Here is a 111,319-nt window from a genome sequence, read left to right as displayed (position 1 = left end):
TAGCGCCCGCGCCAGAGGCACGCGTTGCAATACGGGAATGTTCTCTTCCTCGGCGATGCGCCGCACTTGCAGGGCTAGTGCCTCAGTGTGTTTCAAGGTGACGACCGGCAGCGGCGTCTCGCCCTTCACGTAACGAATACCAATTGCGATGTGGGTGGGGTTGGCGATAATCACCGAGGAGCGTTTGACGTCGGCGCGCAGGTTGCTCGACTGCAATTCCTGGTGAAACTGACGCCGTTTGCTTTTGATCTCCGGGCTGCCTTCCATCTCTTTGTACTCGCGTTTGATCTCGTCCTTGCTCATGCGCAATTGCTTGCTGTGCTGGTATCGCTCGAAGGCATAGTCGAGCGCCGAGATCAGCACGAACCCCACGCCGCACACCAGCAGTAACTGCTCAAGCAACAGGCCGATTACCGGCGCGATGCAGCCCATGCCGCAGCCGGGCAGCCTGATCAGGGAATCCAGGTTGCCGGTCAGGGTTGTCCACACCAGCAACGACAACAGGGCCACTTTAATGATCGACTTGAGGAAGTCCACCAGGCTGCGGATGGAGAAAATCTTCTTGGCGCCTTCCACCGGGTTGATCTTTTTCAGGTCGGGCTTGATCGACTCGCCGCTGAGCAGGAAACCGTACTGGGCCAGGTGCGCCACGATGACCACCAGTGCCGCGACGACCAACAGCGGCAGGCAGAGGTAGACCATCTCCTGGAACAGGTTTTCCACCATCAATTGCAAGGCCAGCCCGAAAGGCAGGTTCAGGTACGTCTCGGGCATCAGCATCAGTTGCCCCAGGTGTTCCATGTAGTAGTCGGAAAAACTCATGAGCGTGGCGATCAGCGACAGGATAAGCGCGGTGGACACCACTTCCTTGCTTTTGACCACCTGGCCCTTGGTGCGTGCATCGCGAAGTTTCTTTGGCGTGGGCTGTTCGGTTTTTTCGGCGCTCATGGCGTCTCCAGTACCGGGCGCAACTGACTCAGCGGGTCGAGTGCGAGCAGCAGGCTGTCATAGGCGTGTTCCATCAACACGTTCAGGTAAATCACCAACAGCAGGCTGGCGACGATGCTCTTGATCGGCATCGCGAGGATGAACACGTTCAGGGACGGGGCGAAGCGGCTGATCAGGGCCAGGCCGAATTCGGCCAGGAACATGGCGATCAACAGGGGCGCTGCCAGCAGCAGGCACAGGCGCAGCAGTTGCCCGAACTGACCGTAGAAAAAGTCCACCCACTGGCTGCCTATGTAGGGGAAGAAGGTTGCGACCGGCCAACTGACGTAGCTCTGGAACAACGCACCGATCAGCGTCAGAAACGCGCCCCCGGAGAAAAACAGGGTGATCAGGGTTTGCGTCAGCAACAGGCCGGTGGGGCTGGTCTGGCTGCCCAGTGTCGGGTTGAGCGTGGAGGCAATGGAGGCACCGCGTTGGTTGTCGATGATGAAACCGGTCGCCTCGATGGCCCAGAACGGAATCGTTGCGACAAACCCGATCAACAGGCCGAGCAACACCTCTTTGCCGATCAGCATGGCCAGGTCTATGCCGTCGAGCGTCATGGGCAGCGTACCGGCGACAGTCGGGTAGGCAAACAGCGCCAGCGAGCAGGCCACGCCGTTACGAATCAGGCCGCCACCGAGCATTTGTTTGCTCAGGATCGGCATGACCACAAAACAGCTGATGATTCTGGGCAGCAGCAGGGTGTACGCCAGCATGAGCTGTTGCAGGTCCTGAATGCTCATCGCACGAGGGGAATCTTGAGCAAGGTCAGTTCTGCAAAGGCATAGAGTTCGTTACCCATCCAGCCCGCCGTGGCGAACAGGGTGATGACCACGGCGATCAGCTTGGCGACGAAACCCAGGGTCTGTTCCTGGATCTGGGTCAGCGCCTGCACCAGCGACACCAGGGTGCCGACGGCGGCGGCCATGAGCACGGTGGGCATGGATAGGATCAGCACCAGCCACAGGCTCTGGCTGGTGAAGTGGAGGATCTCGGCGTTGTTCACCCTCAGCCTCCGTAACTGATGACAAGGCCGTGGGTCAGCCGCGCCCAGCCGTCGAGCAGGACAAACAGCAGCAGTTTGAACGGCAGGGAAATGGTCATCGGCGAGACCATCATCATCCCCATCGCCAGCAGGATATTCGAGATGATCAGGTCGATAGCGATGAAGGGCAGGTAGATCAGAAAGCCGATTTCGAAGGCGCGGGTCAGCTCACTGACCGTGAAGGCCGGCAGCAGGATCAGCAGGCTGTCGGGCTCGAGCCGGTCTGCGTACTCGCTCGGCCAGACCTGCCGGGTGCTGTCGACGAAGAACGCGTGTTCGCGGGCCTGGATCTGTTTCTTCAAAAAGGCCCGGTACGGCTCCATGCCCTCGTCGAGGAACTGCTCCACCGACTCGGTCTTGCTCAGGCTGACGTCATGGGTGCGCAGGTAGTCGCGGGTGGCGAAGCCGACGGGCGCCATCACGTACAGGCTCAAGATAATTGCCAGCCCGTACATCGCCATGTTCGGCGGAATTTGCTGCACGCCCAAGGCGTTGCGCAGCAGCGAAAACACCACGGTCATCTTGATGAATGAGGTGGCCATGACTGCAATGAATGGCAGCAACGCCAGCAGCGCCAGCCCGAAGATCAGGCTGAGTTCGTCAGGCAGTTGAATCATGCGGGCAGGTCCTGCAACAGGCGGGTGACGCGCACGCCGAGGCGGTCCTGAATACTCACCAGCTCACCCACGCCCAGGCAGCGCTGGTTGACCAGAATCCGCACCTCGCCTTCGAGCGGGGTGGCCAGGTCGATCAACGACCCCGGTTGCAGGGCGGCGAGGGTGTGCAGGTCGAGAGTCTGACGTCCCACTTCGAAGCTGACCTGGACCGGGAGCTGATCAAGACTGGCCAGATCGTGGGTGGTTTCGAGGGGGGCATCGTTGTGCATGGCGAGCAGTTCCAGTTGAGAGTCGTGGTGGCGAAATTGTGCCCAGGGGCGGTCTTCGACCACACCGAGCAAAGGGCTGGCGGCGTCGTGGCGTGCCGGCAGCAATAGAAGGTCACCCGTGGCCAGTGAGTGCAGCTGCGCGGGGAGCAGGCAGACCGGGCCCCATTGCAGCGAAAGTCGCAGCGCAACCGCCGTCAGTTCTGCCAAGGGGCGAGCAGGCGTGAAAGCGAGCAGCGCACTCGGGTCACCGTCGAGCCAGATAACCAGGCGTTGCGCGCCGCGTGACAGCGTCAACGCCAGTGTGGGCGTCCCCGCGCCAGGCTCGGGGCGGCACGGTTGAATGCTTTTCCAGATGAGCCCCGGCAACACGGCACTTTCCAGCTCCAGCAACGCCAGTTGCAGCGTCGCCGGCAGGCTGCTGAACGCCGCTTCTTGCAGGTGGGGCTCAAGCCATCCGGCCAGGGTTGCGCTGTGGCACCGCCAGCGCAGTGCCAGGCCTTGCCAGTGAACATTCAACAGCACGTCCAGCGCGTCGGGTTGCGGCAGGATCGTCAGCCGGGCTTCACCGTTCGCGAGCGGGTAGCGACTGCGGCAACGACTGATTTTTTGTTGCAGGGCCAGTTCCGACGCCTCGACGCGGGGCAGCATCAGGCTGCTCATGAGTCTTGTTCCCACTCGTCATACACGTGCCGCCGCTGCCGTGAACCCTGGTCGCCCCCGTGTTGTTGCTGGGTAAAGGTCAATTGGATCGGTTGCCCGGGGTTCAGCCGTTGCAGGCGTTCCATCAGGTCGCCGCGGGCGAGTTGCAGTTGCAGCAGGCTGCCGGGGCTGGCCTGAATTTCGACGTGCAAGTGGCCGTGTGAATGGGCGAGCTGGACATCGACCTGGCCCAATTGCGCCAGGTTCACCTGAAGCAGCGTGGTGCTGCCATCGCGGGAAACGCCGGCCTGGATGTGCAGTTGCAGCGTCTGCACCAGTTTGCCGAGGTCCTTGCTGAACGCCGGTTGCTCGGTGGTGTTCAACAGGCGTGCGAGCAGCTTGTCACCCGGGGTTTGGCCGGTGCTTGCCGACGGCTTCGGGTCTTCGACCAGTGAACCGAAGGGAGGCTGTTCGTCATGCTCGCCGGAGGAGTTGTGTTGGTCCGAGGGCGTTTCGGGGGCTAAACCGATGGCAGGCGCGCCCAGCATGATGGGCAGATGCTGTTCCGGGTTCTTCACGGTCGCCGCGCTGCTGTCGCGGTGGCTTGTTCCGGGTTTTGGACGGTCGTTTGACGGCAGTGGCACCACGACAATGCCTGTGGGAGGTTGGGGCGTGGATGGTTGTTCGGGTGCCGGGCGTGCAACGGGCTCATCGGGTTTGCCGGTCTCGGGCTGTTCGGCGGGCTCGTCGTTTGTGGCCTGTTCATCAGGCGTGGCGGTTTCTGGCGCGCTGCTGTCGCGGTGGCTTGTTCCGGGTTTTGGACGGTCGTTTGACGGCAGTGGCACCACGACAATGCCTGTGGGAGGTTGGGTTGTGGATAGTTGTTCGGGTGCCGGGCGTGCAACGGGCTCGTCGTTTGTGGCCTGCTCATCAGGCGTGGCGGTTTCTGGCGCGGTGCCAGGGAGGTGCGGCCTACGGATGGGTTCGCGGTCTGTGGCCGTGGAGGGTTCAGCCTGCTCGGCGTCATCGTCCAGTGGGCGCGAAGTGTCCCGAGGCGTTTTGCCCGGCTCACGGGTGTCGAGCTTGCGCCAAGCGTCGGTGCGGCGCTTCTCGCCCGCATCAGGTTTGCTGTTCAGCGCCCGTTCGAACTCAGCCTGGCTGGTTTTGTCGGCGGCCACGCGTGCCGGGGCCGGTGAACGTGCAAGGACATCTTGTGTGATGCCTGGTGGGGATATTCTGCTCATGAAACGGCCTCGACACGACGGAACTCTTCGAGCTCCTGTTCTTCTTTGAACTCAAGCAACATCCGCTCCTCGGCGAGGGCGTGACGGTTCAACTCGTTGAATTTTTCGACCTGCTGCTGAGCCTCCAGCAACTGACGCCGGTTCAGGCGAAGGCGTTCGCGCTCCTGGGTCAGGCTCTGGGCGTGTTCGGCAATGGTCTGTTCCAGCGCTGCTTCCTTTTCCCGCAGGCGGGCCACCTGTTGCTGCCATTGCTCAAGCTTTTTACGGTTCATGGGCTCAGCCTTGCAGAGGTCGAACAAACGGCTTTCTTCCGCCTGGCGCCACTGCCGGTACGCCTGGTGTTCAGCGCTCGCGGCTTCATGGGCACGGTGTGCCTCGGCGACCCGCAGCTCCTGGCGTTGCAGCGCCTGTTCGGCGCGCTCCACGCGCAGGCTCTTGATGCGCAGCAAGGTGGGCAGGGTCATCGGGTCAGGCTCGCGAGTTGTTCAAGGCAGCGCGGCAGATCGCTGGGCTCATGCGTGCCCTGGCGCAACCAGGCACGGATCGCGTCCATTTTTTCGATGGCGCGGTCGGCCACGGGGTCCTGGCCTTTCTGGTATTCGCCGATCTTGAGCAGCAACTCGACTTCTTCGTACCGGGCCAGCCACTCGCGTAACTGGCCGGCGGCGTTGCGGTGTTCGGGGGTCACAATCTGGTTCATCACCCGGCTGACCGAACGCAGCACGTCAATGGCCGGGTAATGGTTGGACGCGGCCAGCTTGCGCGACAGGATGATGTGCCCGTCCAGGATCGAGCGGGTTTCATCCGCCACCGGCTCGGTCATGTCGTCGCCTTCGACCAGCACTGTGTACAGCGCGGTGATGGAGCCTTTGTCCGATTGGCCGGCGCGCTCCATCAACCGGGGCAGGGCGGCGAATACGGAGGGCGGATAGCCGCGTCGGGTCGGCGGTTCGCCCGCAGCCAGGCCAATCTCGCGCTGGGCCCTGGCAAACCGCGTGACGGAGTCCATCAGTAGCAGGACGCGTTTGCCCTGGTCGCGGAAGTACTCGGCAATCGTGGTGGCGACAAACCCGGCCTTGGCGCGCTCCATGGCCGGGCGGTCCGAAGTGGCGACCACCAGCACCGAGCGTTTGAGGCCTTGTTCCCCGAGGTCGGACTCGATGAACTCGCGGACTTCACGCCCCCGCTCACCCACCAGCGCCAGCACGATGACGTCGACGTCCGCACTGCGCATCAGGGTCGCCAGCAACGTACTTTTACCGCCGCCGGCCGCCGCGAATATCCCCATGCGCTGGCCTTCACCGCAGGTCAGCAGACCGTCGATGGTGCGCACGCCGAGGGAAATTGGCCGCTCGATCAGGTTACGGCTCATGGGGTCGGGTGCATCGCGGTACACCGGATACCAGGCCGCGGGTTCACCCAGGCTGATGCCGTTGAGCGGCTGGCCGAGGCCGTCAAGCACCTGGCCCAGCAAGTGATCGCCCACGCCGACCTGATGCATGGTGCCGGTCGGGCTGACTTCGGTGTTCGAGGAAATGCCGAGCATTTCACCCAGCGGGGTCAAGAGTGCCTGGTGCTGCTGAAAGCCAATGACTTCGGCCATCAGCGACAGCGAATGATCCGGGTTGCGCAGTTGGCACAGTTCACCCACGCGCACACCCGGCACCACCGCTTTGAGCAGTGTGCCGGTGACCTGGGTGACCCGGCCGCGAATCTGGATCAGCCGACATTTATCGATGGCCTGCTGCATCTGGCCGGTGATGTGTTCGAGTGAGAGGTGCATGGTCGGCTTGGGTATGGGACTGGTGGCCACTATAGATAAAGGCCCGCTTGGGTAATTTCAGTCCCGGTCGCAAGTTTTTAGAAATTGGTTGGCGCAAGGCCTAAAAAAATGCGACCGATTTTGGCAGAGCCCCCGGCGGACGAATTTCTACAATGGCCCCCACACCACCGTTGCCTGCAAGTGAGTGCCCCTATGGCCAATATTCAGAGTGTCGTCCCTGCGGCGTCGTTGCCGGATCGACAGACCGAACCGACCATTGCGCGCGACAGCCGGTTGACCGGCAGTTTCCAGGGCGAACGTGTGCAGTACATTTCCACCAGCCAGTCCATGGCCGACTCCGCTGAGGAGCTGACCTTCGTGTTCTCCGAGCGGGTCGAGAAGTCGCTGGCCAAGCGCAGTGTCAGCGATGGCCAGGCGCGGCTGAGTGAAATCCTCGAGATGCTGGAGGAGTACCTCAAGAAAGTCCCGGACCTGGAGTCCCAGCAAAAACTCGAAGCCCTGGTCGCGCACCTCGGCAGTGGACAGCTGAACAACCTGGCGCAGCTCAAGGCGTACCTCAAAGGGTTCTCCCGCGAGATCAGCCACCAGTTTGTTGCCCTCTCGCATGCGCGCCAGGAACTGGCCGGCAAGACCGACGCCCGGGCGATGGTCGAGCTGATTGACCAGGCGCTGCTGGAAATGGCCCAGGAACATGGCCACGCCATTGAACTGGGCTTGCAGATCGGGCCGCTGGCCAAGGAAGCGGCAGAGCAGGGAGTCGGCGACATCCAGTCACTGCGTGACACCTACCGCGATGCCGTCATGGACTATCGCGGCCTGGCCGCTGCCTGGAACGACATTCATGCGCGCTTCGGCAGTTCGACGCTTGAAGGCGTGACGGGATTCCTGATGAAAGCCTTGAGCGCCGACCTGGACAGTCAGCAGACCCGGCTCGACCCGATCAAGCTCGAACGGGTCATGAGCGATATGCACAAGTTGCGGGTGCTGACGGGCATCTCGGACCAGGTCAATGCACTGTGGCAGGCGCTGGTAACGGGGGAACGAGGCCATGGCATACGGGCCTTCTGACCTGATGGGCGGGCTGATCGGCCTGATCGACAAACGCTGGGCGAATGTTCAGGACGTGCAGCGACTGATCGTGCCGCTGGCGATCAAGGACGCTGCGCGCCAGATCCATTTCTTTCGCGAGATCAAGCGTCTGATCCGGCTGATCCCCACGGAAATTTTCACCGATGAGGAGCAGCGTCAGAACCTGCTCAATGCCTGTCAGCTCGCGCTGGACCTGGCCATCGACCAGGAAGAAGACGAATGGCAAGCACAATGAGTAAACGACATGCACTGGATTGACCAAGCACTGGCTCAGTTTTGTCAGGACCTGGGGGTGGCCGTACCGGCTCCGGCCGGGGCGCTGATTCAGTTGGAGTTCGAGGAAACCGGCACGCTGCAACTCGAACAGCATGATCGCAAACTGACGCTTTGGCTGGCCGTGGACCTGGAATGGCACGAGATTCACCAAGGCGTGATTCGAGCCCTGGCGCTGACGTTCAGCCGCACCGGGCCGGAGTTGCCGTTGCGTTGCGGGTGGGCGGCCGACACGCGGCTGTTGCTGTTGATCACCCTGGATGAGCGGCGCGTTACCGCCCCGGTGTTGCACCAGGCGTTCCGTACCTTGAGCTCGGCGCGTCATGCGGTGCTTGAGCAGTGAGTCGGATCAGCGCCCCGCACATCGGCATCGAGCACCTGACCGAGGTCGGTGATCAGCATCAGGCATCGGGCTTGCCCGAGCGCTATGTGCTGCCGCCCGACGGCCACTCTATCGAGGCTCACCTCGACAATCTCTACCCGGCGGACCTCGCCGGGCGTCGGCTGCTGGCGTTTGCCTGTCCCCACGAGGGCTTTCACGAGTTGCTCCGGCCACAGGCATTTCGCCAGGCCCTGACAGACCTCAAGCAGCAGGTCTCTTCATCCGATGCGCCCGAGTTTCAGGCGGTATCGGCGCTGCTGCAAGCGCGCAGCGAAGATGAGTATCTGCTGCAGATGGCCCTCCATTTGCTGCACAAGGTATGACCCCCATGATGTTGAAACCGGTACAGCAAAGCCTGCTGCTACTGCTCGGCTGGCTACAGCTGCAGTGCGGCCAGCCAGGTCGTGCGCGGATATTCCTTGAAGCCCTGCTGGTCGTTGAACCGGCCCATCGCCAGGCGCGACGTGCGTTGGTGGTGGCGTTGTTGCAACTGGAAGAGGGCGAGCTGGCCGAGGGGCATTGCGACCGGTTGCTGGCTGAAGGCGAGGAAGACCTTGCGCTGTGGGGCTGTGTCAGCCGTGCGTGCCAGTTACAGGGGCGAATCGCTGATGCACGCGTTGCTTACGAACGATTTTTGAGCCAGCGGGAGTCCCATGAAGGAACTCTCTAATTTTCTGAGGCGGGTGGGCGAACGCCAGGACATCATGCTGGCAGTGATGCTGCTGGCCGTTGTGTTCATGATGATCCTGCCGCTGCCGCCGTTCCTGCTGGACATCCTGATTGCGATCAACATCACGGTGTCGGTGGTGTTGATGATGATGTCGGTCTACATCAGTTCGCCGTTGCAGTTCTCGGTGTTCCCGGCGGTGTTGTTGATTACCACGTTGTTCCGGCTGGCGTTGTCGGTCAGTACCACGCGGATGATTTTGCTGGAGGCCGACGCCGGCCAGATCGTCTACACGTTCGGCAATTTTGTCGTGGGCGGTAATCTGGTGGTGGGTTGCATCATCTTCCTGATCATCACCATCGTGCAGTTCCTGGTGATCACCAAAGGCGCCGAGCGCGTCGCCGAAGTGAGTGCGCGGTTTTCCCTGGACGCCATGCCCGGCAAGCAGATGAGTATCGACGGCGACATGCGGGCCGGCGTCATCGACGTCAACGAGGCGCGCGACCGGCGGGCGGTGATCGAGAAAGAGAGCCAGATGTTCGGCTCGATGGACGGCGCGATGAAGTTCGTCAAAGGCGATGCGATCGCGGGCCTGATCATCATCTTCATCAACATTCTGGCGGGTATCACCATCGGCGTGACCCAGAAGGGCCTGAGCGCCGGCGATGCCTTGCAGCTCTATTCGGTGCTGACCATCGGCGATGGTATGGTCAGCCAGGTGCCGGCCCTGTTGATCGCCATCACGGCCGGTATCATCGTGACCCGGGACTCCTCGGATGGCACCTCGGACCTGGGCAATGACATCGGCGACCAAGTGGTGGCGCAGCCCAAGGCGTTGCTGATCGGTGGCGTGCTGCTGGTGTTGTTCGGGCTGATTCCGGGGTTTCCGACCGTGACCTTCATGCTGCTGGCGGCGCTGGTGGGCGGGGGGGGTTACTTCATGCTGTTGCGCCAGCGCGGGCTGGCAGCCGAGGACAACCCCAGGGATTTGCCGACCTTGTTGGCGCAAGGCGCCGGTGCTGCTTCTTCGGCCAAGCCCAAAGCCAAGCCATCGGGCGGCAAGCCCAAGGGCACGCGGCTGGGGGACAAGGAAGAGTTCGCCATGACCGTGCCCCTGCTGATCGATGTGGACGCGAGCATGCAGCAGGAGCTGGAGGCGTTTGCCCTCAATGATGAGCTGGTGCGGGTGCGGCGTGCTCTTTACCTGGACTTTGGCGTGCCGTTTCCGGGTATTCACCTGCGCTTTAATGAAGGTTTGAAGGACGGCGAGTACCTGATTCAGTTGCAAGAGGTACCGGTGGCCCGTGGGCGCCTGCGCAGTGCGCGGTTGCTGGTGCAGGAGCGGGCCAGCCAGCTGGAACTGATTGGTGTGCCATTCGAAGAAGGCGAGCCGGTGCTGCCGGGCCAACCGACGTTGTGGGTCGGCGCCGAGCACGAAGGGCGGCTGGAGCGATCCGGTTGTGCGTTCCTGAGCATGGATCAGGTGCTGACCTGGCACCTGTCCCACGTTCTGCGCGAGTACGCCGAGGATTTCATCGGCATCCAGGAAACCCGTTACCTGCTGGAGCAGATGGAGCACAGCTACTCGGAACTGGTGAAAGAAGCCCAGCGCATCATTCCGTTGCAGCGCATGACCGAAATTCTCCAGCGCCTGGTGGGCGAGGATATCTCGATCCGCAACCTGCGGGCGATTCTGGAGGCCATGGTGGAGTGGGGTCAGAAAGAGAAGGACGTGGTGCAACTGACCGAGTACATCCGCAGCAGCCTCAAGCGCTACATCTGCTACAAATATTCGAGCGGCAACAACATCCTGCCGGCCTATCTGCTGGACCAACTGGTGGAAGAGCAGATCCGTGGCGGGATTCGCCAGACCAGTGCCGGCAGCTATCTGGCGCTGGACCCGGCCGTCACCCAATCCTTTCTTGAACAAGTCCGGCAGACCGTCGGCGACCTCTCGCAGATGCAGAGCAAGCCGGTGCTGATCGTCTCGATGGACATCCGCCGCTACGTGCGCAAGCTGATCGAAGGCGACTACTACGGCTTGCCGGTGCTCTCGTATCAGGAGCTGACCCAGCAGATCAACATTCAGCCGTTGGGCCGGGTTTCGTTATGACTCGCGACCCATTGACCGATTGGCTGCAAGCGCGGGGTTATGACATCCATCCGCATTTTCTGCGCCAGAGCGCGTTGCCGCTGGGCTGGAAGTTCGTGCATGCCGGCTGCGAGCTGGCCTGGCGCTGTGAAGGCGCGCGGGTCTGGATCGTCATGCTGCGCCGTGCCGACGGGCGTCTTGGCCTGGGCAACCCCTTTGCGGCGCTGTATGTGCTGGCCGAGGCGGTCCTCGCAGTGCTGGGGCCGCAGGCCTGTTTGTACGGCAAGGTGCAGGCGATGGCGGGGAGCCCGCTGGAGGGCGCCCGGATGGAGCGTTTCTATCGCCACTGGACCGGCGCCGCCGAACCGCAGTCCGGCTGGTTCGAGCTGGAGGCCGGGCGGGTGTGTTCGCTGCAATCAATGAGAAAACGACAAAAAATCGACCGTACCTGACAGGAAGCCAGGCGCCCTGTCCCTACTATAGGAGCCATGGACATGTACGACGAAACCTACGCCAAAACCCTCCAAGCTGCCGAGCAGGCCATTGAAGACAATGAGCATCGCGCGCGCTTGCTCACGGAAATGTGGGAGGGCCTGGGCTTGCCCGATGAGGTCTGTGACCAGGTCTTTCGGTCACGGGATCAGGCGCTGGTCCAGGTGGCGGAACAGGAACTGTTGCAGGAAGTGCAACGGATGCGGATCAACCGTCCACCGGTTGCCGATGAAGGAAAACGACTGCGTCGTCCGGCGTCAATGCGTGGACTTCTGGTGTAAGGAACCCTTATGGATATCAGGCTTTACCGGCAAGACTTGTCGGCTTTTCTGAACGAATTGCAGACGCTTCCCGAAGACCAGCTGCGCGGCAGCGGGACCCCTGCCCTGGCAGAACTTCAGGCGTTGATCAAAAAGCACAACATCACGTTTACCCATGGTACGCAGACCTTGTTGCCCGCCCAGGTCGAAAAGCTGCTGGCTTATTTTCTGCCGCCCACCCCGAACACCACGGGCGGGCTGTATGAGCTGCAGGTCAAGTCCGGGATCGAGTCAGCCAAACAACTGATCAGCCAGTACGCCGATGCGAAGCCGGGGCAGCCGTGGCCGTTGAAAGAGTTCCTGGCCAAGGCGCATTTCGGGCTGACCGGTGACCGGATCGACGATGACGTCCGGGGTATTTACGAAGAGGTCCTGTTGATCCAGGACGACAAGCGCACGGGGCTGCGCGACGACCTCAAGGCACTGACCGCCGAGCTCAACATCTACAGCAAGATCCAGTCGCAGATCAACGTGAAGCTGGCGGCTGAAAAAGAGATCGAGATCGAACCGGGGCTCAATCTGTTTGACCGCACCTTGTATGGCTACCCCGACGACAAGAGCTGGCAGGCCAGCTCGGAGTACAAGTTGTTGACCGGGCTCAACACCTACAGCGCGGGCAATCCGCTGAGCATCAAGGCGTTTTTGAAGGGGGCACCCAAAGAAAGCGGTGCGATGAAGGACAGCGACTTGCTCAACAAGTACGAGTTCAAGGACGAGAACAACCCCATCGCCAACTTCGCCACGACGGTGGGCGACCGCTCCCGTCCGATCAACGACAAAGTCAGTGAAAAAACCACGCTGTTGAACGATGTCAGCTCTCGCTACAACTCGGCCATCGAGGCCTTGAACCGCTTCGTTCAGAAGTACGACAGCATGATGCGCGACATTTTAAATGCCATATAGGAACGGTTGATGAGCCAGCAAGAACATGATGTGTCTGAGGAGTACGAGAAGGAACTGGAAGCGTTTTTGCGCGATGGCGGCACGCTGGCCATGCTCAAGAACATCTCCAGCGACAGCCTGGAGCAGCTCTATTCCCTGGCATTCAATCAATACCAGGCCGGCAAGTGGGATGACGCCCACAAGATTTTTCAATCGCTGTGCATGCTCGATCACTACGACGTTCGGTTCTTCCTGGGGTTGGGGGCGTGCCGGCAGTCCATGGGGCAGCTTGAGCAGGCATTGCAGAGCTTCAGTTATGGCGCGCTGATCGACATCAACGAGCCCAGGTTTCCGTTTCATGCTGGCGAGTGTCACCTGCAACTGGGTGATCTCGACGGGGCCGAGAGTGGCTTCTACTCGGCTCAGGCCTTGGCCGCAGCACAGCCGGCGCACTCGGTTTTGGCCGAACGTGCCGGCGCCATGTTGGAAGCCGTATTAGCAAGAAAGGATCAACACAATGAATCCGATAACGTTTGATCGCGTTGCGCTGACCACGGGGAACGTTTTTGCGAACGACCCGGTGGTCCGCCCACGCAATGACCGGGGGGACGCGCTCACGGTCACCCGGGTCGAGGCGGATGGCCGACCGGCCGCCCCGTCTCAGGGGGTGCAACTGACAGCGCCGCTGCCGGCCAGCCAGCAGCGTCTGGAGGCCAGCACTCGGGCAGACATCAACCGCCTGGTGCAGTCCGTGCGTCAGGACAGTGTGCTGGCCCAGCGTTTCATCGCCGAAACCACAAGGCTTGGGGTGGCGCGGCTCAGTTCGGTCGAGGATTTCGAGATCGAGTTGGCTAAGCTGACCGGCGAACTGGAGTCCACGCAGAAGAAGCTCAAGCTCGAAGAAATCACTCGGGCGCGTGAGCAAAACCTGCAAAAGATGGACGAAAACCAGAAGAAGATCAAAGAGTCGACCGAGGCTGCAAAAGAAGCCCAGAAGTCCGGTCTTGTGGGCAAGATTTTTGGCTGGGTCAGTGCCATTGCGTCGATCATCGTCGGCGCAATCATGGTTGCGACGGGCGTGGGTGCGGTCGCGGGTGCATTGATGATCGCCGGTGGTGTCATGGGTATCGTCTCCCAGTCGGTGCAACAAGCGGCGAAGGACGGATTGATCAGCAAAGAAGTCATGGAAAAGCTCGGACCGGCTCTGATGGGGATTGAAATCACCATCGCCGTGATCGCTGCGGTAGCCAGTTTTGGGGGGACTGCCGTAGGGGCGGTCGCCAAGTTGGGGGCGAAAATCGGTGGCAAGGCCGCCGAGCTCACCGCCAGTGTCGCCGCCAAGGTGACGGAGTTGGGCGCCAAGTTCGGTAGCGCAGCGAGCCAGTCGATCTCCCATGGCGTCAAGCTCGGGGTGCAGATTTCCGACGTGACTCTGGATGTCGCCAACGGTTTCGCCCAAACCGCGAACTCGGTGCTGCAAGCCAAGGCCGCGGACAAGCAGGCGGATGTCCTGGAGGCGCGTTCCGAGCTCACCCAGTTCCAGAATGTCCTGGACAAGCTCAAGGAAGAGCTCAGCCGCATGGTCGAGTCGTTTTTGCAGATCATGGAACTGATATTCCAGATGATCAATGCCAAGGGCGACAGCCTGCATAACCTATCCAGCCGTCCTGCGGCTATCTGAGGAGCACATCAATGATGATTGAAACAGGCTATGGCGCTCAGGGGCTGAGCCAGATCGGCAACACCCAGGCGCTGGAAAAAATCCAAACGACTGCGCGTACCGAAACGGTCCACAGCGCGGGTGCGGCGCCACTTGGTGAATCGAAAAAGAGCTCGGGTGTCGACCTGATTGAGCCAAGTCAGAGGTTCAAGCCGGAAGGCTTGAGCAAGGTCAGCAGTGAGCTCAATGGTAGCGTGGAGCTGATGGTGCTGCTGTTTCGCATCGCGCAGAAGGCTCGCGAGCTGGGCATCATGCAGCGTGACAGCGAGAACACTTCCGTCATCAGCGCGCAGAAATCCCAGGTGGACGAAATGCGCAGCGGCTCCAAGTTGATGATCGCCATGGCGGTGATTTCCGGGGCAATGGCCTTGGCTTCGGCCGTGACCGGTGCCATCGGCGCGATCAAGAACGGCAAGGCGGTCAAGCAGGAAAAACTGCTGGAAAACAACATCGCCGGGCGCAACGAACTGATCGACGCCAAGATGCAGTCGCTGGGCAAAACCTCCGGCGCGGACCGCACCGAAATCGGTAAGGTCTGGGCCTTGGATCAGTCTGCGGACAGCGGTGCGCTGAGCAAGATCGGGCGAGGGTTGGATAACCGTAATGCCAAGCTGCAAAGCATCAACGGTGTGAGTCAGGCACTTGGGCAAATGGCTAACACCTCGGTGCAAGTCAAGCAAACGGCGATCCAGGCCGATGCCAAGGAAGATGAAGTCAACGCGTCGGTTGCCCAGAGCGAAAAGCAAAAGGTTGAAGATCAGTTGAGCTACAACGCCAACTTCATGAAAGAGCTGTTGCAGTTGCTCCAGCAGTACACCCAGAACCACAACCAGGCGTGGCGTGCTGCCGCCGGCGTCGCCTGATGTGATTTTGTTGTAGGAAAAAAGCCGCAGCGATGTGGCTTTTTTCTTAAAAGAAAAGCCCGTCAGTGACAAAACCCCAGCATGGCCGGGTGCTAGCATTCGCCTAGCTCGAGGAGACATGCATGGATTTGAGTATCAGGGTCAATCGGCTGCTTGCCGAATTTGCCAATCGCAGTGGCCTTCCCGCTTTGTCGCTGGATGAAGAGGGGGTCGCAAGCCTGCTGTTTGATGATCAGTTGGGCGTGACGCTGGTATTGCTGGCCGGACGTGAGCGACTGGTCATGGAAGCGGATGTGGCGGGAATCGAAACCTTCGGTGACGGAATATTCCGGCAACTGGCGAGTTTTAATCGACGCTGGTATCGCTTCGACCTGCATTTTGGTTTTGACGAGGAATCGGGCCTGGTGCAGTTGTACGCGCAGATTCCAGCGGCCGAGTTGACCCTGGAAAGCTTCGAAACCACCTTGGCCAACTTGCTCGATCACGCCGAGTTCTGGCAGCAATTGCTGCCAGAACATGACAGTGCCGCCCAGGCGACATCCAGACCCGCCGGTATGAGGGTTTAAGCAGAGCCATGAAGATAGACAGCGCTGGCATTTCACCAGCAGCCACGATCGACCGTGAGCAAGTGCCTGGAAGCTTTGCCGGACGCTCGCTCAGTCAGGTGCCCAGTCGCCAGGAAGGGGTTGCCAGTGTCGCTGAGCTGGGTCGCTGGCTGGCGACGCAGGTCGGTGCGGATCAACAGAGTGAGCGACAGTTGCAGCGCTTGGTCGATGGCGACAGCGCGCCTCTTTATGAGCGTCAGGTTCGTCGACCATGATGAGAGCGCTGCTTTGCAGCGTTTTTTTGGCCGTGGTCGGCTGTGTCAGTGTGCCGCCAACGCCTGTAAACAAGATTGATGTCAGGGGGCTGGTGCGTACGCCATCGCCGGTCACGCGCCCTGCCTTTGTCAGTGTGCGGCTCTATGCCTTGACCGAGGGGCAGCCGCGGCTGGTTGCCCAGGCCCGCTATCGGGTGACGGCGTTGCCGTTGCACTTTGCTTTTCGTTTGACGCCAGTGCAGGTGGCTGGTGAGGGGCTGTTGCTGCGTAGCGAGTTGGCCTGGTCCGACAACGGTCCTGTCCAGGCTCGCAGTTGGCAACCTGCGGTACCCGGTAACGATATGAATGTGCGTCTGGGACAGTTGTCCTGTTATCCAAACTGCACTGTTTCGGCGACGTCGGAACACCTCTGAAATACTTTGTATCAATGTTGGGCTTACTGAATTCGGTGAGCGTTCCGATACTTGAACGGCTATATAAAAATATCGAGGGTTTCATTAAATAAGAGTAATTAACCTAATTTCGGGTCGATCATTCTCGTTCATGATAACTGTCATTGAATTAATCATCGTTCATAGCGTCACGTAGTAGTACGTAGAGGGTGCGTTTTCGTACGGTGCCTGCTTTGGCGGCGTACAAACGGTATGTGCAGGTTCGGGGTCACTATAATATGCAAGGTGCCAGCACACTTGGCCGGAAACAGATAAAGCTGTGCCGATGGTCTATCCCAACGTTTGAGTTTGTATCGAACTGCGAAGAAGGGATTTATATCCTTATCGAGGGACAGCTCACGGTTCAGGATTGTAATGCGACACTTTGTCTCATGCCGGGTGAACTAATGTTTGCTCGCAGAGGTAACTATGTCGTGAGTACGGGCGAACATGATTGTCGTTTGCTTTGGATCCCATTATCGGTTGGTTTTTTACAAAACTTCATTCAGCGTTTCGGTGCACTATTGAGCGAGGTGGAGCGTTGGGAGGAGCCTGGGGTCAGCCTCATCGCGTTCGCCAGTACGCCGTTGTTGGCCAGTTGCGTCAAGGGGCTCGAAGGGTTGCTGGTGCATGAGCACCCACCCATGCTGGCGTTGTTGCGGGTCGAAGAGTTGTTGATGTTGTTTGCCTTCAGCCCCCAGGGGCCGGCGCTGATGTCGGTGTTGCGCCAGCAGGGCAGCCGGCATGTCGAGCGATTGCAGGCGTTCATGGAGCAGCACTATCTCAAGGAATGGCGACTCAGCGAGTTTTCTCGAGAGTTCGGCATGGGATTGACGACGTTCAAAGAGTTGTTTGGCTCGGTCTACGGCGTTTCTCCCCGTGCGTGGATCAGCGAGCGGCGTATCCTGTATGCCCACCATTTACTGCTTAACAGTGAGATGAGCATCGTGGACATCGCGATGGAAAGCGGCTTTTCCAGTCAGTCCTACTTTACCCAGAGCTATCGTCGCCGTTTCGGGTGTACGCCCAGCCGTTCCAGACAAGGAAAAGAATAGCGTCGGACTAAAAAAAAATGACGTTTTTTGCAAGTTTGGTCCGTTGCCCCTCAGTAAGATTGGTCGCAGTGAAAGACGCTGACGGGTGTGCTACGAAACGAGATAGTCAAGGCAGAGAATGAGCCAGGAAGACCATAATCAAACCCCTCAAGCAGGCATTTTTGCTGGCCGTCGGGTGTCCGTAGTGGGTCAGGATGCCCGCTCTCGGGGCAGAGCCGCAGGGTGTATATCAGGCAGTTTGTATCGTGAATCGGGAATCATCAGCGCGCGACAGTTGACCTTGTTGCAGCGCCTGCTGCCGCGTGTGCAAGTGGAACAGCTGTTCCAGTCCAGCTGGCTGCAACAGCGCCTGGCTCGCGGAATGGCGCTTGAGCGCGGGGATCTTCAATTGGTGCTGCGCCAGGCCGCTGCCCAGGGCAACGACTGGTGCAACTGGCTGGGCGACCGAATCAACCTGGCCTCGCCCCAGGCCATGATCGACTGGGTCCTGCTGCCCGTTTACAGCTGGTGGGAAAGCCTGTTCGACGAAGCGATCCCCAACTGGCGTTCTGCGCTGATCGAGTACGAAACCCAGGCCCGCCAATTGCGGATCAAGGCTGAGTTCTGGCGCCAGGTGGGCGAAGCCGATTCGCAGCTGGTGCAGCAGGAGTTGGCCAACATCGCCAGCTGTCAGGCAAAGACTGAAGCGGACACCGCGCACATGGTCCGCAAACTGAGCGCCATCTCCGAGCAGGCCAGAGAAGCCTGGCCCAATTGGCATCAGGGCATGGCCGTGTTGCTGGCCGACGGCAAGCTCGACGGCTTTGCGCCTGTGCCGGTGGTGCTGGCCTCCCTATGGGAGCCGCTGGCCAAACTTGACGAGGACGCGCACGCCGCGGACGCCGTACAGCACTGGTTGCATGAACGCAGTCTGTGCCAGGCCCGCGACCACTTTTATTGGCAGAGTCCCTGACCGCCGGATACGCCGAGGAATCATGGAACATTTACTGACTGGATTGGCCGCACGAACGGGCCAAGGGCCTTTTGTGGCCGATCCAACAGGTCGCTATCACCTGCGGATCGACGGCCATAGCCTGTTTTTACAGCGCCAGGGTACTGACCTTGTGTTGTCCAGCCCGCTGAACTGGCAGGTTCAGGGCCAATCCCCGACGGATCGCGAAGTGTTGCTGAACCTGCTGGGCCAGGTCACCAGCTGGAGTCGGCGTCATCCCCAGGCGTTGGCGACGGATGAACAGTCAAACCTGGTACTTGAGGCGCGCCTGGAACTGGGCGCCCTTGAACTCGACGAACTTGAGCGGGCGCTGGCCGCTCAGGTCGGGATTCTGGAAACGATCAAGCCAGGGCTGCTGCGTGCAGGCCTGGAACCGCAGTGGAAACAAACTTTATGGCGTCCCTGAGTGTTTCGCGGTGCTTGAGCCTGGTCTTTGCGTTAGCGCTGACCGGGACCGCTCAAAGCCAGGATCTGGACTGGCCGACCATCCCCTACAACTACGTCGCCCAAGGCGAGAACCTGCGTGATGTGCTGGCCAATTTCGGTGCCAACTACGACGGCTCGGTGATTGTCAGTGACAAGGTCAATGACCAGGTCAGCGGGCGTTTCGACCTCAAGGACCCCCAGTCCTTTCTGCTACTGATGGCCTCGCTCTACAACCTCATCTGGTACTACGACGGTGCGGTTCTTTATGTGTTCAAGTCCACCGAAATGCAGTCGCGGCTGGTCAAGCTGGAGCAGGTCCGCGAAACCGAGTTGAGGCAGGCGCTGGAAGCGGCAGGTGTCTGGGAGCCGCGTTTTGGCTGGCGACCGGACATGAGCGGGCGGCTGGTGTATGTCTCCGGCCCTTCGCGCTACCTGGACCTGGTGGAGCAAACCGCCATGGCCCTTGAGCAGCAACACGCGCTGCGCAGTGAAAAGACCGGCGACCTGGCCGTGGAGATCTTTCCGCTCAAGTACGCGGTCGCCGAGGATCGGCGGATCAAGTACCGCGAAGACGACATCGACGCGCCGGGCGTGGCGACGATCCTGGCCCGGGTGCTGGGTGATGCCAATGTGGTGTCGGTCGATGGCGGGCAGGACAGTCCACGGCTACCGGCGCAGTCCGGGCGTGCGGTGGTCCAGGCAGAGCCCTCGCTCAATGCCATCATCGTGCGCGATACCAAGGACCGCATGCCGATGTACCGGCGCTTGATCACCGCGCTGGATCGTCCGTCGGCGCGGATCGAAGTCGGGTTGTCGATTGTGGACATCAACGCCGAAAACCTGGCCGAGCTGGGGGTGGATTGGCGCGTCGGCATCAGCGTCGGCCCGCGCCAGCTGATCGACATCCGCACCACCAGCCAGAACCTCGGTGGCCAGGGCAACTCCAGCCCCGGTACCACGCGAGAGGCCGGTGCCAGTCTGGTGGACAGTCGCGGCCTGGATTACCTGTTGGCCCGAATCACCTTGCTGCAGAGCCAGGGCCGCGCCCAGGTCGGCTCGCGGCCGACCGTGCTGACCCAGGAAAACACCCTCGCGGTGATCGACCACAGCGAAACCTATTACGTCAAAGTCGTCGGTGAGCGGGTGGCTGAACTCAAACCCATCACCTACGGCACCATGCTGAAACTGACGCCCCGTGTCATCCAGTTGGGCGACAAGCCGGAAATTAGCCTCAGCCTGCACATCGAGGACGGCAACCAGAAACCCAACAGCACCGGGGTGGACGGAATTCCCACCATCGCCCGCACCGTGGTCGATACCGTGGCGCGCGTGGGGCATGGCCAGAGCCTGTTGATCGGCGGTATCTACCGCGACGAACTCAACGAGTCCATGCGCAAGGTGCCGTTGCTCGGTGACATTCCGTACCTGGGCGCGCTGTTCCGGTTCAAGTCCAACTTCACCCGCCGCTCGGTGCGGCTGTTTCTGATCGAGCCGCGGCTGATCGACAACGGCGTCGGCCATTTCGTGGCGTTGGGCAGCAAGCGTGGCTACATGGATGGATTGCTCCAGGTGGATGAACTGTCGAACCAGAGCCTTTCGTTGCAGAAAATGCTCGGCACTTCACAGTGCCAGGTGCTGGGCCAGGCCCGCGAGCTCCAGCAAATACTGGCGCAAACCGGCAAGGACTCTTCGCTGACTGCCTGCAGCCTGGGCAATGACACTAACGGCTGGCGCATTTCCGAAGGTGCCTGCGTCGAAGGCGTTGACCAGTGCGTTCGCGCGCCGAAGAAGCCCTGACATGAGTTGGAAAGTCCGCTTTTACAGTGGCCTCAATCAAGGGGTCGAAGTGCCTCTGGCCGAAGGGCGAGTGGTCATCGGCTGCGACCCGTTGCAAGCTGATCTGGTGCTGGTCGATGAAGGTATTGCGCCGGTTCACCTGGTGCTGGATGTCGACCCGCAGGGCGTGCGCCTGCTGGAATGGGCCGAGGGTAATCAGCCGCTTCAGGAAGGCCAGCCGCTGGCCGGCGGCAGCACGTTGCAGGCGCTGGTCCGGCAGGCCTGCGGGCCGCTGCTGTGGGCCTATTGTGCTCAGGAGCGACAGTTTTCCGAACAATTGCCGCTGGCCGCCAGCCCTCAGGAGCGTCGCACGGCGGTGCCCCGGGTCCATTGGGGTGGTCGACTGATGCTCGGGGTCAGCGTGCTGTTGCTGGTCGGTGTCGTCGGTTTGCTCGGCGCCCCTTGGTCGGGCGGCAGTGGCGGCATGACCGGCGAAGACCCGGTCGTGGCCTTGCGCAGTTTTCTGCGTGATCGTCAGTTCCAGTATGTGCAGGTCGGTGAGCGTCAGGCCAACGGCAATGTTCCGCTCACCGGTTACCTGGAAGACAACCGCACGCGGCTGGCGTTGCAGCAGTACCTGGAGCGCAGCGGCCTGACGTATCGGCTCGACGTTCGCAGCATGGAAGAGATTCGTCAGGGGGTGGAATTCATCCTGCAGAAATTCGGTTATCGCCAGGTGCGCACCGCCACTGCGGACCAACCCGGCTGGATTCGTCTCACCGGCGAACTGGCGCTGGAGGATGAACACTGGTTACAGATCGAAAGCCTGCTCAAGGCCGATGTGCCGGGGTTGCTGGGCGTGGAAAACCGCGTTCGGCTGGCCGGCTCGCACCTCAAGCGGCTCGACCAGATGCTCACCGATTTCGGGCTTGAAGCCGTGCTGGCCTACCAGGACAAAGGCGAGCGCATCGAGTTGCGCGGGCAACTGGATGAGGCTCAGCTCAACGAGTTCTACAAGTTACAGCGCGAATTCCGACAGGAGTTCGGCACTCGCCCGGCGCTGGATCTGGTGAGCCGCAACAAGCGCGGCAGCACCGATGACCTGGAGTTCGTGGTGCGTTCGGTGTCTTTGGGCAAGGTGCCTTATGTGGTGCTGGGCGACGGCCAGAAGTACCCGGTCGACGCTTCGACCCCGCAAGGCGTGAGGGTGCTGGCAATCAATGCCGACGCCGTGATCGTCAGCCGCGGAAAACAACAATTCATCATCAATCTCAAGGGAGAGCCACTCAATGATGACGGCTTTGGAGGAGCGTCTGTACGCCGCTGACGTTGACTTTGAACGGCAGCTGCGTGCGCAACTGGAACAGGCCCAGGCCAGCGGCAAACGCCGCTTGATGGGCGGCGGTGATCCGCAACAGTACCGGCAATGGCAGATGGAAGCCCAGGCAGTCGAGGCCTCCATCAGCATTCTCAACACCCTTAAGGGAGCTTCGTGATGGCATCGATTTTTACCAATGACAGCAGCGTCAACACCCTCGACAAAGTCGCGGAAAACCTCAAGGACCAAGCCAACAACGCCAACAAGGAAGTCGGTGACGCCATTGCGGCCCTCAAGGACTCCGCAGACAACCCGGCGCTGTTGGCCGAACTGCAACACAAGCTCAACAAGTGGTCGGTGATCTACAACATCAACTCGACTGTCACCCGCTCGATGAGAGACCTGATGCAGGGCATCCTGCAGAAAATCTGATGATGGACAGTTCATTGAAAGGGCTGATGGCAGAACTAGCCCTGGCCGGTAGCGGCCATCACTGCCACGAAGAAGCCCAGCAGATTGCGAACTGGCTTGAACAGGTCGAGGGTCAGGAGGAAGCCGCGTGCCTGATCCGGCTTTCCAGCCTGATGAACCAGGGGCATTACCAACAGGCGTTGGTGTTGGGTGAAGGCAAACCGTGGCCGGCACTTGCACCCTGGCTGGCGTTATGTGAATGGCGGCTGGGGCTCGGTACGGCGCTGGATCGGCGCCTGGCCGAACTGGCCGCGAGCGAGGACCCTCGGCTGGTGCAGTTTGCCCACGGCATGCGTGACCCGGAGGGGCCATGAACCGGATCGACTCGTCGCCTTCGCAGCTGCCGCTCCATCATGGACGGGATGCACGGCCCATGGCGCCGGTCGAGCCCGGTCAGGCGCAAGCCTTCGACGCGGCGATGAAAAGCCCTCCGGTGTCGTCCAAGTCGGCACCGACCGACGCACCGTTGCAGCTCTGGTTGCAAGGTGCGGACCTGACAACGGCCCTGGCGGGCATGGACCCGCGCCAACAGCGTGAAAACGTCTGGAAGTGGTATCGCCAGGACTTGCCGGATTCGGCCGAAGGGCGTCGTGACGAGTTGCGCAACTGGCTGATGCAAGGCCTGTCGGACCGCTTGCTGGTGCGCTTCCCGGAGCAACAGCTGGGGCTTGAGCCGGATCGTCTGGCGCTTAAGGACTTGCTCAGGGAGCAGGCACCGTTTGGCAAGCAACAGGAAACCCTGTTGCTCAACGTGCTGGGCGAGATCAAAGGGGTTGAGGGCAGTGATTACCTGGCGAGCATCGTGCGCCGTGAGTTGCAGATCCTGATCCCCACGAACGCAATGATCGAAAACTTGATGCGCTTCACCCACTCACCCGATTTGGAGTCGTGATGGACGTTAGTCAGATAAGTCAGGCCGCTGTCACCAGTCTCGATGAGCTCAAGGCGCCCCAGGCCAGCGCCGGGCAAATCGCCGATTTCGAGCAGGCGATGGGCAAGGGTTCCGAGAGCCTTGGGGGCAACCTGCTCAATGAAATCGGACAGATCAAAGAACGTTTTTCCCAGGCCAAGCATGACCTTGAGGTCGAGCTTTCGACCCCCGGCGATGACCCCGGCAGCCTGATGCAGATGCAGTGGTCGTTGATGCGCATCAGCATGCAGGAGGAACTGATAGCCAAGACGGTCGGGCGCATGAGTCAGAACGTCGAAACGCTGATGAAAACCCAATAAGGTGCTGCGTGAAGAGACTCAATCGAATCCTGATGTTGTTGACCGTGTTGCTGCTCGCCGGTTGCAAGGTCGAACTCTATGCCGGCATCAGCCAGAAAGAAGGCAACGAAATGCTCGCGTTGCTGCGCACCGAAGGGATCTGGGCGGCCAAGCAGCCTGACAAGGACGGCAAGATCAAATTACTGGTCGAGGAATCTGATATCGCCGAGGCCATTGATGCGCTCAAGCGCAAAGGCTATCCGCGTGAAAGCTTTTCCACGCTCAAGGATGTGTTCCCCAAAGAAGGGTTGATCTCCTCGCCGGTGGAGGAGCGAGCCAGGCTCAATTACGCCAAGGCCCAGGAAATCTCCCGGACCCTGTCGGAAATCGACGGCGTGCTGGTGGCCCGCGTTCATGTGGTGTTGCCCGAAGACCGCGACGGTCTGGGCAAGAAATCTTCGCCGGCCTCGGCGTCGGTGTTTATCAAACACGCGGCGGATATCCAGCTCGACGCTTACATTCCACAAATCAAGCAACTGGTGAACAACGGCATCGAAGGCCTGAGTTACGACCGTATCAGCGTGGTGCTGGTGCCTTCGGCCGATGTCCGGCAGGTCCCGCTGGCCCCGCGTTATGACACGGTGTTCTCGATTCAGGTGACCGAAGAATCCCGTGGCCGGTTGCTGGGGTTGTTCGGGTTGCTGTTCGCGTTGCTGTTGGTCAGCAACCTCGGCCAGTACTTGTGGCAGCGCAGCAGGCTTTCGTGATGACGTTGTTGCTGACGCCGTACCAATTGAGGTTTTGCCCGGCCCGTTACATTCACCCTACGCACGTCCCGCTCTCGCTGGCGGGGCTGGCCGACACGCTGGGCCATTGGCGTCGGCACAGCGGGATCAATGCCTGGCTGTTGGGTGAGTGCAAGCTGGACATCGAGTATGAGCTGCCGCCGACACTCGGTGGCTTGGCGTTCTTTGAGCAGGCCGCGCTGGAGAAGACACTCGGTTACCTGGGCGCGTTGCTGCATGGCCATGCCATTCGCCAGGTGCTGGACGCGACAAACCTGCGACGGGTTCACGCCGCGATTGGCGAGGCCGGGCATCGTTACTGCCTGGAACAACTGGAGCTGATCATCGGCGCCTGGCCGGACGGCTGGCAGCAACCGTTACCTGAGGGTGAACTCGTTGATTGCTTGCGCCAACGTGCGCTGGCGTTCTGGCTGCTGGCCTGCGGTGACACGCCATCGGGATTTGCCCGCCGCCTCGCCTTGCGCCTGGCGCTTTGCGAACCCCGGCTATCCGAGCCCCCGGCGCAGTGGACGGTCAGTAGCAGTCAGCGTCCATTGGCCCAGGCGTTGTGCCTGAAAATCGCCCGACAAGTGAGCCCGCAATGCTTCCATTTATTGAAATAAAAGCCTCCGACGTCCGATTGGCGCCGGACCAGGTCCTACTGCGCAGTGCCGACTATCAGGACTATCTGACGGCGGGAGAACTGGTCGAAGTAGCCCGCAAGCGTGCCGAGGAAATCGAGCAAGCCGCCCACGATGTCTACGAGCAACAGAAGGCGTTGGGCTGGCAGGCTGGGATCGAGGAGGCGCGCAAGCGTCAGGCCACGTTGATTCAGGAAACGCTGTTGCAGTGTCATCAGTATTACCGCGACGTCGAGCAGCAGATGAGCGATGTGGTGCTGCAAGCAGTGCGCAAAATTCTCCAGCACTACGACAACATCGAGCTGACGTTACAAGTGACGCAGCAGGCGCTGTCACTGGTCAGCAACCAGAAACAGGTGATCCTGCACGTGCAGCCGGATCAGGTGCTTGAGGTGCGCGAGCAGATTTCCCTGGTCCTCAAGGACTATCCGGAAGTGGGCTATATCGAGGTCATCGCCGATGCGCGGCTCGACCAGGGCGGCTGCATCCTGGAAACCGAGATCGGCATCATCGACGCGAGTGTCGACGGCCAGTTGGGCGCCCTGGAAGAGGCCCTGAAGCAAACATGGATGCAGGGTAGGGATGAACGAATACGACCAACTTATGTGAACTTCTGATAAACGCCGTCATCATTTACAAGCCAAATGTACTGATAGGCTTGAACCAAAACGGTACGCGGTAAGGTATGGCCTCTGTGAGCTGGGCCATCGTGGACAAAACACCGTCGGCGAATAGGAAGGGTCCGACTCGTTCTGAAATTCATTCGGAACAGGCTAAGCCCGTAGTGCTGCCGGCAACGGCAGGCGGACTGTAAGGAACGCTGTTGGTGCTGCGGATATGGGCATCGAAGAGCATCTCGTGACCTTGGCTAGGGTACGCAACCAACCCGAATGCGCGACTGGCGCACAGCTTAATGTGGGAGACCTGGATGCGTCGAAACAGGCCTCCGATCAGCAGCCCTTCTTCGCTCCAGTCAAATTGAAAAGCTTCACCGAGCGCAAACGTCAGCGGTACAAAAGCGCGTAAAGACTTGCCTTGCTCACCTCGCCACGAGCGTACAAACGCCGTGAGCTGGCTATAGCCGCCGTCATAACCCTCAGCCTTGATCTGCTCGAAAAGTGCTTTGGCGCTTCTGCGGTTGTGCTTTGCCCGGAACGAATCGGCTTTCAGCGCCTGTTCCAGCGTGTCGTGGAATGGGCTGAGTTTGTTGAAGGTCGCGCACCGCTGGTACGCCGGCTGATTGGCTTCGGGGGCTCTGACCCATTTGCGGATGGTGTTTCTCGACAGCCCGGTACGCTTGGCTATCTGGTGCAGCGAGAGCTTGTCGCGGAAGTACATCCGCCGGATTTCCCCCAATATTTCCATGCTGATCACCCTGTGTTCTCCTGCTCAAAAAGTGAGCAGAAGCAGTTGAACACCTGGGTCAGTTTTCAGTCGGCAGAACAGCCTTTACTGGGTCAGTTTTCGGTCAGAGACAACAGATATCTACAAAATCAGGTGCGTTTACTAAAAGTCAGGGTTTGGAGGCGATGATACGATTAGTTCTCTCAAATACTGACAAGCGAACGGGGAAGTGTGTGGTCATGAGTACCAGTTACGTAGATGCCTTGCTCCAGGAGTTGGGTGCTGTATTGGGTATCGCTGGGCTTGAATTCAATGATGAACGTTTGTGCACGCTGGTGGTGAGTCATCGGCAGGTGTTGTCGTTACGACACGCGTGTGCGTTTAACCAATTGATACTGTTTGGACCGCTCGGCTATGAGCTACCCGACAATCCTTCCCGGAAAACATTGAATATGTTGATGTCGACAGCACTCAATCCGCTGATGGGATCGGCTCCAGGTGTCGGGTGGGACCCTGATTTGGGGCTTATCGGATTTCAGGCATTCAGTCTGGAAGGGCTCAATGTTCACGAGTTAGAAGCAAGCCTGGGTTCTTTTATCGAATGGGCTGACACTTTTTCGCAGCAGTTGGCGATGCCTGTTGATTCAGCATCCAGTTTTCAAGGGGTTAAGTATGATCACGTTTAACAATGTTGCCGCGTTGCAAAGAGCACCTGAATCCGTCAAAGACGCTATCCAGCAGCAAGGTGTGTTGAAAGTCGGTGGTCGTGAGTACCATATTCAAACCGATTTGCAGCAAGTTCTGCGTACTCAGCCTAAAGACAGCATAGTGGCTCGTTTTATTGAGGGCGTTAGCAAGCTGTTCACGACCGGTTCCAGCGCTTCCGTTGCCCAAGGGTTGACCCAGTCTTTGTTTACTTCACATGCTGGCGCGTTGCAGCAACGTCTGCAATCTATCTCATCGGTTGAGCATGCACGGATGCTGTTCAAAGATGCTGGCTTACAAAGCCCCGAGCAAGTACTGGATCGCCTGGGTCGAACAGATGACAAGTCGTTGAATGGAGTTTCCAGTGGCGAAGTCAAACAACTCTTTGAGCGCGCGCTGGCGGAAGCGCTGGTTAATACTGCATCTGGCCAAGCCTTGGAGGCGCTAGTGGGACCGTCGGTCACCCGAGCGCTGGTGAACAAGCAACTGCCATTTGCCAGTCTCGAAAGTTTGCGTACTTCAGGTTCGTCCGCCTCGGTGGTGGGCGGCCTGGAGCCGATACTCATGGTCGAGCTGAAGAACCTGGGCCTGGCACAACAACATCAGCAATCAGTGTTGCAGCAAGATCTTGGCAGTGCGCCGTACAACAGTGTCCTAAGTGAATCGTTCTATAACCCGAAAGGTTACACCGAAGATGTGGATCGCGCGGCTGCCTGGATCCTTAAAGCGTCGACCTCGGGTGGCAATGAATGGGAAAACTTTACGGCGTTGCTGCGTGAGTACAGATCCAATGGCAAGGACCTGACAGACGCGACTGTTCTTAAAGAACTACATCAACGGCTGGTACCTGATATCGACAGGTCCTATCGTGGCCCGGCTATCAGCGGTGGCCGTTTGCTCTCCAGTATTACGGGGGCAGCAATGTTGGATCAGCACCTCAAAACACTGGACAAGGATCATGAGCAAGTTGGCAAGCAGTTGTTCGCAGCTGTGGTGGGCTTCCATGGGTTTATCGATGGCAATGGTCGTATGGGGAGGTTGCTGTATGCCCTTACTGAGCTGCGTGCGCAACAATTTACACCGATGGCTGTTGAGACAGAGAACTTGCTTAGCGGTTTAAGCTGATTTAGACGTGCGTGAGCGTGGGGGGATCTTCGTCGTAGGTAACGAACAGCGTCAGATTGCGCATTCCACGCCATCCGGCCGGGCAGTCGGAGCGCAGCGACGCAGGTTTGCATTGTAAGTCTGGGGTTGTATGCCCAAACCCCAGATTTTTTTGTCGGATGCTGAAGAACGGAGCCCCCCGCTAATCGCTTGATTGGGGGGAAAGCCTCACCGCGTAACTTACAGGCTGTTTGAGGGTAGTTGAAGCACCGTCAGCAAAATCGCGCTCAATCTTCCTTGGGCTTCCTGTCTGGTTTGCGCAGATGATATTTCCGGATCTTCATCGACGTTTTTACTGAGCTGTGCGAAAGGGATGTCTGATCACGGCACAAACTCCACCTTCAACCCCCGGCTCGCACTACGCCCCTGATCATCACTGACCCGCAACCGGTATTCCCCCGACTTGCCCGGCCGCCAGTTCAGCGTGGTTTGCGGCGGGCCTTGGCCGATCAACGTTTGGTCGGCAAACCAATACAGCATCGTCGCATCGCTGGCCGCGTTGGCATTCAGCGGGATGCTTTCCTGCGGCTGGGACAGGCGCAACTGATAGCTCACTTGAGTCAGCGGCGAGCGAATCTGCGGCGCTTCGCTCTGATCGCTGATGCGGTTGGGTTGGCAGTTCTTCATCACATTGGGCGGCGTGCGCCGGGGCAGGCCTGCCGCTCGGTACAGGCGCTGTACGTCGCTGGGCCAGAATTCGAAGACTTCTTCGCGGGTGTATTGCGCATCGAAGGGCGGGCACGCGGCTTTGCCGGTGCGCGTGTCGATCAGCACTGGGCGGTGCAGGTTGGACACACGAATCGGCGAGACGCCCGGTACATACCAGGTTTTGCGGGTTTGCGGGCACCAGCGGTTGGGCAACTCACCGGAGGCGGCGCAGACGTCGATGCGCACCAGCCCGGCGGGTGGCTTGTCGGGTTTGATCACCACCGTGGGCAGTGCCAGGGGCAGGGCGTCGGCGATGCGGAAGAACAACGGCGCGGCGGTCTTGGCGCCAATAAACGCAGGGTTCGGTCGACCATCAAAGTTACCGACCCACACCACCAGCACGTAGGGGCCGACCAGGCCTGCGCTCCAGGCATCGTGAAAGCCCCAGGAGGTGCCGGTTTTCCACGCGGTGCGCCAATGGCGGCCCGGCAAACCATCCGGCCGTGGGTTGCGGCGCAGCATGTCGCGCACCATAAACGCGGCTTGCGGAGTGAGCAGTTGGGGGCCGGTAGATTGCGGCTGTTCCTGCAAATAGCGCAGTGGCCGCAAATGCCCATCGCCGGCCAGCATCACATACAGCTGCGCCAGCTCTTCCGGCGTCATCTCGCCGCCGCCCAGCGCCAAGGCCAGGCCGTAATGGCTCTCGCCGCGCAGGCCTTTGATGCCGGCGCGTTGCAACAAGCCATACAGCGAAGGCGACTTGACCTGGCTGGCGAGCCACACCGCCGGGATATTGCGACTACGGATCAAGGCGTCCCGCGCCGTCAGCGGCCCGATAAAACTGCCGTCGAAATTTTCCGGCTGGAAGTAGCCGAAGTTACTCGGCAAATCCTTGAGGATGCTCATGGGGTGAATCACGCCCTGATCCAGCGCCAGCCCATATAGAAACGGTTTTAGGGTCGACCCCGGCGAGCGCCGCGCCAAAACACCGTTGACCTGCCCGTGGATGCTTGTGGATAAGTAATCCGCCGAGCCCACCAGCGCCTTGACGCTCTGGTCGCGGCTGTCGATCAGGATCGCCGTGGCGTTTTCCACACCGGTGCTGCGCCGCTCGGCGATAAAGCCGGTAATCAAGCGCTCCAGCAATTGCTGAAGCGGCAGGTTGAGGGTGGTGTTGAGCTCGTTACCTGCCTGGGACGCGAGCAACTGTTCGCTCAGGTGCGGCGCCAGAAACGGGATCTGCTGACGGTTGCGCGCTTCCAGCGGCAAGTCGAGCAAACTGTCGTTGCGCGGGTCTTGTGGATAAGTTTCACGCCAGTCGGCCATCAAGCGCAGCCGCGCGTTTTGCAGCGACGGCCCAAAGCGCGCGCGTCGCCCCGGCTGCTGGGGAATCACCGCCAGCGCCAGCGCTTCAGACAACGACAACTGCGCCGCCGACTTGCCAAAGTAAATGCGGCTGGCCGCTTCGGCACCTTCGATGTTGCCGCCCATGGGCGCCAGGTTCAGGTAGGCCTCAAGGATGTCGTGCTTGCTGTAACGCGCCTCCAGCCACAGCGCCAAGGCCATCTGCTGCAACTTGCCCGGCACCTGGCGGGTGTTCAAGTCCCACAAGCGTCGCGCCAGTTGCATGCTCAAGGTTGAGCCGCCCTGGCGCTGGCCGCCGCTGTAGGTGGCCATGGCCGCCCGCAGTAACGCCGGGGGGTTGATCCCCGGATGCCAGTAGAAGTTGCGGTCTTCCTTGAGCAACAACGCTTCGACCAGTGAAGGCGACATGCGCGCAAGCGGCAGCCATAAACGGTATTGGCCGTCAGTTGCCAACGTCATGCGCAGCAGCGCGCCGTCGTCGGCCAGCACCACCCGCGACGAGGTCACGGCCTGTTCCAGCGGGGCATGTGGCCATAGCCGCAACCCCACCAGCACCGCCGCCGTTGCCAGCAGCGGCGTCAGGCGTTTAAGGCTTGGTAATTTCAAGCTGGCCTACTTTGCCGCGCCCTTGCAGGGTGGTTTCGTACATCCCTTCGGCGTAGGCCGGTGGCGTGTTGAAGGTGCCGGCGTTGGTGGCGCGCACGCGGTAGACGAAAGTACTTACATCGCGCAGCGCGGTGCCGTACAACACCACTCGATCATCCCGCACATCCACGTAGTCCGGCTGCCAGTTGCTCAGCTCGGTTTCGCCGATGGGCGCCTGCCAGGCGTCAGTTTCATCACCGTCGGCGGTTTCCACGTACTCCGAATCGTCGCCTTCACTTTCATCGGCGCTTGCGGCCTCTGGTTCCGGCGGCAAGTTATACACAGGCTCGACGCCGCCGGGCAGCAGGTCGACCACGGCCACTTGCTGCACTTGGTCGCGGTCGGTGGCGCGCAGACGCAGGCGCACCAGGAACTCATCGCCCACCGCCACTTTGCTCACCGGCTCGCCCTTGAGGTCGAGGTATTCGTGGATGATTTCCAGGCCATTGTTGATCGGCTTGAGCTTGGCGCCCTTGTCGAAACCGGCTTCGCTGAGCATGTAGAACGCGGCCGGGCCGTCGGTTTTTTCCATCACCAGCTTCTGCGTGGCACCCGGCACGGCGGCGCGCGGTGGCTGGCCGGCCATCTCCAGCAATTGCTGCTGCTTGTCGCCCAGCCAGGCGGTGGCCTTGAGGGTCATGTCGCTCTGCGCGCGCTGGCCATAGTTGTCCAGGGCACGCAGCAGCAAGGCGGCCGACAGCGAGTTGTAGCGTTGCTCGTTAAGGCGTTTGCCGAGTTTATCCAGCAGCGCTGTCGGTACATCGTCGAGCAACTCTGGGAAATGCCGCGCCAGCAGGTGCAAGTGTTCGGCGTCGTGCACCAGCGGGTCGTAATACAGGCCGTCGCTGACCCACTTATCCACAAGGGAGCGCCATGGGATTTTGCGGAACAGCGTATCGGCCTGGCGATCCTGCTTGAGCAGTTTGTAGCTGGCGGCCAGGTAAGCGGCGCCCAGGTCGTTCTGCCAGGTGTCTTTGAAGTAGCTCTCGTAGCGCTCGCGGATATCGCTCAAGGCGCCGCTCACGAGAATCCCCTGACGGCTCAGCAGGTAACTGGCGTAGGCACGGTTGCGCAATTCCGACAGCCCTTCGCTCGGGCCGTTGGCCAGGTCCGTCAGATACGCATTGGAGCGCACCAGCAAATCTTCCGGCACTGGCAGCCCGCGTTCCTTGGCTTCGATCAGGAAGTCGGTGGCGTACAGGCTGGCATACGGCGCCACATCCGGGTTGGCCGCCCACAAACCGAAGCCGCCGGCCTGGTTCTGGCGTTGACGCAACATGCGCACCGCGCTGCTGAACGCGTGCTCGGCTTCTGGCGCCGTGCCGCCCCAGATCAACGCCGGCATGGCCTTGGACACCAACTGCTCGGTGCAGGCGTAGCCATAGTCATCCAGGTAATGCTTGAGGCCGTTGGCCCACACCAGCGGCGAGGCGGCCACGCCTAGCTGCACATCACGCAGTTGGCTGAACAGTTCGCGCGTTGGCTTGAGCTCTTTGCTGGCGCTGTCGAAACGACCCAGGCTCAGGGCCACGCGGTGTTCGCTCAGCGGGCGGATCGAGGTGGTTTCCCCGACCTGGATGCGTTTGCCATCGGGCAGCACGGCGATAAAACGCAGGTCCGCCGAGCCGAGGGTTTCGCCGACCTTGATTTTGAACTCAGCGGTGCCTTCCTTGCGCGGTTGCAACGACAAGGTGCTGCCTTTGGTGCCTTGCACGTTGAGGCCGTCGCTGGTCTGCAGTTCAAACTTCACGTCCGCCGCTGCGTCGAGGTTGCTGAACACCCCGGCGCTCACATTGAACACATCCCCCGGCGCGACAAAGGCCGGCACGTTCGGCGTGATCACGATCGGCCCACGCACGTCGGTGCTGGCCTCGCTGACACCCATGCTGTCGGCATCCACTGCCACCGCAAACAGGTGCAGCTTGCCGTTGAAGCTGTCCGGCACTTGGTAATGCAGCACGGTTTCACCGGCCGGCAGGTCCACCAGCCCGGACCACCACGCCACCGGTGGCTGATGTTTACGCTTGAATGGGTTGAGGTGGTTGGCCAGGGCGCCTTCGGTATCGCCACCGGGCGCTGCCCCACTGAGCAGGCGGCTGAATTCCGGTAGGATCAGGTCAAGAATCTGACTGGTGCCGACTTCCAATGCGCGCTTCTGGAAGAAGAAGCCCAATGGGTCCGGCGTCTGGTAGCGCGCCACTTGCAAGATGCCTTCGTCAACCGCGTAAACCACCGCGCGGCCTGGGCGGTCGGCCGTGACCTTGATGTCCAGGGTTTGTCCTGGTTCGATCTTCGCCGGGCCTTCGACCTTCAGCGCCATGCGCCGCGCATCCAGGTTGATGCTGAACGGCACCACGCCGTAGGACAGCGGGCTCATGTAGACCTCGGACGAGCCGATGTCCCGCACAAACTGCACGTTGACGTAGGCATTGCCCTCAAGGCCTGCCGGCACGCGGATATGTTGCACGCTGTTGGTGCTGTCGGCCTTGAACCACTGCTGGGTGTAGACCTTATCGCGCTCGATGGTGATCAAGCCGGCGCCGGTGTAAGGCGCGCGAATGCTGATCGCAATTTCATCACCGGTGGCATAGCTGCGTTTATCCAGGCGCAGTTGCAACTCGGCGTTACGCTCCAGGGAGCGCGAAGTGTTGCCACGCCCGGCTACGCTGTAGTCGATCTGGTTGAGCAGGTTGCCGTTGGCATCCTTGAGTTGCAGGGTGAAGTCGCCCGGCGTGCCGGTGTTCAGGGTCTGCTTGGCGCCGTCCTTGGTCATCGTCAGCGGTGAGGCCGGCTGGCTGATGTTTTTGATGCGCGATTCGTACTTGTAGGTGCCGTTGGACTGTTTCACCAGCACCGACACATAACGGTGCTCGACCACTTCACTGGTCAGGCCATCCACTGCCACTGGCGTAAGGTCCGGCGCGACGGCCAGCCACTGCACCTGACGCGGGGCGTCCTTGGCCACGTATGAGAGCGAATCCTGACTTTTCACACCCACCAGATACGGCGCGGACGACACCAGCAGCGCACTTTGCGCCGCTACGTTACGGCCACCTTCGGCCTCGAATACCTGGGTCATGACCTGCAGGCGATAGGTGCTGTTGGCGAAGCGTTGCAGGTTGAGGTCAAGCACGGCCTGGCCGTTGTCATCGACGGTGGTTTCGGCGAGGTCTTCGGTGCTGGCGTCTTCCAATGAGTCGTTGAGGCGGAAGCGGTAATCGGGATAACGGTCGAAGGCCGCGAGCGTCGGGCTCAGGGACATCTTCGCCGTGACCCGGCGGCCGGCCGCCGGGGCGCCGAACAGGTGCATCGCGGTGACTTTAGCCACCACTTGGTCCGGTGGGATCCAGCCCGGCACCGGCGTTTCGTGCAGGCTCAGGCTGACCTTCATGCGGTCCGGCTCGAAATCTCGGACCTTGAAGCTGACACTGCCCAGGTCGGTGCGGGTGTTTTTCTCGCCAATCAATTGCAAGGTGGCGGTGTAATCGCCAGCCGGGGCGACTTCACTGCTGGGGAAATCAAAGGTTTCAAAACCGCTGGTGGACAACTTCAGTGGCTGGCGAATTACCTCCAGGCCGCGTGGGTCGGTGATTTGCAGCTCCACCGGCAGGCCTTGCAGGGCGCCTTTCCAGTTGCCACTGCGTACGATCATGCCCACGTGCGCCGTCTCGCCCGGGCGATACAGGCCACGGTCGGTAAACAGGTACGCGCTGAGGCGATCAATCGCACCGTCTTCTTCCAAACCGCCTACGTCGAAACGCGACAAATCCAGCTGCTGAGACTGACGGGCAATCGGCAGGAAGGACTGGTCATTGCCGCGAGTGACCACGTACATCAGCGGCGTTTTCTCACGGCGCAATTCATCCAGCTTGGCGAAATGCACATGGCCTTCGGTGTCGGTGCGGCCACTGCTGACCGCCAGACCGTTGCGGCCGATGATGTCGACTTGCGCATCCGCCACCGGCGAACCATTGCCGATCGACTGCACGTACACATCATGGCTGCCGTCGCTTGCGCGCTTGGCGATGATGCCGAGGTCGGTGACCACGATGAAACGCAGATCGCTGGTGCTGCTGCGGTCGTATTCAAACGTGCGCTCGGCCGGGTCGTCCTGAGGGCTCAGCTTGAGTACGAAAATGCCGCGACGCCCGCCGTTGGCGGTGAGGTAGTGGCTCAGATCGACGTTGTCATAAACGGTTTTCGCCGGGTCATTAGACGACAGCGGAATATCCAGCGACTGACGCTCGACCATCCGATCAAAGTATTCGTTGCCGAAGTTCGGCCGAGCGAAGCTGCCGCTGCTCTGGTCCACCAGGTGCTGCAACTGGTTGGGCAGCAGGCGAGCGATTTCGACGTGGGCGCCGGGCACGCCACGGGCCATGAAGCCCAGGCGTTTTTCGCCGTTGAGGCTGAGCAGTGCGCCGTCAGACAAGAACTGCAAGGTACGCGGATACGCGGGCATGCTGATCAAGGAGGCCGTAGGGTTTTTCGCCAGGTAGCCGCCAATGGCTTCCAGGTTCGCGGGCACGCGCACATACAGCGCGCGGCCAGCCGGGGCCTTGAACTTGAAGGCGTGCAGGGTGTTCAGCGGCTCGACGCTGGGCACGTGGGTCAAGTTGACCTTGGTGCTGCGGGCGAGCAGGGTGTCGTCGATGTCGTTGCTGGTGTAGGGGCGGGTGTCGTCCTGGGCTTTTTCCGGCAGCAGCCAAGCCTGCACCTTACCGGCGATGGTGTCATCGGCTACGGCGCTGGAACTGCTGAACATCAGCACCGGCTCCGGCTCGCCGCGTTCGTTGTCGACAAAACTGACGTCGGCGCCGGTAAAGGTCAGGCGATAGCGACCGGGCACAGTGACTTCCGCCACCAGCGGCGCGTTGTTGGCATTGCCGCCATCACGGGCCTTGATGCCTTCGTCGAGCTTGGCGCTGACCGGTGTGCTTTCCAGCGGCGTGGCCAGGGCGGCGGAGCGTACGTAGGCGTTGAGCTTGGTGTCGTCGAAGGTGATTTCGGGGCGGTTAGGCAGCTGCGCATCACGGTAAGCCAGGCCTTTGCCGAGGGTCACGGACACGCGCTTACGCAGGTTGTCTTCGTCCACCGGGTGGGAAAAGTGGAAGGTCGCCACCAGCTGTTTCAGCGTTGGGTTGGACGGGTCTTGGTACAGCTCGTTATGGGCCAGGGTGGCGCGGAACGGCTGGGTAGAAAACTGGCTGCTGTACTGGCTGAGCAGCACGCCGTCGGCCAGGAGATTTTTCTTGGTCAGGTCGAGGGTGTAATGGGTGTCGATGGGCCAATCTTTTTCCGGCACGAACAATAAGGTGCGGTCGTCGGACCAGCGCCAGGCGCCCTCCACAGTGGGCTTGAGCGTGATGCCTTCGGTAACCGGTTTACCAATCGCCGCCAACGGGGCCACGGATTCAGCGAAACGCACCTGCAAGTTATCCACAACCGGCGGCTGCTGGGTGTAATCCGTCAGGTTAGGTTTGTGCAGCGAATAACCCACGGTGTGCGGCTGCGGCAGGTTTGAATACCAATGCCAGCCATAGAAGCCGGCGGCGGCCAGCAACACCAGCCCCAACACCCCAGCGCCAGCCTGACGCGGGTAAGCGCGAGACTTGCGTCCCAGGTTCGCCAGGCCATGGCCGATGGCGCGCAGCCAGGATGGCGGTTGCCATTGGCCGAACAGGGCACTCACCACAGTGGTTAACAGGCTGAGAAAACGGCGGCTGATCGCTTTCAACGTATCGAACATGGTGAGCATCCCTGGCTAAGTGCGGCGTATCTTACAGCGTCTTTGATACAAAAGATGACGTGGATACACCGCAGGGCTCAGGCGTGCTGCACAAAAGTGAGACGCAGCGCAAAACCGATCAACAGACTGCCGAATAACCACTGCTGCATACGTTGTGCCGAGCGATTACGTGCCAGCCAGCGGCCGATGCGTGCGCCGGCCAGGGCGTAGCAACAATCGAAGACGAAACCGACACTCACCAGGATCACGCCCAGCAACGCAAATTGCGCCGCCACCGGGCCGCTTTGCGGGTTGATGAATTGCGGCAGCAGCACCGAGCAGAACAACAGGGCCTTGGGGTTGAGCAGATTGGTCAGCAGGCCGCGTTGAAAGGCCGCGCGCCAGGCATGGGCTGGCGGGGCGCCGTGAGAGGCTTCGAGCGCTGGCAGCATATTGGTGCGCAGGCATTGCACGCCCAGCCATAACAGATAGGCCGCGCCACCCAGGCGCACCACATCAAAGGTCCATGGCGCCACCTTGAACAAGGTCGCCAGCCCAATGCCTGCCAACGCCACGTGGCACGCCCGCGCTAGTCCCAAACCGATTGCCGTGGTCAGCGCCAATGCCTTGCCCTGGCGCGCGCCGGTTTGCAGCAACAAGATCATGTCCGGCCCCGGCAGCAGATACACCACCGACAGCGCCACCAAAAATAACCAGAGCTGCGCCATGTTTCACCCCCTTCAATTGTCGGCTAATTCTAGGGCGGGAGGGCGAGGCAGGTGCTTGCGTAGTCAGCTAGAAAAGCGTCTAGTCTTGGCACTATCTGCCACTTATAAAGCCAGCGACCATTCATTTATGCCAAATCTAAAACTCGATGCCTTTGACCGCAAGATTCTTGAAGCCCTGCAACGGGACGGGCGCCTGAGCAATGTGCAACTGGCTGATGAGATCGGCCTGTCTGCCTCACCTTGCTTGCGGCGCGTGCGGCTGTTGGAAGAGGCCGGGGTGATTCGCGGCTATCAGGCGACGCTGGATCGCGATGAAGTCGGCTTGGGCATGATGGTGTTTGTCGGCGTGAAGGTGGAACGGCATAACGACACCGAGGCGAATGCGTTTCGTGAGGCGGTGACGGCGTTGCCCGAAGTGATCTCGGCTTTTTTAGTGTCGGGCGAGTCGGATTTTCTATTGCAGGTGGTGGTGCCGGATTTGCGTGGGTATGAGCGGTTTGTTACTGGGAGCCTGCTGAAGCTGCCGGGCGTGAGGGATATCCGCAGCAACTTCGCGATCCAGACCGTGAAAACCCCAGGCGCCTTGCCCCTGGGGCATTTGCCAGGCTGAATACTTGGAAACACCGCAAAACAACCGTGGGAGCTGGCTTGCCTGCGATAGAGGTGTATCAGTCAACAGATGAGTTGCTGACCCACCGCCATCGCAGGCAAGCCAGCTCCCACAGTTGATCCGCTTTGGGCTTGAGGGTGTATTTCTCAGGTCCACCAGTACCGCACTAGGTGAAAGAAAATCGGCGCGGCAAAACACACCGAATCCAGCCGATCCAGCATGCCGCCGTGCCCTTCGATCATATGCCCCCAATCCTTCACGCCGCGGTCGCGCTTGATGGCTGACATCACAATGCCGCCGGCAAACCCGAGCAGGTTGATCAGCAGCGCGATCAAGAACGACTGCCACGGGTTAAACGGCGTGGTCCACCACAGCGCTGCGCCGATCAGGGAGGACAGCAGAATCCCGCCAACAAAGCCTTCGACGGTTTTGGACGGTGACAGGTTGGGCGCGATCTTGTGTTTGCCGAACAGCTTGCCGCACACGTACTGCAGCACGTCCGACAGTTGCACCACGATCACCAGGTAGGCGATCAGCAACAGGTTGCGGCCTTCGTAGCCAGGGATGTCGAGGGTCAGCAGGGCCGGTACGAACGACACGCAGAACACTGCAATCATCAGGCCCCATTGCACCTTCGATGCGCGTTCCAGGAAGTGTGTGCTGTCGCCGCCCAGCGAAGCGAGGATCGGCAGCAGCAGGAACAGGTACACCGGGATGAAGATCGAGAACAGCCCGTACCAGTCGGCATAGATCAGCAGGTATTGCAGCGGCAACGCCAGGTAGAACGCGGCCACCAGCGCCGGGTAGTCACTGCGGCGGGTTGGGGTGAGGGTGAGGAACTCGCGCAGGGCGTAGAACGACACCGCGTAGAACAGCAGGATCACCGCGCCGGTGCCGAGCCAGAAGGCGATGCCAATCACCACCACCATCACCCACCAGGCGTTGATGCGGGCGTTGAGGTTGTCGATTACCGCATTTGGCGTGCCACGGGTGCGCAGCTTGAGGATCAGGCCGATCAGCGAGGCGAGCACCAGGATGGCGCCGATTCCGCCGAACAACATCAGGGTTTGGCTATCCATGTCAGACATGCTCCGGGGCAAGGGCGAGCAGGGCGTCGCGGGTGCGGGCGAGGAAGGCGGCTTTGTCTTCGTCGTCTTCCAATTGCAGCGGCGCGCCGAAGCTCGTGGTGCACAACAAAGGCAGCGGCAAGACCCGGCCCTTGGGCATGACCCGGTTGAGGTTGGCGATCCACACTGGAATCAGTTCGGCCTGTGGGTAACTTTTTGCCAGGTGATACAAGCCGCTCTTGAAGGGCAGCAAGCCGTCTTCGAGATTGCGCGTGCCCTCGGGGAAGATGATCAACGAGTCACCGCCTTCCAGCGCGGCGAGCATGGGCTGCAAAGGGTTATCCACAGGGTCTTTGCGTTCGCGATCGATCAGCACGCCGTTGAACACGCGGTTGATGATGTAGCGGCGCAGCGCGCTTTTGTTCCAGTAGTCGCTGCCGGCCACCGGGCGCGTGAATTTGCGCAGGTTCTGTGGCAACGACGCCCACACCAGCACAAAGTCGCCGTGGCTGCTGTGGTTGGCAAAATAGATGCGTTGCACCGGCACCGGCGCGCAACCCAGCCACAGGCTGCGGGCGCCGGTCACGGTGCGGGCCATTGAGGTAATCAGGGTGGCAACCACGGGTTCGAACATGGGGATTCCTTATCCGGCGAAAGGTAGCCAAGGGCTGGCGAGGATCACGGCCAGGGTCAGCAATACTTGCGCGCCCAAGAGCCAGGCTTGCTTGCGCAGCAGTTTGAGGGCGCCGCGACGGCGTTCGATCCAAGGCCGGCCGACGCGTTTGGCCGATTGCAAGCCAAGGGTTTGCAGGGCTTGATCGAGGTCCGGGGTGCGCTCGGTGTCACGCGCCAGCAGGGCGAATAGATCCGCATCGAAGGCTACCCGCAGCGCCCAGTACTTTTGCAGCAGCCCGAGGGTAATCATCCACAGGCTGAGCAGCAGGCAGATCGGCGAAATACTCGCCAACAGCAGTTGGGCCAGGCCGAATAACACGCCGAGCAGCGTCAGGCCTGTGGATAACTGATCCAGCGAGCGGCCGCGACGCAGCAGGCTGGCAACCACTTGGAGTTCCATATCAGCGGGCATGGGCTAAACCCTCCAGAGCTTCACGGTGAGCGGGATGCAGGACCACGTTGGCGCGCGCTGTACGAATAACAGCCAGTGCCTCATCCACCGTTGCCGCGCGCCCGCTGTGCAGCAGCCACGCGGCGACGGCCGTGGCGCTGCGTGAATAGCCGAGGGCGCAACACACCAATAACGGCCCGCTTGCGCGCAGGCGTTCAATGGCCTGGGCGGCTTGCAGGCATTCGGCGGGTGTCGGCGCGATCAGGTCCAGCACGGGGACGCATTCATAAGAGCGGCCCTGTGGATTAATCGGCAATTCGGCGCACAGATCGACGATGGCCTTGAATGAACCTTGCTCACCCACCGTAGGGATTCGCCCAAGCCAAACGTTATCCACAACCAGGTCCGGCTGTGGATGTTTACGTGTCCACAGGCGCGAGTTGACCCACGCCGCCGCCAAGTAGGGCGCATACAGCCAGCGCGCGGCAGGCGTCAGGGTGCCGTCGGCGCGTTTCTGAAAGCCCGGCGCGCCGAGTACGAAGTAATTGGCCTTGACCAAGCCCAGGGAAACCGCTGGCCACAGCAGCCACAGCCACCCACCGCCGAGCACCAACGCGAGAATCACCAAGGCCAAGGCGCCCAGGCCGTAGCGCACGCCTAGCCGCCAGCGTTTTCTATCCCGCGTAAGCCGCGCATTCAGCAGCGGGCTCGGGTGTTCCAACGGCCACAGCCACACGCAAACCCAGCCGGCGAGGGCGCCTGTGGGTAAGTCGATAAAGTGATGTTGATAAGTGGTCAGCACCGAAATACCGATCAACGCGAACCAACCGTGGACCACCCAGCGCCAAACGCCTTGGCTGTGGCGTTGGTACATGATCCACAGGATCACCAGCAATGCGATGTGCAGCGATGGCGCCTGGTTGAACGGCTTGTCGAAGCCCGCCAGCACGGCAAACAGCCAGCCGAACACGCCATCCAGCTCCGGCCGTTCAAACGTGAAGCGCAGCGGCCAGATCAGGAAGCAGCTCACGGCAATTACCTGGGCCGTCAGCAGGCGCAACGCGTGTTGTTTCAGTTCATGGCGGCTATTGGGCAGCAGCAGGGAGAAGCCGTAGAGCAGGTCGATGGACCAGTAGGGCACGATGGTCCAGGCCCAGAACGGCATATGGGTTTCCCAGCCGAACACCAGCGTGCCGACGTCGCTGCGCTGGCTGGTGACCCAAGTGGCGAAGCCGTAGGTGCTGAAAAACAGCGGTGCCAACAGCAACAGCCACAGGACTGCAGGTTTCAATAAACCGGGTTCGCGCATGCTCAGATCTTCTGTGCCAGGGACACGGTGAAAATGCCCCACTCATCCACACGCTGGGTGATTTTGCGAAAGCCTGCCGCCTCGACCAGTTGATCCATCTCCGCCTGGCTGCGTCGGCGCATCACCCAGGCCTGGCCCTGGCGGTGGCTGGTCAACGCGCGGGCGATCAGTTCCAGCTGCGGGTGCCACGGCTGGCCGGTGTAGACCAGATAACCGCCGGGCTCCACGGCTTCGGCAAGGCCGGCCAACGAGCCACCGACCATGGCGTTGTCGGCAAATAATTCATACAGGCCGGACACCACCGCCAAGGTCGGCTTGGGGTCGAGCGCCGCCAGGTCCGCGCGATCAAACGCATCACCTTTCACGAACTGGGCGATATCCCCCAGGCCTTTCTCACGAATCAATGCGCTACCGTCACGCACGTTGATGTCGCTGTAGTCGCGCAGCAGGATCGATTCCGGCAACGGCGACACACCCTGCAAGGCTTCCAGAATGTAGCGGCCGTGGCCCGCAGCGATGTCGACAATGCGCACTTCGCGATCATCGCTGCGCAACTTGGCCATGGCCAGGCGCAGCAGTTCTTCGACGTTCAACTTGCGCTGGCGAATGCCGCGCCAGCCGATGGAGTTGAGGTAGTTGGTGTCGATCATCCGCCCCAACCCGCCCTTGCCGGTGGGAGTGTTGCGGTACACATAATCGAGGGTGCTGCCGGAGTCGAAGCCGGTGTCGAAGCCCAGCTTCACCCCGTCCGACAAGTTCTTGCCCAGGCCCATGCTGGCGCGGGTCATGCGCCAGTACAGGTCGCGCAGGGAATTGCGCGGCAGCGGCGTGGCGAGGGATTCGGACTCGGCGCAGGTGGCGCCGAGTTTGTCGGCGTCGAGCAGGGTGGCACGGTCCAGCGGGTGCGCAAAGTTCTGCAGGATAAAGCGCTTGGCGCTGCTCACGGCCACGGCGCGGTCGCGCTCGCCGAGGGTGTCGTGGAAGAAGCCGGGCAGGATGTGCAGTTCTTTTTTCAGGCTGCCGAGGCGGTCGAAAAATTGCTGCTGGGGTTTGCGGTGCACCACAAAGTCGGAGCCGGAGATCAGCAGTTGGGTCGGCACCTGGATCGCCTGGGCATCGGCTACAACGCGGTCGGCGGCTTCGTACAGGCCAAGCAGCACATTCACCGAAATCGCCTTGGTGATCAGCGGGTCGCTGTCGTAGGACGCCACGCGTTCAGGGTCATGGCTGAGGAACTTGGCCTTGACGTAGCTGTTGACGAAAAAGTTGCCGCGAAACTTGCGCATCAACGCCAGGCCCGGCCGTGCGAACGGCACGTAGAGCTTGACCTTGAAGGCCGGGGAGGCGAGCACCAACGCGCGGATTTTCGGCGCGTAATCGTGCACCCACGTGGCCGCGATCACTGCGCCGACGCTTTGGGCGATCACTGCGCTATTTTCTTCTTCAATGCCGTAAGTGGCGCCGATGTGGTCGCGAAAGGTCTGCACGTCGCGGGCACTGGTGGCGAAGCTGGGGCTGTCACCGCGTGCGCCGGGGGATTGACCGTGACCACGAGCGTCCCAGGCGAAGAAGTCGAACTGCGGCAGGTCGAGTTCATCGACCAAGTGGGCAATACGCCCCGAATGCTCGTGGCCGCGATGGAACAGCAGGATCGCCTTGCGCGGCTCATCGCCAAGCGGCGCGGTGGCCGGCCAGTGCCGGTAGAAAAGCTCGACGCCATCGTGGGTACTGAAGCTGTGCTCTTGCTGTTCGCGCATCGCAAATTCCTTATGCAGAAGGGGACGTCGTTTCTTTAAGGCCTTGGCGTACACGGTTGACCAAGGTGTAGGCGAGCAGGGCGGCAACCAGCCACATCACCGTGTCGACCCAACCCGCGCCGAGCCAGCCCAAGGCCACGCCGGTGGCCAACACGCCGAGTACAAACGCGCGATCACTCTTGCCCATCGGGCCGTCGTAGCGCCGCGACGCACCGACCATTGGCCCGAGCACACCGGCGTATTCGCTGAACACCGCCAGCAACGTGACCAGCAGCACCGGCGCCAGGCTCACGCCGGGGATTAATGCAAAGGGCAGGATCAGCGCGCTGTCGGCGATCACGTCGCACAGTTCATTGAGGTAGGCGCCCAGGCGCGACTGCTGGCCGAATTCGCGGGCGAGCATGCCGTCAATGGCGTTGAGGGCCATGCGCAGGATCATCCACAGCGGGATCAGCGCAAACAGCCAGAGGTGTTGGGCAAAGCCTGCGATCAGCAAGCCGACCAACAAGGAAACCAAGCCAGCCAGCACGGTGATCTGGTTGGCAGTGGTGCCGTTGTCGTAGAGACGTTGCACCAGAGGGCGCAGCAGGTTTTGAAAACGCGGCTTGAGCTGATAGATCGAAATCATGAGAGGTGACGCTTCCTAGTCCATGGACCCGCGAAAAACTGTTTGGAGTGTGCCGATTTATCCGTGCTTACACCAGTGATGGCTCGTGTTTCTGGGGGGTTAGTCACGATCTCGAATGCAATGAAGGACAAATGTGGGAGCGGGCTTGCCCGCGATAGCGGTGTATCAGACTAAACATCGATAAGCGGCAGACCGCCATCGCGAGCAAGCCCGCTGCCACAGGGGGTTTGTGGTGTTTTCGAACAAAAATTTCACGCTGCGTGTTATATCGTAACGAATTGTGTGCGAGCGGGCGTTGAGTGGATGCAAGTGGATCTAGAAGCTGACGGCGCTTCGGTGGAAGGCCTGCCGAGTTTTCAGCAGGGGCTGTTTCATGCCCGTCGATTGCGCCAGGCCGGTATCAGCCTGACGGCGCTGGCCGTTTCCGGTTGGGTGCTGGCGTTGTTTGTCGCCCTGTTTGCGCCGCTGTCAATCTGGCCGGTGGTGCTGATCAGCTGCGCGTCGGCCTTGTGGGTGTTGGTGGCGGGCCTGCAGTCGGCATGGTGGGTCGCCGATTGGCGGGCCCAGGCGCTGGAAGAACCGACGGTTGAGTTGATCGAACCGCCCGTTGAAGACGCCGGCTGGTACGCGCGATTTGTCGCACGTTTTGGCCGCGGCCTGCTGGCGCAGATTGGCGCGCCGGTGTTGTGGTTGAGCGGCTGGTCGTTGCTGGCGTTGGTCAGCATTATCGAGTTCTGGAACCTGGCGCTGCCCGCTGCAGCCGTAGGGCAATCGGCGAGTATTGGCGCCGCGTTGGGGCTGGCATTGGCCTTTGGTTTGTTGGTGTTCGAGCGCCGCCTGGCTCAGGAAACTGCCGCGCAATGGCCGGAGGCGTCACAGCTGGCGCAGTTGAGCCGGGTGGCGATTGCCTGTTTGGTGGTCAGTGCGATCTGCCTGCTGTTTGCCGGCGCGGAATCTGTTTGGCCATTGCGCCTGGCCGTGCTGATCGGCCTGCTGCCCGGGCTGGTCGCCGTGGAGTTTTTGCTCAGGGCCGTACTGTCGCTGTTCAGCCCACGCCAGCCGCGCCTCGAACCGCGCTTGATGGCGCAAAGTTTTATCGCCGACTTGCTGCGCTGGCCGCCACGACCCTTGCTGGCGTTGCAGCACGAATTGCACAACCGCTTCGGCATCGACCTGCGCCAGATCTGGGCGTTTACCTACATGCGCAGGGCTTTCCTGCCGGTGTTGCTGGTGGTGCTGGCGGTCGGCTGGGCGCTGACCGGTGTGCATGAAGTGCCCCTGCAAGGCCGTGGGATTTATGAGCGCTTCGGCAAGCCGGTGGAAGTGTTCGGCCCTGGCTTGCATGCCGGGTTGCCCTGGCCGTTGGGCCGCGTCATCAACATCGAAAATGGCGTGGTGCATGAACTGGCCACCAGCGTCAGCGACGGCTCCCCACCTGAGCTGGTTTCTGCTGAAGGCCCGGCGCCACTGATCGCCAACCGGTTGTGGGACGCCAGCCATGTGAATGACAAAGCCCAGGTAATTGCCAGCAGCAGCGGCGACAAGCAGAGCTTCCAGATCGTCAATATGGACGTGCGTTTCGTCTACCGCATTGGCCTGACTGATCAGGCCGCGCTGGCCGCCACCTATAACAGCGCGGATGTGCCGACGCTGATCCGCAGCACCGCCAGCCGTATCCTGGTTCACGATTTTGCCTCGCGCACCCTCGACGAATTACTCGGTGAGCAACGCACCCAACTGGCCGATGAAATCGGCCGCTCGGTGCAGGCGGATTTGCAGAAACTCAACAGTGGCGTAGAAATTTTAGCCACGGTGGTGGAAGCGATTCACCCACCGGCCGGCGCCGCCAATGCCTACCACGCCGTGCAGGCTGCCCAGATCGGCGCCCAGGCGCTGATCTCCCGCGAGCGCGGCGCCGCCAGCGAACAGACCAACCAAGCCTTGCTGCAAGCCAGCACCGCGCGCGATCAGGCGTTGGCCACCGCGCGCGAAGTGAATGCCGGTGCCCAAGCGGCCGACCTGCGTTTTACCGCTGAGCAAAAGGCCTACGCCGCTGCAGGCCAGGCCTTCGTGCTGGAACAGTACCTCGGCCAACTCAGCCAGGGCTTGGCCCACGCCAAGCTGCTTATTCTGGATCACCGCCTGGGCGCCGATGGCGCACCGACGATTGATCTGCGTTCTTTTACTTTGCCGGCCGACCCGATGGCGCCGCGTAAAGCCGTTCAATAAGGAGTCTGTCTGTTGAGCGCTCATTCTCACGATCACGGTCATCATCACGGCCACCACCATCACCACCACGGTGATGAGCAAGCGGCTGGCCCGTTCCCTTGGCGGCGCATGGCCTGGGCGGTGTTGCTGGTGCTGTTTGCGGTAGCAGCCGCCAGCCTGGTTCAGGTGCGTTCCGGCGAAGCCACGGTGATTACGCGGTTCGGCAACCCGTCGCGGGTGCTGCTGGAACCGGGCCTGGGCTGGCGCTGGCCGGCGCCGTTCGAAGCGGCGATCCCGGTGGACCTGCGCTTGCGCACCACCTCCAGCGGTTTGCAGGATGTGGGCACTCGCGATGGCCTGCGCATCATCGTGCAAGCCTATGTGGCGTGGCAGGTGCAGGGCGATGCCGACAATGTGCAGCGCTTTATGCGTGCGGTGCAGAACCAGCCGGATGAAGCGGCGCGGCAGATTCGCACGTTCGTCGGCTCGGCGCTGGAAACCACCGCCGCGAGTTTCGACCTGTCCAGCCTGATCAACACCGACGCCAGCCAAGTGCGCATCGCTGATTTCGAGGCGCAGTTGCGCCAGCAGATTGATCAACAATTGCTCACCACTTATGGCGTGCGCGTGGTGCAAGTCGGTGTCGAGCGCCTGACGCTGCCGTCGGTGACGCTCACCGCCACCGTCGACCGCATGCGTGCCGAGCGCGAAACCATCGCCACCGAGCGCACGGCCGTGGGCAAACGTGAAGCGGCGCAGATTCGCTCCGCCGCCGAGCGTGATGCGCGCATCGTGCAGGCTGATGCCACCGTGAAAGCCGCCGACATCGAGGCGCAGTCGCGGGTCGAAGCCGCACAGATTTATGGGCGTGCCTACGCCGGTAATCCGCAGCTGTATAACTTGCTGCGCTCGCTGGACACTTTGGGCACGGTGGTGACGCCGGGCACCAAGATCATCCTGCGCACCGACGCTGCGCCGTTCCGCGCGCTGGTCGATGGGCCGAAGGATGTTCAACCATGAGTGAGCGTGACAGCCCGGACAGCCCATGGATCCAGGCTGGGCGCCTGACCTTCCTGGCGCTGTACGCGGTGACCGTGTTGGCGGCGTTGGCCTGGGCGTTTTCCAATGTGCGCCAGATCGACCCGCAGAACCGTGCGGTGGTGTTGCACTTCGGCGCGCTGGACCGTATTCAAAATGCCGGGCTGTTGCTGGCGTGGCCGCAGCCGTTCGAGCACGTGGTGCTGTTGCCGGCGGCGGACCGCGTGATCGAACGTCGCGTGGAGAACCTTCTGCGCTCCGACGCGGCAACGCAGGCCGACCGCGTGGCCAGTTTTGCCACGCCGTTGAGCGACGCACTGGCCGGCTCCGGTTACCTGCTGACCGGCGATGCCGGGGTGGTGCAGCTGGATGTGCGGGTGTTTTACAAGGTCACCGAACCCTACGCGTTTGTGCTGCAAGGCGAGCATGTGCTGCCGGCGTTGGACCGCCTGGTGACGCGCAGCGCCGTGGCCCTGACGGCCGCGCGCGATCTGGACACGATTCTGGTGGCGCGCCCGGAATTGATCGGCAGCGATAATGGCGCCGCCGAGCGCCGTGAGCGGCTGCGTGGTGATCTGGTGCAAGGCATCAATAAGCGTCTGGCGGAGTTGGCTTCCACCGGTTTGGGACTGGGCATCGAAGTGACCCGTGTCGATGTGCAATCGAGCCTGCCGGGCCCGGCGGTGAATGCATTCAACGCAGTGCTGACTGCCAGCCAGCAAGCCGACAAAGCCGTGGCCAATGCGCGTACCGACGCGGAAAAACTCACCCAAACCGCCAACCAAGAGGCCGACCGCGTGGTGCAAGTCGCCCACGCCCAGGCCAGTGAGCGCCTGGCCAATGCCCAGGCGCAAACCGCCACCGTCGCAAGCCTGGCCCAGGTCAAAGACCCGGGCTTGATGCTACGGCTGTACCGCGAGCGCCTGCCGAAGATTCTCGGCCAGGCCGGTTCCGTGACCACGGTCGATCCTAAAGACGACTCCCGTTTGATCATTCAGGGAGCCGAACAATGAGCGCGCCTATGCTGACGTCCGCCGAGCAGCGCAGTGCTGCCCGGCAATTGACCCTGGCCATGTTGGCGTTGGGCTTGCTGGTATTGGGGTTGGTGTGGCGCTGGCTGGCGCCGGACCAGAACGGTGTGAGCCAACTGCTGCTTGGGGTCGCCTCCTTACTGGTGGCCGTGCCGGTGATGCGCTCGGCCTGGTACAGCCTGCGTTACCCGAGCCTGCATGGCATCACCGACCAGTTGATCGCCCTGGCGATGATTGGCGCGTGGGCCACGGGCGACCTGCTGACCGCCGCCTTGCTGCCGATCATCATGATTTTCGGCCATGTGCTGGAAGAGCGCAGCGTGATCGGCTCCCAGGAAGCGATTCATGCGCTGGGCAAGCTGACCCGCAGCCACGCGCGTTTGGTGCAGGCTGACGGCAGCATTGTGGAAGTGGATAACGGCACGCTGAACACGGGCGATATCGTCGAAGTGCGTGCCGGTGACCGCGTGCCCGCCGATGGCGTGGTGCTGTCGGGCCAGGCGAGCCTGGACACGGCGCCCATTACGGGTGAGTCGGTGCCGCTGGAAGCCAGTGTCGGCGTGCAGGTGTTTGGTGGCGCGATCAACCTCGACGGTTTGCTGCGCCTTGAAGTGACCCGCACGGGTAATGAATCGACCTTGGGCAAGGTTATCGCGCTGATGCAGAACGCCGAGCGTTCCAAGCCGCCGATCACGCGGCTGCTTGAGCGTTACGCCGGCAGCTATATGGTGCTGGTGTTGCTGCTGGCGGCGGTGACCTGGTTTGTGACCAATGACGCGCAGGCAATGCTCGCCGTGCTGGTGGCGGCGTGCCCGTGTGCGTTGGTGCTGTCGGCACCGGCCACGGCGATTGCCGGGATTGCGGTGGCGGCGCGGCACGGGATTTTGATTCGCAGCTCGGCGTTCCTCGAAGAGCTGGCGGACCTGACGTCGTTGGTTGTGGATAAGACCGGCACGCTGACTTTTGGCACGCTGCACCTGCAATCTGTCGAAACCACGGCGCCGGATCGGCAGGTGCTGCTGAACCTGGCGGCCAGCCTGGGTTCGGCCAGCAGTCACCCGGTCAGCCGCGCGCTGGCGGGGTTGGCGACGCAGGAACAAATGCTGGGGCTCACGGATATCCGCGAACGTCAGGGGCTTGGCGTGGTGGCGCAGACCGAGCAGGGCGAAGCGGCCTTGGGGCGCCCGGAGTTGTTTGAGCAACTGGGTATTACCACTACCGCAGTCCCGAATCATGACGGGCCGATTGCCGGGTTGGCACTGAACGGGCAATTTCTCGCCTGGCTGTTGCTGGCTGACAGCGTCAAGCCGGAAGCGCGTCAGGCACTGCAAGAACTGCGGGACTTGGGCCTGGGCCGCCAACTGCTGCTGACCGGCGACCGTCAAAGCGTGGCGGACAGCCTGGCGCTGGACGTGGGCATCAGCGACGTCGAAGCCCAGGCGCTGCCGGAAGACAAACTCAACCGCGTGCTGGGGGAAATCAGCAGCGGCTTCCGCCCGATGGTGGTCGGTGACGGTATCAACGACTCGCTGGCGCTCAAGGCGGGCGTGGTCGGCGTGGCGATGGGCGCGGGCGGGGCGGACATTGCACTCGCTTCGGCGGATGTGGTGTTGATCGGTAGCGATCTGCGCCGCCTGGGCACCTGTGTGCGTTTGAGTCGCCAGTGCCGCCATACGTTGCAGGTCAACGTGATCATCGGTTTGGGTTGGACCTTGGCCATCGTCGTGTTCGCCGCGTTTGGCTGGCTGGGGGCCGCAGGCGCGATGATTGCGGCGGTGTTGCATAACCTCAGCACCTTGCTGGTACTGGGCAACGCCGGGCGTTTGCTGCGCTTTCAGGAGCCGCTTTTGAAGCTCGACGATTAATTTTAGAAATATTTGCACACGGCTGTAACGCGGATAAGGGACCTCACTCTAGTGGTATGTCGAGACTGAACAATCCGTTCAGACCGGCTCCACTACCGATCATGAGGAATACACGATGAACATCAAATCCGCTGCTGCTGGTGCCGCCCTCGCAATGGCCGCCGCTACTATGTTTGCTGGTGTTGCCACTCAGGCTCAAGCCGCTGATACCGCTGTGCATTGCTATGGCGTCAACGCTTGCAAAGGCCAGAACGACTGCAAAACCAAAGACCACGCGTGCAAAGGTCAGGGTTCTTGCAAAGGCCAGGGCTTCCTCTCCATGAGCAAAGCCATGTGCGACCAGAAAGGCGGCACCGTCGGCGAATAACCGGCAACCAAGTGCACCCGCAGCGGATGCCCCCCACCGCTGCGGACACTTTGCCTTGGAGTGAGTCATGTCCGCGTCCCTTCCAAGTCTGGGTTACGGCCTGGGTTTACGCAGTGAGTACTACCAGCAGATCCTTGAACAATCGCCGGCCGTGGATTGGTTCGAAGTGATCTCCGAGAATTATCTGGTCCAGGGCGGTAAAGCCTTGTATTACCTGGACGCGATAGCCGAGCGTTATCCCTTGGTGATGCACGGTGTGTCCCTGTCCATCGGTGGGCCGCATGCCCTCGATATCGATTACCTCAAACAAATCAAACAGCTCGCCGAGCGCATTCAGCCCGCGTGGATTTCCGATCACCTGTGCTGGAGCCGTGGCAGTGCGCACCAATTGCACGACTTGCTGCCACTGCCTTACACCGAAGAAAGCCTTTATCACGTAGCCGGCCGCGTGCGCCAAGTGCAGGACGTGTTACAGCGCCCGTTAGTATTGGAAAATGTCTCCAGCTACGTGCGCTCCAAGGCGGATGAATTCACCGAGTGGGAATTCCTCAATGCCTTGGCTCATCTCACGGGCTGCCAGCTGTTGCTGGACGTCAACAATGTGTATGTCAGCTCGCGTAATCACGGGTTCGACGCCTGGACCTTTATCCGCAGCCTGCCGCCCGAAAGCATTCGCCAGCTGCACTTGGCCGGGCATATGGATTACGGCGATTACGTGGTCGATACCCACGACCATCCGGTCTGCGACCCGGTGTGGGCGCTTTATCAGCAAACGTTGGAGCTGTTGGGGCCGGTGTCGACGTTGTTGGAGCGCGATGACCATTTCCCACCTTTCGAAGAGCTGCTCACCGAGCTGAGCAAGGCCCGTGAACTGGGCGCTGCCGCGTTGGCCAGGAGGGCGTTATGCGCCTGATTGATTGGCAGCTGGCCTTTGAACAGCATCTATTGTGTGAAACCTCGGTGGCCAACCATTGTTTTGCCGCCACCTTGCTGGGCGGGCCGACCCTGGACGTGGACACGGGCCTGGCGATTTATCACAACGCCTATGTCGCCCGACTGCAAGAAGTGTTGCGGCATGACTTCGGCGCCATCTGGTATTGGCTGGGGGACGATGAATTCGCGTTACTGACACACGCCTATGTGCGGCGTTATCCGTCTGCCCATTACAGCCTGCGATGGCTGGGCGAGCGGTTCCCGGCGTTTCTCGTTGAGCATCTGGTGGCTGAGCAAAGCGCGCCGCTGGCCGAGCTGGCGCGGTTGGAGTGGGCGTTTACCCTGGCCTTTGACGCGCCGCAGGGCGAGCCGCTGAGCCTGAATGACATGGCGCAATTGGCACCCGAAGACTGGCCGGGTTTGCAGGTCACTCTGGCGCCGTCGGTGCAGCAGGTGCTGTGCCATTTCAACAGCGTGGCGATCTGGCGGGCCAGCAAAGATGAATCGGATTTCCCTGACAGCAAGGCATTGGAATTGGCGCAGATTTGCCTGGTGTGGCGTCACCAGAACGTGTGCCATTACCGCAGCCTGGAGCCGGCCGAAGCCTGCGCGTTGGCGGGAATGGTGACCACTGGCTGGAGTTTTTCAGAACTGTGCGCAGAGTTGGCAGTCACTACTGGAGAGGGTGCGCCACTGCAAGCGGTTACGTGGCTGAAACAGTGGATCCAGGACGGTTTGCTCGAGCGACGAGGCCTATAGAATAGCGCTATCAATTCGATAGCCTCCTACTTTGTCTTCGGATGGTCTACCCTCAAACCAGACGTCTGAAACAAGGGGGATTACTCATGCTCGCGCAACTTCCACCGGCCTTACAGAATCTTAAGCTACCGCTACGTCTTCGACTCTGGGACGGCCATGAATTCAACTTGGGCCCCGAGCCCAGTGTGACCATCGTGGTGAAGGACCCCACGTTTGTGTCCAGTCTGACCCATCCAACGCTCGACTCATTGGGCGAAGCCTTCGTCGAGGGCAAATTGGAGCTGGAAGGCTCCATCACCGAAGTGATCCGGGTGTGTGACGAGTTGAGTCACGCCCTGATTGATGACGACGAGGGAAGTCGTCCGGTGCGCTCGATCCACGACAAGGCCACTGACGCAGCGGCCATTTCCTACCATTACGACCTGTCCAACGAGTTCTACCAGCTGTGGCTGGACCAGGACATGGCGTACTCCTGCGGTTATTTCGAAACCGGCAGCGAATCCATCGACCAAGCTCAACAAGACAAATTTCGCCATCTGTGCCGCAAGTTGCGCTTGCAGCCGGGTGAGTATTTGCTCGACGTAGGCTGCGGTTGGGGCGGGCTGGCGCGGTTTGCGGCGCGTGAGTTCGGGGTCAAAGTGTTTGGCATCACCCTGAGCAAGGAGCAACTGGAGTTGGCCCGGGAACGGGTCAAAGCCGAGGGCCTGGAAGGCCAGGTGGACCTGCAACTGCTCGACTACCGCGACCTGCCGCAAGACGGTCGTTTCGACAAAGTGGTGAGCGTGGGCATGTTTGAACACGTCGGCCACGCCAACCTGGCGCAGTACTGCAAGGTCCTGTTTGGCGCAGTGCGTGAAGGCGGCCTGGTGATGAACCACGGCATTACTGCTAAACACATCGACGGCCGCCCAGTTGGCCGTGGCGCCGGTGAGTTTATCGAGCGTTATGTGTTCCCCAACGGCGAGTTGCCGCACCTGGCGATGATGACGGCGGAAATAAGCGAGGTCGGGCTGGAAGTGGTCGACGTCGAAAGCCTGCGCCTGCACTACGCGCGCACGCTGGACCATTGGAGCGAGCGCCTGGAAGACAACCTGGAAGCGGCGGCGAAGAGGGTGCCGGAGCAAGCGTTACGCATCTGGCGGCTGTATTTGGCGGGTTGCGCGTATGCGTTTGCGCGGGGCTGGATCAATTTGCACCAGATATTGGCGGTAAAACCGCATGCCGATGGCAGCCATGAACTGCCGTGGACGCGGGAAGATATCTACCGCTGACTTAGGAACACCGAAGGTCTAAAAAACGTGGGAGCTGGCTTGCCAGCTCCCACGTTTGTTCTGTTGTGTTCAGAGGATGGGTGAAATAAGCCGTGCTACCCGCATGCCCAGATGTTGCAGGCGGCGGGTCTCAAGGCTTTCCTCCTGGCTGACCTCATGGGCCAAGGCGAAGTCATCCAGCAGCATCTGCTCCACCTCGCTGGCAAAGGCTTCATCGACCGTCAGCAACATCACTTCAAAATTCAGCCGGAACGAGCGGTTGTCCATGTTCGCACTGCCGATGGCGCTGATTTCGCTGTCCACCAACACCACTTTCTGATGCAGGAAGCCCGGCTTGTAGCGGAACACCCGCACGCCGGCGCGTACCGCTTCGATCGCATACAGGCTGGAAGCGGCATAGACGATGCGGTGGTCCGGCCGCGACGGCAGCAGTAGGCGCACATCCACGCCGCGCAGCACCGCCAGGCGCAGGGCCGCGAACACGGCTTCATCGGGCACGAAATACGGGCTGGTGATCCACACCCGCTCGGTCGCTGCGTGAATGGCCTCGACGAAAAACAGTGAGCAGGTTTCATACGGGTCGGCCGGCCCACTGGCGAGCAACTGGCAGAGCACACCGTCTTCGGGGTAAGCGTCCGGCAGGATCAGCGGCGGCAATTCTCGTGCGGCCCAGAACCAGTCTTCGGCAAACGACTCCTGCAGGCATGCCACTACAGGGCCTGTGACCTGCACATGGGTATCGCGCCACGGTGCCAGCGGCGGCTTTTTGCCCAAGTACTCATCACCGACATTATGCCCACCGACAAACCCGGTGATGCCGTCCACCACCACGATCTTGCGGTGGTTGCGGAAGTTGACCTGAAAGCGATTGAGCCAACCGCTGCGGGTGGCGAACGCTTTGACTTTGACTCCAGCGTCGCGCAGCGACTGCACATAACTGTAGGGCAGGGCGTGGCTGCCGATGCGGTCGTAGAGCACGTGAATATCTACGCCTTCGGCAGCTTTTTCCTTCAGCAAGGCATGCAACTGCCTGCCAAGATCGTCGTCATGAATGATGAAGAACTGGAACAGCACGGCGGTCTTGGCGTTGCGAATCGCCTCGAAAATCGCGCTGAACGTGGCTTCGCCATTGATCAGCAAGCGCACTTCATTGTTGGCCAGGCACGGCATGCGGCCCAGCTTGGGCATGGCGCGCAGGGACGCGTAGGCGCTGGAGTTGCGCGCGGCCAGGGCTTCTTCGACCCAAGGGCGCCAGTTCAGCTCGGTAATGGCGGTGTGCATTTCTTGGTTGGCTTGGCGACGGGCCTGGATGTACGCGTCGAAGGTGCTGCGGCCGAAGATCAGGTAAGGGATCAGCGTCAGGTAGGGCATGAACATCAGCGACAAGGCCCAGGCGATAGAGCCTTGGGCGGTCCTGACGGTCAGCACGGCGTGGATCGCGGCCAGAGTCCCGAGAAAATGCAGCGTGGCAATGAAGTAGGCGAGCAGGTGCGGGCCAAAAAAATCCATGAACGACGTAACTCCAGGCAATCCAGTGCCTAACAGACCATGAACAGCGGTGAATGTCGCTATTTTATTTGCCGTGCAACACTGGCAACTTTACGGCGTCTAACGCCCACAATTACCCAGGAGTTACCCGATGAATGCTCGTCTGCTTGGTTTGGCCATGGTTGTTGGATTGACGCTGCCCGTGGCGGCTCAGGCGCAGATGCTGGCGCCGGGCTTGTGGGAATTGACCACCAGCAATATGAAAGTCGATAACCAGGACTTGCCGGACCTGTCGCTGATCCTCGGTCAGCTCAAGCAACAGATGACGCCTGAACAGCGCGCCATGCTCGAAAAGCAGGGCATCACCATGGCGGGTAAAGGCGTGCAGGTGTGCCTCACGCCCGCCCAGGTTGCTTCTGATTCGATCCCGTTGACCGACCCTCAATCGGGCTGCAAACAGGAAGTGACCGACAAAACCGGCAACCAATGGAAATTCCGCTTCAGTTGTCCGAAAGCCCAAGGCACTGGCGTTGCGACCTTCCAGAGCCAGCAGGAATTCACCACCACCGTTAACGGCACCTTCAATGCCACCGGCATCCAGCAGAAGGGCAGCCTGGACACGCACGCCCAGTGGCTGGGCAACGATTGCGGTACGGTCAAACCCCGCGCTTAACGCAGAAAATGCAGGGGCAACCCCTGGCAACTGTCGACCACCTGGCCGTTGTGCCACGCCAGGTGGCCGGACACCAGCGTGGTGCTGACGCTGTGGCGAAAGCTGCGCTCGGCAAAGGGCGTCCAGCCGCAGCGCGCGAGGATCGGTTGGCTGCTGACGGGTTTGCCTTCGGGCTCGGGTTTGATCAGCACCAAGTCGGCCCAATAGCCTTCGCGTAGATAACCTCGGTCCGGGATGGCGAACAAGTCGGCCACACGGTGACTGGTCTTCGCCACCAGCGTGGTCAGCGGCAAATGCCCGTCGATCACCAACTCCAACAACGCCGGCAACGCGTGCTGCACCAGCGGCAGGCCTGACGGCGCTTCGCGATAGCCCAACTGTTTCTGCGCCCAGGTATGCGGCGCATGATCACTGCCAATCACATCCAGACGGTCACTCAGCAGGGCCAGGCGCAGGGCGTCGCGGTCGGCGCGGGTCTTGATCGCCGGGTTGCATTTGATCTGGTGGCCGAGGCGGTGATAGTCGCGGTCATCGAACAGCAAGTGGTGCAGGCAGACCTCGGCGGTGATGCGTTTTTCCGATAAGGGTTTGTCCTCGAACAGGGCCAGCTCGCGGGCGCTGGTCAGGTGCAGCACGTGCAGGCGCGTGCCGTGACGCTTGGCCAGTTCCACCGCAAAAGACGATGAGCGATAACAGGCTTCGGCATCGCGGATCAGCGGGTGGGCGACGGCGGGAATGTGCTCGCCGAAGCGCTCACGCAGGCGCTGCTCGTTCGCCAGGATGCTCGGCGTGTGTTCGCAGTGGGCGAGGAGGATGGTCGGTACTTCGGCAAACAGCCGCTCCAGAATCCGCGGGTCGTCCACCAGCATGTTGCCGGTGGAGGCGCCCATGAACACTTTGACCCCGGCCACTTCGCGCGGGTCGAGGGCGGCGACGGTGTCTAGGTTGTCGTTGCTCACGCCAAAGTGAAAGCCGTAGTTGGCCACCGAATTCAATGCGGCCCTTCGCTTCTTATCGGCCAGGGCTTGGAGGTTCAGGGTGGCGGGGTTGGTGTTGGGCATGTCCATGAAGCTGGTAATGCCACCGGCCACCGCCGCGCGGGACTCGCTGTAGAAACTGCCTTTGTCGGGCGCGCCAGGTTCGCGAAAGTGCACCTGGTCATCGATCATGCCGGGCAGTAGCCATTGGCCCTGGGCGTCGATTTCTACCGGTTCGTTGTAGCCTTCGAGGCTGGCGGCAATCTTCTCGATGCGGCCGTTGGCGACCAGTACATCGGCATCGAACTCCCGGCCTTCATTCACCAGGCGGGCATTGCGAATCAGCAGGCGGCTCATGGTTCAGAACTCGTTTTGCAGGGCTTTGTAACCGCGCACCAGGTCGACGTTGGTGCGCGCCACGTCTTCGGAAAACTCCGAAGCGCTGACACTCACCGGCGGGAATTGCGACAGGTCGGTGTTCGGCCCGATGCGGGTGGTGGAGGGCACATAGAAGGCGGCGGGCAGGTCGCGGCCATCGACCACTGAGTTGTGGCGCACCACGCAGCCATCGCCGACGGCGCAGTTGAACAGCACGCTGTTGAAACCGATAAACACGCGGTCGCCAACGGTGCACGGGCCGTGGACGATGGAGCGATGTGCGATGGACGTGAATTCTCCGATCGTCACCGCCGCGCCAGATTTGGAGTGGATGACCACGCCGTCCTGGATATTCGAATTGGCACCGATGGTGATCGGGTCCATGTCGCCGGTGGCGTCGACTTCGTCGGCACGGATCACCGCGTAAGGGCCGACAAACACGTTCTCGCCGATGATGACCTTGCCGCAGATGATCGCGGTTTTGTCGACGTAGGCCGACTCGGCAATCACCGGCAGATCGCCGGAAGGGTTCTTGCGGATCATGCAGTGGGCTCCTTTTTAAGGGGCGAGGTGATGATATGAACGTAGGCGCCGTCGATGGCGTTGTAGAAACAGGTCGGCCGGCCGGTGTGGCAGGCCGGGCCTTGTTGGTCGACGATCAGCAGTACCGCGTCGCCGTCGCAGTCCAAACGTGCCTCGAGCAGTCGTTGCCGGTTGCCGGAGCGTTCGCCTTTGCGCCACAGCTGCCGTCGCGAGCGCGACCAGTAGCAGACCTGCCCGGTGGCCAGGGTTTCGCTGAGGGCCTGGCGGTTCATCCAGGCGAGCATCAACACTTCGCCGCTGCCGTGCTGCTGGGCGATGGCAGCAATCAGGCCGTCGCTGTTCCACGGCAGGGCGTCGAGCACCGGTTCGAGTGGGAAGCGGCTGCCGATGGCAGCCGCTTCCAGGTCGAGCATGCTCAAGGTCATGGCTTGCTCAGGGCGGCGCACAGGGTGTTGAGGTTGTACTCGAACAGCCCGGTGAAGGTGCTGGCCGGGCCTTCGGCGGCAAGGGCGTCGGAGTACAGCGTGCCGCCGATCTGTGCGCCGCTTTCGTCAGCAATCTGCTTGAGCAGGCGCGAGTCCTTGATGTTTTCCACGAACACGGCTTTGACCTTGTCCTTGCGGATCTGGGTGATCAGCGCAGCGACTTCGGCGGCCGACGGCTCACGTTCAGTCGACAGACCTTGGGGCGCCAGGAACTGGATGCCATAAGCTTGGCCCAGGTAACCGAAGGCGTCATGGGAGGTGACGATGCGACGGTTGCCCGGTGGCAGCGCGCCGAACTTGGTCTTGGCTTCGGCCAGCAGGCGGTAGATTTCTTTCAGGTAGGTTTGGCTGTTGCGCAGGTAGTCCGCCTTGTTGCTTGGGTCGGCCGCCACCAGTGCCTTGGTGATGTTATTCACATAGATTTCGGCGTTGGCCAAGTTGTGCCAGGCGTGCGGGTCGGGGATGGTTTCGCCGTCTTCGTCCATGGTGTGGGAGATCACGCCCTTGCTGGCGGTCACGACCGTGGCTTTGGTTTCTGTGCTGGTTACCAGGCGGTCCAGCCAAGGTTCAAAGCCCAGGCCGTTCTTGATGATGAGCTTGGCCTTGAGCAGCGCTTTGGCGTCATCCGGCGTGGGTTCGTAGGTGTGGGCGTCAGCGTCCGGGCCAACCATGTTGCTGATCTGGATGTGGTCGCCACCGATCTGGTGGGTGATGTCATCGAGAATACTGAAGCTGGTAACCACTTGGAGCTTGTCGGCGGCCTGGGCCATCGACAAAGGCAGCAGCAGGCTGAACAGCACGAGTAGAGCGCGCATCGGGAAACACCTCATTGGGATGTAAGCAAAGGCGGGCGGCGCAGCAAGCCGTGCACCGGACCGAAGATCACGGACAGCAAATACCCACCGCCAGCCACCAGCACGATGGCCGGGCCGCTGGGCAGCGAGTAGTAGAACGACAGCAACAAACCGAACCACACCGACAGGCATCCCAGCACCGCCGATACCGCGATCAACACCGGCAGGCGCCGGCTCCAGAAGCGTGAAGCAATCGCCGGCAACATCATCAAACCCACCACCATCAACGCGCCGATGGCCTGGAAACCAATCACCAGATTCAGCACCACCAAGGTCAGGAACAACCCGTGGGCGATCGGGCCGAGGCGGCTGACGGTTTGCAGGAACAGCGGGTCGAGGGTGTCCAGCAGCAGCGGTTTGTAGATCAGCGCCATGGCGATCAGGCTGAAACCGGAGACCCAAAGCATGCCGGTGAGGGTGGTTTCATCCACCGCCAGGGCTGAGCCGAATAGCAGGTGCAGCAGGTCCAGGCGCTTACCGGCGAGGCCGAGGATCAGCACACCGGCGGCCAGCGAGATGGGGTAGATGGCGGCGAGGCTGGCGTCTTCGCGCAGGCCGGTGCGGCGCGTGATCCACGCGGCCAAGCCGGCCATGCTCAGGCCCGCGCCGAGGCCGCCGATGGTCAGCGCGGGCAGGCTGAGGCCAGCAAACCAGAAGCCCAATGCGGCGCCAGGCAGGATGCCGTGGGCCACGGCGTCACCGATCAGGCTCATGCGCCGCAGGATCAGAAACACACCCAGCGGCGCGGTGCTGCACGCGAGCACCAGCCCGCCAATGAGTGCACGGCGCATAAACACGAAGTCGAGGAACGGCATCCACAAGTGGGCGGCGAAGTGCATCAGACCACCTGCATGTGAGGTTGCGGGCGGATCAGTTCTTTACTGGGGCCGAACACGCAGCCGGTGCTTTTGATCTGCACCACGTGCGGGGTGTGATGGCGCACCGATGCCAGGTCGTGACAGACGACGATGATCGTGCGGCCTTGATCGTGCCAGGCGTGGATGTGTTTCCAGCACAGCGCCTGGCCGTCTTCGTCGAGGGCGGCGTGGGGTTCGTCGAGCAACAACACGGGCGCTTCGGCAAGGCTCATGCGGGCGAGCAGGGCGCGTTGCAGTTCGCCGCCGGACAATGCCATCAACGGGCGATGCTCCAGGCCACTGAGGCACCAATCCTCCAAGACGGCTTGCAGGCGTTCGTTGCGTTGTGGCGGGGTTAGCTGAGTGCCCCAGAAACCGGCGGCGACCAACGCCTGCAGGCTGATTGGGAACTGCCGATCCAGGTGTTGTTGCTGTGGCAGGAACGACAGGCCACCGCGGCGTGGGACCGCCACGCTGACTTTTCCCGCCAGCGGTTTTTGCAGGCCTGCGATGACTTTGAGCAGGCTGCTTTTGCCAGTGCCGTTGGCGCCGATGATGCCGGTGAGGCTGCCTTTTTCCAGGGTCAAATCCAGCGCTGGAGTGAGTGGTTGCCCAGGTGCGCCCCAACGCAAAGCGTTACAGGTGATCATGCAGAGTCTCTCGTCCAGCGGCTTTCAGCCACGGCATCGTGCGCGTGCAGGCTTTCGGCATGGATCACTTTCAGGTGGAAGGCTTTGACGGCATCCGAGCGTTTCAAGGCGAGGTTCAGGCGGCGGGCGGCGTCTTCGCAGAACATCAGGTTCTGCCCGTTGGCCAAGGCGAAGGCTTGTTCGTCCGCACGTTTCACAGCGGTTTGCACGGCGGTGCCGAGGGCGGCCTCGACGTCGTTGATCAGGTTGGTGAGCGGCAAGGTGGACTGGTTGGCGTCCAACTGGATGGAAAGCTCTGCGCTGCTGCGTTGGCTGTGGGGTGTGGCGACGATGCCGTTGGCGCTGCCGAGCCAGGTCAGCACGTCTTCGTGTTGCAGCGGCGTGTTGGCGAAATCTTGAACAAATTGCTGCTGAATCAATTGCCTGGCGAGCGCAGCGGAGCAGGGGCAGGTTGAGGAGTATGTAACGTCAATTTTTAGTTCCACGTGGAACATCTGGTTTTCCAGACGCGCCTCGATGCACACCGGGTAGCTTTTCCAGCCAGCTAATGGGCTGACCAGCGCCGGACGTTTTAGCAGCAAATCCGTGTGAATTCGCAGGTACGCGTTCTTAGATAAACCTTCATGACTCTCCAGAAAGCGCTGCAGTACATTACGCAGAAGTGCAGGCGTAAGAAGCTGCTGGTCGAGCATTTCCAGGGCCAGGTACAGGCGTGACATATGAATGCCACGGGCCTCGCCGTCGTCCAGGCTGACGCCCGCATCGGCAGTGGCAGCCAGGCGTTGGCCGTCGACGAGGATGGGCAAGGCGATGCCGCACATGCCCACCCAGTCGAGCGGCAAGGCTTGGCGTGAAGCCTGCGCGGCGATATCCGGCAGAGTCAGCGCATTCATGAGCAGGTCCATCGTTGGAAATAAAAAGACATGTTATATTATAACTATTGAGTCGACGATGCTTTTTCTGTTCCAGCCTTTCTTCAGTCATGTCGAGCAGGGACGCTCCTCTATTTGCGGTACATGTCATGCACAGACGTCAGCTCCTCAACCTGCTGCTGGTCAGCCCTCTGTTCACCTTTCCATTGGGGGCCTTCGCCACACAGATTCGTAATGCGCGCCTGTGGCGCTCCGACGACAAACTGCGGCTGGTGTTCGACCTCAGCGGCCCGGTGCAATACAAGACCTTTTCCCTGACCGCGCCGGAACGCCTGATCATCGACTTGAGCGGCGCCGGGCTCAGCGGTGATTTCTCGCAGCTGGCGCTGAAAAACAGCGGGATTACCTCGATCCGTTCTGGGCATTTTGGCAAAGGTGATACGCGTATCGTGCTGGACCTGGCCGCGCCAATGCAGCTCAACAGCTTCTTGTTGCCGCCGCAGGATGGCCAAGGCCATCGCCTGGTACTCGACCTGACCAACGCTACCCACGCGCCGCGCCAAATCGCCGCCGAACCGCCGCCCTTGATTGCGCCGGTGGATAAAGCCCATCCCAAGCGCGACATCATCGTGGTGGTCGACCCCGGCCACGGCGGCAAAGACCCAGGCGCGATCGGCTCCAAGGGCCAGCGCGAGAAAGACGTGGTGCTGTCCATCGCCCAATTGCTGGCCAAACGTTTGAAGCGCGAGAAGGGTTTTGACGTGAAACTGGTGCGCAACGACGACTTCTTCGTGCCGCTGCGCAAGCGCGTGGAGATTGCCCGTCAGCACAAGGCCGATATGTTTATTTCGGTGCACGCCGATGCCGCGCCACGGCTTACAGCATCCGGAGCGTCGGTGTATGCGTTGTCTGAAGGCGGCGCCACCTCCGCCACGGCGCGCTTCATGGCGCAGCGTGAAAACGGTGCGGATTTGCTGGGCGCCACTACGTTGCTCAATCTCAAGGACAAGGACCCGATGCTGGCCGGGGTGATTCTCGACATGTCGATGAACGCCACCATCGCCTCCAGCCTGCAACTGGGCAGCTCGGTGCTGGGCAGCTTGCAAAGCATCACCACGCTGCACCAGAAGCGCGTGGAGCAAGCAGGTTTCGCGGTGCTCAAATCACCGGACGTGCCGTCGATCCTGGTCGAGACCGGGTTTATCTCCAACACCCAGGACGCCCAGCGGCTGGTGACGGCGCGCCATCAACAGGCGGTGGCGGATGGGCTGTTCGAGGGCTTGAAAAAATACTTCGAGAAGAACCCGCCGATGAACAGCTACATGGCCTGGGTTCAGGAGCAGAAGAACGGCCAGGTCTAACAGCCGGTCATACGGCTGCAGGTGAACGTCGCGCGGGTGCCGCCTGAACTGGAAAACCGGTTGATCGTGGTCCAGCCCACGCGGCGCGTATAGCCGACCCACGCCTCACCATCGGACGCCAACCCGGTAAAGAACGTCAGCTGCCCATAGCGGCTGTTGGTCTGTGCCCAGTAGCGTTTGCCGATCACCTCGAAACCTCGCAAGTACGTGGTGCTGCCCACAGTCGCCACGCTATAGGCATTGCCCAACGGGTCCACACAGGCCAGCAGGTTGGCGCTGCGCGTGCAGTTTGCCAACAGGCTCGGCGCTTGGGCGCAGGCCGGTCCTGCCACCGCCAACAACAGTGCGCACACCAGGTATTTCATAGGGCTTCTCGGGGCAAGAAAGTGTTCAAGCATTGCGCCCTTCGTCGTGACGAGCAAGGGAGATTGGCTTATTCTCATTGTTATACTATAACATCGTAGCACAGCCTGACCCGTGAACCGCTCTCCATGACTGAACAAGACCTGCTGGCGCAACCGCCCTGCGACTACATGAATGAAGCCCAGCAAGGTTTCTTCCGCGAACTGCTGCTGAGCCAGCGCTACGAACTGCAGGCGCGCATCCAAGCCGAGTTCCTGGTGCTACGTGAGCAAGAAACCAACAGCGACCCCGCGGATGTGGGCAGCGCCGAAGAACAGCGCCAATGGCAACTGCGCCTGCTGGAGCGTGAAAAGAAGCTGCTGGACAAGATCGACGACGCCCTGGAATTGCTCGCCCGTGGTGAGTACGGCTGGTGCCGTGAAACCGGCGACCCCATCGGCCTGAAACGCCTGCTGTTACGCCCCACCGCGACCCTGAGTATCGAAGCCAAAGAACGTGAAGAGCTGCGCGAACGCCATAAACGGGCGATTTGACCGGCCACCCCTGATGAGGAATACCTGATGCCCAATCGTCTCCCCGTTACTGTGTTGTCCGGTTTTCTCGGCGCCGGTAAAAGCACGCTGCTCAACTACGTCCTGCGCAACCGCGACAACCTGCGGGTGGCGGTGATCGTCAACGACATGAGCGAAATCAACATCGACGGCAGCGAGGTGCAGCGCGACGTCACCCTTAACCGCTCCGAAGAAAAACTGGTGGAGATGAGCAACGGCTGCATCTGCTGCACCTTGCGGGAAGACTTGCTGGAAGAAGTCGGAAAGCTCGCCAAGGAAGGTCGGTTTGATTACCTGCTGATCGAATCCACTGGTATTTCCGAGCCGTTGCCCGTGGCCGAAACCTTCACCTTTCGCGATGAAAACGAGCAAAGCCTGGCCGATGTCGCGCGCCTGGACACTATGGTCACCGTGGTCGATGGCATGAACTTCCTGCTCGATTATCAGGCCGCTGAAAGCCTGGCCTCACGCGGTGAAACCTTGGGTGAAGAGGACGAACGCTCGATCACCGACCTGCTGATCGAGCAGATCGAGTTTGCCGACGTGATCCTGATCAGCAAGATCGACCTGATCAGCAGCCGCGAGCGCGAAGAATTAATGGCGATCCTCGAGCGCCTCAACGCCCAGGCGCAAATCATCCCGATGGTCATGGGCGAAGTACCGCTGAACAAGATCCTCAACACTGGCCGCTTCGACTTCGAACGTGCCGCCCAGGCGCCGGGTTGGTTGCGGGAACTGCGCGGTGAACATGTGCCGGAAACCGAAGAATACGGCATCGCCTCCACGGCTTATCGCGCGCGCCGCCCGTTTCATCCACAGCGTTTTTTCGACTTTATCGACCGCCCGTGGGTGAACGGCAAGCTGCTGCGCTCCAAGGGGTTTTTCTGGCTGGCGAGCAAGCATCAGGATGCGGGCAGTTGGTCTCAGGCCGGCGGCCTGATGCGCCATGGTTTTGCCGGGCGCTGGTGGCGCTTTGTGCCGAAAAGCCAATGGCCCCAGGACGAAGAAAGCGCGGCGGCGATCATGGGCAACTGGCAGCTGAGCACCGGCGATTGCCGCCAGGAGCTGGTGTTTATCGGGCAAAACATCGACTTCACCCAGATGCGTGCCGAGCTGGACGCCTGCTTGCTCACCGATGAAGAAATGGCCCTGGGCGTCGAGGGTTGGCGCCAGTTGGCCGACCCGTTTGGCCCTTGGTTCGAGGAGGTCGCCTGATGCTGGCCCCGGTTATCCCGCTGCGCCCGGTGATCCGCCAGACTCGTGGTGAAACCCCGCTGGCGCTGGCTGACGTGCTCAATGACGGCGTGAACCTCGCGGTTTGGCAACGCCAGTTGCCCCTGCATATCGCCCAGTTTGGTGCTTTGCTGGTGGCGCTTAACGAGCCGTTGGCTGAGTCCTTGGTGATTGAACTCAATACCGAGGACGCAGTGCCGAACTTGCAGGGTTTGGCGTCCAGTTGCCGTGATCTTGAAGGCTACGACGGCTTTATCGCCGATGTGTCGTGGCTGGTCAGCGCGTTTGCCTGTTTGCTTGGCGCCAAGCGCATTGGCGTGCGTTTGCGGCTGCTGGACAAGGCCATGTGCCCGCGTTTTCACGTTGACCACGTGCCGGTGCGGCTGATCACTACTTACGCGGGCATCGGCAGCCAGTGGCTGCGCGAAGGCGTGATGGACCGCCGCAAACTGGCCCAGCCGGACGCGGAACCCACTGAGCGTATCGAGCAGATTCTCTGCGGCGAAGTGGCGATGCTTAAGGGCACCAAATGGCATGGCAACGAAGGTCATGGTTTGATTCACCGTTCGCCAGCACTCAAGGCCGATGAGCGCCGCTTGATCCTGACGCTGGATTGGCTCGCATAACCGGGTAGGATCAAACGCTCTACACGGTCTGAAAGATGCCCAACATGCTGCAGAACATTCCCACCCACGTGATTGCCGGGCCTTTGGGCGCCGGCAAGACCAGCCTGATCAAGCACCTGCTTGCCCAACGCCCGGCCAACGAGCGCTGGGCGGTGTTGATCAACGAGTTCGGGCAGATCGGCCTGGACGCCGCCTTGCTGACCCAGGATGACGACGGCATTGCCCTGGGCGAAGTAGCGGGCGGCTGCCTGTGTTGTGTGAATGGTGCACCGTTCCAGGTAGGCCTGGGCCGCCTGCTGCGTAAGGCCAAGCCGGATCGGCTGTTTATCGAACCCTCGGGCCTTGGCCACCCGGCGCAGTTGCTCAAGCAATTGCGGCAGGCGCCGTGGCAGGGCGTGTTGGCGGTTCAGCCGTGCGTGCTGGTGCTGGATGCCGAGGCGCTGGCGGCGGGCAAACCTTTGCCTGATGCGCAACGCGAGACGCTGGCCAGTGCCGGGCTGTTGGTGTTGAACAAGGATGAGTCGCTGGATGCCGCGCAGCGCCAGGCCATTGAACAGCAATTACCCGACTGCCCGCTTTACTGGACGCGCCAGGCGCAATTGCCGCTCGAACGGTTGCCGGGCCTGAATGCGCAGGCCAACGCGGCTGTGGATAACTTCGACGTGCCCAAAGGCTTGGCGCAGCTGCCGGCTATCTGGGCCGACCCCGCGCAGCCCATCTGCCTCAGCCAGGCTCAAGAAGGCGGGTGGAGTATTGGATGGCGCTGGCACCCGAGCCAGCACTTTGCCACCCAGCGCTTGTATCACTGGCTGACAAGTCTTGAGTGGCGCCGTGCCAAACTGGTTATCCACAGCGCCGAAGGTTGGGTCAGCGCCAATGCTGTGGATAACAGCACCCTCACCTGGCAACCCAGCGAATGGCGTCGCGACTCACGTATTGAATTGATCTTCGGCCAGCCACAGGACGTGGCCGCCTTGCAGCGTGCGTTAGCGGCCTGCCGTCAGTGACGGTTCTTGCTGGCGTGGTCCTGGCGCCATTGGCTCAGCTCGATCACTTCAGCGCTGGGCAGCGGCGTTTTGATCTCGAACGGGTAGGGCGCCAGTTCGATCTGCGCGCTGTGGGCGCCAAATTGGGTGATTGTCCCAGGATGGCGGGCTTCGCCGGTCACGGTGAACTCAAAGTTATAGATGCGCGCCAGACGGCGCCGACCATTGGCATCTTTCACAAAACCGATGCGCTTTAGCGCTACTGCGCCGTCGAGCAGTTCGATATCAAGCTTGGCGCAATGCTGCTTGACCCGCTCCAGCGCCCGCTCGCGCAGGCCGTGGTTGTGCCACACCCAAGCGGCGCAGGTCGCCAACAGCATCAATACGAAGATGTTTCCCAGGGTCAGCATGCAGTGAACTCCAACAAAGTGAGAGCAGCTTAACTGTGTCGCCGGCCTGTCGTATAGGCTGTGTTTAGTCGCATACTGCGCGGCCAGAATTTCAACGGCTTTACGGAAATCTCCCGCATGAAACGCACACCTCATCTGCTTGCGATCCAGTCTCATGTGGTCTTTGGCCACGCCGGAAACAGCGCCGCCGTATTCCCCATGCAGCGGGTCGGGGTGAACGTCTGGCCGCTCAACACGGTGCAGTTCTCCAACCACACCCAGTATGGTCAGTGGGCGGGCGAAGTGTTGGCGTCGCAGCAAATTCCGGCGCTGGTGGAAGGCATTGCCGCGATTGGCGAGCTGGGTAACTGCGATGCGGTGCTGTCCGGCTACCTGGGCAGTGCCGACCAAGGCCGTGCGATTCTTACCGGCGTGGCGCGCATCAAGGCCATCAACCCCAAGGCCTTGTACCTGTGCGACCCGGTGATGGGCCACCCGGAAAAGGGCTGCATCGTGCCCCAGGAAGTCAGCGATTTTCTGCTGGACGAGGCGGCGGCCATGGCGGATTTCCTCTGCCCCAACCAGCTGGAGCTGGACAGCTTTGCCGGGCGCAAGCCGCAATCGCTGTTTGATTGCCTGGGCATGGCCAGGGAGCTGCTGGCTCTCGGGCCCAAGGCCGTGCTGGTCAAGCACTTGGATTATCCGGGCAAGCTACCGGATGGCTTTGAGATGCTGCTGGTAACGGCTGAAGGCAGCTGGCACTTGCGTCGGCCGCTGTTGGCCTTCCCGCGTCAGCCGGTGGGCGTGGGCGACTTGACGTCGGGATTGTTCCTGGCGCGGGTGCTGTTGGGCGACAGCCTGTTGGCGGCCTTTGAGTTCACGGCGGCGGCGGTGCATGAAGTGCTGCTGGAAACCCAGGCCTGCGCGAGCTACGAGCTGGAACTGGTGCGCGCCCAGGACCGCATCGCCCATCCTCGAGTGCGTTTTGAGGCGACACCGATCAGCTTTTAGGGATTAGTCTGATCGAGTACCGCAAGGGGCAGCGATAGGCTTCCGGGCTTTTGGCCCCTTACGCTCAATGAGGACGACCATGTCGCATTCGTCACTGAGTTCTGCTGCGCTGGCCCTGACCTTGCTGCTGGGCGGTTGCAGCCCTCACGTCAGTGAGTCTGGCGTGACCGAGCGGCCCGTCATACCCGGCCAATTACCGGACACCCTGAAGCGTACGGCGATGATGGATAAGATCATCGAGGCCAGCGTGCAATCGATCGAGCATCGCGAGCCCAACGTTACTGATCGCCAGCCGATCTCGCCGGCACTGCTTGAGGATGAGTCCGTTGCCGATCGCAAGGCGTTCCTGGGCAGTTTTACTCTGCCTGAGGACTACTGGAATCAGTTTCGGCAGAACTTCCGATTGTTCTATAAAGGTGTCACGGAACAACACGCACGCACGTTGGGCATTTATCGCGACAAGTACCGTTCATACCTGCGCGATACCGAGAGTGCTGTGCTTGAGCAATGGCTGCAACCGGTGGGCCCTGCCGTACGCACTCGGGTAGCTGCGATCGATAGCCTCATGGCCCAGTTCTACCGTGACACCAACGAGAAAGTCGGGCGAGACACGATCGAAGATCACGTGAAACGCATGAACCAGCTGGATCAGCGCTTCGGCGTGTGTGCTCACTTTCCTCTTTGCGTGTTGGAATGAGCCTTACGGCCCGTCGGCTTTGATTTCCTGGTAGCGTTTTTCCAGCTCTTGGCGAATCTGCCGACGCTGCTGCGCCTGCACGAACCGGCGTTTGTCTTCGCTGTTTTGCGGCTGCAGCGGCGGTACGGCGGCGGGTTTGCGCTGGTCGTCCACGGCCACCATGGTGAAGAAGCAGCTATTGGTATGGCGCACTGAGCGCTCGCGGATGTTCTCGGTCACCACCTTGATCCCCACTTCCATCGACGTGTTGCCGGTGTAGTTGACCGAGGCGAGGAAGGTCACCAGTTCACCGACATGGATCGGCTCACGAAAAATCACCTGGTCGACCGACAAGGTCACCACATAGCGGCCGGCATAACGGCTCGCGCAGGCGTAGGCCACTTCGTCGAGGTACTTGAGCAGGGTGCCGCCGTGCACATTGCCTGAGAAGTTGGCCATGTCAGGGGTCATCAATACCGTCATCGACAGCTGGGCGTTTCCGGGTTCCATAGCACACTCACGGGTTGTAGGCATCGGTTGGGGAGGCACCTCTGTGGGTGCTGGAATCTTTGCAGCGCTCTCCCTTACGGGACGCCAGTGGGCGGCTTGCCGTCACGCGGTCACCGATCTGTTTCCATATATTGCACCGGCTTTTTGCCGGAAGTCGCGGTGTTAACCTTCAAAAGCCCGTCTCAGGGCATTTCTTACGACAAAGGCCGACTTTTCCTTCCGCTTATTGCGACCGTTCCAAGGTCCGGGTGGAAGTGGGAAAAGCGCCAGTACCCTTAAGGAGCCCCTCGCCATGCACGCCATCAGTTTTATCCAGGACTTGGCCGTGATCATGCTGGTGGCGGGGGTTGTCACCATCCTGTTTCACCGCCTCAAGCAGCCCGTGGTGCTGGGGTATATCGTTGCCGGGTTCATCATCGGCCCCCACACCCCGCCCTTCGGCCTGATCCACGACGAAGACACGATCAAGACCCTCGCCGAGTTGGGGGTGATCTTCCTGATGTTCTGCCTGGGCCTGGAGTTCAGCCTGCGCAAGCTGTTCAAGGTCGGCGCCACGGCGTTTATCGCCGCGTTCCTCGAGATCATTCTGATGATCTGGATCGGCTACGAAATCGGCCGCTGGTTCGACTGGAACACCATGGACTCGCTGTTCCTCGGCGCGATCCTGGCGATTTCCTCGACCACCATCATCGTCAAGGCGCTCAACGACCTGAAGATGAAAAACCAGCGCTTCGCCCAGCTGATTTTCGGCGTGCTGATCGTTGAGGACATCCTCGGTATCGGCATCATCGCCTTGCTGTCGAGCATTGCCGTGAGCGGTACGGTCAGTTCCGGCGAGGTGTTCTCCACGGTCGGTAAGCTCTCGCTGTTTATGATCGTCGCGCTGGTGATTGGCATTTTGCTGGTGCCGCGCCTGCTGGCCTACGTGGCCAAGTTCGAAAGTAACGAGATGCTGTTGATCACCGTATTGGGCCTGTGTTTCGGCTTCTGCCTGCTGGTGGTGAAGCTCGAATACAGCATGGTGCTGGGCGCGTTCCTGATTGGCGCGATCATGGCCGAATCTCGTCAGTTGATTAAGATTGAGCGTCTGATCGAACCCGTTCGCGACATGTTCAGCGCGATCTTCTTTGTGGCGATTGGCTTGATGATCGACCCACAGATCCTGCTGCAATACGCCTGGCCGATCGCGGTCATTACCGTGGCGGTGGTGTTGGGCAAGATGTTGTCCTGCGGCCTGGGGGCGTTTATCGCCGGCAACGACGGCCGCACCTCGCTGCGGGTGGGCATGGGGCTGTCACAGATTGGCGAGTTTTCCTTCATCATCGCCGCGTTGGGCATGACCTTGCAGGTGACCAGCGATTTCCTCTATCCAGTGGCCGTGGCCGTGTCGGCAATCACCACGTTGCTCACGCCGTACCTGATTCGCGGCGCCGACCCGTTGTCGTTGAAGATTGCGGCGGTGATGCCCAAACGCATGAGCCGGGTGTTTGGCATGTATGGCGAGTGGCTGCGCAGCATTCAGCCTCAGGGTGAGGGTGCAATGCTTGCGTCGATGATTCGCAAGATCATCCTGCAAGTGGGTGTAAACCTGGCGTTGGTGGTGGCGATCTTCTTTACTGGCAGCTTCTTCGCGGCACGCATCGGTGGGTACCTGGAGGGTTGGATCAGTGACCCAAGTTGGCAGAAGGCGTTGATCTGGGGCGGGGCGTTGTTGTTGTCGCTGCCGTTTTTGATTGCGGCGTATCGCAAGCTCAAGGCGCTGTCGATGTTGCTGGCGGAGATGAGCGTGAAGCCGGAAATGGCCGGGCGGCATACCCAGCGCGTGCGACGAGTGATCGCCGAACTGATCCCCATCCTCTCGCTGCTGGTGATTTTCCTGCTACTGGCAGCCTTGTCGGCCAGTATTTTGCCGACCAACAAGTTGCTGGTGCTGATCGCCGTGGTGGCGGCAGCGGTGGCGGCGGTGCTCTGGCGGTGGTTCATCCGCGTGCATACGCGGATGCAGGTCGCCTTGCTGGAGACCCTGGATAACCACAAAGATACGCCAGAGCACTAGAGGCCGGGGTGTGGGGCTCAGCTTTCCAGCCAGACGTCCCGCGCCCAGTGCCACACCGATTCCCAAGTTTCTTCGGTGACCAGTTCTTCTTCGCCGGACCACAGCACCACGGTGCCGTCTTCTTCGACGCAGTAGTAGTCGTCGCCGTCCTGGCAGATCGGGATCATGCTGCGGTCAACGCCGGCATCCCAGGCGTTGGCGGCAACGTCTGGCAGGTAGGTGTGGGACTGCGGGTCGGTGACGGTCACCGGCTCCAGGCTGCCATACACCACGTCGCTGACGGTCAGCAGGAATTCGCGGAAGACAAACGGGATGTCGATGAACAGTTGTTCCTCGATTTCCACCAGTTGGTCTTCGTCAGGCAGCTCCAGAGGCACCGGGACCGGTTCGTTGGCTTCACGCAATTGTTCGATGATTTCTTCCACGGCCGGGATCCTCTTGCTAGATGGCGCGGTTAATAGGGGCGTTTTATACAGTAGCTCGCTATAAGTGCAACCGTGAAATAGAAAACCCCGGAACATGTCCGGGGTTTTTATTACCAAGTGCTCAAACGTGCAGCGATCAGCCGTTCTGGCGGATACCGGCAACCAGCCATGGCTGGTTGTCGCCTTGCGGGCGTTCCATGTTCCAGCTTTCGCTGAACACTTCACCCTGGTCGAAACGCGAAGTCTTCGACACGCCGCTGAAGGTCAAAGTTGCGATGGTCTTGTCGGCGCGATCATCCACACCTTCCAGCTGTACGCGCAGGTCGTCGATGTAAGTCGACTGGAACGCATCGCCCAGGTCAGCGCGTTCGCGCTTGAGGAACTCCAGCAGTTGCGGGGTCACGAACTCGGAGATCTTATCCATTTCGTTGGCGTCCCAGTGTTGCTGCAGGGACTGGAAGTGGCTGCATGCCGCTTCGACGAAACGCTCTTCGTTGAACCAGGCCGGTGCGTTGATAACCGGACGAGCGGCAGCAGGTGCAGCCGAGCCGCCGAAGATCGAACCCATGGCTGGTTTTTGCTCGAACGCTTCACGCTGCATCGGCGCGCCGGCTGGAGCCAGGTGCTCCTGCTGCTTGCGGCGACGGGCGGCGATAAAGCGGAAGATCAGGAAGGCGATGACCGCCATGATCAGGATGTCGAAGATCTGCATACCCTGGAAGCCGCCGCCCATGAACATGGACGCGAGCAGGCCACCGGCAGCGATACCGGCCAGAGGGCCCAACCAGCGCGAAGCACCGCCAGCTTTGGCTGCTGCGCCAGCCGCACCGGCTGCACCCGCCGTTGCCGCTGCACCGCCGGCACCGGCGGCTGGAGCCATTTGGCTGGTCTGGTGAGTCGGCGCCGAGCCCATGCTTTTGCCGCCACCGAAGCGCTTGGCGTTGGCGTCGAGGCTCATCGTCAGGCCGATGCACAACGCCATGGCGATGCTAAGAAAACGTTTCATCAAGGGAATTCCCATTTGTGGATTGCACGCGCGCCATGTTGCACAGGTGTCGTGACACTGGCTAGCGGCATAATGTTTCGGGCTTTTACGTAAGACAAATCCCGAAAGGTCTGTAGGACTAGTTACAGATATTGGCCCGCGTTCCTCAAAAACAAGGGCCAGCCTACCGATCGATCGTTCCCACGCTCCGCGTGGTAACGCATCCTGTGACGCTCCGAGTCACGAGGTTAAAGCGCGACGCAGAGCGTCCCGGGCGGAATTCCCACGCGGAGCGTGGGAATGCTCAGGTCAGAGGGCTTCGAGCTTCGCGTAGCCCATCATCAGCCACTTGCTGCCTTCGGCGAAGTTCACCTGCACCCGTGCCTGGGCACCGGCGCCTTCGAAGTTGAGGATCACACCCTCGCCGAAGACCGCATGCTTGACCTGCTGGCCAAGGCTGAACGGCGTTTCCGGAATTTCGGAGCCGGCAAACATGCTGCTGGAGTTCTGCTGCTGGCCGCCGCCGAACGGGCGGCTGACGCTGTTGGACAAGCGCACTTCCTGGATCAAACCTTTCGGCACTTCACGTACGAAGCGCGACACCTTGTTGTAGGTCTCGCTGCCGTACAGGCGTCGGGTCTCGGCGTAGGTCATCACCAGGTTCTGCATGGCCCGGGTGATGCCCACGTAAGCCAAGCGGCGTTCTTCTTCAAGGCGGCCGGGCTCTTCCAGGCTCATCTTGTGCGGGAACAGGCCTTCTTCCATGCCCACCAGGAACACGTAAGGGAATTCCAGGCCCTTGGCGCTGTGCAAGGTCATCAACTGGACGCTGTCTTCATGCTCATCGGCCTGGGTATCACCCGCTTCCAGCGAAGCATGGCCGAGGAAGGCGGCGAGCGGGGTCAGCTCTTCATCGTCCTCAGTGTTCTCGAACGCGCGGGCGGCGCTGACCAGTTCCTCAAGGTTTTCTACCCGGGCCTGGCCTTTCTCGCCTTTTTCCGCTTCGTGATAGGCAATCAGCCCGGACTGTTCGATCACGGTCTGGGTCATCAAGTGCAGGGGCATTTCTGCGCACTTGGCGGCCAGGTTCTCGATCAGCTCGACAAACACGCCCAAGGCACCGGCGGCGCGGCCGGTCAGGCCTTTATTGGCGATCAGCAAGCGCATGGCTTCCCACATCGACACATCGGCGTGGCGTGCGTGGTCGCGAATGGCCTCGACGGTCTTCTCGCCAATGCCACGCGCCGGGATATTGATCACCCGCTCCAGCGCCGCGTCATTGCCACGGCCTTCCAGCAGGCGCAGGTAGGCCATGGCGTTCTTGATTTCCGCACGCTCGAAGAAGCGCTGGCCGCCATAGATGCGGTACGGGATGCGCTCGCGCAGCAAGGCTTCTTCCAATACCCGCGATTGGGCGTTGGAGCGGTACAGAATGGCGATATCGCTGCGCGCCAAGCCGGTTTTCAGCGCGCTTTCGATGGTTTCCACCACATAGCGCGCTTCATCGTGCTCGTTGAACGCGGCGTACAAGTTGATCGCTTCGCCTTCGCCGCCGTCCGTCCACAGCTCTTTGCCCATGCGCCCGGTGTTATTGGCGATCAGTGCGTTGGCAGCCTTGAGGATGCCGGCGGTGGAGCGGTAGTTCTGCTCCAGACGGATAGTGATCGCGTCCGGGAAGTCGTCGGAATACTGGTAGATGTTCTCGATCTTCGCGCCACGCCAGCCGTAGATCGACTGGTCGTCATCGCCCACCACCATCAGGCTGTCGCCGCCTTTGGCCAGCAAGCGCAGCCAAGCGTATTGCACGGCGTTGGTGTCCTGGAACTCGTCCACCAGAATGTGCCGGAAGCGCTTCTGGTAATGGGCCAGCAAGCCTGGGTTGTCTCGCCACAGGTCGAGCGCGCGCAGCAGCAGCTCGGAAAAGTCGATCACGCCGGCGCGCACGCAGGCGGCCTCGTACGCTTCATAAATGCTGCGCATGGTGGCCAGGAACAAATCGCCGCTGGCCTGGATATGTTGCGGGCGCAGGCCTTCGTCTTTCTGACCGTTGATAAACCACTGCGCCTGGCGGGCGGGCCAGCGCTGTTCATCGAGGCCCAGCTCGCGGATCACGCGCTTGACCAAGCGTTGCTGGTCATCGCTGTCGAGGATCTGGAAGGTCTGGCTCAGCCCCGCTTCCTGCCAATGCGCCCGCAACAGGCGGTGCGCCAGGCCGTGGAAAGTGCCCACCCACATGCCGGCCGGGCTGATGCCCATCAGCTGCTCGATGCGGTGGCGCATCTCGGCAGCGGCCTTGTTGGTGAAGGTCACCGACAGGATGGAGTGTGGGGACGCGTTTTCGACCTGGATCAACCAGGCGATACGGTGCACCAGCACACGGGTTTTACCGGAACCAGCACCGGCCAGGACCAACTGACGGCCAACGGGGGCTGCTACGGCCTGGCGTTGGGCATCGTTGAGGGAGTTCAGCAAAAGGGAGAGATCATCGCGCATCGGCGCATTCTAGGGTGCCCGGGGGAGTGGGGCAAATCCCAATGCCGGGTGGTCGCAAGAAACCTCAGGAAGCACTTCGGGCGGGGGGACACATTCTGCCGAGATGGATGACCGGTTGGTCATAGGCTGCAGCCCGCGCAGTGTCTCGCTCGAGGTGTCTGGCTCCGGAGTTTGCGGCGGTTTGTCGCGCGGGTTTTATGACGTGGGGCAGTTTGGCCCACGCGCTTGCTTGTGTATGCTCCGTGCACGTTTCGGGCTCACCATTATAAGAACACTGCCTATGACTCTCAGTCCCGACCTGTTCGGCCCCTCGGCGGCGCCTGCGCAGATCATCCGTAAACATTACGCAACCGAGATGGCGGTCGAACGCACTCGCCTGCTGTACCAAGGGTCATTGCTGCCGACTTTATTGATGTTGGTGAATGGCCTGGTCTGCGCCTGGTTGCTGTGGAACCCCAAACAATATCTGTTGGACAGCGTCTGGCTGATCTGGCTGCTCGCGCTGGTGGCGTTGCGCGTGATCCAGGTGGCGGCCTTTGATTCGGCGATGCCCAGCCGTCAAGCCCAACCGATCTGGCGGCGCATGTTCATGCTCGGCTCGGCGGTCAGCGGCCTGACCTTAGCCACTGCCGCCATCGCCCTGGTGCCGGCGGACAGCTTCATGCAGCAGGCCTGGGTGTTCGGCCTGCTCGGTGCGGCGACGCTGTCGGCCAGCGTCGCCTATGCAGTGAGCCTGCCCGCGTTCCTGTCCTTTGCCGTGCCGTGTCTGGTGCCGGCCATCCTTTATCTGTTCTGGAAGGGCGCGCCTGCGCAACAAGGTTGGGGCGTGCTCGGCCTAATCCTGCTGGGCTCTTTGAGCCTGGTGGCGTGGCAGGTCAACCGCCTGACCCAGCGCGGGTTGTTGCGACGTTTCCAGAACCAGGCACTGATCGAGCATCTACAGCAGGCGCAGCAGCGCAGCGAACGGTTGAATCAGGAGCTGGTGCGCGAAGTTGAGCAGCGGCGCCAGGTCGAACAGGAATTACGCGAAGCCCAGACCGGCCTGCAAGACCGCATGGCGCAACGCAGCCAGGAACTGGACGCCGCCAGCCTCGCCCTGAATAAAAGTGAAGCGCGCCTGGCCATGGCCCTGCAAGCCAGCGAACTGGGGCTGTGGGACTGGAACCTGCAAACCGACGAAGTCCACCACACCCAACTCAAGGAACTGTTCGGCCTGGAACCTGAATACGTCACGGCGATGCTCAGCCACCTCAAGCCGCGCCTGCACCCTGACGACTTGCCGCTGCTCAAGCGCGCGCTGGTGGAGCACCTTAAGGGCCGCAGCGAGGACTATCAGGTCGAATACCGCGTGCGTCATGGCGATGGCCACTGGGTGTGGATCGAAGACCGTGGCCGCGCCGTGGAGCGCACGCCCGGCGGACGGGTCACGCGCATGCTCGGTACTCGCCGCGACATTAGCGCCGGCAAGGTCCTGGAGGAACAGCAGCGTCTGGCGTCGACCGTGTTCGAAGCGGCCAGCGAAGGCATCGTGATTCTTGACCCGGACTACGCGCTGATCGCCGTTAACCAGGCCTTCAGCCGCGTCACCGGTTTTGAAATCGATGACATGCTCGGGCGCAACGTGGTGGAGCTGCCCAGCACTCGCGATGCCCGCCGCCATTTCCCGGTGATTCGCCAGGCATTGCTCAGCCACGGCACCTGGCAGGGCGAGCTGGTGGAAACGCGCAAGAACGGCGAGCTGTACCCGCAATGGCTGCAACTGAACGTGGTGCGCGATGCTCGGGGAAAAGTTAGCCATATTGTCGGCTTCTTCGCCGATCTTTCGGCGCGGCGTGAATCCGAGGAGCGCATGCGCTACCTCACCCACTACGACGAGTTGACCGGCCTGGCCAACCGTTCGCTGTTCCGCGAACGCCTGCGCGAAGCCCATGCGCGCGTGCGCCAAGGCGGGCGCAGCCTGGCGCTGCTGCATATCAACCTGGACCGCTTCAAGTTGCTCAACGACAGCCTCGGCCATGAAGTCGCCGACCAGTTGTTGCAGAAAATGGCGCGCCGGCTGATCAACGCCTTGCCCGAAGCCGACACCATCGCGCGTCTGTCCGGGGATGAGTTCGCCGTGCTGTTCGACGCCTATGGCAACCTGTCGAGCCTCGCGCGTGTGGCTACTCGGCTTCTCGCCAAGCTGCGCGTGCCGGTGACGGTGGAAGGGCATGAGCTGGTGGTCAGCGCCTCTATTGGCGTCAGCCTGCTGCCGGATAATGCGCGGGAAATTTCCGCACTGGTCACCCAGTCGAACATGGCCATGCAACACGCCAAGCACTTGGGCGGCAATAACTTCCAGTTCTACACCGAGAGCCTGCAGGCCAGCACGCTGGAGCGTTTGCAGCTGGAGAACCACCTGCGCAAGGCCATCGAAGAACGCCAGTTGGCGGTGTTCTACCAGCCGAAACTGTGCCTGGCTACCGGCAAGCTGAACGCCGCCGAGGCGCTGATTCGCTGGGAACACCCGCAGTGGGGCATGGTGCCGCCGGCGGACTTTATCGGCCTGGCCGAAGAAACTGGCTTGATCGTACCGCTGGGCGAATTCGTGCTGCGCCAAGCCTGCTGGCAAGCCTGTGAGTGGCAGCGCCAGGGGCTGGCGCCGATTCGGGTGTCGGTGAACCTTTCCGTGCATCAACTGCGCCAAGGCAAGCTGGTCAGCCTGGTGCGTCAGGTGCTCGAAGAGACCGGCCTGGACCCGCAATACCTCGAGCTGGAGCTGACCGAAAGCCAACTGCTCGACAGTGTCGAACACATCATCGCCACCTTCCAGCAACTGCGCGACCTGGGCGTGAAGCTGGCCATCGATGACTTTGGCACCGGCTATTCGTCCCTCAGCTACCTCAAGCGCATCCCCGTGGACTACGTGAAGATCGACCAGACGTTTATTCGCGGGCTGGGCCAGGGCCGCGAGGACGCCGCCATTACCCGCGCCATCATCGCCATGGCCCATGGGCTGGCGCTCAAGGTAGTGGCCGAGGGCGTGGAGGACCAGCAGCAGTTGGATTTCCTGCGCGGGGAGCACTGCGATGAAGTGCAGGGCTACCTGATCAGCCGGCCGATGGAGGCGCAAGGGCTAGCAGAATTGTTACGCAAAAATGCAGACTTTCCTTAAAGCGCGCCAGGCCGCCCGTGTGGCTACATGCCGGCCCCCCGCTGATTCAAAGGGCATCAGGGCGATTTAGTGATGCATCGGACGGGCAAAACGGTAATTCTTGTAGTATAACTACAAGCTTGCTACATCCCTGGCACCTGCCAATAACAAGAGTCCTGCCCTTTGAACCTGTTGCAACATATCGCCCAGTCGCGCCACCTGTTACGCAAATCGGAACTCAAGGTTGCCGATCACGTGCTGCTTGACCCTGCGGCCGTGATGCACAGTTCCATGGCCGACCTGGCCCACAGCGTGGGCATCAGTGAGCCGACCATCGTGCGCTTTTGCCGCGCCATCGGTTGCTCCGGGTTCCAGGACTTGAAACTCAAGCTGGCCCAGAGCCTGGCAGCGGGGGCGAGCTTCGGGCAGTTTGCGATTCACGAAGACGATTCTGTTGCTGACTACAGCCTGAAAATCTTCGACACCACCTTGCACACCCTCATGGAAGTGCGCGAGAAGCTCGACCCGGTGGAGTTGCAGAAGGCCGTGACCGCGATGTCCCAGGCCCAGCGCGTCGAGTTTTACGGCTTCGGTGCTTCCGGCGCCGTGGCTGCCGATGCCCAGCACAAATTCTTCCGCCTGTTGCTCACCGCAGCGGCCTACAGCGACCCGCACATGCAGGCGATGTCGGCGGTTACGTTGAAGCCGACCGATGTGGCCATCTGCATTTCTCAGTCCGGCCGCTCCAAAGACCTGCTGATCACCGCCAACCTGGTGCGTGAAAGCGGCGCGACGCTGATTACCTTGTGCCCAAGCCAGACGCCGTTGGCGGAGCTGTCTACCGTCAACCTTGCGATCGATGTGCACGAAGACACCGAAATCTACACGCCACTGACCTCGCGCATCGCCCACTTGGTGGTGATTGACGTGCTGGCGATGGGTGTAGCCATGGCGCGCGGGCCGAGCCTGGTCAACCACCTCAAGAGCGTGAAGCGCAGCTTGCGCAGCCTGCGGTTGTCGCCTAAGTCGGTCAAAGCCCTCGACGACTGATCAAAGGCTGAGCGCGGTCAAAAATGTGGGAGCTGGCGTGCCTGCGATTACGGTCTGCCAGTTGCCATATTGGGTGGCTGATGCATCGCCATCGCAGGCAAGCCAGCTCCCACATTGGCTTTGCGCCAATTTCCGAATATTCATCGTCCTGTAACCCGCGCGCCGCTAAACCGTCATCCCCCGCGCCCATCCTGACCTCCCCGTACTCGCATTGGGAGACTCAACATGGCCCGGCAATACGAAGACAGCAGCACCGTCAAAACCCGTCGTCAGCAGGAAGACCAGCGCCGCATGGCGTTCCGTCGTGCAATCGAAGACCGTTGTGAGGAGCGCCAATTACTCCAGAGCATCAGTGACTACCCGGAACTCCACTGGCAGGCACCCGCGGCTGCCCAGCGAAGCGTTCAGCCAACGCGCTGATCTGCACCCGCTCGCTGCGGATAAAGCCCAGGAACGCATGGGCCACTGGTGACAGGCGCTTGGCCTTGGCCTGCACCAGGCACCAGCTGCGGTACAGCGGCAGTTCTTCCACCGGCAGCTCCTTGAGCCCGCCGATGGCCAGTTCCAGGTTGACCGCGTGGCGCGTCAGCAGCGCCACGCCCAACCCCGCGCTCACACACTCACGCTGCGCCTCGGCCGAGGCCACTTCCACCGTCTGGGTGAAGTGCACGCGTTTCTCCTTGAAGTACTCCTCGCAAGCCAGCCGCGTGCCGGAACCCGGCTCGCGCAGCAGCAGCGTGTAAGGCTCCAGGTCCTGCAAGCGCAGCGGGCCTTGCAGGCTCAAAGGATGATCGAGCGGCGCCACGGCGACAATCGGGTTGTTCAGAAACGGCAGAAATTCCAATCCCATGTCCTGGGGCACCATGGACATGATCACCAGATCATCGCGGTTATCCGAAAGCCGGCGAATCACCTGGGCGCGGTTGACCACCGTCAGGTGCAATTGCACTTCCGGGTGCTGGCGCTTGAAGGCGGCAAACAGGTGGGGCACGAAGTACTTGGCGCTGGATTCGATCGCCAACTTCAGCTGGCCCTGCAGCGAGCCTTGCATGTCCGACAGCTGCATATCGAGGTTTTCCAGGCGCCCGAAAATGTCGCGGCTGGCCCGTTGCAAGGCTTCGGCGGCTTCGGTCATGTAGAGCTTTTTGCCGACGTAATCGAACAGCGGCTGGCCGACCAGCTCTTCTAGCTGGCGAATTTGTAGGCTAACGGCTGGTTGTGTGAGGGACATTTCCTCGGCGGCACGGCTGTAGGAACGCAAATCACAGACTTCATTGAAGATCTGCAATTGCCGTAATGTCATACGCATCAATGACTTACGCACTATTTAAATCCTCTCGCCCCAAGCTGTCCGGCCAACTATAAGTCTTTACTTATACACAACCCAATAATTATTGATTTTTGTTAATCCTCCGGTGCGCATAGTGTGTGTCTCGCGACTGTCATGAAACATTTGGTCACGCGCCGACTCGGATCCAGCGGGTCGAAGAACGCAGCAATCGGCTCAAGGGAATTTCCAAGTGATAAAAAAGATCCTGATCGCCAACCGGGGTGAGATTGCCGTACGAATCGTGCGTGCCTGCGCCGAGATGGGCATTCGCTCGGTCGCGGTTTACTCGGACGCCGACCGCCATGCGTTGCACGTAAAACGTGCTGACGAAGCCCACAGCATTGGTGCCGAGCCCCTGGCCGGCTACCTGAACCCGCGCAAGCTGGTGAACCTGGCCGTGGAAACCGGCTGTGATGCGCTGCACCCCGGCTACGGTTTCCTATCGGAAAACGCCGAGCTGGCAGACATCTGCGCCGAACGTGGGATCAAATTCATCGGCCCGTCGGCGGAAGTGATCCGCCGCATGGGCGACAAGACCGAAGCGCGCCGCAGCATGATCAAGGCCGGCGTGCCAGTGACGCCCGGCACTGAAGGCAACGTTGCCGACATCGCTGAAGCCCTTACCGAAGGCGACCGCATTGGTTACCCGGTGATGCTCAAGGCCACCTCCGGTGGCGGCGGTCGCGGTATTCGTCGTTGCAACAGCCGCGAAGAACTCGAACAAGCCTTCCCTCGCGTGATCTCCGAAGCCACCAAGGCGTTCGGCTCGGCGGAAGTGTTCCTGGAAAAATGCATCGTCAATCCCAAGCACATCGAGGCGCAGATCCTCGGTGACAGCTTCGGCAATGTGGTGCATTTGTTCGAGCGCGACTGCTCGATCCAGCGCCGTAATCAGAAGCTCATTGAAATCGCCCCAAGCCCGCAACTCACCCCGGAACAGCGCGCTTACATCGGCGACCTGTCGGTGCGCGCGGCCAAGGCCGTGGGCTACGAGAACGCGGGTACCGTGGAGTTCCTGCTCGCCGAGGGCGAGGTGTACTTCATGGAAATGAACACCCGGGTGCAGGTGGAACACACCATCACCGAAGAAATCACCGGCATCGACATCGTTCGCGAGCAGATCCGCATCGCCTCGGGCCTGCCGCTGTCAGTGAAACAGGAAGACATCCAGCACCGTGGTTTCGCGTTGCAGTTCCGTATCAACGCCGAAGACCCGAAGAACAACTTCCTGCCAAGTTTCGGCAAGATTACCCGTTACTACGCGCCCGGCGGCCCCGGCGTGCGTACCGACACGGCGATCTATACCGGCTACACCATCCCGCCGTTCTACGACTCCATGTGCCTGAAACTGGTGGTGTGGGCGTTGACCTGGGAAGAAGCCATGGACCGCGGCCTGCGTGCCCTGGACGACATGCGCCTGCAGGGCGTGAAGACCACCGCCGCCTACTACCAGGAAATCCTGCGCAACCCGGAATTCCGCAGCGGCCAATTTAATACAAGCTTTGTGGAAAGCCACCCAGAGCTGACCAACTACTCGATCAAGCGCAAACCCGAAGAGCTGGCCCTGGCCATCGCCGCCGCCATCGCCGCCCACGCAGGCCTGTGAGGAATATTCCAATGTCTAAGAAAATCTTCGTAACCGACACCATCCTGCGCGACGCCCACCAATCGTTGCTGGCGACCCGCATGCGCACCGACGACATGCTGCCGATCTGCGACAAGCTCGACAAAATTGGCTACTGGTCTCTGGAAGTTTGGGGCGGCGCAACCTTCGACGCCTGCGTACGCTTCCTCAAAGAAGACCCGTGGGAGCGCCTGCGCCAGCTGCGCGCCGCGTTGCCCAACACCCGCCTGCAGATGCTGCTGCGCGGCCAGAACCTGCTGGGCTACCGCCACTACAGCGACGACGTGGTCAAAGCCTTCGTCGCCAAGGCTGCCGTGAATGGCATCGACGTGTTCCGCATCTTCGACGCGATGAACGACGTGCGTAACCTGCGCGTGGCTATCGAGGCGGTGAAAGCCGCCGGCAAACACGCCCAAGGCACCATCGCCTACACCACCAGCCCGGTGCACACCATCGAAGCCTTTGTGGCCCAGGCCAAGCAACTGGAGTCGATGGGTTGCGACTCGATCGCGATCAAGGACATGGCCGGCCTGCTGACCCCGTACGCCACCGGTGAACTGGTCAAGGCGCTGAAAGCCGAACAAAGTCTGCCCATCTTTATTCACTCCCATGACACGGCCGGCTTGGCCGCGATGTGCCAACTCAAGGCCATCGAAAACGGTGCCGACCACATCGACACGGCGATCTCCAGCTTCGCTTGGGGCACCAGCCACCCGGGCACCGAGTCGATGGTTGCCGCCCTCAAAGGCAGCGAATTCGACACCGGCCTTGACCTGGAACTGCTGCAGGAAATTGGCCTGTACTTCTACGCCGTGCGTAAGAAGTACCACCAGTTCGAAAGCGAGTTCACCGCCGTCGACACCCGCGTGCAAGTCAACCAGGTACCGGGCGGGATGATCTCCAACCTGGCCAACCAGTTGAAAGAGCAGGGTGCTCTGAACCGCATGAGCGAAGTGCTGGCCGAAATCCCACGGGTACGGGAAGACCTCGGCTTCCCGCCGCTGGTGACGCCGACCTCGCAGATTGTCGGCACCCAGGCGTTCTTCAACGTGCTGGCCGGCGAGCGCTACAAGACCATCACCAACGAAGTGAAGCTCTACCTGCAAGGCGGCTACGGCAAGGCGCCGGGCACTGTGAACGAAAAACTGCGTCGCCAGGCCATCGGCAGCGAAGAAGTGATCGACGTGCGTCCAGCCGACTTGCTCAAGCCGGAAATGACCAAGCTGCGCGGCGAAATCGGTGCGTTGGCCAAGTCCGAAGAAGACGTGCTGACCTACGCAATGTTCCCGGACATCGGCCGCAAGTTCCTCGAAGAACGTGACGCCGGCACCCTGACGCCCGAAGTGCTGCTGCCTATTCCGGAAGCCGGCGGCGTTGCCCGTGCCGGTGGCGAGGGTGTACCGACTGAGTTCGTTATCGACGTACACGGCGAAAGCTACCGCGTCGATATCACCGGTGTCGGCGTCAAGGCCGAAGGTAAGCGCCACTTCTACCTGTCCATCGATGGCATGCCGGAAGAAGTGGTGTTCGAACCGCTCAACGAGTTTGTCAGCAGTGGCGGCAGCAAGCGCAAGCACGCCACCGAGCCCGGCCATGTCAGCACGGCGATGCCGGGCAACATCGTCGACGTGCTGGTCAAGGAGGGCGACGTGGTGAAAGCCGGCCAGGCCGTGTTGATTACCGAAGCCATGAAGATGGAAACCGAAGTGCAGGCTGCGATTGCCGGCAAGGTCAGCGCCGTTCATGTGGCCAAGGGCGACCGGGTAAACCCTGGCGAAATACTGATTGAAATCGAAGGCTGATTAACAGTCTTCGAGGCTAACGTTTAATCCTCGGGGGGGCAGGTGCCCCCCTTTTTTTTCGCCTGCGTATTGAGGGCGTGCTCGGTTAAGTGTGGCTTGCCTGCGATGGCCTCGACGCAGTGCCTGACACTGCGAGGTGCCTGCATCGCAGGCAAGCCGGCTCCCACAACAAAGCACGTCTGCCTTGACTGCCCGGCGGGTTTAAAAACTCATTTTCCACTGCCCCATCAGGCCCTGGCTGCGGCTGTTCGTACCGGCTTGGGCGCTGTAGGTTAGACCGACGCTATGTTGTGTCGACAAGGCAAGGTCCAGGCCGGTTTGCAGGTCCAGGCTGTTACGGTCCAGAGACGTACCTGTGATGGTGAACGCGTCAATGAGCGGCGCAGCGCGAGAGGATTGGCGTACTTGGCTTTCGACTTCGCCGTAGAGGTGTTTCCAGCTCGTACTCAAGTGTGGTGTGAGGCTCATGCGGTTGTCGAAGTGGTACACCGTGGCCAGGCGCAGGCCGAAGGTGCTGCTCAGGTTTTTCTGAGTTTGTGAGCCAACGTTCAGCGCGGCCAGGCCACCTGTTTCCTTGAAGCTGTCGCGGTGATAGCGCTGAAACCCAAGGCCTGCGAAGGGCTCCATGTACAAGTCTTCACTGCCCAGTAGATAGCCCAGCTCGGAGAACACGGTTTGGCTTTGGGCGTTGTAGTTGCCCTTGAGCTGCTCCTTGTATTCAAACAGGGTGACGTTGCGCTTGTTCTGCCCGGTATGGTCGCTGTAGACCGCACCCAGGCGCAGGGCCAACGGCCCATCCTGACGCACGGCGTATCCACCCAGGTGCCAGCTGTCTAGGTCGGCGGAAAAGCGTTTTGCGTCAAAGTGGCTGGTGGATTTTGCGCCCATCACACCTACGCGCCAGGCGTGATCCAGCGCCCAGTCGGCGCCCAGCAACAAACCTTGGGTGCCATATTTCAGACCGGCGCTGCCGCGTTGTTTGTCGAGGCTGGCGTCGTTGCCAAGGCCTTGCGCCCAGAAATGTCCGTTGTCGTCAGTGGGCAGGGTGCGCAGGGTTGAGAGCAGTTGGGTACCGAGCTGCTGCGTGGCGTTTTGGGTGGCGGCAGCCAAGTTGGCATTCTGGCTGCCGGCTAACTGTTCGAGGATGGCGCCGATCCCACCGGGGTGTTTGCTCAACGTGTCCGTGAGTGTCTCTAAGTCCTTGAGGTCTTGCGAGTCCAAATCATCAGGCTCCAGCAAGCCCATCAACGCAGGTTCCAGAACCTTCGCGATTTGCAGGCCATTGTACGAGGTGGCCTGGCCGGTAAGGTCCCCTTTGACCGGTGCTGCTTGCTGTGGGGGCTTTTGCAGCCAGTTGTCGTCAATCGCGTCGTAGGGGTGAGATGTGTACGGCGCGTACTCGATATCGCCTCGCGCCTGTGCGTAGGGAAGGCTGGTGGCGCTGAGCGCAAGGGCCAGGACAAGGGCAAGTCTGTGATGTGTAAAGGGCATGTAATCCCAACCTCTGATGAGTGAGGCCGGGAATTTAGCGAGATGGCGAGGTGATAACTGTCAGGTCATCGACCCCTGTTTTGCGGGAGCTGTCTCTAGTACGGCGCGATTAAAAACGCATCAGCCATTGGCCTGTCAGCGCATGGTTGCGGCTGTTGCTGCCCAGTTCGCCGGTGTAGCCAAGGCCCAGGCTGTGGCGGGCCGACAAGCCGACGTCCAGCCCGGCTTCGAGCAGCAGGCTGTTGCGGTCCAGGGCGCTGCCTTCGACGTTGAACGCCGTGCCGCCAGCCAGGAAAGCCTGGCGCGTGTTGCTGTCGACATCACCGTAGGTGTGCTTCCAGCCGGCGCTCACGCGTGGCGTGAGGCTGATGCCGTTGTCCAGCTGGCTCAGGTGCGCCAGGCGCACACCGAACGTGCTGCTGAAATTATCCTGGGTCTGGCCGTCGACATGCAGTGCGGCGGCGCCGCCTTTTTCGTTGTAGCTGTCACGCTGGTAGCGCTGGTAGCCGAGGTTGGCAAACGGCTCGGCACTCAGGCGGCCACTGCCCATGGCGTAACCCAGTTCGGCGAAGGCTTGCTGGCTGTTGGCGTCATAGTCGCCTGTGGGGCGGTCGCTGAAACCGTTGAAGGCCACCGTGCGCTTGCTGTCGCCCTGGTGCCCGCTGTAGGCCGCGCCCAGGCGCAAGGCCAGCGGCCCGTTTTGGCGCAGGGCGTAGACGCCGGCGTGCCAGCTGTCGACACTGCCATCGACACCGGTGGTGTTCAGGTCGGTTTTCGAATAGCCACCCAGCACGCCCACGCGCCAGTCGCTGTCGAGCGCCCAGTCGGCGCCGAGCACAGTACCTTTGGTACGTTGGGTCAGGCCATTGCTGCCGTGGTCGCCGTCGAGTTTGCCGTAGCTGCCGATGCCTTGCAGCCACAGACGGCCACGGGCGTTCGGGTTGTTGAGGTTGCGTGCTTGCGCGGGTACACCAGTGGCGGCGAGCACGGGTGTGTCTTTTTGCTCAAGCCCGACCAGCAAGCCTGCGCCGCCGCCTAGCTGGTGCATCGCCGCCAGCATGCTGCTGCCCACTTGGGCACTGGCACCGAGGGTGGCGCTGGTGAGGTTGGCGGTGCTGCTGCCGGCCAGTTGCTCGATGGCTGAGCCTGCGGTGGCCGTGGTGGTATTGAGCAGGGCGTTGTACAGCGGGTTGTTCTTGCCCAGCCCCGCCAGGCTGTTGGCCGCGCTGGCACCGTTACTGGTGCTGGCGAACTGGCTGAAAGCGATGTCATTACGGGCGTATGTCAGGCCGACTTGGGTGGGGCTGTAATCCAGGCTCGGGGTCAGGAATGCATAGTCGCTGGTGACCTTGCCAAAGGTGCCGTTGATGCTGGCGGCTTGCAGCACGGTGTAGTGGCTTTGCCAGGGGTATGTGCCCTCACCGGGGTTGACCGCCAAGGTCGCGCCATTGAGGTTGGCCGTGCCGCCGACCTTGATCGGTGCGCTGCTGCCGTCGGCGTTCACACCATAGGCCAGGGTGGCGCCGCTGCCCAGGGTCAGGTCGCGGGTGATGGTCGCGGTGCCCAGCGCCGTGTTGGTCTGCAGCGTGCCATTGACCAAAAGACTGCCCACCGTGCCGCCACCGGCATAAATACCGCCGGCATCGACCGTCACGTGACCGGCAATGCCGCCTTGGTTGATCAGCTTGGCGCCACTGAAAATCTCGCCGCCATCGCTGAAATCGCCGCTGCCGGTGAGGGTCCAAGTGCCTTGTTTCACGTCCAGCCATTCGAAGTTGCGGCTGTCACCGAAACTGCCGCCGGCGGCGTCATCCATGCTCAGCCGGTCATAGCCGGCGCCACCGTCCACCAGCCCGACAAAGCGGCTGCCGCCGAGCAACACCAACGTGTCATCGCCGCCGCCCAGATCCAGGGCCAGGCCGTTGCTGCCGCTGATGGTGCCGCCGTTGATCACGGTGTCGGCGAAGTTGCCGACGAACTTCACGCCAAAGCCGTTCAGGCCTTGGATGGTGCCGTGGTTTTCCAGCGTGGTGGTGGCAAGGCCCGGGCCGTCGCTGCCGTCGTCCACCAGAATCGCGTTATTGGCGCCGCTGACCAACGCGCCGCCGGCGTTGTACACATAGCCGCCGCCCAGGGCGATGCCTTCACTGCCGTTGGCAAAGCCGTTTTTGTCGACGCCACCGGCGCCGATGCCTTGGATGATTCCGTAGTTTTCGACATGCGCGATTTTGTCGATGTCCACGCCATCGCCGTCGCCGTCCGGTTGCAGCCCGGAGTAGGCGCCGGTGATGGTGCCGTGGTTGATCACCGTGCCGTCGCCATCAGAGCCAAAGCCCGAACCGTTGCGGCCGATCACCGTGCCGTAGTTGGTCAGCGTCGCGCCCAGGTCGGTGGTGATGCCGTGGCGGCTACCGGAAATCAGGCCATAGTTGGTCACCGTCACGCCGGTGGCAGAGTCGATATCGACGCCGTCGAATTTGTCGTCGCGCGAGAACGTATCGCCGGTCGAAATCTCGCCATCGTTGGTGATGCTGGCGTTGGCGCCGGTCTTCATGCCGTCACTGGCATCGCCACGAATCAACCCGCCTGCGCGGTTGATGATAGTGGTCGTGACGTTGGCGCTGCGGATCGCATCCAGGTCCAGCCCTTGGCCGGTGGCCGAGCGAATGGTGCCGCTGTTGTCGATCAACAAGCTGCCGCTGGCAAAGTTGCTGTTGATGCGCAGCGCGTCGTTGGCACCCTGAATCACGCCACCCGCGAGGTTATAGAGGCTGTAGTTGCGCGCCCCGGTGATCGTCCCCGAACTGTCGATACCACGCCCGCCGGAGGAGACCAGCTTGCCCGCGTTGGTGATCACCACGCCCGCGCCGCTGGTGCCATCCTTGAGCGTGACGGCCACGCCGGGCGTGGTAATGCTGCCCGGCCCCGAGGTCGTCAACGAATCACTGCCGGTCAGGGTTTGCGCCGTGGTGGTCGGTGTGTCGATCTGCAAGGTTTTGGTCGGCGTGGGCGCCGCCTCAGCGAGACCGCTGGCCAATAAAGTGATGGCGAGTGCGAGGCGGTGGGGCGACGGTGGCATGGCAGACGACCTTGTTATGGAAACGAGTCGACCTGTATAGCGGAGGGGGATTGCAGGAGTGTGTCGGGGAGATGACAGGGGGTAATCTGCAATATAATGCAGATATCCGTGCTTGTTTGATCTCGCAACTGCATTACATTGCAGTTTTTCCGTCAGCCTCCATTGATACGAGAAAGTTGCTGCCTTATGACGATGAGTATTGATGAGCGAATGCTGTTGATGGATAGCATTCTGGAGGGACTTTCTGAAGGAACTATAGAGATCGGTGAAGCAGTTCGCCGTCTACGTGTCGAGGTGACGACATTGAATCAAATTAAGTTTGCGCGAATGTGCAAAATCTCGGTGCGTACTTTGGTGCATATCGAACAGGGCGAGGGAAATCAGACGTTGAAGTCGCTGAATGCCGTGTTCCGCCCCTTTGGATGGAAGATGGGTGTGATGAAGGTTCGCAGAAGTTTGTAGGAAAAGGAGTTATCTGCGTTTATCGTCTCCTTGGGCGTTTGTATCCCTTCATGGCTCACCTATAGTTCAGTCGTCGCCGAATTATCGGTGACCGACTTTAGCCGGTCGGGAAAAAATGATGCACAAGCGCCCGTTCAGACGTGGCGCTTTTTGTTGCCTGGCAGTTTTGTCTATGGCGGCTGTGCGCGGGACACCTTCGGGTGTGCCGGGTTTTTCATTTTTCCCGGTCGGCTAACCCTCGTACAGCTGCCACCTAATTTGTTTAGCCGCAATGAGTGGTCGTTTTCATTTAAATAAATGAGATAGAGCCATGCCTACCTACACCCCGCTAGACAGCAATATCAGCTGCAATCCCGTTTTCTTCATCAATGACGACGTCGAAGCCTGTGAGTTGTTTGAAACCGCCACTCAGCGCATTCAGGCGGCCCGCGATCTGCTCAATAGCATCACCTGTTAAGTACCGAGTTGGCCGAAGGCGCTGACCTGCAACATGTCGCTTCGGCAGCGCATCTGTTGTTGCAGGATGGGTGTGATGCCTTGAAGGCGTTGGGCTGGAAGGTGGGTAAAGGCGGCTGAGCCCAAAGCTTGGAATCGCTGAAATCTAATGTGGGAGTCGGGCTTGCCCGCGATGGCGGTGTGTCAGCCAGCATCTGCAGTGCTGACCGGCCGCCATCGCGGGCAAGCCCGGCTCCCACATTAATCTAGGGTGTTTTGCAACGTCAGGCTCGGCACTCGGCCAGTGTTTTCAGTTGGCCGGAACCACTCTGGTTCGCCTGCGACAACCACTCCTCAAACCCTGCCCCAACCGTCGGCCATTCCGAATCCAGGATCGAATACCATGCGGTATCGCGGTTCTGCCCCTTGACCACCATGTGCTGGCGGAACACGCCTTCAAAACTGAAGCCCAAGCGCTCCGCCGCGTATTTGGAGCGGGCATTGCCGTTGTTGCACTTCCATTCCAGGCGACGGTAGCCCTGCTCGAACGCGTACTTGGCCAGCAGGTAGACCGCCTCGGTGCTTTTCGGCGAGCGCTGCATCGGTGCGCCGAAGGTGACGTGGCCGATTTCGATGCGGCCCTGGGCCGGGACGATGGACATCAGGCTGAGGATGCCCTGCACGTCGCCGCTTTGGCGGTCGATCACGCTGAAGAAATACGGTTCGCTGTGCTGGGCATGGTTGTTGAGCCAGGCATCGAACGCGGTGCGTTCGGCAAACGGGCCGTAGGGCAAATAGTCCCAGAGCTTCGGGTCGGCGCCGGGGCCTTCGAGGGCTTGCCACAGGCCGTCGCCATGGCGCGCGGGGTCGAGTTTTTCCAGGCGGATAAAACGCCCTTCGAGCAGTTCAACGGTGGGCGCTGGGACGCCTTTCCAGTCGGCGGGTGAGATAGGCATGCTGCGCTCCTTAAAGACCTTTGCGAAATTGGATAAAGCCAGGACGTTCGGCAATGCGTTCGTAGAGTTGGATCGCCGTGGCATTGGTCTCGTGGGTCAACCAGTGGACCTTGCAGCAACCATCGGCCTTGGCGGTGGCGTAGACGAATTCGATCAGCTTGCGGCCCACGCCGGTGCCGCGTTGGGCCGGGTCCACCAGCAGGTCCTGCAGGTAGCAGGAATTCTCGATGCTCCAGTTGGAGCGGTGGTAGATGAAGTTGACCATGCCCACCGCCTTGCCGTCCTGCCAGGCCAGGGCCGAGTGCGTCGGCTCGTTGGCATCGATCAAGCGTTGCCAGGTGCTTTGGCTAACGGCGTCGGGCAGTTCGGTGTTGTAGAACGTCAAGTACGCCTGCCACAGCGGCAGCCACGCGGCGTGGTCGGCGGCAGTGACCTGGCGGATGTCGATCTGGCTCATTCTGAAACTCCTTGAGGAATAAAGCGCGCGAGGGTCTGGTCGCGCACATCGATGCTGGCAGCCAGGCCCTCGCGCACGCCGTTGATATCGGCTTGGCTGCGGTTCTGGCTGAGTTTGCGCTTGCCGGACAGGCGCTCGATGGGCAGGGCGAAACCGACGATGGCCTTGAGCATGCCGTCAATGTAGTCGGCCGGGGCGTCGCTGACTTTCCACGGCTGGGCGCGGCCGCCTTCGTGGCGATCGGTGAGTGCCGTGACCAAGGCGAGTAAACGCTCGGCGTCGGTAAATACTTCTGCCTTGCCGTACGCATGCACCGCGATGTAATTCCAGGTCGGCACCACTTTGCCGTGCTCGGCCTTGGCCGGGTAGAACGCCGGGCTGATATAGGCATCGGCGCCGGCAAAAATGACCAGGGCTTCGCTGCCGTTTTGCAGGTCACGCCACTGCGGGTTGGCTTTGGCCAGGTGCCCGTAGAGCGTGCCGTTCGGGCCTTCATCAGGGTTCAGCAGCAGCGGCAAGTGGCTGGCTTGCAGGCCTTGCTCACCAAAGGTCACCAACTGCGCCAAGCGCGCGTGCTGGATCAGCTGGTGCAGTTCGGGCAAATCGTCGAGAGCAAAAGCGCGGGGTCTGTACATGGAAATATTCCTTGGCGAATGCCTGCATCCTAGGCAGGCTAATGGTTCGTTGTAAGAGCCATCTAGCGCCAATTTCATAGGTCCAATATGCCGTCGATCTCGCCGCCACTGTCATTCAACCCCGCAGGTATCGAGCTGGATCGCCGCCAGGGGCTGACGCGCCAGCTGTATGACGCCTTGCGCCAGCGGGTGCTGGATGGGCGGCTGGTCAGCGGCACACGCTTGCCCGCCACCCGTGACTTGGCGGCCGCGCTGTCGATCTCGCGTAACAGCGTGGTGCGTGCCTACGATCAGCTGTATGCGGAGGGGTTTATTGAGAGCCGGGTCGGCGATGGTACTTATGTAGCCCAACTGCCCACGGCAAAAAAACTATCCACAAAACTATCCACAGGGTTTTCAACAGGCTTATCCCCAACCTTATCCACAAAGTGGGCGGATTTGCCGGAAGATCTGGACAGTGAAGTTATCCACAGCGCGGGTTTGACGCGGGTAAAAAATAACCACCTGTCCCTGCCTCCCTCGGGACCGCCTCGGGCGTTTCGTGTGGGTGTGCCGGCCTTTGATCTGTTTCCGTTTGAGGTATGGGCCAAGCTGAATGGGGCGTTCTGGCGCAAGCCTGACTTGCAACAGCTCTGCTACGGTGACCCGGCTGGTGACGGCCGTCTGCGCGGTTTGATCGCCGCTTACCTGCGCAGCTCGCGAGGCATGCAGTGCACCGCTGAGCAAATTGTGATCACCTGCGGCGCGCAACAGGCAATTAGCCTTTGTGCACAGTTGCTGGTAGAGCCCGGCGATGGGGTGGCGGTGGAGAATCCAGGCTATCGCGCGGCAGGCCATGCGTTCGCTTTGGCCGGCGGGCGATTGCAGGGTGTGCCGGTGGATGGCGAGGGTATCGATTGCCAGGTGCTCAACACGCTCAAGGATTGCCGTGTGGCGTATGTCACGCCGTCCCATCAATACCCATTGGGCGTGGTAATGAGCCTGGCGCGGCGTTTGGAGTTGCTGGCCTGGGCCGAGCGTGCAGGCGGCTGGATCATCGAGGACGACTACGACGGCGAATACCGCTACAGCGGCGCGCCTCTTTCACCTTTGGCGGCGCTGGATCGCGGTGGGCGAGTGCTGTACGTCGGCACCTTCGGCAAGGTGGCGTTCCCGGCCTTGCGCCTGGGTTACCTGGTGTTACCACCGGGTTTGGTGGACGCCTTCACCCGGCGCCGCGCCGTGGACATGCGCCATTCGGAAGTCAGTACTCAGGCGGTGATGGCGGAGTTCATGGCGGCCGGGCATTTCCAGCGGCACATTCGCCGGATGCGGCGTGCCGCATTGAGCCGACGCAACGCCTTGCTCGCCGGTTGGCCCAGTGGCTTGCCAGGTGTCGGCGAACTGCCCAGTGTCGCCGCCGGGCTGCACTTGACGGTGCGCGTGGACAGCTTGGCGCGCGAGCAGCAATTGCTGGCCCAGGCGCATGCGGCGGACGTCGAGGTCAACGGTTTGAGCAGCTATTGGCTACCCCAATCCACCACGCCCGCCGATCAGCGTGCCGGGCTGGTGCTGGGCTTCGCCGCGGTGCCTGAGGCGGACATCGCCCTGGCGCTGACGCGCTTACGGCAGGCATGGGGCACCCGCCGTTCGCCTATCGGTTCAGGTCCCTGACTTGATCTTGGTCCAGGCCCGCGTCCGGGCTCGTTCCGCGTCACGCCCCAGTGGCTTGAGGGTGTAGAGCGTGTTCATGGCGGCTTCGGTCGGGTACAGGTTGGGGTTATTGCGGATCGCCGGGTCGACCAGTTCGGTGGCGTCCTTGTTCGGGTTGGGGTAGCCGACAAAGTCGCTGACCGGTGCGATCACCTGCGGTTGCAGCAGGTAGTTGATAAAGGTGTAGGCGTCCTGCGGGTTTTGCGCGCCCTTGGGAATGGCGAGCATGTCGAACCAGATCGGCGCGCCTTCTTTGGGCAGGCGCATATCGACGGTCACGCCATTTTTGGCCTCTTTGGCGCGGTTGGCGGCCTGGGAAAAACTGCCCGAATAACCAACAGCCACGCAGATGTCGCCGTTGGCGATATCGGCCATGTATTTGGACGAGTGGAAGTAGGTGATGTACGGGCGGATCTTCATCAGCAGCGCTTCGGCCTTGACGTAATCCTTGGGGTTGCTGCTGTTGGGGTCCAGGCCCAGGTGCTGCAAGGCCAGGGGCAGGATCTCCGAAGGTGAATCCAGCAACGCCACACCGCATTGCTTGAGCTTGCTGATGTTCTCTTCCTTGAAGATCAGGTCCCAACTGTTTACCGGCGCGTTATCGCCCAGCGCCGCTTTTACTTTGGCCGGGTTGAAGCCGATGAGGATGGTGCCGTACATGTAGGGCACGGCAAATTTATTGCCAGGGTCGTTAGCCTCGATCAGCTTCATCAGCTTGGGGTCGAGGTGGTTCCAGTTCGGCAACTGGCTGCGATCCAATGGCTGGAACACGCCGGCTTCGATCTGTTTGGCCAGGAACACATTGGAGGGCACCACCACGTCATAGCCGGAGTTGCCGGTGAGCAGCTTGGCTTCCAGGGCTTCGTTAGTGTCGAAGATGTCGTACACCAGCTTGATTTTGGGGTTCTGTGCCTTGAAGTCTTCAAGCGCCTTGGGCGTGATGTAATCGAACCAGTTGTAGACCTTCAGGGGTTTCTCTTCGGCGTGGGCCGCGCCGCCGATAACCGCAGCACAGAGGACGAGCGACTTGAGCATGTTCATTGGGCGGACTCCTCAAAACCTTCGAGCACGTTGACGGCGTTGATGCCGATTTCTTCCACGGCGTAGCCACCTTCCATCACAAACAGCGTCGGCTTGCCCAGTTGGGCGATGCGCGCACCCATCGCCAGGTAGTCGGGGCTGTCGAGTTTGAACTGTGAAATGGGGTCGTCCTTGAACGTGTCCACACCCAAGGACACCACGATGACATCGGCGTCGTAGCGCTCGATCTCCCGGCAGGCTTGCTCTAGGGCTGCGCTCCAGCGCTCCCAACCGGAACCTGCGGCCAGCGGATAGTTGAAGTTGAAACCAACACCTGCGCCTTCACCCAGCTCATCGGCGTAGCCCAGGAAGAACGGGAACTCCGCCTCCGGGTGGCCGTGGATCGAGGTGAAGAGCACGTCGCTGCGGGCATAAAAAATCGACTGGGTGCCGTTACCGTGGTGGTAATCCACATCGATGATCGCGACTTTTTTATAGCCTTGGTCGAGAAACGCCTGGGCGGCAATCGCCGCGTTGTTGAGGTAGCAATAACCGCCCATCAAATCGCTGGCGGCGTGATGCCCCGGCGGGCGACACAGGGCAAAGGCGGCGTTGGCACCTTGCGCGATGGCCTGTTGTGCCGTGAGCGCCACTTGCGCCGCGCTATACGCCGCTTGCCAGGTGCCGGCGGTAATCGGCGCACCGCCATCAAAGCTGTAATAACCCAGCTGGCCATGCAGGCTGGTGGGGATTACCCGGCGCAAGGTGCGGGCGGGCCAGGTGTAGGGCAACAGGTCGCCGTCCTTACCGAATTGGGTCCAGCGCTGCCAGGCACCTTTGAAGAAGTCGAGGTAGTCGCGGCTATGAATGCGGTGCAGCGGCGCCAGGCCAAAGTCCTGCGGCGCCTGCACCGGGCCCAGTTCGCGGTCCTTGACCCGTTGCAGCACATGGTCGGCGCGCGAGGGCATTTCGAAGCAGGGCATCAGTTGCCCGTCCATCAATTCGCAACGGCCGTGATGCAGGTGGTGATCGTCCGAGTAGATCGTCAGCATTTGTTGTTCTCCGCAGGCTGTATCAGTGGATGCAGTCTTGCGGCGGATGCGGTTTATGAGAATGGCAGGAGCGGCCAAAAGGGGATGAATATGGCCAAATTGTCTGTCCGAAATTCGCCCCTCAATGGGGCATCATGGTCGAAATTGGCTCGGCGCCACGCCGCTCCAGCGCACAAAGGCATGCCTGAAACTGGCGGTTTCACTGAAGCCCAACAGCTCGGAAATTCGATAGATCGGCAGTTCATCGGCGCCCAGCAACTGTTTGGCGCGTTCAAAGCGCAGGTCGTCCAGCAGCCCCTGATAGCTGCAACCCAAATCATGCAGGTGTCGGCGCAAGGTGCGCGGTGAGCAGTTCATCTGCTCGGCCAGCCCATCAACACCTGGCGCGGCGTGCAGCTGTGCGCTGAGCAATTGGCGAACCCGTTCCAGCCACGCCTGGCGCCCGGTGAACTCGGTGTTCTGTTTGCGGCAGCGTTCGGCGATTGCCCGGTGGGTGATGGCATCCGCCAACGGCAGCGGGTGGTCGAGCCAGCGCCGATCGAAAGCGAACCCATTGGCGTGGGCTGAAAATTCCAGCGGGCAGTCGAAGTACTCTGCATAACGCCCCTGATAGTCGGGGCTTGAGTGTTCAAAACGCGCGCGCAGCAGCGGTAGAGGCTGACCGAGCAGGTCGTCACAAATGACTTTCAGCGAGACCAGGCACAGCTCGACATTGAACGCAGCCAGCGCGGGGGCCTCGCGGTAATCGCTGGCGGTGAACCAGATGCGTTGGCCGTCTTGCTCCAGGCTTAATTCAAACAGTGTTCCCAGTAGCGCCGGGTAGCGCAGCGCGAGGCGCAAAGCGTCACCGAAGGTGGCACTGGTGAGCAGGGCGTAACCGAGCATGCCATAGGACGACACATGCATGCGTCGCCCCAGTTCCAGGCCAACGTCCCGGCGCAAGGCCACTGCGTTGGCACACACGCGCATCTCTTGGTGGGTGGTGATACGTGTGTCGGCGCGCTGCAGGTCGGCGCTGCAGATGCCGCTGCCGGCCAGCAACGCTTCGAAGGCCACGCCTTCGGCCTTGAAGGTGTCCAACACCCGCGAGACGGCATTGAGGGTAGTCAGGTGTGAATGCAGCATGCTGGCTCCAGCCCGGGTTTACCTGGCTGGAGCAAGTTATATGCCGTTACCGCAGGCGCCTGTTATTCGGGCTTAAGGCGGAAAAACAAGCGCTTGGCTTGTGTCAGGTTAATGGTACTGCGGTAGAACGCGACTCGTTGCTGTGCGTTGAGCCCTTGAACATCATCAGCCGCCGTGCCCTGTGCTTGCTCTTGTGGGGTTTTCAAGCGGGCGGATAAAAATCTATCGGCCGGTGCGTCGGTGCTTGAGTAATGGAAATGCGCATACCAGAGGGTTGTGCCGGTGGTCTCATCGGTGAGGGTGTACTCATCCAAATAATCTTTCTTGGCACTTTTGAGACGGTGCCGCTTTACGGTTTTTTTGATAGTGATGACGTTGTTGTTCTTGAGCCATTCAACACCTGACAGGGTGGGCGCCTGTTGCATGATCATCTTCTGCACCTGCTGTTTGGCTTGCTCGTAAAGCGCTTGAGCTGCGGTGTCGAGTTGTTTGCGCAGCCTGGCTGCCGACGGCTGGTGGCTTTCCGTGACATTGGCTTGGGTCAGCGCATCTTCGATGGCCTGATCGGCCTTCTCAAGCACTTGGGCATGTTGATGAAACATGTGTTCGATGCCGATGGGTGTGCGCGAGGGTTTGTTTATTTGCTCATCGGCACGCGCCTGAAACGTAGGCAGTTGGTCCAATAACGCTTGGCCGTTGGCCAGACTGGTTTCAATGGTAGGTGCGGCGGGTGCGGGCGTGGTGTGGCCCTCAATGTGCTCGACCCACACTCCTGGGGTTTTCTCATGAAAGGTGGCCAGGGTTTTATGGGTCAGCGGAGACTTGATATCGACAAATTCGGTCTCCAGACCCACTGCGGTCAAGCGCGGCTCGCCTATCAACACACCGTTGAAGCGTGTGTGAATGAACTGTTTGACTGCTCTTGGCGGTGTAGGCGGCGGTGTGGGGCGGATGCGCCGGTGCTCCTGCTGAACGTGCAGAGGCGCAAGTTCGGCGGTGGCCCTATCAGCGAAGCTGCGGAGCATTTCACGCAGGTTTCCAACAGGCGCGGTCAGGGTTTGTTCGGAATAGTCCTCAGGAAAATCCTGCAGGCGCTCATCAATGAATTGGAATTGCTCGACCAGGCTGCTCAACGTTTCAATACGCTCGTCCAAACGTACTTCGCTACGTTCTTGCAGGGCGTCACGCAGGGTCTGCACGGCAAGGTCTGCACCATCGACAATGTCGCCGATCAGGGTCCAGGCCGCAGGTTCAGTAGTGATGGAGTGCGGTTGCAGGCATAAATTTCGCGCCAGCGTCACTTTCAAGGCTCGAAGGTCGTCGCTGGTGTAGGTGGGCAGCCGGCTTTTGCTGCTCTGAATCATGTGCAAGCCTTGGCGTGCCAGGGGCCGTAGCTCAGCGAAGCGCGATTTTGCGTAATCCAGGCGCATGATGATGTCGTCACTCATGTCAGTGACTAATCGCGCGTCCGCTACGCGGCTTGCCTGGCTTGATGCTGACGGGGTTTCGAGCTGGTCCAAGACGGTATTGAGTTGCGGAGTGAACGTGGTTTGCAGCTCTCTGAGGCCCGCCTCGTTGAGCTCCATTTGCGCCTTTACATAACCCAGCGCTGTTTTCTGAAAGTCAGCGACCGGGGTAAAGACATGCAAGGTCATCAGCTGTTGTCGTGCCTCTTCGTAGTCCGAACGTTGACTGTCGAGTTTACCCAGGTAGGCCTGGCGTTTGGCCTGGGCCTGGGCCGAAGTGCTGGGGCCTTCGGTCATGGCATCGAAAGCCTGTTGCAGGTCGCGCTGTGCAACTTTTTTGGTGGTTTCGAATGCTGCCAATTTTGTGCGTAGCTCAATGGCCTTGGCCTTTGCCTCCTCCAAGGCGCTTTTCTGTGTGCTTTTACGCCCGCCACCGCGCAGGCGTAACCGGGTGTCGATGAACCACTCGCCCTTGGCACTGTTAATCAGCGGTGGTCCCGTCCGATTGGGCTGCTTGGGGTCGACGATAACGACGGTATCGTCGCCGTCCAGCGTCACTTCAAACCAGCGTGTGCCCACTGGGGCGTAGTAGTGGTTTTCCAGCAGATAAAGATGTCGGTATGCACTGCCTTCTGCGGTGATGACTGCGGGCAGGTCAGTGGGTCTGTCAGTGTTGAAACTGTCCAGCAAGGTCGCCAGGCTGCTGGCGGTACGAGTGAGCGCGCCACTGTTGTTCAGTGCGAGTTCGTGACCAGAAGGCGCCTGTTCTGTGGTGCGCGTAGGTAATTGCTCTACGGTAACCGGCTTTTCAGCGGGGAGATGAGGTGTTTGTGGCTCAACCTTAGTAGAGGCCGCGCCAGGATGGGCGCGGGTGGCGACATGTAAGGTGATGGCCATGCCCAGGTTGAGCAATACATCGGTAAGCGCCGACCATTGCGCTTGCTGTTCGTCGTGTTCATGTGCGTCGACCAGCGTTTGCACTTGATCGACGATCTGCCAGATCCAGGCCCCGGTGCCGGCGATACGGCCCAAAAACGGCAAGGCTGAATTGAAGATCAGCCAGCCGGCCTGTTTGAGCGTGGCCCAGCGGTTTTCGGCATTGGAGACCGATTGGCGGTCCGCCAGCTCGACCAGCGCCTTGGCGTTGGCATCAAACAACGTGGTGAACGGATCGTCGTTGAGGGCTTGTTGGCCAAGGCTCATGGGGCCGGTGAAGGTCCAGAGCTTGTCAGGTTCTACCAGAAGATCGGCCACGGCCCAAGGTGACGGCAGGTCGCCGGGAAATACGTAGTTGGTGTAATCAGAGCGCACCGAGTCCGGCAGCCAGGCGAGCACCGAGTTTCGTAGATCCCGAGACTGTGCGATGGCGTACAGCAGGTTTGCCTGTGACGGATATTGAATCAGCACCGGATCGAACAGCGGGCGATACAGCAGGCAGGGACCGGCTTCGGCATTTTGTGGGCCGATGACGTACATGTTGCTCACCACGTCCTGGACACTGGGCTGCCGACGTTTGGGCACAAAGGCCAGATACCTGATGACGATGGCTTGCCCGTCGACATAACGGTCGCTGGCGTCAGCTCGCATGACGGCGGCCACATAGCGATAGCCACGCTCGTCGATCCCGGCTTCTTGGCGGATTTTGTATTGCAAAGCCAGCAGCGGCAGTTGGATGCGCAGGTGTTGGGTGTACAAGATTTTACGCCGCGCCGATTCGGCAGCGTCGTCTATCAATTTGCGGCGTATCAGTGCGGGGTAGGCGGTGCCGATATCGACTTGGGCAATGAGCGTTTTCACGTAGTCGACGGTCAGCCACACAGGCAGGGCTTTGCGCGTGTGCATGCGCAGGCTTTGGTTACCGACGGGCAACGCGATCAGGTTTTGCAGGGCCAGATCGGCCAGGCTGAAGGTGGTGGTTTCGAACTGCCCCGGGACTGTGAACAAGCCCCAGACAATCAGGCTTTTGATCTCGATGGTCAGGGTGTCCAGGGGCAGGTTCGCAGCGTCGGGATGTTCCTTGATGATCTGAGCCTTGAGCCTGTCCTGAGCGTACCGTTGGATAGAGGGGATGTCGTCCTGGTAGGTTTTTCCCGCATTCAGGCTGTTCAGCGCGGCCAGGTCCTTGAGATGCCGTGAATAAAACGCCTGGTCCGACGTGGAGGCCTGGGCGAGCCAGTCCGGCAGTGATTGCTGATACCACGCAAGATCCGGCCCCTTGGGAGTGACCTGTCCAGGCGTCCCCGCCAGTGCGCCCAGTGGGTGTGTGCTCGGCGTGGCCGACGTGCCAGGGGAGGTGGTGGTGAGAGCGTCGATTTGCAATGCGACCAGGGAGCAGGCCAAGTGCTCGAAAAAATTCTCGGTGGGTTCGTACAGTTGCCACTGCAGGCGCTCATAGGGTACGGGCTGGTACACCAGCGTCGCCAGGTACTCGCCCAGTTGATCCAAGGTGGCGAATTTTTTGTATCCATCGAGCGAGTGGCAGAGGATGACGGGTTTCCCCGCGGACTGCCCCAGCAGCACGGCGATAAATACCTGTGGGGTGTGGGTGACTTTGGTGCCGCTCATAAGGTCAACGTCGATCATGCATGCGCGAAGCTGCAGTGGGTCGTCGGGCTTTCGGTTCGCCGGCGTGGGAGAGAGGTACAAACTGCGAGCCAATTGACAGTCTGCGTCGGTCCACTCGTCCACGTGTTGCACATTCCAGGCTTTGCGCAGTGTATTGGCAAGTTCTCGCCAGCGAGGGCCACTGCCGTTGCTGGTGTTCCAGAAAACCACCAGCTGTTCCTTGAGCGCCTGGAACAGGACGGGTGCCAACCTGTTGATCGTGTTGGCGACTTCAACAATGCGTACCGGCAAGTTAACTGCAGGTTCGGTCAGCGGGAGCCGGGTGAGAAAATGTTCGCCTTCGATGCACAGCGTCGGCACTTGCCGCACGGCTTGCCTGGCCAGCACAGCGCTGAGGGTTTGATAATGCGCGGGGGCAGAGATGATCTTGTCGTCGACGAGCTCCCAGGCCGGCGTACCCAGTACAGTGGTATCCGGGTTGATATGCAGGTCTGGATACTGTTTGTCTAACGCTTCGCGCAGCAGTTCGCCAGCAGCCTCCGTTATCGAGGGACCGACACACAGCTGGGTGATCAGCTTCTGTGTGATGTCTTCGGACTCTGCATCCTGCGTGGTGGTGCTTGGAGTGGTCATGGTGCATCCCTGTCTTGCCTATTGATGGGAACAACCCGGGAATTACGCTCGGGGTTTCCATGCTAGAAAGCGGCAAGACGGGATGGGAGGTACTTATCTAGGGTGCGAGTCCGTACCCAGGTCCAGCTCCACCAAGCGGCGGATTTCGTGTGTGGCAAGGCCTGCGCCGATCAACGCATGGAGCTTGCCGAAGGCTGCTTCGCGGGTCATGCCGCCGCCGGACAGTACGCCAACGCCGCGCAAACGGCTGCCGGCTTCGTACACATCCAGCTCCACGCCGCCTTCATGGCATTGGGTGATTGCCACCACTGCAATCCCTTTATCCCGTGCGCGCTGCAGGCCGGCGAGAAACGCCGGGTTGTCGCTGGGCCCTGTGCCGCTGCCAAAACATTCGAGGACCAACGCCTGGATGCCACTGTCGATCAACGCATCCAGTTGCCCGGCGGCGATGCCTGGTACCAGCGGCAATACACCGACGTTGGCCAGGGCCTTGGGTTGGCGATAATCCAGAGCTGCTGGAAGTGCATCGGCCTTGGCTGCGCCGCCGTTGCGTTGCAGTGCGGCAAATGGATGGCGGCCGAAGCTGCGGATTTTTGCGCAGCGGGTCGGCGCCATCAGCGCGCCGTGGAAGTACAGGTGCACGCCCGGTGTCAGGCCTTCGCCCAAGGCTTGCAGGGCGCCGCTGACGTTTTCCCAGGCATCGCTGTCGGGCACGCCAGCGGGCAACATGGAGCCGGTGAACACCACCGGTGCCGGCAGGCCCAGCAATTGGAAACTCATGGCCGCTGCGCTGTAGGCCAGGGTGTCGGTGCCGTGCAGGATCAGCACCGCGTCGCAGCCCTCGTCCACGGCCTCGATCACGGCGACGCGCAGGCGCTGCCAATAGGCCGGGGTCATGTTGGCGCTGTCGATCAGTGGCGACATTTCGCGAAAGCGCCAGGTGGGCACTGGCAGGTTGGCAAGCTGTTCGCGCATGCGCGCTTCAAAACCCGACGCAGGCGCCAGGCCGTTGGCGCTGGCCTGCATGCCGATGGTGCCGCCGGTGTAGAGCACCATCACGTTGTTAGCTGGTTGCATTGAACAATCTCCTGAACGAAAAACGCCGCCGGGCCCTGAGCATGCCCAAGGCCGGGCGGCGTGTCATCTATCTAGGCTTACGACGCTTAGCGTTGCGCTTGAGCGTTGAGTTCAGCCGATGCTTGAGCGTCAGGCTCAGGCTTCGCCGGGTTCGCAGGCCAGGCCTTGCGGTCCAGGTCCAGGTCAGGGAACTGGCTGGAGTCGAACACCGGGGTCTTGATGCCCGCTGCGCGCTGGTTGTCGTAGTCATTCAGGATGCGCATGGCGATCTTGAACAGGAACGCCAGGGCGAACAGGTTGACGAACGCGAGCATGGTCATGGTGATGTCGGCGAAGGCGAACACGGTGCCAAGGTTCTCGATGGAACCCCAGAAAATCAGCACCAGCACCAGTGCGCGGTAGCCCATCAACACCTTGCGGTTGTTGCCGACCAGGAAGCGCAGGTTGCTCTCGCCCAAGTAGTAGTTGTACATGATCGAGGTGAATACGAACAACGCCAGGGCCACCGAGATGAACATCCGGCCCCAGTCGCCGACCACGGCCGCCAGGGAGTTCTGGGTCAGGGCAATGCCGTCGCCTTCAAAGCCTGGGGTGTAGAAACCGGAGAGCAGGATCAGCAGCGCGGTGCAGGTGCAGATCACGAAGGTGTCGAGGAACACGCTGAACGCTTGCACCACGCCTTGGGCGATCGGGTGTTCTACCGAAGCCACTGCGGCCACGTTAGGCGCACTGCCCAAACCGGCTTCGTTGGCGAACACGCCGCGCTTCACGCCCATGATGATCGCGCTGCCTACCAGGCCACCGAAGGCTTGGTCGAGGCCGAACGCGCTCTTGACGATGGTCGCGAGCATGGCCGGCACGTGGTCGAATTGCAGCACGATCACGTACAGGGTCACAGCGATGTAGACCAGGGTCTTGACCGGCACCAGCAGGTCGGCAATCGAGGCGATGCGCTTGATCCCACCGATGAACACCAGGCCCAGCAATACGGCCAGCGCGAGGCCGGTGTAGGTGGTGTCGAGGCCGAAGGCGTTGTTCAGCGAGTGCGTCACGGCGTGGGCTTGCAGGCCGTTGAAGGCGAAACCGAAGGTCACCAGCAACAGGAACGCCATGACCATGCCCAACCAGCGTTTGTGCAGGCCGTGCTGAATGTAATAGGCCGGGCCGCCACGGTAAGTGCCTTCAGCGTCAGTGCGCTTGTACAGCTGGCCGAGGGAGCATTCGATAAAGCTCGAAGACATGCCCACCAGTGCGGTGACCCACATCCAGAACACGGCACCCGGGCCACCCAGGGTCACGGCAATGCCGACACCGGCGATATTACCGGCACCCACGCGGCCGGCCAGGCTGAGCATCAGCGCCTGGAACGAACTGAGTTGGCCGGCGCTGCTCTTCAGGCTGTCTTTAAATACCGAGAACATGTGGAAAAAGTGACGCAACTGTACGAAACGCGAGCGGATCGTGAAGTAACCGCCGAGCCCGACAATGAGCACGATCAGTACTTTCCCTGAGAGGAAGTCGTTGATGACTTCGAGCATGGAGTGTTCCTCGCTGATTTTTCTAATGGCAAACGCAGGACGGTTCGACGCATCGCTCAGCACCAGGCAGTGCACGACGTTTCGACCCAATCCTTTTGCGGGTGTTGTTATTCATGCGGTTTCGCGCTGTATCCGGGCCTCGTTACCGACGGCCGCAGACGCGAAGAGGGGCGGCACTATACCTAGGCGAGCGTGATCCGTCTGCACGGGGCGATTAAAGGTTTCAGCCAAGCTGTTGCAGGCAAGGAGGGTTTGCAGGGCGATATTGGAGTTTTTATGCGCGTCATTTCACAACCTGGAGGCAAAAAAAAGGGCCTGAAGAACGAGCCTTCAGGCCCTCAAAAGGTGAGAGGTGTCTAGTCCCTCATCCTGGTGAGCAGTGCAACAAACGTTAGGCCTTCAGCGGGACCAAACGTGGGGCAATCATGTTTTCGGGGCGCAGGATGTCGTCGAGCATGGCGTCGTCGAGCAAGCCTTCTTCGCGCACCAGTTCCAGCACGCCGCGGCCGCTTTCAAGGGCGATACGGGCGATGCGGGTGGCGTTTTCATAGCCGATGTACGGGTTCAGCGCAGTCACCAGACCGATGGAGTGCTCCACCAGTTCGCGGCAGCGCGCTTCGTTGGCGGTGATGCCGACGATGCAGTGTTCGCGCAGCATGTCCATGGCGCGTTGCAGCAGGCGGATCGAGTCGAAGATCTTGAAAGCGATCAGCGGCTCCATCACGTTCAGCTGCAATTGGCCGCCTTCGGCTGCCATGGTCAGGGCCAGGTCGTTACCGATAACTTGGAACGCGACTTGGTTGACCGCTTCCGGGATCACCGGGTTGACCTTGCCGGGCATGATCGAGCTGCCTGGCTGGCGTGCCGGCAGGTTGATCTCGTTGATGCCGGTGCGTGGGCCGCTGGACAACAGGCGCAGGTCGTTGCAGATCTTCGACAGCTTCACCGCAGTACGCTTGAGCATGCCGGAGAACAGCACGAAGGCGCCCATGTCGGAGGTGGCTTCGATCAAGTCGGCAGCCGGTACCAGCGGCTGGCCGCTGATCAGGGCCAGGCGCTGTACGGCCAGGGCCTGGTAACGCGGGTCGGCGTTGATGCCGGTGCCGATGGCGGTGCCGCCCAGGTTAACTTCGGTCAACAGCTCCGGAGCCAGGGTTTTCAGGCGGGCCAAGTCTTCACCAAGGGTGGTGGCGAAGGCACGGAATTCCTGGCCGAGGGTCATCGGCACGGCGTCTTGCAATTGGGTGCGGCCCATTTTCAGCACGTGGCTGAACTCGACGCCTTTGGCGGCGAACGCCTGGATCAGGCTGTCGAGGCTGGCCAGCAGCGCGTCATGGCCCAGCAGCAGACCCAAACGGATCGCGGTCGGGTAGGCGTCGTTGGTCGACTGCGCCATGTTCACGTCGTTGTTAGGGTGCAGGTACTGGTACTCGCCCTTGTTGTGGCCCATGGCCTCCAACGCGATGTTGGCGATGACTTCGTTGGCATTCATGTTGGTTGAAGTGCCGGCGCCGCCTTGAATCATGTCCACCACGAACTCTTCGTGGAAATCGCCGCGGATCAGGCGGGCACAGGCTTCGCTGATGGCAGCGTGCTTGGCTTCGCTGAGCTGGCCCAACTCGCGGTTGGCGTCAGCGGCTGCCTGCTTGACCATTGCCAGGCCGACCACCAATTTCGGGTAATGCGAAATCGGAACGCCCGAGAGGCGGAAGTTATTCACCGCTCGCAGGGTTTGGATGCCGTAATACGCTTGAGCAGGTACTTCAAGTACGCCAAGCAGGTCTTTTTCTGTGCGGAATGATGCAGCGGAGGACATGACGGAAATCATCTCGATATGGACCCGGAACTGGCCGGAACGCTGCGAATGCTAGGCTTGTGGGAGTTTTTGGGCCAATGCTGTTAAACACTGGCCTATGCACAAACGGCATAATGTAGGTGTGACCCAGCTATCATGACGGGCGTGTGTGCCAAAATGGTGCGTACCCGTGGGAGGAAGTGATGAACCTTGAGAGCAAATGGCTGGAAGACTTCAGCGCCTTGGCGGCTACCCGCAGCTTTTCCCAGGCGGCGGAGCGGCGCTTTGTCACTCAGCCGGCGTTCAGCCGACGTATCCGCAGCCTGGAGGCCGCACTGGGCCTGACCTTGGTCAACCGCTCGCGCACGCCAGTCGAACTGACGGCGGCGGGGCAACTGTTCCTGGTCACCGCGCGCACGGTGGTCGAACAGCTCGGTGAAGTCCTGCGCCATTTGCATCACTTGGAAGGCGGTCAGGGCGAGGTCATGCAAGTGGCGGCGGCCCACTCCCTGGCGCTGGGCTTCTTCCCGCGCTGGATCGCGCAACTGCGCAACGAGGGCCTCAACATCGCCACACGGCTGGTCGCCACCAACGTCGGCGACGCCGTGCACGCCCTGCGCGAAGGCGGCTGCGATTTGATGCTGGCGTTCTACGACCCCGACGCGGCCTTGCAGATGGACCCGGAGATCTTCCCGTCGCTGCACTTGGGCAATACCGAGATGCTCCCGGTGTGCGCCGCGGATGCCGAGGGCAAGCCATTGTTCGACCTGGAAGGCGAGGGCAGTGTGCCGCTGCTGGCCTACAGTGCCGGTGCATTTCTCGGGCGCTCGGTGAACCTGTTGCTGCGTCAGCGCGCCCTGCGGTTTACCACTATCTATGAGACCGCCATGGCCGACAGCCTCAAGAGCATGGCGCTAGAAGGGTTGGGCATCGCCTGGGTGCCGCAACTGAGTGTGCGGGCAGAGTTGGCCCGAGGCGAGTTGGTGGTGTGTGGCGGCCCGCAATGGCACGTGCCGCTGGAGATTCGCCTGTATCGCTGCGCGTTGGTGCGTAAGGCGAACGTGCGGTTGTTGTGGCGCAAGTTGGAAGGTGGGGCGGCGCAGAGTCCTCCCGTTGAGCGCGGTTAGTGTGGGCGCTGGCTTGCCTGCGATGCGCGCACCTCGGTACATCAGGCATATTGAGGTGATGCTATCGCAGGCAAGCCAGCTCCCACATTGATCCCGTTCCCATGGTTTATCGGCGGTGTTTTCGCTGACCTGAAAGTCAATAAAACCGCCGGTTTGCACGGCTAGACAGATGGTCATTCCAGGGGCTGTTTATCTGAATTATTACGGTATACTGCGCGGCCTTCGGCCGGTCCAACCGGCCAAATTTCGTACAACAAGCCACGCCGGATTTCCCGCGTGGCTTGTTGTTTTTTGACGCGCCTGCGGGCGCCCAGAGAGAAGAGGCACGACGATGAGTGCATTGGTTGGCGTGATCATGGGCTCCAAGTCCGATTGGTCCACCCTTAGCCACACCGCCGATATGCTGGAAAAACTCGGCATTCCGTATGAAGTGAAAGTGGTCTCTGCCCACCGCACCCCGGATTTGCTGTTCCAGTATGCCGATGAAGCAGAATCCCGTGGCATCGAGGTGATCATCGCCGGTGCCGGCGGTGCAGCGCACCTGCCAGGCATGTGTGCGGCCAAGACCCACCTGCCGGTGCTCGGTGTGCCGGTGCAGTCGTCGATGCTCTCGGGTGTGGATTCGCTGTTGTCCATCGTGCAGATGCCCGCCGGTATTCCAGTGGCCACCTTGGCGATCGGCAAGGCCGGCGCGATCAACGCGGCTTTGCTGTCCGCCAGCATCCTGGGCGCCAAGCACCCGCAGTTCCACGCGGTGCTGAAAAAATTCCGTGCTGAGCAGACAGACAGCGTCCTGGACAATCCAGACCCACGCATCGCCTGAGGTTATTGATTGATGAAAATCGGTGTAATCGGTGGCGGCCAACTGGGTCGCATGCTGGCTTTGGCGGGAACCCCGTTGGGGATGAACTTCGCTTTCCTGGACCCGGCGCCGGACGCTTGCGCGGCGGCCCTCGGTGAACACCTGCGCGCTGACTACAGCGACCCGGACCATCTGCGCCAACTGGCCGATGAAGTCGACTTGGTGACTTTCGAATTCGAAAGCGTCCCGGCCGAAACCGTGGCCTTCCTGTCGCAGTTCGTACCGGTGTACCCGAGCGCTGAAGCCTTGCGCATCGCTCGCGACCGCTGGTTCGAAAAGAGCATGTTCAAGGGCCTGGGCATTCCGACCCCGGCCTTCGCCGACATCCAGTCCCAGGCTGACCTGGACGCTGCCGTTGCCAGCATCGGCCTGCCGGCTGTGCTGAAAACCCGCACCTTGGGTTACGACGGCAAGGGCCAAAAAGTCCTGCGCACCGCCGCCGATGTGGTCGGTACCTTTGCCGAATTGGGCAGCGTCGCCTGCCTGCTGGAAGGCTTCGTGCCGTTCACCGGTGAAGTCTCGCTGATCGCCGTGCGTGCCCGTGATGGCGAAACCCGCTTCTACCCGTTGGTGCACAACACCCACGATAGCGGCATCCTCAAGCTGTCCGTGGCCAGCACCGACCACCCACTGCAAGCCCTGGCCGAAGACTATTCCAGCCGTGTGCTCAAGCAGCTGGATTACGTCGGTGTGATGGCGTTCGAGTTCTTTGAAGTCGACGGTGGCCTCAAGGCCAACGAAATCGCCCCGCGCGTGCACAACTCCGGGCACTGGACCACCGAAGGCGCCGAGTGCAGCCAGTTCGAAAACCACCTGCGGGCGGTGGCGGGGTTGCCGTTGGGCTCCACGGCCAAGGTCGGCGAGAGCGCCATGCTCAACTTCATCGGTGTTGTGCCGCCGGTTGAGCGTGTGATTGCGATCGATGACTGCCACCTGCACCACTACGGCAAGGCTTTCAAAGCCGGGCGCAAGGTCGGTCATGCCAACCTGCGCTGCAAGGACCGCGCGACGCTGCAAGCGCAAATCCTCAAGGTCGAAGCGCTGATCGCCGAGCAATAAGCCAAGGGTTGTCGGGAACCATTGGTCACCGTCGTCTCTCTGATTGCAGGATGCCAAAGCCTGACTAGGCTTTGGCATGGCTCACATTCAATCAGAGGGAAATGCCATGGGTATCATCGGAACCATCTTCATCGGCTTGATCGTCGGTCTGCTCGCGCGTTTCCTTAAGCCTGGCGACGACAGCATGGGCTGGATCATGACCATCCTGCTGGGTATCGCAGGTTCCTTGGTCGCCACTTACGGTGGCCAGGCTCTGGGCATCTACCAGGCGGGCCAGGGCGCAGGCTTCATCGGCGCGCTGATCGGCGCCATCGTGCTGCTGGTGATCTACGGTCTGCTGCGAAAAAAATAATTTAGCCACAAAGCCCTCTGCGCTGCGCAGGCGCAGAGGGCTAGAATGCTCGCCACCTGTATTTGTCGAGCCTTTCCATGCGCCGTCTTCTGTTGACTCTCCTCTTGCTGGGCTCTGGCCTGGCGCACGCTGGCGAACTGCCGGAAACCGACTGGCTCGACCTGATGCCGCTGTCGGACCAGAAAGCTCTCGAAGCCATGCCCGAGATCGACCACAACTCGCCCGAAGCCCAAGGCACGTTCACCGACACCGGTGGCTTGAAACAAAGCAAGGGCTTGCCGGCGGTGATGTATTCGACCAAAACCGTGGCCGCCATGAACGGCAAGAACATCCGTATCGGCGGCTACCCGGTGCCGCTGGAAACCGATGCCAAGGGCCGCAGCACGCTGTTCTTCCTCGTGCCGTACCCGGGTGCCTGCATCCACGTGCCGCCACCGCCGCCTAACCAGTTGGTGCTGGTGCGTTATCCCAAGGGGCTGAAGCTGGATGATATCTACACGCCGCTGTGGGTCACCGGCACCTTGAAGGTGGAGAAAGTCAATAACGACCTCGCCGATGCGGCGTATGCGTTGGATGCGGGGAAGGTGCGGGTGGTGAAGGAATCGGATCTCTAAGCCCACAACACCCCTCTATGTGGGGGCAGGCTTGTGTGGGCGCTGGCTTGCCTGCGATAGCATCGCCTCGGTCTCACTGATGCACCGAGGTGCCTGCATCGCGGGCAAGTCGAAGCGCCGAACCGCCGGCTGCCACACAAGCCAGCTCTCACATTTTTGATTGGGTTTACAGGGCGATACCGGCGATGCTCACGCCAAGCGTATGGCTTTCACCCGGCGCCAAGCTCACCACATCATCCAGCACATTCGCCGTCTCGATGCACAGCATGCCCTGCCAGCCATCATCGGCCATGTCGTCAAAGGCCTTGGCACGTTCGGTCCAGGGGTTCCAGACCACCGTCGAGTTCGAACCCTGGCTGGTCAGCTGGATGCGGCGCTGCCAGTCTTTATCGACAATGCTCAACTGCGCCGGGGTATCCAGGTAAATACGGTCGGTCTCGGCACTGAAGTGCAGCAGGCCGGGTTGCTGTTTGTGGCTCCAGCCATCGGCGGTGTCGATATACGCCCGCCCGTCGAGGCCTTCGACCTGCACGTTGCGCACATCGCTCACGGCGAAATAGGTGTGCAGCGCCTGGCTGAGGGTCACGGTGTCGGTGCCACGGTTGTGGCTGGTCAGGCGGATATGCAGTTGCTCGTCCAGCAGCAGGCTCAGCTTCAGGTCGACCTGATGCGGCCAGGCAGGGAAGCCGCCCGCAGGCACCGGCAGTACCAGGTCGACGCGCAATGCATCGCCTTCAAACGCGGTCCCGGCCAGTTCCCACAGTGCCGTGCGCACAAAACCGTGGGCACCGGCAGGCTGATCGCTCTGGCGCATCGCCTTGACGCTCTGCGGGTTGCGGTCGAACACGCCAAACCACGGCCAGCACACCGGCACGCCGGTACGAATGCCTTTGCCCTGTTTGAACACGGCCTCAGGGTTAGGCCAGATCAGCGGCTGCTCGCCCTGGCGCTGGTAACTGAAGATGTGCGCGCCTTGTTGGGCCACCATCACTTCGGCGCCGTTGTGGCGGATGCGCCAGCAGTCCAGCGCGTCGATTTTCACGGTTTCAACGTGGGGCGTAGGCATAGCAGTGCTCTCAAATGGCAGGCAATGGGGCAATTGACCGTCAAAACCCGGCGATGTTTAACGTGCGCGCGATGGCACCGAGCGCGTACGGCCGCTGCCGTCGATGGCGACGAACACAAAAACCGCCTCGGTGACCTTGCGCCATTCGCTGGACAACGGGTCGTCGCTCCACACTTCGACCATCATCTGGATCGAGCTGCGGCCGATTTCCAAGGCCTGGGTATAGAAGGACAGTTGCGCGCCGACGGCTACCGGCACCAGGAACGCCATGCGATCTATCGCCACGGTGGCAACACGCCCACCGGCAACCTTACTGGCCATGGCCGTGCCGGCCAGGTCCATCTGTGAGACCAGCCAACCGCCGAAGATATCGCCAAAACCGTTGGTTTCACGCGGCAGCGCGGTGATTTGCAGGGCGAGATCGCCTTGTGGAATTGGATCTTCTTGTTCGAGTTCGATCATGCGAGGGTGCCTCTGACCCGTGACGCTTCATGGGTAGTTCAAGTGGATAGCCGTCTTCTGGAAAAACGTTTCAGCACCAACATACACCGCTCGATGCGTTTCTCGTAAGGCGTACTAAAGGGAAACTCTGCCAAATCGGCTGGATGGCACCAACGACGTTTTGGCACAGCAGCCCCTCAAGACTGCGGGTCTTGCGCTTGCAGGGGCCGAGTATATCGAGACGCCGGCGCCGCGACGACCTCCCGATACTCATTTGGTGGGCAAATCGCGGCTGTTATGCGGCTTTTTCGCGCAACTGTGTTTCTGATTGCGGTGAAAGCGCAGGAATGGGGAATATTTCGCCCTTCTGAACTGTTATTCGGTAGGCGCTGTGCTTTTTCAAGCGATTTGCT

At 61.0% G+C, this 111,319-nt stretch carries 107 protein-coding genes and 1 pseudogene (1 of these 108 only partly in view); 61 read left to right on the top strand and 47 right to left on the bottom strand.

Annotation, left to right across the window (positions count from 1 at the left end; translation table 11 throughout):
- The 8 genes in view from sctU to sctN are tightly spaced (at most 2 nt apart) and all read right to left on the bottom strand, a layout consistent with a single transcriptional unit that may run on beyond the window.
- Positions 1–948: the 5' portion of a type III secretion system export apparatus subunit SctU gene (gene sctU / locus ACI77I_RS02885; RefSeq protein ID WP_406996922.1), read on the bottom strand. The gene continues 111 nt to the left of window position 1, outside the view; only the first 948 of its 1,059 coding nucleotides appear in the window; its start codon is at positions 946–948; the stop codon falls past the left edge of the window.
- Positions 945–1,733, bottom strand: a complete 789-nt coding sequence (gene sctT / locus ACI77I_RS02880) for a type III secretion system export apparatus subunit SctT (RefSeq protein WP_094949081.1) — start codon at positions 1,731–1,733, stop codon at positions 945–947. Before sctT ends, sctU begins: the two co-directional genes overlap by 4 nt.
- Positions 1,730–1,996, bottom strand: coding sequence for a type III secretion system export apparatus subunit SctS (sctS, locus tag ACI77I_RS02875; RefSeq protein ID WP_076963264.1), 267 nt, complete (start codon positions 1,994–1,996; stop codon positions 1,730–1,732). The genes sctT and sctS overlap by 4 nt, the downstream gene beginning before the upstream one ends.
- Positions 1,997–1,998: 2 nt before the next feature.
- A complete protein-coding gene (sctR, locus tag ACI77I_RS02870; RefSeq protein ID WP_094949080.1) occupies positions 1,999–2,652 on the bottom strand; it encodes a type III secretion system export apparatus subunit SctR in 654 nt (217 codons plus the stop codon).
- Positions 2,649–3,581 carry a type III secretion system cytoplasmic ring protein SctQ gene (gene sctQ / locus ACI77I_RS02865; protein WP_406996921.1) on the bottom strand — a complete coding sequence of 311 codons (933 nt, stop codon included), beginning with the start codon at positions 3,579–3,581 and terminating at the stop codon, positions 2,649–2,651. Before sctQ ends, sctR begins: the two co-directional genes overlap by 4 nt.
- Entirely contained in the window at positions 3,578–4,804 is a 1,227-nt protein-coding gene (locus tag ACI77I_RS02860; RefSeq protein WP_406996920.1) for a type III secretion system needle length determinant, read from the bottom strand. The genes sctQ and ACI77I_RS02860 overlap by 4 nt, the downstream gene beginning before the upstream one ends.
- Positions 4,801–5,268 carry a type III secretion system stalk subunit SctO gene (gene sctO / locus ACI77I_RS02855; RefSeq protein ID WP_094949078.1) on the bottom strand — a complete coding sequence of 156 codons (468 nt, stop codon included), beginning with the start codon at positions 5,266–5,268 and terminating at the stop codon, positions 4,801–4,803. The genes ACI77I_RS02860 and sctO overlap by 4 nt, the downstream gene beginning before the upstream one ends.
- Positions 5,265–6,587, bottom strand: coding sequence for a type III secretion system ATPase SctN (gene sctN / locus ACI77I_RS02850; RefSeq protein WP_094949077.1), 1,323 nt, complete (start codon positions 6,585–6,587; stop codon positions 5,265–5,267). The genes sctO and sctN overlap by 4 nt, the downstream gene beginning before the upstream one ends.
- Positions 6,588–6,779: 192 nt before the next feature.
- Here sctN and sctW point away from each other — a divergent pair, with 192 nt between their 5' ends.
- From sctW to ACI77I_RS02710, 28 genes are all read left to right on the top strand, one after another.
- Positions 6,780–7,655 carry a type III secretion system gatekeeper subunit SctW gene (gene sctW / locus ACI77I_RS02845; RefSeq protein ID WP_406996919.1) on the top strand — a complete coding sequence of 292 codons (876 nt, stop codon included), beginning with the start codon at positions 6,780–6,782 and terminating at the stop codon, positions 7,653–7,655.
- Positions 7,636–7,911: a TyeA family type III secretion system gatekeeper subunit gene (locus tag ACI77I_RS02840; RefSeq protein ID WP_094949075.1), complete on the top strand. Its 276-nt coding sequence runs from the start codon at positions 7,636–7,638 to the stop codon at positions 7,909–7,911. Before sctW ends, ACI77I_RS02840 begins: the two co-directional genes overlap by 20 nt.
- Before the next feature lie 9 nt (positions 7,912–7,920).
- The gene (gene sycN, locus ACI77I_RS02835) at positions 7,921–8,292 is read left to right on the top strand and encodes a type III secretion chaperone SycN (protein WP_094949074.1); all 372 of its coding nucleotides are present in this window, start codon (positions 7,921–7,923) and stop codon (positions 8,290–8,292) included.
- On the top strand, positions 8,289–8,654 hold the full coding sequence (locus ACI77I_RS02830) for a YscX family type III secretion protein (RefSeq protein WP_094949073.1): 366 nt from the start codon (positions 8,289–8,291) through the stop codon (positions 8,652–8,654). Before sycN ends, ACI77I_RS02830 begins: the two co-directional genes overlap by 4 nt.
- Before the next feature lie 5 nt (positions 8,655–8,659).
- A complete protein-coding gene (locus ACI77I_RS02825) occupies positions 8,660–9,001 on the top strand; it encodes a type III secretion protein (RefSeq protein ID WP_094949072.1) in 342 nt (113 codons plus the stop codon).
- Entirely contained in the window at positions 8,985–11,111 is a 2,127-nt protein-coding gene (gene sctV / locus ACI77I_RS02820) for a type III secretion system export apparatus subunit SctV (RefSeq protein ID WP_406996918.1), read from the top strand. The genes ACI77I_RS02825 and sctV overlap by 17 nt, the downstream gene beginning before the upstream one ends.
- Positions 11,108–11,542, top strand: a complete 435-nt coding sequence (locus ACI77I_RS02815) for an LcrR family type III secretion system chaperone (RefSeq protein ID WP_406996917.1) — start codon at positions 11,108–11,110, stop codon at positions 11,540–11,542. Before sctV ends, ACI77I_RS02815 begins: the two co-directional genes overlap by 4 nt.
- A 42-nt stretch (positions 11,543–11,584) precedes the next feature.
- Positions 11,585–11,863 (top strand): LcrG family type III secretion system chaperone, encoded by a 279-nt coding sequence (locus ACI77I_RS02810; RefSeq protein ID WP_094949069.1) that lies wholly within the window; start codon positions 11,585–11,587, stop codon positions 11,861–11,863.
- Positions 11,864–11,872: 9 nt separating this feature from the next.
- Positions 11,873–12,805 carry a virulence-associated V antigen gene (locus ACI77I_RS02805; RefSeq protein WP_094949068.1) on the top strand — a complete coding sequence of 311 codons (933 nt, stop codon included), beginning with the start codon at positions 11,873–11,875 and terminating at the stop codon, positions 12,803–12,805.
- Positions 12,806–12,814: 9 nt separating this feature from the next.
- Entirely contained in the window at positions 12,815–13,321 is a 507-nt protein-coding gene (locus ACI77I_RS02800) for a SycD/LcrH family type III secretion system chaperone (RefSeq protein WP_406996916.1), read from the top strand.
- Positions 13,302–14,465 (top strand): type III secretion system translocon subunit SctE, encoded by a 1,164-nt coding sequence (gene sctE / locus ACI77I_RS02795; protein ID WP_094949066.1) that lies wholly within the window; start codon positions 13,302–13,304, stop codon positions 14,463–14,465. The genes ACI77I_RS02800 and sctE overlap by 20 nt, the downstream gene beginning before the upstream one ends.
- 11 nt (positions 14,466–14,476) lie before the next feature.
- The gene (locus tag ACI77I_RS02790) at positions 14,477–15,367 is read left to right on the top strand and encodes a YopD family type III secretion system translocon subunit (protein WP_406996915.1); all 891 of its coding nucleotides are present in this window, start codon (positions 14,477–14,479) and stop codon (positions 15,365–15,367) included.
- 122 nt (positions 15,368–15,489) lie between these two features.
- Positions 15,490–15,933, top strand: coding sequence for a type III secretion system chaperone (locus ACI77I_RS02785; RefSeq protein ID WP_242153631.1), 444 nt, complete (start codon positions 15,490–15,492; stop codon positions 15,931–15,933).
- Between the two features lie 8 nt (positions 15,934–15,941).
- Entirely contained in the window at positions 15,942–16,187 is a 246-nt protein-coding gene (locus ACI77I_RS02780) for a T3SS regulon translocated regulator ExsE family protein (protein ID WP_094949064.1), read from the top strand.
- Entirely contained in the window at positions 16,184–16,600 is a 417-nt protein-coding gene (locus ACI77I_RS02775; RefSeq protein ID WP_094949063.1) for a YscW family type III secretion system pilotin, read from the top strand. The genes ACI77I_RS02780 and ACI77I_RS02775 overlap by 4 nt, the downstream gene beginning before the upstream one ends.
- Before the next feature lie 257 nt (positions 16,601–16,857).
- Positions 16,858–17,673, top strand: coding sequence for an AraC family transcriptional regulator (locus ACI77I_RS02770; RefSeq protein ID WP_094949062.1), 816 nt, complete (start codon positions 16,858–16,860; stop codon positions 17,671–17,673).
- A 118-nt stretch (positions 17,674–17,791) separates the two neighbouring features.
- Positions 17,792–18,625 (top strand): T3SS regulon anti-activator ExsD domain-containing protein, encoded by an 834-nt coding sequence (locus tag ACI77I_RS02765; RefSeq protein ID WP_094949061.1) that lies wholly within the window; start codon positions 17,792–17,794, stop codon positions 18,623–18,625.
- 22 nt (positions 18,626–18,647) lie between these two features.
- On the top strand, positions 18,648–19,070 hold the full coding sequence (locus ACI77I_RS02760) for a YscB family type III secretion system chaperone (protein ID WP_094949060.1): 423 nt from the start codon (positions 18,648–18,650) through the stop codon (positions 19,068–19,070).
- Complete coding sequence (gene sctC, locus ACI77I_RS02755) at positions 19,058–20,887, top strand: type III secretion system outer membrane ring subunit SctC (protein WP_242153627.1); 1,830 nt, start codon at positions 19,058–19,060, stop codon at positions 20,885–20,887. The genes ACI77I_RS02760 and sctC overlap by 13 nt, the downstream gene beginning before the upstream one ends.
- A 1-nt stretch (position 20,888) precedes the next feature.
- Entirely contained in the window at positions 20,889–22,193 is a 1,305-nt protein-coding gene (gene sctD / locus ACI77I_RS02750; RefSeq protein WP_406996914.1) for a type III secretion system inner membrane ring subunit SctD, read from the top strand.
- Positions 22,156–22,362 (top strand): EscE/YscE/SsaE family type III secretion system needle protein co-chaperone, encoded by a 207-nt coding sequence (locus ACI77I_RS02745; protein ID WP_094949057.1) that lies wholly within the window; start codon positions 22,156–22,158, stop codon positions 22,360–22,362. The genes sctD and ACI77I_RS02745 overlap by 38 nt, the downstream gene beginning before the upstream one ends.
- Complete coding sequence (gene sctF, locus ACI77I_RS02740) at positions 22,362–22,616, top strand: type III secretion system needle filament subunit SctF (RefSeq protein ID WP_076963238.1); 255 nt, start codon at positions 22,362–22,364, stop codon at positions 22,614–22,616. Before ACI77I_RS02745 ends, sctF begins: the two co-directional genes overlap by 1 nt.
- The gene (locus tag ACI77I_RS02735; protein WP_317988375.1) at positions 22,616–22,969 is read left to right on the top strand and encodes a YscG family type III secretion system chaperone; all 354 of its coding nucleotides are present in this window, start codon (positions 22,616–22,618) and stop codon (positions 22,967–22,969) included. The genes sctF and ACI77I_RS02735 overlap by 1 nt, the downstream gene beginning before the upstream one ends.
- Positions 22,966–23,547, top strand: coding sequence for a YopR/YscH family type III secretion effector (locus tag ACI77I_RS02730; protein ID WP_094949055.1), 582 nt, complete (start codon positions 22,966–22,968; stop codon positions 23,545–23,547). Before ACI77I_RS02735 ends, ACI77I_RS02730 begins: the two co-directional genes overlap by 4 nt.
- Positions 23,547–23,885 carry a type III secretion system inner rod subunit SctI gene (gene sctI / locus ACI77I_RS02725; RefSeq protein ID WP_094949054.1) on the top strand — a complete coding sequence of 113 codons (339 nt, stop codon included), beginning with the start codon at positions 23,547–23,549 and terminating at the stop codon, positions 23,883–23,885. Before ACI77I_RS02730 ends, sctI begins: the two co-directional genes overlap by 1 nt.
- On the top strand, positions 23,882–24,631 hold the full coding sequence (gene sctJ / locus ACI77I_RS02720; RefSeq protein ID WP_094949095.1) for a type III secretion system inner membrane ring lipoprotein SctJ: 750 nt from the start codon (positions 23,882–23,884) through the stop codon (positions 24,629–24,631). The genes sctI and sctJ overlap by 4 nt, the downstream gene beginning before the upstream one ends.
- Positions 24,631–25,272 carry a Yop proteins translocation protein K gene (locus tag ACI77I_RS02715; RefSeq protein ID WP_094949053.1) on the top strand — a complete coding sequence of 214 codons (642 nt, stop codon included), beginning with the start codon at positions 24,631–24,633 and terminating at the stop codon, positions 25,270–25,272. Before sctJ ends, ACI77I_RS02715 begins: the two co-directional genes overlap by 1 nt.
- Positions 25,251–25,907 (top strand): HrpE/YscL family type III secretion apparatus protein, encoded by a 657-nt coding sequence (locus ACI77I_RS02710; RefSeq protein WP_094949052.1) that lies wholly within the window; start codon positions 25,251–25,253, stop codon positions 25,905–25,907. Before ACI77I_RS02715 ends, ACI77I_RS02710 begins: the two co-directional genes overlap by 22 nt.
- A gap of 211 nt (positions 25,908–26,118) precedes the next feature.
- Here ACI77I_RS02710 and ACI77I_RS02705 read toward each other — a convergent pair.
- A pseudogene (locus ACI77I_RS02705) lies at positions 26,119–26,655 on the bottom strand (IS21 family transposase); the annotation flags it as partial.
- Between the two features lie 218 nt (positions 26,656–26,873).
- On the opposite strand from ACI77I_RS02705, the gene ACI77I_RS02700 reads away from it, so the two are divergent.
- Both ACI77I_RS02700 and ACI77I_RS02695 read left to right on the top strand, forming a co-directional pair.
- Entirely contained in the window at positions 26,874–27,320 is a 447-nt protein-coding gene (locus tag ACI77I_RS02700) for a CesT family type III secretion system chaperone (RefSeq protein ID WP_406996913.1), read from the top strand.
- Positions 27,307–28,464, top strand: coding sequence for a VopS family T3SS effector adenosine monophosphate-protein transferase (locus ACI77I_RS02695; RefSeq protein WP_094949050.1), 1,158 nt, complete (start codon positions 27,307–27,309; stop codon positions 28,462–28,464). Before ACI77I_RS02700 ends, ACI77I_RS02695 begins: the two co-directional genes overlap by 14 nt.
- A 360-nt stretch (positions 28,465–28,824) precedes the next feature.
- On the opposite strand, the gene pbpC is transcribed toward ACI77I_RS02695, so the two are convergent.
- The 3 genes from pbpC to ACI77I_RS02680 all read right to left on the bottom strand — a co-directional run bounded on the left by pbpC (position 28,825) and on the right by ACI77I_RS02680 (position 37,617).
- Positions 28,825–31,122: a penicillin-binding protein 1C gene (gene pbpC / locus ACI77I_RS02690; RefSeq protein WP_406996912.1), complete on the bottom strand. Its 2,298-nt coding sequence runs from the start codon at positions 31,120–31,122 to the stop codon at positions 28,825–28,827.
- Positions 31,103–36,910, bottom strand: coding sequence for an alpha-2-macroglobulin (locus ACI77I_RS02685; protein WP_406996911.1), 5,808 nt, complete (start codon positions 36,908–36,910; stop codon positions 31,103–31,105). The genes pbpC and ACI77I_RS02685 overlap by 20 nt, the downstream gene beginning before the upstream one ends.
- 77 nt (positions 36,911–36,987) lie before the next feature.
- Positions 36,988–37,617, bottom strand: coding sequence for a LysE family translocator (locus ACI77I_RS02680; RefSeq protein WP_406996910.1), 630 nt, complete (start codon positions 37,615–37,617; stop codon positions 36,988–36,990).
- Between the two features lie 127 nt (positions 37,618–37,744).
- Between ACI77I_RS02680 and ACI77I_RS02675 the strand changes: the two genes are divergently transcribed.
- Positions 37,745–38,227: an Lrp/AsnC family transcriptional regulator gene (locus ACI77I_RS02675; protein WP_016978705.1), complete on the top strand. Its 483-nt coding sequence runs from the start codon at positions 37,745–37,747 to the stop codon at positions 38,225–38,227.
- A gap of 146 nt (positions 38,228–38,373) precedes the next feature.
- Here the strand turns inward: ACI77I_RS02675 and ACI77I_RS02670 are convergent, their stop codons facing one another.
- Genes ACI77I_RS02670 through ACI77I_RS02645 form a run of 6 tightly spaced genes read right to left on the bottom strand, consistent with a single transcriptional unit; the run spans position 38,374 to position 44,054 of the window.
- Positions 38,374–39,306, bottom strand: a complete 933-nt coding sequence (locus ACI77I_RS02670; protein WP_094949046.1) for a phosphatidate cytidylyltransferase — start codon at positions 39,304–39,306, stop codon at positions 38,374–38,376.
- Between the two features lies 1 nt (position 39,307).
- Positions 39,308–39,928, bottom strand: coding sequence for a lysophospholipid acyltransferase family protein (locus ACI77I_RS02665; RefSeq protein WP_406996909.1), 621 nt, complete (start codon positions 39,926–39,928; stop codon positions 39,308–39,310).
- A 9-nt stretch (positions 39,929–39,937) separates the two neighbouring features.
- Positions 39,938–40,381: a hypothetical protein gene (locus ACI77I_RS02660; protein ID WP_094949044.1), complete on the bottom strand. Its 444-nt coding sequence runs from the start codon at positions 40,379–40,381 to the stop codon at positions 39,938–39,940.
- Entirely contained in the window at positions 40,371–41,669 is a 1,299-nt protein-coding gene (locus ACI77I_RS02655) for a phosphatase PAP2/dual specificity phosphatase family protein (RefSeq protein WP_406996908.1), read from the bottom strand. The genes ACI77I_RS02660 and ACI77I_RS02655 overlap by 11 nt, the downstream gene beginning before the upstream one ends.
- Positions 41,670–41,671: 2 nt before the next feature.
- Positions 41,672–43,426, bottom strand: coding sequence for a bifunctional alpha/beta hydrolase/class I SAM-dependent methyltransferase (locus tag ACI77I_RS02650; protein ID WP_406996907.1), 1,755 nt, complete (start codon positions 43,424–43,426; stop codon positions 41,672–41,674).
- Between the two features lie 10 nt (positions 43,427–43,436).
- On the bottom strand, positions 43,437–44,054 hold the full coding sequence (locus ACI77I_RS02645; protein WP_094949041.1) for a CDP-alcohol phosphatidyltransferase family protein: 618 nt from the start codon (positions 44,052–44,054) through the stop codon (positions 43,437–43,439).
- A 303-nt stretch (positions 44,055–44,357) separates the two neighbouring features.
- Here ACI77I_RS02645 and hflK (ACI77I_RS02640) point away from each other — a divergent pair, with 303 nt between their 5' ends.
- The 8 genes from hflK (ACI77I_RS02640) to cfaB all read left to right on the top strand — a co-directional run bounded on the left by hflK (ACI77I_RS02640) (position 44,358) and on the right by cfaB (position 53,526).
- A complete protein-coding gene (gene hflK / locus ACI77I_RS02640; protein ID WP_406996906.1) occupies positions 44,358–46,283 on the top strand; it encodes a protease modulator HflK in 1,926 nt (641 codons plus the stop codon).
- A gap of 9 nt (positions 46,284–46,292) precedes the next feature.
- Positions 46,293–47,282 carry a protease modulator HflC gene (gene hflC, locus ACI77I_RS02635; RefSeq protein ID WP_263472442.1) on the top strand — a complete coding sequence of 330 codons (990 nt, stop codon included), beginning with the start codon at positions 46,293–46,295 and terminating at the stop codon, positions 47,280–47,282.
- Positions 47,279–48,313 carry a protease modulator HflK gene (hflK, locus tag ACI77I_RS02630; RefSeq protein ID WP_242153575.1) on the top strand — a complete coding sequence of 345 codons (1,035 nt, stop codon included), beginning with the start codon at positions 47,279–47,281 and terminating at the stop codon, positions 48,311–48,313. Before hflC ends, hflK (ACI77I_RS02630) begins: the two co-directional genes overlap by 4 nt.
- A complete protein-coding gene (locus ACI77I_RS02625) occupies positions 48,310–50,196 on the top strand; it encodes a cation-translocating P-type ATPase (protein WP_406996904.1) in 1,887 nt (628 codons plus the stop codon). Before hflK (ACI77I_RS02630) ends, ACI77I_RS02625 begins: the two co-directional genes overlap by 4 nt.
- A gap of 115 nt (positions 50,197–50,311) precedes the next feature.
- Complete coding sequence (locus ACI77I_RS02620) at positions 50,312–50,563, top strand: hypothetical protein (protein WP_094949036.1); 252 nt, start codon at positions 50,312–50,314, stop codon at positions 50,561–50,563.
- A 67-nt stretch (positions 50,564–50,630) separates the two neighbouring features.
- The gene (locus ACI77I_RS02615) at positions 50,631–51,476 is read left to right on the top strand and encodes a DUF692 domain-containing protein (RefSeq protein ID WP_094949035.1); all 846 of its coding nucleotides are present in this window, start codon (positions 50,631–50,633) and stop codon (positions 51,474–51,476) included.
- Positions 51,467–52,255: a putative DNA-binding domain-containing protein gene (locus ACI77I_RS02610; RefSeq protein WP_406996903.1), complete on the top strand. Its 789-nt coding sequence runs from the start codon at positions 51,467–51,469 to the stop codon at positions 52,253–52,255. Before ACI77I_RS02615 ends, ACI77I_RS02610 begins: the two co-directional genes overlap by 10 nt.
- Positions 52,256–52,341: 86 nt before the next feature.
- Complete coding sequence (cfaB, locus tag ACI77I_RS02605) at positions 52,342–53,526, top strand: C17 cyclopropane fatty acid synthase CfaB (protein WP_094949033.1); 1,185 nt, start codon at positions 52,342–52,344, stop codon at positions 53,524–53,526.
- Between the two features lie 69 nt (positions 53,527–53,595).
- On the opposite strand, the gene cls is transcribed toward cfaB, so the two are convergent.
- A complete protein-coding gene (gene cls, locus ACI77I_RS02600) occupies positions 53,596–55,035 on the bottom strand; it encodes a cardiolipin synthase (RefSeq protein WP_406996902.1) in 1,440 nt (479 codons plus the stop codon).
- Positions 55,036–55,165: 130 nt separating this feature from the next.
- On the opposite strand from cls, the gene ACI77I_RS02595 reads away from it, so the two are divergent.
- Positions 55,166–55,687 (top strand): DUF3617 domain-containing protein, encoded by a 522-nt coding sequence (locus ACI77I_RS02595; protein ID WP_406996901.1) that lies wholly within the window; start codon positions 55,166–55,168, stop codon positions 55,685–55,687.
- Here ACI77I_RS02595 and ACI77I_RS02590 read toward each other — a convergent pair.
- Genes ACI77I_RS02590 through folE2 form a run of 7 tightly spaced genes read right to left on the bottom strand, consistent with a single transcriptional unit; the run spans position 55,684 to position 61,324 of the window.
- On the bottom strand, positions 55,684–57,021 hold the full coding sequence (locus tag ACI77I_RS02590; protein ID WP_094949030.1) for a dihydroorotase: 1,338 nt from the start codon (positions 57,019–57,021) through the stop codon (positions 55,684–55,686). The two genes, ACI77I_RS02595 and ACI77I_RS02590, sit on opposite strands and share 4 nt — an antisense overlap.
- 3 nt (positions 57,022–57,024) lie before the next feature.
- Complete coding sequence (locus tag ACI77I_RS02585) at positions 57,025–57,585, bottom strand: DapH/DapD/GlmU-related protein (protein WP_017135756.1); 561 nt, start codon at positions 57,583–57,585, stop codon at positions 57,025–57,027.
- On the bottom strand, positions 57,582–58,010 hold the full coding sequence (gene hisI, locus ACI77I_RS02580; RefSeq protein WP_094949029.1) for a phosphoribosyl-AMP cyclohydrolase: 429 nt from the start codon (positions 58,008–58,010) through the stop codon (positions 57,582–57,584). Before hisI ends, ACI77I_RS02585 begins: the two co-directional genes overlap by 4 nt.
- Positions 58,007–58,885, bottom strand: coding sequence for a metal ABC transporter substrate-binding protein (locus tag ACI77I_RS02575; protein WP_094949028.1), 879 nt, complete (start codon positions 58,883–58,885; stop codon positions 58,007–58,009). Before ACI77I_RS02575 ends, hisI begins: the two co-directional genes overlap by 4 nt.
- A gap of 11 nt (positions 58,886–58,896) precedes the next feature.
- On the bottom strand, positions 58,897–59,763 hold the full coding sequence (locus tag ACI77I_RS02570) for a metal ABC transporter permease (protein ID WP_094949027.1): 867 nt from the start codon (positions 59,761–59,763) through the stop codon (positions 58,897–58,899).
- Positions 59,763–60,431, bottom strand: a complete 669-nt coding sequence (locus tag ACI77I_RS02565; protein ID WP_406996900.1) for a metal ABC transporter ATP-binding protein — start codon at positions 60,429–60,431, stop codon at positions 59,763–59,765. Before ACI77I_RS02565 ends, ACI77I_RS02570 begins: the two co-directional genes overlap by 1 nt.
- Entirely contained in the window at positions 60,428–61,324 is an 897-nt protein-coding gene (gene folE2 / locus ACI77I_RS02560; protein WP_406996899.1) for a GTP cyclohydrolase FolE2, read from the bottom strand. Before folE2 ends, ACI77I_RS02565 begins: the two co-directional genes overlap by 4 nt.
- 128 nt (positions 61,325–61,452) lie before the next feature.
- Here folE2 and ACI77I_RS02555 point away from each other — a divergent pair, with 128 nt between their 5' ends.
- On the top strand, positions 61,453–62,664 hold the full coding sequence (locus tag ACI77I_RS02555; RefSeq protein ID WP_242153564.1) for an N-acetylmuramoyl-L-alanine amidase: 1,212 nt from the start codon (positions 61,453–61,455) through the stop codon (positions 62,662–62,664).
- Here ACI77I_RS02555 and ACI77I_RS02550 read toward each other — a convergent pair.
- On the bottom strand, positions 62,661–63,029 hold the full coding sequence (locus ACI77I_RS02550) for a glutamine synthetase (protein ID WP_094949024.1): 369 nt from the start codon (positions 63,027–63,029) through the stop codon (positions 62,661–62,663). The two genes, ACI77I_RS02555 and ACI77I_RS02550, sit on opposite strands and share 4 nt — an antisense overlap.
- A gap of 126 nt (positions 63,030–63,155) precedes the next feature.
- Here ACI77I_RS02550 and dksA point away from each other — a divergent pair, with 126 nt between their 5' ends.
- From dksA to ACI77I_RS02530, 4 genes are read left to right on the top strand one after another with little or no spacing between them, the layout of a single operon-like run.
- On the top strand, positions 63,156–63,560 hold the full coding sequence (gene dksA / locus ACI77I_RS02545; RefSeq protein WP_406996898.1) for an RNA polymerase-binding protein DksA: 405 nt from the start codon (positions 63,156–63,158) through the stop codon (positions 63,558–63,560).
- 27 nt (positions 63,561–63,587) lie between these two features.
- Positions 63,588–64,793, top strand: a complete 1,206-nt coding sequence (gene zigA, locus ACI77I_RS02540; protein WP_094949022.1) for a zinc metallochaperone GTPase ZigA — start codon at positions 63,588–63,590, stop codon at positions 64,791–64,793.
- The gene (locus ACI77I_RS02535; protein ID WP_242153560.1) at positions 64,793–65,437 is read left to right on the top strand and encodes a DUF1826 domain-containing protein; all 645 of its coding nucleotides are present in this window, start codon (positions 64,793–64,795) and stop codon (positions 65,435–65,437) included. The genes zigA and ACI77I_RS02535 overlap by 1 nt, the downstream gene beginning before the upstream one ends.
- 44 nt (positions 65,438–65,481) lie before the next feature.
- Positions 65,482–66,444 carry a CobW family GTP-binding protein gene (locus tag ACI77I_RS02530; RefSeq protein WP_406996897.1) on the top strand — a complete coding sequence of 321 codons (963 nt, stop codon included), beginning with the start codon at positions 65,482–65,484 and terminating at the stop codon, positions 66,442–66,444.
- Here the strand turns inward: ACI77I_RS02530 and ACI77I_RS02525 are convergent.
- Positions 66,438–66,833, bottom strand: a complete 396-nt coding sequence (locus ACI77I_RS02525; protein ID WP_094949019.1) for a DUF3301 domain-containing protein — start codon at positions 66,831–66,833, stop codon at positions 66,438–66,440. The genes ACI77I_RS02530 and ACI77I_RS02525 overlap by 7 nt on opposite strands.
- 117 nt (positions 66,834–66,950) lie before the next feature.
- Between ACI77I_RS02525 and pdxY the strand changes: the two genes are divergently transcribed.
- Both pdxY and ACI77I_RS02515 read left to right on the top strand, forming a co-directional pair.
- On the top strand, positions 66,951–67,823 hold the full coding sequence (gene pdxY / locus ACI77I_RS02520) for a pyridoxal kinase PdxY (RefSeq protein ID WP_406996896.1): 873 nt from the start codon (positions 66,951–66,953) through the stop codon (positions 67,821–67,823).
- 79 nt (positions 67,824–67,902) lie between these two features.
- The gene (locus ACI77I_RS02515; RefSeq protein ID WP_094949017.1) at positions 67,903–68,520 is read left to right on the top strand and encodes a hypothetical protein; all 618 of its coding nucleotides are present in this window, start codon (positions 67,903–67,905) and stop codon (positions 68,518–68,520) included.
- Positions 68,521–68,523: 3 nt separating this feature from the next.
- Here the strand turns inward: ACI77I_RS02515 and ACI77I_RS02510 are convergent, their stop codons facing one another.
- Positions 68,524–69,009, bottom strand: a complete 486-nt coding sequence (locus ACI77I_RS02510; protein ID WP_003213461.1) for an acyl-CoA thioesterase — start codon at positions 69,007–69,009, stop codon at positions 68,524–68,526.
- A 292-nt stretch (positions 69,010–69,301) separates the two neighbouring features.
- Here ACI77I_RS02510 and ACI77I_RS02505 point away from each other — a divergent pair, with 292 nt between their 5' ends.
- Positions 69,302–71,065 (top strand): cation:proton antiporter, encoded by a 1,764-nt coding sequence (locus ACI77I_RS02505; RefSeq protein WP_242153554.1) that lies wholly within the window; start codon positions 69,302–69,304, stop codon positions 71,063–71,065.
- 17 nt (positions 71,066–71,082) lie between these two features.
- Here the strand turns inward: ACI77I_RS02505 and ACI77I_RS02500 are convergent, their stop codons facing one another.
- From ACI77I_RS02500 to uvrD, 3 genes are all read right to left on the bottom strand, one after another.
- Positions 71,083–71,490 carry an SMI1/KNR4 family protein gene (locus tag ACI77I_RS02500; protein WP_017739032.1) on the bottom strand — a complete coding sequence of 136 codons (408 nt, stop codon included), beginning with the start codon at positions 71,488–71,490 and terminating at the stop codon, positions 71,083–71,085.
- 136 nt (positions 71,491–71,626) lie between these two features.
- Positions 71,627–72,496, bottom strand: a complete 870-nt coding sequence (locus ACI77I_RS02495) for a Tim44 domain-containing protein (protein WP_406996895.1) — start codon at positions 72,494–72,496, stop codon at positions 71,627–71,629.
- A 288-nt stretch (positions 72,497–72,784) separates the two neighbouring features.
- Entirely contained in the window at positions 72,785–74,968 is a 2,184-nt protein-coding gene (gene uvrD, locus ACI77I_RS02490) for a DNA helicase II (RefSeq protein WP_094949013.1), read from the bottom strand.
- A 280-nt stretch (positions 74,969–75,248) separates the two neighbouring features.
- Here uvrD and ACI77I_RS02485 point away from each other — a divergent pair, with 280 nt between their 5' ends.
- The 3 genes from ACI77I_RS02485 (at position 75,249) to ACI77I_RS02475 (ending at position 79,571) form a co-directional block, all read left to right on the top strand.
- The gene (locus ACI77I_RS02485) at positions 75,249–78,122 is read left to right on the top strand and encodes a GGDEF domain-containing phosphodiesterase (protein WP_094949012.1); all 2,874 of its coding nucleotides are present in this window, start codon (positions 75,249–75,251) and stop codon (positions 78,120–78,122) included.
- 162 nt (positions 78,123–78,284) lie between these two features.
- Positions 78,285–79,151, top strand: a complete 867-nt coding sequence (hexR, locus tag ACI77I_RS02480) for a transcriptional regulator HexR (RefSeq protein WP_010168370.1) — start codon at positions 78,285–78,287, stop codon at positions 79,149–79,151.
- A 225-nt stretch (positions 79,152–79,376) separates the two neighbouring features.
- Complete coding sequence (locus ACI77I_RS02475; RefSeq protein ID WP_082895969.1) at positions 79,377–79,571, top strand: PA3496 family putative envelope integrity protein; 195 nt, start codon at positions 79,377–79,379, stop codon at positions 79,569–79,571.
- Here the strand turns inward: ACI77I_RS02475 and ACI77I_RS02470 are convergent.
- Positions 79,501–80,475 (bottom strand): LysR family transcriptional regulator, encoded by a 975-nt coding sequence (locus ACI77I_RS02470; protein ID WP_094949011.1) that lies wholly within the window; start codon positions 80,473–80,475, stop codon positions 79,501–79,503. The two genes, ACI77I_RS02475 and ACI77I_RS02470, sit on opposite strands and share 71 nt — an antisense overlap.
- A gap of 196 nt (positions 80,476–80,671) precedes the next feature.
- On the opposite strand from ACI77I_RS02470, the gene ACI77I_RS02465 reads away from it, so the two are divergent.
- Both ACI77I_RS02465 and oadA read left to right on the top strand, forming a co-directional pair.
- The gene (locus ACI77I_RS02465) at positions 80,672–82,087 is read left to right on the top strand and encodes an acetyl-CoA carboxylase biotin carboxylase subunit (protein ID WP_003213442.1); all 1,416 of its coding nucleotides are present in this window, start codon (positions 80,672–80,674) and stop codon (positions 82,085–82,087) included.
- A gap of 11 nt (positions 82,088–82,098) precedes the next feature.
- Positions 82,099–83,907, top strand: coding sequence for a sodium-extruding oxaloacetate decarboxylase subunit alpha (oadA, locus tag ACI77I_RS02460; RefSeq protein WP_406996894.1), 1,809 nt, complete (start codon positions 82,099–82,101; stop codon positions 83,905–83,907).
- A gap of 201 nt (positions 83,908–84,108) precedes the next feature.
- Here the strand turns inward: oadA and ACI77I_RS02455 are convergent, their stop codons facing one another.
- A complete protein-coding gene (locus ACI77I_RS02455; RefSeq protein WP_242153546.1) occupies positions 84,109–85,398 on the bottom strand; it encodes an autotransporter domain-containing protein in 1,290 nt (429 codons plus the stop codon).
- Between the two features lie 109 nt (positions 85,399–85,507).
- Positions 85,508–88,477 carry an autotransporter domain-containing protein gene (locus tag ACI77I_RS02450; protein ID WP_406996893.1) on the bottom strand — a complete coding sequence of 990 codons (2,970 nt, stop codon included), beginning with the start codon at positions 88,475–88,477 and terminating at the stop codon, positions 85,508–85,510.
- Between the two features lie 186 nt (positions 88,478–88,663).
- Between ACI77I_RS02450 and ACI77I_RS02445 the strand changes: the two genes are divergently transcribed.
- Positions 88,664–88,939, top strand: coding sequence for a helix-turn-helix domain-containing protein (locus tag ACI77I_RS02445; RefSeq protein ID WP_406996892.1), 276 nt, complete (start codon positions 88,664–88,666; stop codon positions 88,937–88,939).
- A gap of 310 nt (positions 88,940–89,249) precedes the next feature.
- On the top strand, positions 89,250–89,396 hold the full coding sequence (locus tag ACI77I_RS02440) for a hypothetical protein (RefSeq protein ID WP_406996891.1): 147 nt from the start codon (positions 89,250–89,252) through the stop codon (positions 89,394–89,396).
- Positions 89,397–89,658: 262 nt separating this feature from the next.
- Here ACI77I_RS02440 and ACI77I_RS02435 read toward each other — a convergent pair whose 3' ends face one another.
- From ACI77I_RS02435 to ACI77I_RS02425, 3 genes are read right to left on the bottom strand one after another with little or no spacing between them, the layout of a single operon-like run.
- Positions 89,659–90,330, bottom strand: coding sequence for a GNAT family N-acetyltransferase (locus ACI77I_RS02435; protein ID WP_242153539.1), 672 nt, complete (start codon positions 90,328–90,330; stop codon positions 89,659–89,661).
- A gap of 10 nt (positions 90,331–90,340) precedes the next feature.
- Complete coding sequence (locus ACI77I_RS02430; RefSeq protein WP_094949005.1) at positions 90,341–90,787, bottom strand: GNAT family N-acetyltransferase; 447 nt, start codon at positions 90,785–90,787, stop codon at positions 90,341–90,343.
- A complete protein-coding gene (locus ACI77I_RS02425; RefSeq protein ID WP_406996890.1) occupies positions 90,784–91,422 on the bottom strand; it encodes an FMN-binding negative transcriptional regulator in 639 nt (212 codons plus the stop codon). Before ACI77I_RS02425 ends, ACI77I_RS02430 begins: the two co-directional genes overlap by 4 nt.
- 87 nt (positions 91,423–91,509) lie before the next feature.
- Between ACI77I_RS02425 and ACI77I_RS02420 the strand changes: the two genes are divergently transcribed.
- Positions 91,510–93,075, top strand: coding sequence for a PLP-dependent aminotransferase family protein (locus tag ACI77I_RS02420; protein ID WP_406996889.1), 1,566 nt, complete (start codon positions 91,510–91,512; stop codon positions 93,073–93,075).
- On the opposite strand, the gene ACI77I_RS02415 is transcribed toward ACI77I_RS02420, so the two are convergent.
- The 7 genes from ACI77I_RS02415 to aspA all read right to left on the bottom strand — a co-directional run bounded on the left by ACI77I_RS02415 (position 93,064) and on the right by aspA (position 105,406).
- Positions 93,064–94,155 carry a polyamine ABC transporter substrate-binding protein gene (locus tag ACI77I_RS02415; protein ID WP_242153533.1) on the bottom strand — a complete coding sequence of 364 codons (1,092 nt, stop codon included), beginning with the start codon at positions 94,153–94,155 and terminating at the stop codon, positions 93,064–93,066. The genes ACI77I_RS02420 and ACI77I_RS02415 overlap by 12 nt on opposite strands.
- Positions 94,152–95,186: a histone deacetylase family protein gene (locus ACI77I_RS02410; RefSeq protein WP_406996888.1), complete on the bottom strand. Its 1,035-nt coding sequence runs from the start codon at positions 95,184–95,186 to the stop codon at positions 94,152–94,154. The genes ACI77I_RS02415 and ACI77I_RS02410 overlap by 4 nt, the downstream gene beginning before the upstream one ends.
- A gap of 132 nt (positions 95,187–95,318) precedes the next feature.
- Positions 95,319–96,311: an AraC family transcriptional regulator gene (locus ACI77I_RS02405; RefSeq protein WP_406996887.1), complete on the bottom strand. Its 993-nt coding sequence runs from the start codon at positions 96,309–96,311 to the stop codon at positions 95,319–95,321.
- A gap of 62 nt (positions 96,312–96,373) precedes the next feature.
- On the bottom strand, positions 96,374–100,975 hold the full coding sequence (locus ACI77I_RS02400; protein WP_406996886.1) for a hypothetical protein: 4,602 nt from the start codon (positions 100,973–100,975) through the stop codon (positions 96,374–96,376).
- A gap of 93 nt (positions 100,976–101,068) precedes the next feature.
- Positions 101,069–102,052: an asparaginase gene (locus ACI77I_RS02395; RefSeq protein ID WP_094948998.1), complete on the bottom strand. Its 984-nt coding sequence runs from the start codon at positions 102,050–102,052 to the stop codon at positions 101,069–101,071.
- Between the two features lie 86 nt (positions 102,053–102,138).
- On the bottom strand, positions 102,139–103,590 hold the full coding sequence (locus ACI77I_RS02390; RefSeq protein WP_406996885.1) for an alanine/glycine:cation symporter family protein: 1,452 nt from the start codon (positions 103,588–103,590) through the stop codon (positions 102,139–102,141).
- Positions 103,591–103,981: 391 nt separating this feature from the next.
- Entirely contained in the window at positions 103,982–105,406 is a 1,425-nt protein-coding gene (gene aspA, locus ACI77I_RS02385; protein WP_053258714.1) for an aspartate ammonia-lyase, read from the bottom strand.
- Positions 105,407–105,588: 182 nt separating this feature from the next.
- On the opposite strand from aspA, the gene ACI77I_RS02380 reads away from it, so the two are divergent.
- The 5 genes from ACI77I_RS02380 (at position 105,589) to ACI77I_RS02360 (ending at position 109,399) form a co-directional block, all read left to right on the top strand.
- Positions 105,589–106,512 (top strand): LysR substrate-binding domain-containing protein, encoded by a 924-nt coding sequence (locus ACI77I_RS02380; protein WP_094948996.1) that lies wholly within the window; start codon positions 105,589–105,591, stop codon positions 106,510–106,512.
- Positions 106,513–106,843: 331 nt separating this feature from the next.
- Positions 106,844–107,335, top strand: a complete 492-nt coding sequence (gene purE / locus ACI77I_RS02375; RefSeq protein ID WP_003195648.1) for a 5-(carboxyamino)imidazole ribonucleotide mutase — start codon at positions 106,844–106,846, stop codon at positions 107,333–107,335.
- A gap of 12 nt (positions 107,336–107,347) precedes the next feature.
- Positions 107,348–108,433: a 5-(carboxyamino)imidazole ribonucleotide synthase gene (locus tag ACI77I_RS02370; RefSeq protein WP_406996884.1), complete on the top strand. Its 1,086-nt coding sequence runs from the start codon at positions 107,348–107,350 to the stop codon at positions 108,431–108,433.
- 106 nt (positions 108,434–108,539) lie between these two features.
- A complete protein-coding gene (locus tag ACI77I_RS02365) occupies positions 108,540–108,785 on the top strand; it encodes a GlsB/YeaQ/YmgE family stress response membrane protein (protein ID WP_010168336.1) in 246 nt (81 codons plus the stop codon).
- Positions 108,786–108,862: 77 nt separating this feature from the next.
- Complete coding sequence (locus tag ACI77I_RS02360) at positions 108,863–109,399, top strand: DUF3299 domain-containing protein (protein ID WP_094948995.1); 537 nt, start codon at positions 108,863–108,865, stop codon at positions 109,397–109,399.
- Positions 109,400–109,565: 166 nt separating this feature from the next.
- Here ACI77I_RS02360 and ACI77I_RS02355 read toward each other — a convergent pair whose 3' ends face one another.
- Together ACI77I_RS02355 and ACI77I_RS02350 are read right to left on the bottom strand one after the other, a co-directional pair.
- Positions 109,566–110,465, bottom strand: coding sequence for a D-hexose-6-phosphate mutarotase (locus ACI77I_RS02355; RefSeq protein ID WP_406996883.1), 900 nt, complete (start codon positions 110,463–110,465; stop codon positions 109,566–109,568).
- 57 nt (positions 110,466–110,522) lie between these two features.
- Entirely contained in the window at positions 110,523–110,927 is a 405-nt protein-coding gene (locus tag ACI77I_RS02350; protein WP_010566936.1) for an acyl-CoA thioesterase, read from the bottom strand.
- Positions 110,928–111,319 lie beyond the last annotated feature (392 nt).

The sequence above is a fragment of the Pseudomonas sp. D47 genome (genome assembly GCF_045447305.1).
Taxonomy (GTDB): Bacteria; Pseudomonadota; Gammaproteobacteria; order Pseudomonadales; family Pseudomonadaceae; genus Aquipseudomonas.
The sequence above is the reverse complement of the archived record's forward strand: the minus strand, read 5'-3'. Positions and strand labels throughout refer to the sequence as shown.

Excerpts from the sequence above, each read along its gene's own strand:
- sctT (WP_094949081.1), bottom strand. The coding sequence starts at position 1,733 with ATGAGCATTCAGGACCTGCAACAGCTCATGCTGGCGTACACCCTGCTG.
- sctR (WP_094949080.1), bottom strand. The coding sequence starts at position 2,652 with ATGATTCAACTGCCTGACGAACTCAGCCTGATCTTCGGGCTGGCGCTG.
- sctQ (WP_406996921.1), bottom strand. The coding sequence starts at position 3,581 with ATGAGCAGCCTGATGCTGCCCCGCGTCGAGGCGTCGGAACTGGCCCTG.
- ACI77I_RS02860 (WP_406996920.1), bottom strand. The coding sequence starts at position 4,804 with ATGAGCAGAATATCCCCACCAGGCATCACACAAGATGTCCTTGCACGT.
- sctO (WP_094949078.1), bottom strand. The coding sequence starts at position 5,268 with ATGACCCTGCCCACCTTGCTGCGCATCAAGAGCCTGCGCGTGGAGCGC.
- sctN (WP_094949077.1), bottom strand. The coding sequence starts at position 6,587 with ATGCACCTCTCACTCGAACACATCACCGGCCAGATGCAGCAGGCCATC.
- sctW (WP_406996919.1), top strand. The coding sequence starts at position 6,780 with ATGGCCAATATTCAGAGTGTCGTCCCTGCGGCGTCGTTGCCGGATCGA.
- ACI77I_RS02840 (WP_094949075.1), top strand. The coding sequence starts at position 7,636 with ATGGCATACGGGCCTTCTGACCTGATGGGCGGGCTGATCGGCCTGATC.
- sycN (WP_094949074.1), top strand. The coding sequence starts at position 7,921 with ATGCACTGGATTGACCAAGCACTGGCTCAGTTTTGTCAGGACCTGGGG.
- ACI77I_RS02825 (WP_094949072.1), top strand. The coding sequence starts at position 8,660 with ATGATGTTGAAACCGGTACAGCAAAGCCTGCTGCTACTGCTCGGCTGG.
- sctV (WP_406996918.1), top strand. The coding sequence starts at position 8,985 with ATGAAGGAACTCTCTAATTTTCTGAGGCGGGTGGGCGAACGCCAGGAC.
- ACI77I_RS02815 (WP_406996917.1), top strand. The coding sequence starts at position 11,108 with ATGACTCGCGACCCATTGACCGATTGGCTGCAAGCGCGGGGTTATGAC.
- ACI77I_RS02810 (WP_094949069.1), top strand. The coding sequence starts at position 11,585 with ATGTACGACGAAACCTACGCCAAAACCCTCCAAGCTGCCGAGCAGGCC.
- ACI77I_RS02805 (WP_094949068.1), top strand. The coding sequence starts at position 11,873 with ATGGATATCAGGCTTTACCGGCAAGACTTGTCGGCTTTTCTGAACGAA.
- ACI77I_RS02800 (WP_406996916.1), top strand. The coding sequence starts at position 12,815 with ATGAGCCAGCAAGAACATGATGTGTCTGAGGAGTACGAGAAGGAACTG.
- sctE (WP_094949066.1), top strand. The coding sequence starts at position 13,302 with ATGAATCCGATAACGTTTGATCGCGTTGCGCTGACCACGGGGAACGTT.
- ACI77I_RS02790 (WP_406996915.1), top strand. The coding sequence starts at position 14,477 with ATGATGATTGAAACAGGCTATGGCGCTCAGGGGCTGAGCCAGATCGGC.
- ACI77I_RS02785 (WP_242153631.1), top strand. The coding sequence starts at position 15,490 with ATGGATTTGAGTATCAGGGTCAATCGGCTGCTTGCCGAATTTGCCAAT.
- ACI77I_RS02780 (WP_094949064.1), top strand. The coding sequence starts at position 15,942 with ATGAAGATAGACAGCGCTGGCATTTCACCAGCAGCCACGATCGACCGT.
- ACI77I_RS02775 (WP_094949063.1), top strand. The coding sequence starts at position 16,184 with ATGATGAGAGCGCTGCTTTGCAGCGTTTTTTTGGCCGTGGTCGGCTGT.
- ACI77I_RS02770 (WP_094949062.1), top strand. The coding sequence starts at position 16,858 with ATGCAAGGTGCCAGCACACTTGGCCGGAAACAGATAAAGCTGTGCCGA.
- ACI77I_RS02765 (WP_094949061.1), top strand. The coding sequence starts at position 17,792 with ATGAGCCAGGAAGACCATAATCAAACCCCTCAAGCAGGCATTTTTGCT.
- ACI77I_RS02760 (WP_094949060.1), top strand. The coding sequence starts at position 18,648 with ATGGAACATTTACTGACTGGATTGGCCGCACGAACGGGCCAAGGGCCT.
- sctC (WP_242153627.1), top strand. The coding sequence starts at position 19,058 with ATGGCGTCCCTGAGTGTTTCGCGGTGCTTGAGCCTGGTCTTTGCGTTA.
- sctD (WP_406996914.1), top strand. The coding sequence starts at position 20,889 with ATGAGTTGGAAAGTCCGCTTTTACAGTGGCCTCAATCAAGGGGTCGAA.
- ACI77I_RS02745 (WP_094949057.1), top strand. The coding sequence starts at position 22,156 with ATGATGACGGCTTTGGAGGAGCGTCTGTACGCCGCTGACGTTGACTTT.
- sctF (WP_076963238.1), top strand. The coding sequence starts at position 22,362 with ATGGCATCGATTTTTACCAATGACAGCAGCGTCAACACCCTCGACAAA.
- ACI77I_RS02735 (WP_317988375.1), top strand. The coding sequence starts at position 22,616 with ATGATGGACAGTTCATTGAAAGGGCTGATGGCAGAACTAGCCCTGGCC.
- ACI77I_RS02730 (WP_094949055.1), top strand. The coding sequence starts at position 22,966 with ATGAACCGGATCGACTCGTCGCCTTCGCAGCTGCCGCTCCATCATGGA.
- sctI (WP_094949054.1), top strand. The coding sequence starts at position 23,547 with ATGGACGTTAGTCAGATAAGTCAGGCCGCTGTCACCAGTCTCGATGAG.
- ACI77I_RS02715 (WP_094949053.1), top strand. The coding sequence starts at position 24,631 with ATGACGTTGTTGCTGACGCCGTACCAATTGAGGTTTTGCCCGGCCCGT.
- ACI77I_RS02710 (WP_094949052.1), top strand. The coding sequence starts at position 25,251 with ATGCTTCCATTTATTGAAATAAAAGCCTCCGACGTCCGATTGGCGCCG.
- ACI77I_RS02700 (WP_406996913.1), top strand. The coding sequence starts at position 26,874 with ATGAGTACCAGTTACGTAGATGCCTTGCTCCAGGAGTTGGGTGCTGTA.
- ACI77I_RS02695 (WP_094949050.1), top strand. The coding sequence starts at position 27,307 with ATGATCACGTTTAACAATGTTGCCGCGTTGCAAAGAGCACCTGAATCC.
- ACI77I_RS02685 (WP_406996911.1), bottom strand. The coding sequence starts at position 36,910 with ATGTTCGATACGTTGAAAGCGATCAGCCGCCGTTTTCTCAGCCTGTTA.
- ACI77I_RS02680 (WP_406996910.1), bottom strand. The coding sequence starts at position 37,617 with ATGGCGCAGCTCTGGTTATTTTTGGTGGCGCTGTCGGTGGTGTATCTG.
- ACI77I_RS02675 (WP_016978705.1), top strand. The coding sequence starts at position 37,745 with ATGCCAAATCTAAAACTCGATGCCTTTGACCGCAAGATTCTTGAAGCC.
- ACI77I_RS02670 (WP_094949046.1), bottom strand. The coding sequence starts at position 39,306 with ATGGATAGCCAAACCCTGATGTTGTTCGGCGGAATCGGCGCCATCCTG.
- ACI77I_RS02665 (WP_406996909.1), bottom strand. The coding sequence starts at position 39,928 with ATGTTCGAACCCGTGGTTGCCACCCTGATTACCTCAATGGCCCGCACC.
- ACI77I_RS02660 (WP_094949044.1), bottom strand. The coding sequence starts at position 40,381 with ATGCCCGCTGATATGGAACTCCAAGTGGTTGCCAGCCTGCTGCGTCGC.
- ACI77I_RS02655 (WP_406996908.1), bottom strand. The coding sequence starts at position 41,669 with ATGCGCGAACCCGGTTTATTGAAACCTGCAGTCCTGTGGCTGTTGCTG.
- ACI77I_RS02650 (WP_406996907.1), bottom strand. The coding sequence starts at position 43,426 with ATGCGCGAACAGCAAGAGCACAGCTTCAGTACCCACGATGGCGTCGAG.
- ACI77I_RS02645 (WP_094949041.1), bottom strand. The coding sequence starts at position 44,054 with ATGATTTCGATCTATCAGCTCAAGCCGCGTTTTCAAAACCTGCTGCGC.
- hflK (WP_406996906.1), top strand. The coding sequence starts at position 44,358 with ATGCAAGTGGATCTAGAAGCTGACGGCGCTTCGGTGGAAGGCCTGCCG.
- hflK (WP_242153575.1), top strand. The coding sequence starts at position 47,279 with ATGAGTGAGCGTGACAGCCCGGACAGCCCATGGATCCAGGCTGGGCGC.
- ACI77I_RS02625 (WP_406996904.1), top strand. The coding sequence starts at position 48,310 with ATGAGCGCGCCTATGCTGACGTCCGCCGAGCAGCGCAGTGCTGCCCGG.
- ACI77I_RS02620 (WP_094949036.1), top strand. The coding sequence starts at position 50,312 with ATGAACATCAAATCCGCTGCTGCTGGTGCCGCCCTCGCAATGGCCGCC.
- ACI77I_RS02615 (WP_094949035.1), top strand. The coding sequence starts at position 50,631 with ATGTCCGCGTCCCTTCCAAGTCTGGGTTACGGCCTGGGTTTACGCAGT.
- ACI77I_RS02610 (WP_406996903.1), top strand. The coding sequence starts at position 51,467 with ATGCGCCTGATTGATTGGCAGCTGGCCTTTGAACAGCATCTATTGTGT.
- cfaB (WP_094949033.1), top strand. The coding sequence starts at position 52,342 with ATGCTCGCGCAACTTCCACCGGCCTTACAGAATCTTAAGCTACCGCTA.
- cls (WP_406996902.1), bottom strand. The coding sequence starts at position 55,035 with ATGGATTTTTTTGGCCCGCACCTGCTCGCCTACTTCATTGCCACGCTG.
- ACI77I_RS02595 (WP_406996901.1), top strand. The coding sequence starts at position 55,166 with ATGAATGCTCGTCTGCTTGGTTTGGCCATGGTTGTTGGATTGACGCTG.
- ACI77I_RS02590 (WP_094949030.1), bottom strand. The coding sequence starts at position 57,021 with ATGAGCCGCCTGCTGATTCGCAATGCCCGCCTGGTGAATGAAGGCCGG.
- ACI77I_RS02585 (WP_017135756.1), bottom strand. The coding sequence starts at position 57,585 with ATGATCCGCAAGAACCCTTCCGGCGATCTGCCGGTGATTGCCGAGTCG.
- hisI (WP_094949029.1), bottom strand. The coding sequence starts at position 58,010 with ATGACCTTGAGCATGCTCGACCTGGAAGCGGCTGCCATCGGCAGCCGC.
- ACI77I_RS02575 (WP_094949028.1), bottom strand. The coding sequence starts at position 58,885 with ATGCGCGCTCTACTCGTGCTGTTCAGCCTGCTGCTGCCTTTGTCGATG.
- ACI77I_RS02570 (WP_094949027.1), bottom strand. The coding sequence starts at position 59,763 with ATGCACTTCGCCGCCCACTTGTGGATGCCGTTCCTCGACTTCGTGTTT.
- ACI77I_RS02565 (WP_406996900.1), bottom strand. The coding sequence starts at position 60,431 with ATGATCACCTGTAACGCTTTGCGTTGGGGCGCACCTGGGCAACCACTC.
- folE2 (WP_406996899.1), bottom strand. The coding sequence starts at position 61,324 with ATGAATGCGCTGACTCTGCCGGATATCGCCGCGCAGGCTTCACGCCAA.
- ACI77I_RS02555 (WP_242153564.1), top strand. The coding sequence starts at position 61,453 with ATGCACAGACGTCAGCTCCTCAACCTGCTGCTGGTCAGCCCTCTGTTC.
- ACI77I_RS02550 (WP_094949024.1), bottom strand. The coding sequence starts at position 63,029 with ATGAAATACCTGGTGTGCGCACTGTTGTTGGCGGTGGCAGGACCGGCC.
- dksA (WP_406996898.1), top strand. The coding sequence starts at position 63,156 with ATGACTGAACAAGACCTGCTGGCGCAACCGCCCTGCGACTACATGAAT.
- zigA (WP_094949022.1), top strand. The coding sequence starts at position 63,588 with ATGCCCAATCGTCTCCCCGTTACTGTGTTGTCCGGTTTTCTCGGCGCC.
- ACI77I_RS02535 (WP_242153560.1), top strand. The coding sequence starts at position 64,793 with ATGCTGGCCCCGGTTATCCCGCTGCGCCCGGTGATCCGCCAGACTCGT.
- ACI77I_RS02530 (WP_406996897.1), top strand. The coding sequence starts at position 65,482 with ATGCTGCAGAACATTCCCACCCACGTGATTGCCGGGCCTTTGGGCGCC.
- ACI77I_RS02525 (WP_094949019.1), bottom strand. The coding sequence starts at position 66,833 with ATGCTGACCCTGGGAAACATCTTCGTATTGATGCTGTTGGCGACCTGC.
- pdxY (WP_406996896.1), top strand. The coding sequence starts at position 66,951 with ATGAAACGCACACCTCATCTGCTTGCGATCCAGTCTCATGTGGTCTTT.
- ACI77I_RS02515 (WP_094949017.1), top strand. The coding sequence starts at position 67,903 with ATGTCGCATTCGTCACTGAGTTCTGCTGCGCTGGCCCTGACCTTGCTG.
- ACI77I_RS02510 (WP_003213461.1), bottom strand. The coding sequence starts at position 69,009 with ATGGAACCCGGAAACGCCCAGCTGTCGATGACGGTATTGATGACCCCT.
- ACI77I_RS02505 (WP_242153554.1), top strand. The coding sequence starts at position 69,302 with ATGCACGCCATCAGTTTTATCCAGGACTTGGCCGTGATCATGCTGGTG.
- ACI77I_RS02495 (WP_406996895.1), bottom strand. The coding sequence starts at position 72,496 with ATGAAACGTTTTCTTAGCATCGCCATGGCGTTGTGCATCGGCCTGACG.
- uvrD (WP_094949013.1), bottom strand. The coding sequence starts at position 74,968 with ATGCGCGATGATCTCTCCCTTTTGCTGAACTCCCTCAACGATGCCCAA.
- ACI77I_RS02485 (WP_094949012.1), top strand. The coding sequence starts at position 75,249 with ATGACTCTCAGTCCCGACCTGTTCGGCCCCTCGGCGGCGCCTGCGCAG.
- ACI77I_RS02475 (WP_082895969.1), top strand. The coding sequence starts at position 79,377 with ATGGCCCGGCAATACGAAGACAGCAGCACCGTCAAAACCCGTCGTCAG.
- oadA (WP_406996894.1), top strand. The coding sequence starts at position 82,099 with ATGTCTAAGAAAATCTTCGTAACCGACACCATCCTGCGCGACGCCCAC.
- ACI77I_RS02455 (WP_242153546.1), bottom strand. The coding sequence starts at position 85,398 with ATGCCCTTTACACATCACAGACTTGCCCTTGTCCTGGCCCTTGCGCTC.
- ACI77I_RS02450 (WP_406996893.1), bottom strand. The coding sequence starts at position 88,477 with ATGCCACCGTCGCCCCACCGCCTCGCACTCGCCATCACTTTATTGGCC.
- ACI77I_RS02445 (WP_406996892.1), top strand. The coding sequence starts at position 88,664 with ATGACGATGAGTATTGATGAGCGAATGCTGTTGATGGATAGCATTCTG.
- ACI77I_RS02440 (WP_406996891.1), top strand. The coding sequence starts at position 89,250 with ATGCCTACCTACACCCCGCTAGACAGCAATATCAGCTGCAATCCCGTT.
- ACI77I_RS02435 (WP_242153539.1), bottom strand. The coding sequence starts at position 90,330 with ATGCCTATCTCACCCGCCGACTGGAAAGGCGTCCCAGCGCCCACCGTT.
- ACI77I_RS02430 (WP_094949005.1), bottom strand. The coding sequence starts at position 90,787 with ATGAGCCAGATCGACATCCGCCAGGTCACTGCCGCCGACCACGCCGCG.
- ACI77I_RS02425 (WP_406996890.1), bottom strand. The coding sequence starts at position 91,422 with ATGTACAGACCCCGCGCTTTTGCTCTCGACGATTTGCCCGAACTGCAC.
- ACI77I_RS02420 (WP_406996889.1), top strand. The coding sequence starts at position 91,510 with ATGCCGTCGATCTCGCCGCCACTGTCATTCAACCCCGCAGGTATCGAG.
- ACI77I_RS02415 (WP_242153533.1), bottom strand. The coding sequence starts at position 94,155 with ATGAACATGCTCAAGTCGCTCGTCCTCTGTGCTGCGGTTATCGGCGGC.
- ACI77I_RS02410 (WP_406996888.1), bottom strand. The coding sequence starts at position 95,186 with ATGCTGACGATCTACTCGGACGATCACCACCTGCATCACGGCCGTTGC.
- ACI77I_RS02405 (WP_406996887.1), bottom strand. The coding sequence starts at position 96,311 with ATGCTGCATTCACACCTGACTACCCTCAATGCCGTCTCGCGGGTGTTG.
- ACI77I_RS02400 (WP_406996886.1), bottom strand. The coding sequence starts at position 100,975 with ATGACCACTCCAAGCACCACCACGCAGGATGCAGAGTCCGAAGACATC.
- ACI77I_RS02395 (WP_094948998.1), bottom strand. The coding sequence starts at position 102,052 with ATGCAACCAGCTAACAACGTGATGGTGCTCTACACCGGCGGCACCATC.
- ACI77I_RS02390 (WP_406996885.1), bottom strand. The coding sequence starts at position 103,590 with ATGCTCGAAGTCATCAACGACTTCCTCTCAGGGAAAGTACTGATCGTG.
- aspA (WP_053258714.1), bottom strand. The coding sequence starts at position 105,406 with ATGTCCTCCGCTGCATCATTCCGCACAGAAAAAGACCTGCTTGGCGTA.
- ACI77I_RS02380 (WP_094948996.1), top strand. The coding sequence starts at position 105,589 with ATGAACCTTGAGAGCAAATGGCTGGAAGACTTCAGCGCCTTGGCGGCT.
- purE (WP_003195648.1), top strand. The coding sequence starts at position 106,844 with ATGAGTGCATTGGTTGGCGTGATCATGGGCTCCAAGTCCGATTGGTCC.
- ACI77I_RS02370 (WP_406996884.1), top strand. The coding sequence starts at position 107,348 with ATGAAAATCGGTGTAATCGGTGGCGGCCAACTGGGTCGCATGCTGGCT.
- ACI77I_RS02365 (WP_010168336.1), top strand. The coding sequence starts at position 108,540 with ATGGGTATCATCGGAACCATCTTCATCGGCTTGATCGTCGGTCTGCTC.
- ACI77I_RS02360 (WP_094948995.1), top strand. The coding sequence starts at position 108,863 with ATGCGCCGTCTTCTGTTGACTCTCCTCTTGCTGGGCTCTGGCCTGGCG.
- ACI77I_RS02355 (WP_406996883.1), bottom strand. The coding sequence starts at position 110,465 with ATGCCTACGCCCCACGTTGAAACCGTGAAAATCGACGCGCTGGACTGC.
- ACI77I_RS02350 (WP_010566936.1), bottom strand. The coding sequence starts at position 110,927 with ATGATCGAACTCGAACAAGAAGATCCAATTCCACAAGGCGATCTCGCC.